This window comes from Micromonospora sp. CPCC 206171 (genome assembly GCF_036906755.1).
Taxonomy (GTDB): Bacteria; Actinomycetota; Actinomycetes; order Mycobacteriales; family Micromonosporaceae; genus Micromonospora; species Micromonospora purpureochromogenes.
In genome coordinates this window covers 1-114653 of record NZ_JBAKHT010000015.1, presented here as the reverse complement: position 1 = coordinate 114653, position 114653 = coordinate 1, and the positions used below count along the sequence as shown (strand labels likewise).

Annotated in this window: 106 protein-coding genes and 1 pseudogene (1 of these 107 running past the window's edge); 58 read left to right on the top strand and 49 right to left on the bottom strand. The window is 71.4% G+C overall.

Annotated elements, in window-relative coordinates; translation table 11 throughout:
* Nucleotides 1-117, bottom strand: partial view of a translation factor GTPase family protein gene (locus tag V6U89_RS18575; protein WP_334572524.1) — the start only. The gene continues 1896 nt to the left of window position 1, outside the view; 117 of the gene's 2013 nt are visible here — the first part of the coding sequence; the start codon lies at nt 115-117; its stop codon lies beyond the left edge, outside the window.
* A gap of 261 nt (nt 118-378) precedes the next feature.
* On the opposite strand from V6U89_RS18575, the gene V6U89_RS18570 reads away from it, so the two are divergent.
* On the top strand, nt 379-1641 hold the full coding sequence (locus V6U89_RS18570) for a hypothetical protein (RefSeq protein ID WP_334572522.1): 1263 nt from the start codon (nt 379-381) through the stop codon (nt 1639-1641).
* Nucleotides 1642-1806: 165 nt separating this feature from the next.
* Here the strand turns inward: V6U89_RS18570 and V6U89_RS18565 are convergent, their stop codons facing one another.
* Nucleotides 1807-2370 carry a PadR family transcriptional regulator gene (locus tag V6U89_RS18565; RefSeq protein ID WP_334572520.1) on the bottom strand — a complete coding sequence of 188 codons (564 nt, stop codon included), beginning with the start codon at nt 2368-2370 and terminating at the stop codon, nt 1807-1809.
* Nucleotides 2371-2446: 76 nt separating this feature from the next.
* Here V6U89_RS18565 and V6U89_RS18560 point away from each other — a divergent pair, with 76 nt between their 5' ends.
* The 5 genes from V6U89_RS18560 (at nt 2447) to V6U89_RS18540 (ending at nt 7583) form a co-directional block, all read left to right on the top strand.
* Nucleotides 2447-2863, top strand: a complete 417-nt coding sequence (locus V6U89_RS18560) for a nuclear transport factor 2 family protein (RefSeq protein ID WP_334572519.1) — start codon at nt 2447-2449, stop codon at nt 2861-2863.
* Between the two features lie 16 nt (nt 2864-2879).
* On the top strand, nt 2880-3905 hold the full coding sequence (locus V6U89_RS18555; protein WP_334572517.1) for an LLM class F420-dependent oxidoreductase: 1026 nt from the start codon (nt 2880-2882) through the stop codon (nt 3903-3905).
* A 240-nt stretch (nt 3906-4145) separates the two neighbouring features.
* A complete protein-coding gene (locus V6U89_RS18550; protein ID WP_334572516.1) occupies nt 4146-5612 on the top strand; it encodes a carboxyl transferase domain-containing protein in 1467 nt (488 codons plus the stop codon).
* A gap of 44 nt (nt 5613-5656) precedes the next feature.
* Nucleotides 5657-6295, top strand: a complete 639-nt coding sequence (locus V6U89_RS18545) for a hypothetical protein (protein WP_334572514.1) — start codon at nt 5657-5659, stop codon at nt 6293-6295.
* A gap of 64 nt (nt 6296-6359) precedes the next feature.
* Entirely contained in the window at nt 6360-7583 is a 1224-nt protein-coding gene (locus tag V6U89_RS18540; protein WP_334572513.1) for a M23 family metallopeptidase, read from the top strand.
* A gap of 143 nt (nt 7584-7726) precedes the next feature.
* Here V6U89_RS18540 and V6U89_RS18535 read toward each other — a convergent pair whose 3' ends face one another.
* Nucleotides 7727-9559 (bottom strand): AMP-dependent synthetase/ligase, encoded by a 1833-nt coding sequence (locus tag V6U89_RS18535; RefSeq protein WP_334572512.1) that lies wholly within the window; start codon nt 9557-9559, stop codon nt 7727-7729.
* Between the two features lie 146 nt (nt 9560-9705).
* Between V6U89_RS18535 and V6U89_RS18530 the strand changes: the two genes are divergently transcribed.
* Nucleotides 9706-12045: a transglycosylase domain-containing protein gene (locus V6U89_RS18530; RefSeq protein ID WP_334572511.1), complete on the top strand. Its 2340-nt coding sequence runs from the start codon at nt 9706-9708 to the stop codon at nt 12043-12045.
* A gap of 212 nt (nt 12046-12257) precedes the next feature.
* Nucleotides 12258-13187 carry a diacylglycerol/lipid kinase family protein gene (locus V6U89_RS18525; protein ID WP_334572510.1) on the top strand — a complete coding sequence of 310 codons (930 nt, stop codon included), beginning with the start codon at nt 12258-12260 and terminating at the stop codon, nt 13185-13187.
* A gap of 8 nt (nt 13188-13195) precedes the next feature.
* Here the strand turns inward: V6U89_RS18525 and V6U89_RS18520 are convergent, their stop codons facing one another.
* The 3 genes from V6U89_RS18520 to V6U89_RS18510 form a co-directional block, all read right to left on the bottom strand.
* Nucleotides 13196-13942 (bottom strand): hypothetical protein, encoded by a 747-nt coding sequence (locus tag V6U89_RS18520; RefSeq protein WP_334572509.1) that lies wholly within the window; start codon nt 13940-13942, stop codon nt 13196-13198.
* A 90-nt stretch (nt 13943-14032) separates the two neighbouring features.
* Nucleotides 14033-14341 (bottom strand): MoaD/ThiS family protein, encoded by a 309-nt coding sequence (locus V6U89_RS18515; protein ID WP_334572508.1) that lies wholly within the window; start codon nt 14339-14341, stop codon nt 14033-14035.
* Nucleotides 14338-15453, bottom strand: a complete 1116-nt coding sequence (locus tag V6U89_RS18510) for a WD40/YVTN/BNR-like repeat-containing protein (RefSeq protein ID WP_334572507.1) — start codon at nt 15451-15453, stop codon at nt 14338-14340. Before V6U89_RS18510 ends, V6U89_RS18515 begins: the two co-directional genes overlap by 4 nt.
* A gap of 138 nt (nt 15454-15591) precedes the next feature.
* On the opposite strand from V6U89_RS18510, the gene V6U89_RS18505 reads away from it, so the two are divergent.
* Nucleotides 15592-16011 carry an MmcQ/YjbR family DNA-binding protein gene (locus V6U89_RS18505; protein WP_334572506.1) on the top strand — a complete coding sequence of 140 codons (420 nt, stop codon included), beginning with the start codon at nt 15592-15594 and terminating at the stop codon, nt 16009-16011.
* Nucleotides 16012-16114: 103 nt separating this feature from the next.
* Here the strand turns inward: V6U89_RS18505 and V6U89_RS18500 are convergent, their stop codons facing one another.
* The 3 genes from V6U89_RS18500 to V6U89_RS18490 form a co-directional block, all read right to left on the bottom strand.
* Nucleotides 16115-16687, bottom strand: a complete 573-nt coding sequence (locus V6U89_RS18500; RefSeq protein ID WP_334572505.1) for a hypothetical protein — start codon at nt 16685-16687, stop codon at nt 16115-16117.
* Between the two features lie 71 nt (nt 16688-16758).
* Nucleotides 16759-17478 (bottom strand): hypothetical protein, encoded by a 720-nt coding sequence (locus tag V6U89_RS18495; protein ID WP_334572504.1) that lies wholly within the window; start codon nt 17476-17478, stop codon nt 16759-16761.
* On the bottom strand, nt 17471-17926 hold the full coding sequence (locus V6U89_RS18490; RefSeq protein ID WP_334572503.1) for an RNA polymerase sigma factor: 456 nt from the start codon (nt 17924-17926) through the stop codon (nt 17471-17473). Before V6U89_RS18490 ends, V6U89_RS18495 begins: the two co-directional genes overlap by 8 nt.
* A 202-nt stretch (nt 17927-18128) precedes the next feature.
* Between V6U89_RS18490 and V6U89_RS18485 the strand changes: the two genes are divergently transcribed.
* Nucleotides 18129-19379, top strand: a complete 1251-nt coding sequence (locus tag V6U89_RS18485; protein ID WP_334572502.1) for a YncE family protein — start codon at nt 18129-18131, stop codon at nt 19377-19379.
* A gap of 22 nt (nt 19380-19401) precedes the next feature.
* On the opposite strand, the gene V6U89_RS18480 is transcribed toward V6U89_RS18485, so the two are convergent.
* A complete protein-coding gene (locus V6U89_RS18480; protein ID WP_334572501.1) occupies nt 19402-19584 on the bottom strand; it encodes a hypothetical protein in 183 nt (60 codons plus the stop codon).
* A 580-nt stretch (nt 19585-20164) separates the two neighbouring features.
* On the opposite strand from V6U89_RS18480, the gene V6U89_RS18475 reads away from it, so the two are divergent.
* Both V6U89_RS18475 and V6U89_RS18470 read left to right on the top strand, forming a co-directional pair.
* Nucleotides 20165-20764, top strand: coding sequence for a TetR/AcrR family transcriptional regulator (locus tag V6U89_RS18475; protein ID WP_334572500.1), 600 nt, complete (start codon nt 20165-20167; stop codon nt 20762-20764).
* Nucleotides 20761-22389 (top strand): isovaleryl-CoA dehydrogenase, encoded by a 1629-nt coding sequence (locus V6U89_RS18470; protein WP_334572499.1) that lies wholly within the window; start codon nt 20761-20763, stop codon nt 22387-22389. Before V6U89_RS18475 ends, V6U89_RS18470 begins: the two co-directional genes overlap by 4 nt.
* Nucleotides 22390-22401: 12 nt before the next feature.
* Here V6U89_RS18470 and V6U89_RS18465 read toward each other — a convergent pair whose 3' ends face one another.
* Nucleotides 22402-23592, bottom strand: coding sequence for an MFS transporter (locus V6U89_RS18465; RefSeq protein WP_334572498.1), 1191 nt, complete (start codon nt 23590-23592; stop codon nt 22402-22404).
* 85 nt (nt 23593-23677) lie between these two features.
* Here V6U89_RS18465 and V6U89_RS18460 point away from each other — a divergent pair, with 85 nt between their 5' ends.
* Complete coding sequence (locus tag V6U89_RS18460; RefSeq protein ID WP_334572497.1) at nt 23678-24004, top strand: DUF4326 domain-containing protein; 327 nt, start codon at nt 23678-23680, stop codon at nt 24002-24004.
* Nucleotides 24005-24030: 26 nt separating this feature from the next.
* Here V6U89_RS18460 and V6U89_RS18455 read toward each other — a convergent pair whose 3' ends face one another.
* Both V6U89_RS18455 and V6U89_RS18450 read right to left on the bottom strand, forming a co-directional pair.
* Complete coding sequence (locus V6U89_RS18455) at nt 24031-25521, bottom strand: CoA-acylating methylmalonate-semialdehyde dehydrogenase (protein ID WP_334572496.1); 1491 nt, start codon at nt 25519-25521, stop codon at nt 24031-24033.
* Complete coding sequence (locus V6U89_RS18450; RefSeq protein ID WP_334572495.1) at nt 25518-26807, bottom strand: aspartate aminotransferase family protein; 1290 nt, start codon at nt 26805-26807, stop codon at nt 25518-25520. The genes V6U89_RS18455 and V6U89_RS18450 overlap by 4 nt, the downstream gene beginning before the upstream one ends.
* Before the next feature lie 125 nt (nt 26808-26932).
* Between V6U89_RS18450 and V6U89_RS18445 the strand changes: the two genes are divergently transcribed.
* From V6U89_RS18445 to V6U89_RS18420, 6 genes are all read left to right on the top strand, one after another.
* Nucleotides 26933-28537, top strand: a complete 1605-nt coding sequence (locus V6U89_RS18445; protein WP_334572494.1) for a PucR family transcriptional regulator — start codon at nt 26933-26935, stop codon at nt 28535-28537.
* A 239-nt stretch (nt 28538-28776) separates the two neighbouring features.
* A complete protein-coding gene (locus V6U89_RS18440) occupies nt 28777-30333 on the top strand; it encodes an NCS1 family nucleobase:cation symporter-1 (protein WP_334572492.1) in 1557 nt (518 codons plus the stop codon).
* Nucleotides 30330-31172, top strand: a complete 843-nt coding sequence (locus V6U89_RS18435) for a nitrilase-related carbon-nitrogen hydrolase (protein WP_334572491.1) — start codon at nt 30330-30332, stop codon at nt 31170-31172. Before V6U89_RS18440 ends, V6U89_RS18435 begins: the two co-directional genes overlap by 4 nt.
* Nucleotides 31169-32572: a dihydropyrimidinase gene (gene hydA / locus V6U89_RS18430; RefSeq protein WP_334572490.1), complete on the top strand. Its 1404-nt coding sequence runs from the start codon at nt 31169-31171 to the stop codon at nt 32570-32572. Before V6U89_RS18435 ends, hydA begins: the two co-directional genes overlap by 4 nt.
* A gap of 12 nt (nt 32573-32584) precedes the next feature.
* Complete coding sequence (locus tag V6U89_RS18425) at nt 32585-33577, top strand: TIGR03842 family LLM class F420-dependent oxidoreductase (protein ID WP_334572489.1); 993 nt, start codon at nt 32585-32587, stop codon at nt 33575-33577.
* 73 nt (nt 33578-33650) lie between these two features.
* A complete protein-coding gene (locus V6U89_RS18420; RefSeq protein WP_334572487.1) occupies nt 33651-34520 on the top strand; it encodes an NAD(P)-dependent oxidoreductase in 870 nt (289 codons plus the stop codon).
* A gap of 29 nt (nt 34521-34549) precedes the next feature.
* Here the strand turns inward: V6U89_RS18420 and V6U89_RS18415 are convergent, their stop codons facing one another.
* Nucleotides 34550-36082, bottom strand: coding sequence for an amino acid permease (locus V6U89_RS18415; protein ID WP_334572485.1), 1533 nt, complete (start codon nt 36080-36082; stop codon nt 34550-34552).
* A gap of 304 nt (nt 36083-36386) precedes the next feature.
* Between V6U89_RS18415 and V6U89_RS18410 the strand changes: the two genes are divergently transcribed.
* From V6U89_RS18410 to V6U89_RS18400, 3 genes are read left to right on the top strand one after another with little or no spacing between them, the layout of a single operon-like run.
* Nucleotides 36387-36707 carry an ArsR/SmtB family transcription factor gene (locus tag V6U89_RS18410; RefSeq protein WP_334572484.1) on the top strand — a complete coding sequence of 107 codons (321 nt, stop codon included), beginning with the start codon at nt 36387-36389 and terminating at the stop codon, nt 36705-36707.
* A complete protein-coding gene (locus tag V6U89_RS18405; RefSeq protein ID WP_334572482.1) occupies nt 36707-37681 on the top strand; it encodes a TIGR03086 family metal-binding protein in 975 nt (324 codons plus the stop codon). Before V6U89_RS18410 ends, V6U89_RS18405 begins: the two co-directional genes overlap by 1 nt.
* 12 nt (nt 37682-37693) lie before the next feature.
* The gene (locus tag V6U89_RS18400) at nt 37694-38038 is read left to right on the top strand and encodes a TfoX/Sxy family protein (RefSeq protein WP_334572481.1); all 345 of its coding nucleotides are present in this window, start codon (nt 37694-37696) and stop codon (nt 38036-38038) included.
* A 585-nt stretch (nt 38039-38623) separates the two neighbouring features.
* On the opposite strand, the gene V6U89_RS18395 is transcribed toward V6U89_RS18400, so the two are convergent.
* The 3 genes from V6U89_RS18395 to V6U89_RS18385 form a co-directional block, all read right to left on the bottom strand.
* Nucleotides 38624-40606 (bottom strand): beta-propeller domain-containing protein, encoded by a 1983-nt coding sequence (locus tag V6U89_RS18395; protein ID WP_334572480.1) that lies wholly within the window; start codon nt 40604-40606, stop codon nt 38624-38626.
* A 169-nt stretch (nt 40607-40775) separates the two neighbouring features.
* The gene (locus V6U89_RS18390) at nt 40776-41126 is read right to left on the bottom strand and encodes a hypothetical protein (RefSeq protein ID WP_334572479.1); all 351 of its coding nucleotides are present in this window, start codon (nt 41124-41126) and stop codon (nt 40776-40778) included.
* Between the two features lie 82 nt (nt 41127-41208).
* Nucleotides 41209-41658 (bottom strand): VOC family protein, encoded by a 450-nt coding sequence (locus V6U89_RS18385; protein ID WP_334572477.1) that lies wholly within the window; start codon nt 41656-41658, stop codon nt 41209-41211.
* A 108-nt stretch (nt 41659-41766) separates the two neighbouring features.
* On the opposite strand from V6U89_RS18385, the gene V6U89_RS18380 reads away from it, so the two are divergent.
* Nucleotides 41767-42201: a TIGR03668 family PPOX class F420-dependent oxidoreductase gene (locus V6U89_RS18380; protein ID WP_334572476.1), complete on the top strand. Its 435-nt coding sequence runs from the start codon at nt 41767-41769 to the stop codon at nt 42199-42201.
* 16 nt (nt 42202-42217) lie between these two features.
* Here V6U89_RS18380 and V6U89_RS18375 read toward each other — a convergent pair whose 3' ends face one another.
* The 5 genes from V6U89_RS18375 to V6U89_RS18355 all read right to left on the bottom strand — a co-directional run bounded on the left by V6U89_RS18375 (nt 42218) and on the right by V6U89_RS18355 (nt 44705).
* Nucleotides 42218-43129, bottom strand: coding sequence for a TIGR03619 family F420-dependent LLM class oxidoreductase (locus tag V6U89_RS18375; RefSeq protein WP_334572474.1), 912 nt, complete (start codon nt 43127-43129; stop codon nt 42218-42220).
* 40 nt (nt 43130-43169) lie between these two features.
* Nucleotides 43170-43562: a DUF2267 domain-containing protein gene (locus tag V6U89_RS18370; protein WP_334572473.1), complete on the bottom strand. Its 393-nt coding sequence runs from the start codon at nt 43560-43562 to the stop codon at nt 43170-43172.
* A gap of 74 nt (nt 43563-43636) precedes the next feature.
* A complete protein-coding gene (locus tag V6U89_RS18365) occupies nt 43637-44056 on the bottom strand; it encodes a DUF2267 domain-containing protein (RefSeq protein ID WP_334572472.1) in 420 nt (139 codons plus the stop codon).
* 131 nt (nt 44057-44187) lie between these two features.
* A complete protein-coding gene (locus V6U89_RS18360) occupies nt 44188-44439 on the bottom strand; it encodes a hypothetical protein (RefSeq protein ID WP_334572471.1) in 252 nt (83 codons plus the stop codon).
* The gene (locus V6U89_RS18355; protein ID WP_334572470.1) at nt 44436-44705 is read right to left on the bottom strand and encodes a DivIVA domain-containing protein; all 270 of its coding nucleotides are present in this window, start codon (nt 44703-44705) and stop codon (nt 44436-44438) included. Before V6U89_RS18355 ends, V6U89_RS18360 begins: the two co-directional genes overlap by 4 nt.
* Nucleotides 44706-44969: 264 nt before the next feature.
* On the opposite strand from V6U89_RS18355, the gene V6U89_RS18350 reads away from it, so the two are divergent.
* The 12 genes from V6U89_RS18350 (at nt 44970) to V6U89_RS18295 (ending at nt 53152) form a co-directional block, all read left to right on the top strand.
* Nucleotides 44970-45857, top strand: coding sequence for a helix-turn-helix domain-containing protein (locus V6U89_RS18350; protein WP_334572469.1), 888 nt, complete (start codon nt 44970-44972; stop codon nt 45855-45857).
* Nucleotides 45850-46071 carry a DUF397 domain-containing protein gene (locus V6U89_RS18345; RefSeq protein ID WP_334572468.1) on the top strand — a complete coding sequence of 74 codons (222 nt, stop codon included), beginning with the start codon at nt 45850-45852 and terminating at the stop codon, nt 46069-46071. Before V6U89_RS18350 ends, V6U89_RS18345 begins: the two co-directional genes overlap by 8 nt.
* Nucleotides 46072-46132: 61 nt before the next feature.
* Nucleotides 46133-46363 (top strand): hypothetical protein, encoded by a 231-nt coding sequence (locus tag V6U89_RS18340; RefSeq protein WP_334572467.1) that lies wholly within the window; start codon nt 46133-46135, stop codon nt 46361-46363.
* A gap of 39 nt (nt 46364-46402) precedes the next feature.
* A complete protein-coding gene (locus tag V6U89_RS18335) occupies nt 46403-46585 on the top strand; it encodes a hypothetical protein (protein WP_334572466.1) in 183 nt (60 codons plus the stop codon).
* Nucleotides 46586-46730: 145 nt separating this feature from the next.
* Nucleotides 46731-47126 carry a YbaB/EbfC family nucleoid-associated protein gene (locus V6U89_RS18330; RefSeq protein ID WP_334572465.1) on the top strand — a complete coding sequence of 132 codons (396 nt, stop codon included), beginning with the start codon at nt 46731-46733 and terminating at the stop codon, nt 47124-47126.
* Complete coding sequence (locus tag V6U89_RS18325; RefSeq protein ID WP_334572463.1) at nt 47119-47433, top strand: type VII secretion target; 315 nt, start codon at nt 47119-47121, stop codon at nt 47431-47433. Before V6U89_RS18330 ends, V6U89_RS18325 begins: the two co-directional genes overlap by 8 nt.
* Nucleotides 47430-48623, top strand: a complete 1194-nt coding sequence (locus V6U89_RS18320; protein ID WP_334572461.1) for a WXG100-like domain-containing protein — start codon at nt 47430-47432, stop codon at nt 48621-48623. Before V6U89_RS18325 ends, V6U89_RS18320 begins: the two co-directional genes overlap by 4 nt.
* Nucleotides 48623-48946, top strand: coding sequence for a hypothetical protein (locus V6U89_RS18315; protein ID WP_334572460.1), 324 nt, complete (start codon nt 48623-48625; stop codon nt 48944-48946). Before V6U89_RS18320 ends, V6U89_RS18315 begins: the two co-directional genes overlap by 1 nt.
* An 89-nt stretch (nt 48947-49035) precedes the next feature.
* Complete coding sequence (locus tag V6U89_RS18310; RefSeq protein ID WP_334572458.1) at nt 49036-49227, top strand: DUF4926 domain-containing protein; 192 nt, start codon at nt 49036-49038, stop codon at nt 49225-49227.
* 527 nt (nt 49228-49754) lie between these two features.
* Nucleotides 49755-49892 carry a hypothetical protein gene (locus V6U89_RS18305; protein ID WP_334572457.1) on the top strand — a complete coding sequence of 46 codons (138 nt, stop codon included), beginning with the start codon at nt 49755-49757 and terminating at the stop codon, nt 49890-49892.
* Between the two features lie 448 nt (nt 49893-50340).
* A complete protein-coding gene (locus tag V6U89_RS18300) occupies nt 50341-50931 on the top strand; it encodes a DUF4352 domain-containing protein (RefSeq protein ID WP_334572456.1) in 591 nt (196 codons plus the stop codon).
* A gap of 172 nt (nt 50932-51103) precedes the next feature.
* Complete coding sequence (locus V6U89_RS18295) at nt 51104-53152, top strand: DUF262 domain-containing protein (RefSeq protein ID WP_334572455.1); 2049 nt, start codon at nt 51104-51106, stop codon at nt 53150-53152.
* A gap of 803 nt (nt 53153-53955) precedes the next feature.
* Here the strand turns inward: V6U89_RS18295 and V6U89_RS18290 are convergent.
* From V6U89_RS18290 to V6U89_RS18265, 6 genes are all read right to left on the bottom strand, one after another.
* Entirely contained in the window at nt 53956-55557 is a 1602-nt protein-coding gene (locus V6U89_RS18290) for a serine/threonine-protein kinase (RefSeq protein WP_334572454.1), read from the bottom strand.
* Nucleotides 55558-55602: 45 nt separating this feature from the next.
* Nucleotides 55603-56391, bottom strand: a complete 789-nt coding sequence (locus tag V6U89_RS18285) for a hypothetical protein (RefSeq protein WP_334572452.1) — start codon at nt 56389-56391, stop codon at nt 55603-55605.
* A gap of 25 nt (nt 56392-56416) precedes the next feature.
* On the bottom strand, nt 56417-59449 hold the full coding sequence (locus tag V6U89_RS18280; RefSeq protein ID WP_334572451.1) for a type I restriction endonuclease subunit R: 3033 nt from the start codon (nt 59447-59449) through the stop codon (nt 56417-56419).
* A gap of 29 nt (nt 59450-59478) precedes the next feature.
* Nucleotides 59479-60792 carry a restriction endonuclease subunit S gene (locus V6U89_RS18275; RefSeq protein ID WP_334572449.1) on the bottom strand — a complete coding sequence of 438 codons (1314 nt, stop codon included), beginning with the start codon at nt 60790-60792 and terminating at the stop codon, nt 59479-59481.
* Nucleotides 60789-62750: a type I restriction-modification system subunit M gene (locus V6U89_RS18270; protein WP_334572447.1), complete on the bottom strand. Its 1962-nt coding sequence runs from the start codon at nt 62748-62750 to the stop codon at nt 60789-60791. The genes V6U89_RS18275 and V6U89_RS18270 overlap by 4 nt, the downstream gene beginning before the upstream one ends.
* Before the next feature lie 118 nt (nt 62751-62868).
* Entirely contained in the window at nt 62869-64794 is a 1926-nt protein-coding gene (locus V6U89_RS18265; RefSeq protein ID WP_334572446.1) for an N-6 DNA methylase, read from the bottom strand.
* Between the two features lie 99 nt (nt 64795-64893).
* Here V6U89_RS18265 and V6U89_RS18260 point away from each other — a divergent pair, with 99 nt between their 5' ends.
* From V6U89_RS18260 to V6U89_RS18230, 7 genes are all read left to right on the top strand, one after another.
* Nucleotides 64894-65427, top strand: a complete 534-nt coding sequence (locus tag V6U89_RS18260; protein ID WP_334572445.1) for a DUF4352 domain-containing protein — start codon at nt 64894-64896, stop codon at nt 65425-65427.
* An 82-nt stretch (nt 65428-65509) separates the two neighbouring features.
* Nucleotides 65510-66061, top strand: coding sequence for a hypothetical protein (locus V6U89_RS18255; protein ID WP_334572444.1), 552 nt, complete (start codon nt 65510-65512; stop codon nt 66059-66061).
* 92 nt (nt 66062-66153) lie between these two features.
* On the top strand, nt 66154-67065 hold the full coding sequence (locus V6U89_RS18250) for a hypothetical protein (RefSeq protein ID WP_334572442.1): 912 nt from the start codon (nt 66154-66156) through the stop codon (nt 67063-67065).
* 31 nt (nt 67066-67096) lie between these two features.
* Complete coding sequence (locus V6U89_RS18245; RefSeq protein WP_334572441.1) at nt 67097-67915, top strand: ribonuclease HI; 819 nt, start codon at nt 67097-67099, stop codon at nt 67913-67915.
* A gap of 203 nt (nt 67916-68118) precedes the next feature.
* Entirely contained in the window at nt 68119-70635 is a 2517-nt protein-coding gene (locus V6U89_RS18240) for an AAA family ATPase (RefSeq protein ID WP_334572440.1), read from the top strand.
* Nucleotides 70632-71036: a hypothetical protein gene (locus V6U89_RS18235; protein ID WP_334572439.1), complete on the top strand. Its 405-nt coding sequence runs from the start codon at nt 70632-70634 to the stop codon at nt 71034-71036. Before V6U89_RS18240 ends, V6U89_RS18235 begins: the two co-directional genes overlap by 4 nt.
* A 116-nt stretch (nt 71037-71152) precedes the next feature.
* Nucleotides 71153-71482 carry a DUF4190 domain-containing protein gene (locus V6U89_RS18230; protein WP_334572438.1) on the top strand — a complete coding sequence of 110 codons (330 nt, stop codon included), beginning with the start codon at nt 71153-71155 and terminating at the stop codon, nt 71480-71482.
* Nucleotides 71483-71529: 47 nt separating this feature from the next.
* Here V6U89_RS18230 and V6U89_RS18225 read toward each other — a convergent pair whose 3' ends face one another.
* The 7 genes and pseudogenes from V6U89_RS18225 to V6U89_RS18195 all read right to left on the bottom strand — a co-directional run bounded on the left by V6U89_RS18225 (nt 71530) and on the right by V6U89_RS18195 (nt 79446).
* A complete protein-coding gene (locus tag V6U89_RS18225; protein WP_334572437.1) occupies nt 71530-72201 on the bottom strand; it encodes a TcmI family type II polyketide cyclase in 672 nt (223 codons plus the stop codon).
* The gene (locus tag V6U89_RS18220) at nt 72201-73538 is read right to left on the bottom strand and encodes a cytochrome P450 family protein (protein ID WP_334572436.1); all 1338 of its coding nucleotides are present in this window, start codon (nt 73536-73538) and stop codon (nt 72201-72203) included. Before V6U89_RS18220 ends, V6U89_RS18225 begins: the two co-directional genes overlap by 1 nt.
* On the bottom strand, nt 73535-73855 hold the full coding sequence (locus tag V6U89_RS18215) for a putative quinol monooxygenase (RefSeq protein ID WP_334572435.1): 321 nt from the start codon (nt 73853-73855) through the stop codon (nt 73535-73537). Before V6U89_RS18215 ends, V6U89_RS18220 begins: the two co-directional genes overlap by 4 nt.
* Entirely contained in the window at nt 73852-76128 is a 2277-nt protein-coding gene (locus tag V6U89_RS18210) for an FAD-dependent oxidoreductase (RefSeq protein ID WP_334572434.1), read from the bottom strand. Before V6U89_RS18210 ends, V6U89_RS18215 begins: the two co-directional genes overlap by 4 nt.
* Nucleotides 76129-76642: 514 nt before the next feature.
* Nucleotides 76643-77410, bottom strand: a pseudogene (locus V6U89_RS18205) (AfsR/SARP family transcriptional regulator); the annotation flags it as partial.
* 335 nt (nt 77411-77745) lie between these two features.
* On the bottom strand, nt 77746-78540 hold the full coding sequence (locus V6U89_RS18200; protein WP_334572433.1) for a S1 family peptidase: 795 nt from the start codon (nt 78538-78540) through the stop codon (nt 77746-77748).
* A 135-nt stretch (nt 78541-78675) separates the two neighbouring features.
* Nucleotides 78676-79446 (bottom strand): FadR/GntR family transcriptional regulator, encoded by a 771-nt coding sequence (locus V6U89_RS18195; protein WP_334572432.1) that lies wholly within the window; start codon nt 79444-79446, stop codon nt 78676-78678.
* A gap of 185 nt (nt 79447-79631) precedes the next feature.
* Here V6U89_RS18195 and V6U89_RS18190 point away from each other — a divergent pair, with 185 nt between their 5' ends.
* The 8 genes from V6U89_RS18190 (at nt 79632) to V6U89_RS18155 (ending at nt 87269) form a co-directional block, all read left to right on the top strand.
* A complete protein-coding gene (locus V6U89_RS18190; RefSeq protein WP_334572429.1) occupies nt 79632-80873 on the top strand; it encodes an ABC transporter substrate-binding protein in 1242 nt (413 codons plus the stop codon).
* Between the two features lie 77 nt (nt 80874-80950).
* Entirely contained in the window at nt 80951-81895 is a 945-nt protein-coding gene (locus V6U89_RS18185) for a carbohydrate ABC transporter permease (protein WP_334572428.1), read from the top strand.
* Nucleotides 81892-82707, top strand: a complete 816-nt coding sequence (locus tag V6U89_RS18180) for a carbohydrate ABC transporter permease (protein ID WP_334572426.1) — start codon at nt 81892-81894, stop codon at nt 82705-82707. The genes V6U89_RS18185 and V6U89_RS18180 overlap by 4 nt, the downstream gene beginning before the upstream one ends.
* A 7-nt stretch (nt 82708-82714) precedes the next feature.
* Nucleotides 82715-83863 carry a galactonate dehydratase gene (gene dgoD / locus V6U89_RS18175; RefSeq protein WP_334572425.1) on the top strand — a complete coding sequence of 383 codons (1149 nt, stop codon included), beginning with the start codon at nt 82715-82717 and terminating at the stop codon, nt 83861-83863.
* 2 nt (nt 83864-83865) lie between these two features.
* Nucleotides 83866-84504: a bifunctional 4-hydroxy-2-oxoglutarate aldolase/2-dehydro-3-deoxy-phosphogluconate aldolase gene (locus V6U89_RS18170; protein WP_334572423.1), complete on the top strand. Its 639-nt coding sequence runs from the start codon at nt 83866-83868 to the stop codon at nt 84502-84504.
* A complete protein-coding gene (locus tag V6U89_RS18165) occupies nt 84501-85454 on the top strand; it encodes a sugar kinase (RefSeq protein WP_334572422.1) in 954 nt (317 codons plus the stop codon). The genes V6U89_RS18170 and V6U89_RS18165 overlap by 4 nt, the downstream gene beginning before the upstream one ends.
* Before the next feature lie 23 nt (nt 85455-85477).
* Complete coding sequence (gene manD / locus V6U89_RS18160) at nt 85478-86707, top strand: D-mannonate dehydratase ManD (protein ID WP_334572421.1); 1230 nt, start codon at nt 85478-85480, stop codon at nt 86705-86707.
* Complete coding sequence (locus V6U89_RS18155; protein WP_334572420.1) at nt 86697-87269, top strand: gluconokinase; 573 nt, start codon at nt 86697-86699, stop codon at nt 87267-87269. Before manD ends, V6U89_RS18155 begins: the two co-directional genes overlap by 11 nt.
* 83 nt (nt 87270-87352) lie before the next feature.
* Here the strand turns inward: V6U89_RS18155 and V6U89_RS18150 are convergent, their stop codons facing one another.
* From V6U89_RS18150 to V6U89_RS18130, 5 genes are all read right to left on the bottom strand, one after another.
* Nucleotides 87353-89386: an N-acetylmuramoyl-L-alanine amidase gene (locus V6U89_RS18150; protein ID WP_334572419.1), complete on the bottom strand. Its 2034-nt coding sequence runs from the start codon at nt 89384-89386 to the stop codon at nt 87353-87355.
* A gap of 128 nt (nt 89387-89514) precedes the next feature.
* Nucleotides 89515-91155 carry a RecQ family ATP-dependent DNA helicase gene (locus V6U89_RS18145; RefSeq protein ID WP_334572418.1) on the bottom strand — a complete coding sequence of 547 codons (1641 nt, stop codon included), beginning with the start codon at nt 91153-91155 and terminating at the stop codon, nt 89515-89517.
* Between the two features lie 79 nt (nt 91156-91234).
* On the bottom strand, nt 91235-92092 hold the full coding sequence (locus V6U89_RS18140) for an ABC transporter permease (protein WP_154936666.1): 858 nt from the start codon (nt 92090-92092) through the stop codon (nt 91235-91237).
* Nucleotides 92089-93102, bottom strand: a complete 1014-nt coding sequence (locus V6U89_RS18135) for an ATP-binding cassette domain-containing protein (protein ID WP_334572415.1) — start codon at nt 93100-93102, stop codon at nt 92089-92091. The genes V6U89_RS18140 and V6U89_RS18135 overlap by 4 nt, the downstream gene beginning before the upstream one ends.
* Nucleotides 93103-93357: 255 nt before the next feature.
* Entirely contained in the window at nt 93358-94575 is a 1218-nt protein-coding gene (locus V6U89_RS18130) for an ROK family transcriptional regulator (protein WP_334572414.1), read from the bottom strand.
* Between the two features lie 53 nt (nt 94576-94628).
* Here V6U89_RS18130 and V6U89_RS18125 point away from each other — a divergent pair, with 53 nt between their 5' ends.
* Nucleotides 94629-95258: an HAD-IA family hydrolase gene (locus V6U89_RS18125; RefSeq protein WP_334572566.1), complete on the top strand. Its 630-nt coding sequence runs from the start codon at nt 94629-94631 to the stop codon at nt 95256-95258.
* 58 nt (nt 95259-95316) lie between these two features.
* Here the strand turns inward: V6U89_RS18125 and V6U89_RS18120 are convergent, their stop codons facing one another.
* A complete protein-coding gene (locus V6U89_RS18120; RefSeq protein WP_334572413.1) occupies nt 95317-96951 on the bottom strand; it encodes an FAD-dependent monooxygenase in 1635 nt (544 codons plus the stop codon).
* On the opposite strand from V6U89_RS18120, the gene V6U89_RS18115 reads away from it, so the two are divergent.
* The 6 genes from V6U89_RS18115 to V6U89_RS18090 all read left to right on the top strand — a co-directional run bounded on the left by V6U89_RS18115 (nt 96916) and on the right by V6U89_RS18090 (nt 105097).
* The gene (locus V6U89_RS18115; protein ID WP_334572412.1) at nt 96916-98274 is read left to right on the top strand and encodes an MFS transporter; all 1359 of its coding nucleotides are present in this window, start codon (nt 96916-96918) and stop codon (nt 98272-98274) included. The genes V6U89_RS18120 and V6U89_RS18115 overlap by 36 nt on opposite strands.
* A gap of 248 nt (nt 98275-98522) precedes the next feature.
* Complete coding sequence (gene lanKC, locus V6U89_RS18110) at nt 98523-101213, top strand: class III lanthionine synthetase LanKC (protein WP_334572411.1); 2691 nt, start codon at nt 98523-98525, stop codon at nt 101211-101213.
* 71 nt (nt 101214-101284) lie between these two features.
* Nucleotides 101285-101404 carry a SapB/AmfS family lanthipeptide gene (locus V6U89_RS18105; protein WP_088647629.1) on the top strand — a complete coding sequence of 40 codons (120 nt, stop codon included), beginning with the start codon at nt 101285-101287 and terminating at the stop codon, nt 101402-101404.
* A gap of 71 nt (nt 101405-101475) precedes the next feature.
* Entirely contained in the window at nt 101476-101595 is a 120-nt protein-coding gene (locus V6U89_RS18100; RefSeq protein ID WP_091302793.1) for a SapB/AmfS family lanthipeptide, read from the top strand.
* Between the two features lie 65 nt (nt 101596-101660).
* Entirely contained in the window at nt 101661-103328 is a 1668-nt protein-coding gene (locus V6U89_RS18095; protein WP_334572410.1) for an ABC transporter ATP-binding protein, read from the top strand.
* Nucleotides 103325-105097: an ABC transporter ATP-binding protein gene (locus V6U89_RS18090; RefSeq protein WP_334572409.1), complete on the top strand. Its 1773-nt coding sequence runs from the start codon at nt 103325-103327 to the stop codon at nt 105095-105097. Before V6U89_RS18095 ends, V6U89_RS18090 begins: the two co-directional genes overlap by 4 nt.
* Here the strand turns inward: V6U89_RS18090 and V6U89_RS18085 are convergent.
* The 4 genes from V6U89_RS18085 to V6U89_RS18070 form a co-directional block, all read right to left on the bottom strand.
* Entirely contained in the window at nt 105027-105656 is a 630-nt protein-coding gene (locus V6U89_RS18085) for a response regulator transcription factor (RefSeq protein ID WP_334572407.1), read from the bottom strand. The two genes, V6U89_RS18090 and V6U89_RS18085, sit on opposite strands and share 71 nt — an antisense overlap.
* A gap of 96 nt (nt 105657-105752) precedes the next feature.
* Nucleotides 105753-106421: a response regulator transcription factor gene (locus tag V6U89_RS18080; RefSeq protein ID WP_334572406.1), complete on the bottom strand. Its 669-nt coding sequence runs from the start codon at nt 106419-106421 to the stop codon at nt 105753-105755.
* A gap of 90 nt (nt 106422-106511) precedes the next feature.
* On the bottom strand, nt 106512-106919 hold the full coding sequence (locus V6U89_RS18075; protein WP_334572405.1) for a DUF2267 domain-containing protein: 408 nt from the start codon (nt 106917-106919) through the stop codon (nt 106512-106514).
* Between the two features lie 113 nt (nt 106920-107032).
* Complete coding sequence (locus V6U89_RS18070; protein WP_334572564.1) at nt 107033-108892, bottom strand: transketolase; 1860 nt, start codon at nt 108890-108892, stop codon at nt 107033-107035.
* Nucleotides 108893-109172: 280 nt separating this feature from the next.
* On the opposite strand from V6U89_RS18070, the gene V6U89_RS18065 reads away from it, so the two are divergent.
* Nucleotides 109173-109577, top strand: coding sequence for a DUF2267 domain-containing protein (locus V6U89_RS18065; protein ID WP_334572403.1), 405 nt, complete (start codon nt 109173-109175; stop codon nt 109575-109577).
* Nucleotides 109578-109624: 47 nt separating this feature from the next.
* Here the strand turns inward: V6U89_RS18065 and V6U89_RS18060 are convergent, their stop codons facing one another.
* The 4 genes from V6U89_RS18060 to V6U89_RS18045 all read right to left on the bottom strand — a co-directional run bounded on the left by V6U89_RS18060 (nt 109625) and on the right by V6U89_RS18045 (nt 114327).
* Nucleotides 109625-110659, bottom strand: coding sequence for an extracellular catalytic domain type 2 short-chain-length polyhydroxyalkanoate depolymerase (locus V6U89_RS18060; RefSeq protein WP_334572402.1), 1035 nt, complete (start codon nt 110657-110659; stop codon nt 109625-109627).
* A gap of 187 nt (nt 110660-110846) precedes the next feature.
* Entirely contained in the window at nt 110847-111620 is a 774-nt protein-coding gene (locus V6U89_RS18055; RefSeq protein ID WP_334572401.1) for an alpha/beta fold hydrolase, read from the bottom strand.
* 151 nt (nt 111621-111771) lie between these two features.
* On the bottom strand, nt 111772-112911 hold the full coding sequence (locus V6U89_RS18050) for a low temperature requirement protein A (RefSeq protein WP_334572399.1): 1140 nt from the start codon (nt 112909-112911) through the stop codon (nt 111772-111774).
* Nucleotides 112912-113157: 246 nt separating this feature from the next.
* Complete coding sequence (locus V6U89_RS18045) at nt 113158-114327, bottom strand: ISAs1 family transposase (RefSeq protein ID WP_334572398.1); 1170 nt, start codon at nt 114325-114327, stop codon at nt 113158-113160.
* Between the last annotated feature and the right edge of the window lie 326 nt (nt 114328-114653).

Genomic DNA, 114653 nt, shown 5'->3' with positions numbered 1-114653 from the left:
GCCGTCGTCCACGCTGCCCAGGTCGTCGATGACGCCGACGGCGTGCAGCAGGCGTTCGGTCAGGCTGGTCTTGCCGGCGTCAACATGCGCGAGGATGCCGATGTTCAAGGTCTTCACGGAGCGTCATGTCCTTCGGGTTGATGATCATTCCCAGGTGGGTGGACATGAACGCAGCGCGCATCTCTGATCCTTCGCGGTCGGTTGCGTGACCCGGCCAGTCGACCAGCGCGTCCGCCGGCCGGCAACCGAATAACACCGCCGACCCCGGCCCCGGGCCGGCGCTCGTGGGCCGGCGGGCCAAATCTCTCCTTTCGGAGCTAAAGGTACGCATCGATCCCCGGCGCGTGTCCTGGCGCGGCGCGAGGGGTTGTACTGGACGTGACGGCACACTCACCCACCACCATGCCGGCCCGGACACCCCGATGGCGGGTCAGCTGGGCAGAGCGCGAGAACGAGCGCCGCCGGCGCGCGTTCGACAGCGCGACCGCAGCCTGGCGCCGGCGCAACGACCACCTGGTCCGGCTGCGGATCGAGGCCGCCGGCTTCCACGGGTACGCGCACCCGCGGGACGGCCTGCCGATGGACCTGGGCCGCGACGAGGTCGTCTACCGGGTGCTGCCGACCGCGGAGCTGGCCGAGGCGGGGGCGCGGCACATCGTCGGGCTGCCCGCGCCGGAGTTGACCGTCACGGCGCCGGGCGCGCACCCGCCCCGGCCCGGGCTGCCGACGGGCGTGCGGGTCGTCGACGCGGGGATGGCCGTCGTGACCAACCACCGGGTCGTCTTCTCCGGCGGCGCGAGCTGCCGGGAATGGACGTACGCGGACATGGTGGGGCCGGCACACCACCCCGACGTCCCACTGACCCTGCTGCACACCGCCGACGGGGGTCCGCTCGCCGGGCTGCGCGTACCGGCCAACGCCACCGTGAACTTCCGCTTCTACCTGACCCTCGCCTTCGCGGCCGCCACCGGGCAGCGGGCCGCCGTCGCCGCGCAGGTCGACGCCCTGCTGGCCGGGCACCGGCACACGCGGCCGACGCCACCGGTACCGGCCGACCCGGCCCGGGCCCCGCTGACCGCGGTGCGCCCCGACCGCCCGGCGGTCGCCGCCGCCGCCGCCGTCGTCACGCTGGCGTACGCGACGCTGTCCGCCGGCACGTCGTCGATCGAGCAGGCCGGCCCGCCCTACCGGGCGGCTCTCGGGGCCAGCGGCACCGCCGGCACCGACCGGCCGGCCGCCGAGCGCGGCACCACCCCGAGCACCCCCGCCACGCCGGAAGCCCCGGACAGCGGCCCGGCCCCCTCGCCGACCGGCCCGACGACCACCGCGCCCACCGACGGCGGCACTCCCCGCGTGGCGGGACCGGTGCCGCGCCGGCCCCGGACGAGCGTGGCCGCCCCCGCGACAGGGGACGCGCCGACGGATCGAGTTCCGGGCCCCGCCCCGACCACCGCGCCGGCCCCGACGTCCACGCCGCCCCCGACCACCACGCCGCCCCCGACGACGACGCCGCCGCCGACCACCGCGCCCAGCCCGACCACCGCGTCACCGGCGCCCGAGGCCCCCATGGTCGACCTCTGCCTCGAACCCCTGAAGCTGCCACTGGTGCAGCGGCTGCTCTGCCCACCGACCAGCCGCTGAGCGGGCGGTGACCGCGCCCGGGTCGCCCCGTCCGCCGACCGGCGACCGCCACCGGGGACAGGCGGGGCCGTACCCTGATCGCCGGTTCAGCGCCCACGGTCGCCTCGGCCTACCGCGTGCCCCGCGGCGTTCGGAGGCGCTGCGCTGATGGCACTGCTGGCGGCGTCACCCCGGCAGCGGCGCCCGGGCGCGCAACAGCGCCGCGACCTGCTCGCACCACTCGCGGTTCTCCTGCTCGAACCGGCGGCCGCGTAGGCAGGTCAGGTACGGCCCGATCCGGTCGCCCTCGCGCAGGAACGTCTCCTCGTCCAGTTCGCCACGTAGCCGCTGCAGCATCCGATCGAAGATCTCCACCTTCGCCGCCGCCGTGACCGCACGCTCCTCGAGCTGGACGATGACCGGGGCCGGGTCCAGCCGGTCGACGGCCTGGACCATGACGAGCAGATCCTCCCGGATGGACGACGGCTTCGACGGCGTCGCGGTGAACGCGGCCAGCTCCGCGAGGCCGGCGTCGGTGACCGTGAACAGTCGCTTGTTGGGCCGGTCGTGCTGGATGACCTGCCGGCCGGAGATCAGCCCCTCGCGCTCCAGTTTGGCGAGCTCGGCGTAGAGCTGCTGGGGCACCGCGTACCAGAAGTTCGACAGCGACACATCGAAGGCCTTGGCCAGCTGATACCCGCTGTACTCGCCGTCGAGCAGGGCCGCCAGCACCGCGTGGCGCAACGCCATCGGCCACACCTCCCACTTCCCTCGCCGCATAGTCAGTGATATGACTACTCCTATTGTTGACTATAGGGAGGCCGCCGTGACGACTGTCGAGCGGTTCCGTTCCGCCGTCGAGACCGGGGACCTGGCCGCGTTCGACGGGCTGTTCAGCCCGGACGTCCGCTTCTTCAGCCCGGTGAAGTTCACGCCGTTTCAGGGGGCGCCGGCCGTTCACGGGCTCCTCGGCGTCCTCCTGCGCACCTTCGAGGACTTCCGGTACGTCGGACAGCTGGCCGGCGAGGCCGAGATCGGCCCGGCGGGCCGGGCGGTCGAGTCGCACATCCTCATCTTCCGCGCGACCGTGCGCGGCAAGCAGATCCACGGCCTCGACCTGCTCCAGCTCGACGACGACGGTCTGATCGAGGAGTTCACGGTCATGGTCCGCCCACTCTCCGCCGTCACCACGTTGAGCGAGGCGGTCGTCGCCGGTCTCGCCGCCGACGGCATCGCCCCGTGACACGGAAGGCCGCGCGATGAAACTCGGGTACACCACCGGCTACTGGTCCTCCGGCCCACCCGCCGGCGTCACGGACGCCATCGCGGAGGCCGACCGCCTCGGCTTCGACTCCGTCTGGGCCGCCGAGGCGTACGGGTCGGACTGCCTGACCCCGCTGGCCTGGTGGGGCGCCAGCACCTCCCGCGTGCGGCTGGGCACCAACATCATGCAGATGTCGGCCCGCACGCCGACCGCCGCCGCGATGGCGGCGCTCACCCTCGACCACCTGTCCGGCGGCCGGTTCATCCTCGGGCTCGGCGCCTCGGGCCCGCAGGTCGTGGAGGGATGGTACGGCCAGCCCTACCCCCGGCCGCTGGCCCGCACCCGGGAGTACATCGAGATCATCCGCGCTGTCCTCGCCCGCAGCGGCCCGGTCCAGTACGACGGCGAGTTCTACCAGCTGCCGCAGCGCGGCGGCACCGGCCTGGGCAAGCCGCTGAAGTCGACCGTCCACCCGCTGCGCACCGACATCCCCATCTTCCTCGCCGCCGAGGGGCCGAAGAACGTGGCGCTGGCCGCCGAGATCGCCGACGGCTGGCTGCCGTTGTTCTTCTCCCCCAAGGCGGACGGCTTCTACCGCGCCGCGCTGGCCGAGGGTTTCGCCCGACCGGGCGCCCGCCGCGGCCCGAAGGAGTTCGAGATCGCCGCGACCGTGCCGATCGTCGTCGACGACGACGTGGAGCGGGCGGCCGACCGGATCCGGCCGTTCGTCGCGCTGTACGTCGGCGGCATGGGTGCCAAGTCGGCCAACTTCCACCGGGACGTCATCGCCCGCCTCGGATACGAGCGGGAGTGCGACGTCATCACCGAGGCGTACCTGGCGGGCGACAAGCAGGCGGCCATCGCCGCCGTGCCGACCGCGCTGGTGGAGGACATCGCGCTGATCGGACCGGCCGCCAAGATCAAGGACGAGCTGCAGCGGTGGCGCGAGACCGTGATCACCACCCTGCTGGTGCAGGGCGGGCCACGGCAGCTGCGCCAGATCGCCGAGCTGGTCGACTGACGACAGGCGTCGACCGGTGGAAGGCCTCCCCTGCGCGGGACCCCGAGGACCGATCTTCAAGGTCTCTCATCGCGGGAGTCGCCACGACTATGGTGTGATCATGGCTGGCAACCAGGCTGCCTCGGAAGCACTGTGCCCGACACTGCGGAGCCGGCGCACCGGTGCGGAGTCATTCATCGACCGCGGTCCGGGCTGTGCACAGCTCTCCGGCGGCCGCCCGCACGCGGGGGCCGACCGGGGGTGAGGAGATCGGCACGGGACCTCATCGAACTGGTCATCGACCCCGGCACGTGGTTGTCGTGGGATGAGGCGGTTGCCGATCCGGCCCCGCTCGACACCGACCATGCGGCTGCCCTGGCCGCCGCGCGCCGGACCACCGGCGTCGACGAGGCGGTCATCACCGGCGCGGGCCGGCTCGGCGGACGGCGGGTCGCCGTCATCGCCGGCGAGTTCGCGTTTCTCGGCGGCTCGATCGGCGTCGCGGCGGCCGAGCGGCTCACCCGGGCCGTCGAGCGGGCGACCGCCGAGCGGATTCCGTTGCTCGCCGCGCCCGCGAGTGGCGGCACCCGAATGCAGGAGGGCTCGATCGCGTTCCTGCAGATGGTCAAGATCAGCCAGGCGATCACCGCCCACAAGGGTGCGGGGCTGCCATACCTCGTATATCTGCGGCACCCGACGACCGGCGGCGTGTACGCGTCGTGGGGGTCCCTCGGGCACCTGACAGTCGCCGAGCCGGGCGCGCTGATCGGCTTCCTGGGGCCGAAGGTGCACGAGGCGCTGACCGGCTCGCCGTTCCCGGCCGGGGTGCAGGTCGCCGAGAACCTCCACAAACACGGTCTGATCGACGCGGTCGTCGCACCGGAGCAGGTGGCGCCGCTGGCCGAGCGAGCGCTGGCCACTCTCGCCGCGCCGCGCCGCCTCCCCCCTCCGCCGATCCCGAGGGAAGACCCGCCCGGCGAAGCCACCGCCTGGGACGCCGTCCGGCGATCCCGCCGGGCTGACCGTCCCGGAATCCGCCGACTGCTCAGACACGCCGGCCGGGATGTCGTGCCGTTGCACGGCACCCAGAGCGGCGAAACCGGAGCCGGTGTGATCGTGGCGCTGGCCCGCTTCGGGGAAGCCCCCGCCGTGGTCGTCGGACACGACCGGCGCGACAGCCCGCCCGACCCCGCCGGCCTGCGGGCCGTCCGGCGGGGGTTCAAGCTCGCCGCAGAGTTGGGCCTGCCCGTCGTCACCGTTGTCGACACGCCGGGCGCCGCCCTGTCACCACAGGCCGAGGAGGGTGGCCTGGCCGGAGAGATCGCCCAGTGCCTTGCCGATCTCGTCACCCTGCCGGTGCCGACCCTGTGCGTGTTGTTGGGTCAGGGCAGCGGCGGCGCGGCCCTGGCCCTGCTGCCGGCCGACCGGGTCATCGCCGCAGCGCACGGCTGGCTCTCGCCGCTGCCGCCGGAGGGTGCGTCGGCGATCCTTTATCGCACCGTCGAGCGGGCGCCGCAGGTCGCCGCCGCGCAGGGCATCCGCGCACAGGACCTGCGGGCAAGGGGCATCGTGGACCGGATCGTGGCCGAGCGACCCGACGCCGCCGACGAGCCCGCGGCATTCCTCGACCGACTGGGAGCGGTACTGGCGTACGAGCTGGCCACCCTGCTCGACGTCGACCCGGCGGACCGCCTCCGGGCCCGCCGGATCCGTTACCGTCAACTCTGATCGCCGGCTCAGCGCCTGCGGTCGCGTCGGCCTACAGTGTGCCCATGTGGGAGTCGATCGCAGCGCCCGCGGTGGGCCTGATGGCCGCCCTGGCAACGGCTGTTCCGACGCCGTCGCCGTCGCCGGACGCCGCACCGGTGTTGACGTCGGCACCGTTCGGCGCGCTGCCCGGCCAACAGGTCACCCACACCGTCACGGTCTCCGGCAGCGGCACCCTCACGACAACGCGGGTCACGTTCACCACGACGGTCGATCTCGACGGTGTCACCGCCCGGGCCGAGCCCGGTCGGTGCGCGGCGTCCCCGCGTACCGTCGTCTGTGACCTCGGTGACCTGCGCCTGGGCGCCGGAGCGGCGCCGCGAATCACGATCTCCGGGCGGGTCCGCCCGGGTGCGCCGCCGGGCACGGTGGTCCGCAACCGGGTCGATGTCACCTCGGCGGAGACCACCGCGACGGGCGCCCGGACCACCAGCAATGCCTACCTGCTCCCGGGGGCGACGGCCACGCCCACCGACCCGCCGCCGCGATCGCCGGCCATGGCGAGCGAGGACCGGCCGCCCGGACGGTCGATGCGGGTGCCCGCCGTCGCGGCGGCGGTGGCCGGCGCGGTCGCGGCGGCGGCGCTGCTGGCCCGTCGGCGGCTGCGGCGGCGTCCGGGCCCGCCGCCCGCCGATCCGCTGTAACGACCAGGCACCCGGAAACGATGTAGCAGGGGGACGGGACACGGACCGGCGGCAGGAGTACGGCATGGAGCAACGCTGGTGGAGGCGGGCCACGCTGGCGACCGTCGCCGGGTCCGCCACGCTGATGATGACGGCCCTGTGCCTGGACGCCGGAGCGGCCAGCGCCGGGGCGCAGAGCGCAGCGCGGGGACCACTGCCCCTGCCGACCCTGCTGCCCCTGCCGAGCCCGTCGCTGCCCGTGTCGCTGCCGCCGATCGAACCGCCGAAGGTGACGCTGCCGCCCCTGAAGCCGCCCACGGTCAAGCCGCCGACCCGCCCGCCGGCCACCGCGTCGCCGACGGCGCCACCCGGGACCACCCCGCCGACCGGCGGCCCGCCACCGCAGGTGGGCGTCCCGGGTCCACCCGGCAGCGGCGGGTCGATGGTGGACCCCGGATCGGCCCCCGCGCTCATCGCCGGCGACCCCGGCGCCGACCTCTACCCGCAGCCGCCGGTGGACGCCGCCGGCACGCCCCAGGCCCGCCAGGTCGCCGCGCTCGGCGACGTCCAGCACCGGATCCAGTACCTGGAGAACACCCTCGCCCGGACCCGCGCCGACCTCGCCAAGGTGCGGCGTGCGCCGGATCCGGTGCTGCACCTGCTGACCACCCTGACCGCCGGCGGGGACGCGGATCCGGCCTCGCCGTTGGCCGTGGCGGACGCCGCGGACGTCGCGGACACCCCCACCGGCCGCGCCGTCGCGCTCTCCGGCGCGATCACCTCCGGTCAGGCCGAACTCGTCCGCCGCCGGCAGGAGGAGACCCGGCTCCGGCAGGAGATCGACCGTCGGGTACGCGCCCTGCCCGCCACGCCCGCCGTCGCGGCACCGGCCCGCACCGTCGCCACGGTCGGTCGCGGCCGGCTCGGCCAACCACTGGCGGGCCGACTCACCAGCCGGTTCGGCACCCGGTTCGACCCGTACTACCGGGTCTGGCAGCTGCACCCGGGTATCGATCTCGCCGCCCCGACCGGCACCCCGATCCTGGCGGCCGCCGACGGCCGCGTCTCGCGCGTCGGCTGGTACGGCGGCTACGGCAACTACACCTGCATCGCCCACGGCCGGGCGGACGGGCAGCGACTGTCCACCTGCTACGGCCACCAATCCCGGCTGCTGGTGTCGCCCGGCCAGCGGGTCCGCGCCGGCCAGGTGATCGGGCTGGTCGGGTCGACCGGCGCCTCCACCGGCCCGCACCTGCACTTCGAGGTACGTCTCGGCGGCCGTCCGGTCGACCCGCTGCCCTGGCTCTGAGCCGCGCCCGTCCTACGGGCGGGACGGGCGATCACGCGCCGACTCGGCGTTCCCGACAGCTGCGCGGCGCTCGCCGCGCAGGCCGCGGCCGGCGGCGCGACGATCTCGCGATCAGTCGGGCGGCGGCGGGCGGCCAGGCGGGGTCAGTGGCCGCGGTAGAGCGCCTCGATGTCAGCGGCGTAACGCTCCTGGACCGCCTCGCGTTTGATCTTCAAGGTGGGCGTGAGCTCCCCGTCGGCTTCGGTGAAATCCCGGGGCAGGATGCGGAACTGCTTGATCTGTTCCGCCTTGGACACCGACTCGTTGGCCCGGTCGACCGCGGTCTGGATCTCCTGGCGCAGCTCGGGGTCGTCCCGCAGGTCGGCCACGTCCGCGTCGGGGTGGCCATGGGCGACCCGCCACCGCTGCCAGGCCGGTGGATCGATGGTGACCAGGGCGATCACGTACGGGCGGTCGTTGCCGACGAGCATGCACTGGCCGACCAGGGGGTGCGCGCGAACCTGCTCCTCGATCGGAGCGGGGGCGAGGTTCTTCCCCGCCGCCGTCACGATGATCTCCTTGATCCGGCCGGTGATGCGCAGGTAGCCGTCGGGGTCGAGGCTGCCGAGGTCCCCGGTGCGCAGCCAGCCGTCGTCGGTGAGGGTCGCCCGGGTGGCGTCGGGGTTGTTCCAGTAACCGGAGAAGACCATCTCGCCGCGGACGAGCACCTCCCCGTCGTCGGCGATGCGGATCTCCACGCCGGGCAGCGGGCGGCCGACGGTGCCGATCCGCATCGCCGAGGGCACGTTCGCCGTCACCGCCGGAGCCGTCTCGGTCAGCCCGTACCCCTCCAGTACGGTGATGCCGGCGCCGCGGAAGAAGTGCGCCAGCCGCTGCTCCAGCGGCGCACCGCCGGACATCGCCAGCCGGCACCGTCCGCCGAGGGCGGCGCGCAACGTCCGGTACGCCAGCACGTCGCACGCCGCGCGCGCCAGCCGCAGCAGGATGTTCGGACCTCGCTCGGTGTCCAGGGCGCGGCTGTAGCGCACGGCGACGGCGTCCGCGACGGCGAACAGCCGTCCCCGGCGGCTGTCCTCGGCGCGCCGTTTGGCCCTGGCGTACATCTTCTCGAACACCCGCGGCACCGCGAGGATGAACGTCGGGCGGCACTTGCGCAGCTGCTCGAAGACCCGGCCCGGGTCCGCGCTGTGCACCATGGTCGCGCGGGTGCGGACCACACCCACCTGGATCAGTCGGGCGAACACGTGCGCCAGCGGCAGGAACAACACCGTCGACGCGCCCGGATGCAACAGCTCCGGCAGCACCGAGGTCGCGTTGGTGACGTCGCAGTAGATGTTGCGGTGGGTCAGCGCGCAGCCCTTCGGCCGGCCGGTCGTGCCGCTGGTGTAGACGATCGTGGCCAGGTCCCCACCCGACACCGCCCGCCGCCGCGCCTCGACCTGCCCGTCGTCGACGGTGCGGCCCTGCCCCGCCAGGGCGATCAGCCCGCCACCGTCGATCTGCCACGTCTGGCGCAGCGCCGGCAGGTCGTCGCGCAGGCCGGCCAGCATCGCGTCGTGCGCGGCGGTCTCCACCACACACCCCACCGCACCCGAGTCCGACAGGATCCACCCCAACTGCTCGTCGCTGGAGGTCTCGTAGACGGGAACGGTGACCGCGCCGACGGACCACAGCGCGTAGTCGACGAGGCTCCACTCGTAGCGGGTGCGGCTCATCAGAGCGACCCGGTCGCCGTGGGCGACACCGGCGGCGACGAACCCGCGCGCGAGGGTGAGCACGTCGTCGCGGAACTGCTCGCACGTCACCGGCAGCGCTCGGCCCTGCACGGACCGGCGCGCCGGCCACGACCGGGAAATCGGATCCGGACGGACGAACTGCACCAGGTCGGGCACTTCTCGGGCGTTGTCCCACACCATCTCGGCCAGGCCGGGCACCTGTGCGCCGGTGACCACCGGCTCGACCGTTACGTCCTGCACGACCGCTCCCCCGTTCACCGCACCACCGCCAGCGGGGCACCCGGTCATCATGACCTGACCGGCGGATCAAGCGGTCCGGAACGGGAGAACTCGCGGCAGCGGGCCGGTCAAGATTCGGCAGGCCGGCCGCTGGGTACCGGGTGCGGGTGTCTGCTACCGGTAACAACGACAGCGCCGCCACCGTGTCCGGATCGACCGTCGCTCCGACGGCGCGGAAACGGCGGCGCCGGCGCCTGCTGATCGTCCTGGCCGTGCTCGCGCTGCTCGCCGGCACCGGACTCACCGCCGGGGCGTACTACGTCGACAGCGTGCCCACGCCCACCGACCTGGAGCTGCCGGAGTCGACCACGGTCTACTTCGCCGACGGTCGCACCCCGATGGCGAAGCTCGGCACGGAGAACCGCACGATCGTGCCCTACCCGGAGATGAACGACGCCGCCAAGCAGGCGATCGTGGCGACCGAGGACCGCACGTTCTGGACCAACGAGGGCATCGACTTCAGCGGGGTGCTGCGCGCCGCCTGGTCGAACGTCACCGGCGGCCAGCGCCAGGGCGCGTCGACGATCACCCAGCAGTACGCCCGGGTGGCCGCCGACCTCAAGGGCGTCTCCTACTCGCGCAAGCTCCGCGAGGCGGTGATCGCGTGGAAGCTCGACGACAAGTACAGCAAGGAGGAGATCCTCGGCTTCTACCTGAACACCGTGCCGTTCGGGCGGGGCTCGTACGGCATCGAGGCGGCCGCGCAGGCGTACTTCGGCAAGACGGTGCGCCGCGACGCGCCGGCGGCGAACCAGCTGACCACGGCGGAGGCGATGGTGCTCTGCGCCATGGTGAAGCAGCCGGAGGCCGACCCGGACGACCCCGAGGGCAACCCCGGCTACGATCCGCAGCGCAGTCCGCTGGCGCGGCAGAACTCGATCGACCGGTGGAACTACATCCGCGACGGCATGGTCAAGCTGGGCTACCTGTCGGCGGACGAGGCGGCCAACCTGGCGTACCCGGACACGGTGAAGCCGCTGGATCCCGCCGCGGGCCGGTCCAACCTCGACCGGCCGACCGGCCTGGTGGTCAACCACGTGCTCAGCGAGCTGCGGCAGACCGAGCCGTTCCAGGGCAAGCCCGCCGACTACATCCGCAACGGCGGCTTCAAGATCGTCACCACCATCGACAAGCGGGTCCAGGACGCCGCCGACGCGGCCGCCGACATCCGCCGCGACACCGCCCCCGAGGCGGTCCGCGGGCAGCCGAAGAACTGGCAGGCCGCGCTCGTGGCGGTGGAACCCGGCACCGGCCGGGTGCTCGGCTACCACGGCGGCAGCGACGGTTCCGGCGCCGACTACGCCGGCTGGTACCAGGACGAGAACGGCGAGGCCCGCGGCTTCGGCCAGCACCCGCCGGGGTCGTCGTTCAAGGTGTACGACCTGGCCACGGCCGTGCAGGAGAAGATCTCGGTGAAGCAGCACTTCGACTCGCCGGAGACCAAGGAGTTCCCCGCCTCCGGCCGGACGAAGGGCAGCCCCGCCGGCCCGATCCGCAACGCCGAGCGGGCACCGTGCCAGCCGGACTGCGCGCTGTGGGAGGCCACCGTCGCCTCGCTCAACGTCACCTACTTCGCACTCACCGAGCAACTCGGCACGGCCAAGGTGATCGACATGGCCACCAAGGCCGGCGTCGACTCGATGTGGGCCAACGAGAAGGGCAACCCGCGGCCGAAGCGGATCGAACTGCGCGGCCACTCGGGTGAGGAGCTGGCGCGGCACTTCTCCACCGAGGTCGGCATCGGGCAGTACGGCATCACCGTGCAGGACCACGCCAACGGGATGGCGACCTTCGCCGCCGGCGGGAAGCGGGCCGACGCGCACTTCGTCCGCTCGGTCACCAAGGGCGACGACAAGATCCTCGACGAACAGCTGGTGCAGACCGACATCGGGCTCGACCGGGAGGCGGTCAACCAGCTCAACTGGACGCTGAGCCGGGTGAAGGCGGCCAAGCTGGACAACGGCTGGGACTCCGCCGGCAAGACCGGCACCTGGCAGGCCGGGACGAGCACCACCCAGAACGTGCACACCTGGATGGTCGGCTACACGGGCGCCCTGGCCGCCGCGGTCTGGCTCGGCACCGTCGACGGCAAGCCGCTGAAGACCTCCGACGGCAGCTACGACGTCTACGGGTCCACCGGCCCCGGGCCGATCTGGCGGCAGTTCATGGAACAGGCCACCGCCGCACTCAAACTCGACCCGGACAAGTACCGGTTCCAGGAGCCGGCGTTCCCGGACGACACCCCGTCGCCCACCGCCCCGGCGGCACCGAAGCCGACCTCGGCGCAGCCGACGCCGACCGCGACCGCGACCGCCAGCCCGACCGCGAAGCCGACGCCGACGCCCACTGGATCGCCCAAGTCGAGCCCGTCCCGGAGCCCGGAGCCGTCCCGCAGCCCCAAGCCGTCCCGCAGCCCGGAGCCGGGGCGCACCCCGTCGCCGGGGTGACGGGGGCCAGCGCCACCCGGCACAGCGCCGGCGGGCCGGGTGGCGGCGACCTGACGAAACATGCCCGGCTTACGACGGGTGGTCATGCGCCCGCCTGCGACAGCTGACGTGTCTGCTCGGCACCCCGCCCTCGCCCGGCTTCAGCCCCGTCGCGCAGTCGACGCTTGCCAACGGAGCGGACGACGGTCCGGCGGGATATAGGGTCGGGGTTCATGCGGACGAAGCAGGAGCTGACCGCGGCCATCCGGCGGGACCGGAAGGCGGCACTGGTCATCAACGCGGGCTCCCGCCGCGGCCGGGAACACTGCGAGCGGGCCCGGGCCAGGTTGGTCGCCGCCGGCTTCGACCTGCTCGGCACGTACCGGACCGACCGGCCCGGGCAACTGGAGGAGAGCGTCGCCGCGGCTGCCGACCTGAAGCCCGACGTGCTGGTCGTGGGCGGCGGCGACGGTACGCTCAGCACCGCCGGGCGGTTGCTGGCCCACCGGGACATCGCGCTCGGCCTGCTGCCGCTGGGCACCACCAACAACTTCGCCCGCACCGTCGGCGTCCCGCTGGACCTGGACGACGCCATCGCGATCCTCACCCAGGGCAAGGTCATCGACGTCGACCTCGGGATCGCCGGCGAACGGCGGTTCACCAACCACGTCGGCGTGGGCCTCTCCGCCGACATCATGCTCCGGACGCCGCCGCGGCTGAAGCGGGTCTCCGGTCGGCTCGCGTACCCGCTGACCGCCCTGGCGCTGCTGGGCCGGCACCGGCCGCTGCGGGCCACCGTCCGCGCCGGCGACAGCACGCACGAACTGGTCACCCACCAGCTCTACGTGGCCAACGGCGGGTTCCACGCCGGCCGGCCGATCACCGCGGACGCCGACGCCGACGACCGGCTGCTGGTCGCGTACCCGGTCGGTGGGGCGACGCGGCGGGGGCTGATCCGCGCCACCGTGCGGAACGCGGCCACCGGGCACCGGCGGACGCTGCGCGACGAGCCCTTCCTCGCGGTGGGCGAGCTGTGGCTGGAGACCGACCGGCCGGCGCGGGTCGAGGTGGACGGCGAGTTGTGCGGCACGACGCCGATCCGGGTCGGGGTGGACGCGAACGCGTTGCGGGTGATGGCGGCGGCGGACAGCCCGGACCGCTGACTGCGGGCTCAGGCCCACTCGCCGGTGAACAGCGGAGCGACCGGACGCTCCCGGCGGCCGATCCGCAGGTCCCCGAAGATGGTGCTCCGGGCCGCCCGCTCGACCTCCGCGTCCAGGTCGATCTCCAGCTCCTCGGACGCGTCGTGGGCGGCGCCGATGAGTACGAGTTCGGTCCCCGGGTGGTCGAGGAAGCCGGGCGGGTCGAGCGGGGCGAAGCGACGACCGTGGAACTTCTTCTGCAGCGCGGCGGGCAGCGTGACCTTCCGGGAGCCGCGGAGGCCGACCCCGGGCGGGGAGGGCGCCTGCGGGTTCTTCACCGTGACGATGTAGCTCGGCTCCGGCTCGATGCTCAGCTCGTGCTGCGCCTCGCCGAGCCGCAGCGGAAGTTCGAGTTCGTACGCGAGGTGGGTGTGGTCGTCGTGCCGGGCGATCACGTACGCGCCCTCCGCCACGGGCCGGGCCGGCGGCTGCCCCCGCTCGCCGCGGGTCCTCGTCCGGTACGTGTGCGCCTGCAGGGCCTCGTGCAGCTGCTCGGGCCGGTCCACCACCGCGTCGACGAACGCCCAGAAGCGGTCGTGCTCCTCGATGTCGGGCAGGCGTTTACGTCCGATTATCAGCAGCCGCAGATGTCGCCCCCGCCACGGGTGCATCACCACCAGCAGCCGCTGCACCTCCGCCAGGGAGTCGACGTGCTCCTCCTCGACCCGGGGACGGTAGAGGAAGTAGATGTCGCCGTCCTCGAGCAGTTCCGCCATTCGCCCCGGGTACCCGAAACCACCGGCGAGGAACAGGCGGGCCGGCCCGGCAGCCGGATGTCCGCGCACCCGCCCTCGCCGCGGTCCGGGCTACCCGCCGGCCATCGCGCCGAGGATGATGAACGGTTCCTCGCCGGCGATGACCCGCTCCGGCAGTGGTGCGTCGGGTGAGTCGTTGGAGAGGTCCTCCTCGCAGGCGTAGAAGCGGACGAACGCGCGGCGCTTGCCGCTGTGGCGGTCGCGGATGGTGCCGAGCAGCATGGGGTATCGCGCCTCGAGGGTGTCCAGCACCAGGCGCTGGGTGACCCGCCCGGCACCCGGACCGGGCACCTCGAGACGTACCTCGCCGGTGACGTGAGCCAGGTTCTTCAGGTGGGCCGGGAGGACGACCCGGATCACGGCAGCACCTGGGCTTCCACGGAGAGCACGGCCGGCAGGTCCCGGACGATCGGCGCCCAGCTGTCACCGCCGTCCGCCGAGTGGTAGACCTGACCACCGGTGGTGCCGAAGTAGATCCCGCACGGGTCGAGCGTGTCGACCGCCATCGCGTCGCGGTACACGTTGACGTAGCAGTCGGACTGGGGCAGCCCCCTGGTCAACGGCTCCCAGTCGTTGCCACCGGTGCGGCTGCGGTAGACGCGCAGCTTGCCCTCCGGCGGGAAGTGCTCGGAGTCGCTCTTGATCGGCACGACGTAGATCGTCTCCGGCTCGTGGGCGTGCACCGCGATCGGGAACCCGAAGTCCGACGGCAGGTTTCCGCTGACCTCGCGCCAGTTCGCACCTGCGTCGTCGCTGCGCATGACGTCCCAGTGCTTCTGCATGAACAGGGTGTCCGGCCGGGTCGGGTGCTGGGTGATGTGGTGCACGCAGTGGCCGACCTCGGCGTCCTGGTCGGGGATCTCCCCGGAACGCAGACCCTTGTTGATCGGCAGCCAACTGGCGCCGGCGTCGTCGCTGCGGAACGCGCCCGCCGCCGAGATGGCGACGTAGATCCGGTCCTTGTTCGCCGGGTCCAGGATGATCGTGTGCAGGCACATGCCGCCGGCACCGGGCTGCCAGGTCGGCCCGGTCGGGTGGGTACGAAGGGCGGTGAGCTCGTTCCACTTCACACCGCCGTCGGTGGAGACGTAGAGGGCGGCATCCTCCGCACCGGCGTACACGGTGTCGGGATCGTGGCGGGACGGCTCGAGGTGCCAGATGCGCTTGAACTCCCACGGGCGCGGGGTGCCGTCGTACCACAGGTGCTCGCCGACCTCGCCGGAGTAGGCGAAGTCGTTGCCGACCGGGTTCCAGGTCCGGCCGCCGTCGTCGGAGCGCTGGATCAGCTGCCCGAACCAGCCGCCGGACTGGGACGCGTAGAGCCGGTTCGGGTCGACCGGCGACCCGTTCAGGTGGTAGATCTCCCAGCCGCCGAAGTGGGGTCCGTCGACCGTCCAGTCGCCGCGCCTGCCGTCCGACGTCAACGTGAACGCGCCCTTGCGCGTGCCCACCAGCACCCGTACGCCGCTCATATCCTCGTCCTTCCGCTCGATTCCCTTGGGTAGACCGTCCGCCACGCCGAAACTCATCGGTCTGTCGTCAGTCGTACTCCCCGGCTACGACGAATCGCCGTCGCCGGCCTGTCGGAGGGGCCGGCTAGCGTCGCGCACATGACTGGCCCTGGCGACGTCGCACCCGAGATCCTCGACCGGCTCCGGCCCGTCTGCCTCGGCCTGCCGGAGACCTACGAGGAGCCGGCGTGGGTGGGCACGCGCTGGCGGATCCGTAAGCGCACGTTCGCGCACGTGCTCACGGTCGACCCTGACCACCAGGCGGCCTACGCCCGAGCTGCCGCGACCGACCAGCCGATCTGCGTGCTGACGTTCCGGTCGCCCGGCGACGAGATCGCCGGGCTGATCGCCGTCGGCCACCCGTTCTTCAAGCCGGACTGGGGCGCCGACGTCGTCGGCATGGTGCTCGACGACGGGATCGACTGGGCCGAGGTGGGCGAACTGCTCACCGAGAGCTACTGCGTTCTGGCGCCGAAGCGGCTGGCCGCCCTGGTCGACCGGCCGGTCGATCTCGGGTAGCCGAAGTCCGGGCGTCCGACGCCCACGGCTCGCCAGCATCATCGATCACCGCCGTAGGCTCTCCATGTTCGCCACGCCGTCGACAACGGTGCTGGGCCTCACGCTAGCCCTCGGCGTAGACGAGGTCCATGGTGTCGGCGTGTCCCGACCAGTGCAGTTCGAGGTGCCAGCAACCGGCCCGCGGCAGGTCGATGATCGACGGGCCGGGGCCGCCGGCGACCTCCCGGGTCACCCGCGTGTCGGTTCCGTCCAGCGTGGCGGTGATCGCCAGGTTGGCGGGAGCCGCCGGGTCGGACGAGGTCGCGGCTGGCTTGGCGACCCAGAGGATCTTGTTGGTGGGCCCCTCGCCCCGGCGCAGCGCCAGCGGGTGACCGAACAGCACCGCGATGATCTCGCCCTTCGCGCCGAAGACGTGCGGGATCCGGGCCTCCCCGCTGAACCCGGCGTCCGCCCAGTCCGGCAGGACACCCGTCTCGACCCGTGAGCCGCAGCCCGACGCGGCGCTCGCCGGAGGATTCGCCGGGGCCGGGGTGGCCGGAACGCCGACCGGCGGGGCTGACCGCCCCGTGGTCGTACACGCCGCCAGCAGGACCGCCGACCCCAGCAACACCCTGCCCCAGGAACCCATCTCGCGCCCTCCGTCGTACCCGCTGACCCCGTTCGTGCCTGGCACCATCCACGACACCGCCCGGGCCCTCGGGGTTCCTCACCCGATCAGCCGGCTCGACTGGCACCGCGGTCCGTCGCTCAATCCAGCGAGTTGGCGATCTCGATCGCCTCGCCCTTGGTCAGGTCGCCTTCGAGCCGGTAGCTCACGCCCGCCTCCTCCCAGATCAGGGTCGAGGCAGCGAGCCGCGCGCTCTCCACGCGGACCGTGCCCGCGCGGTCCACGTAGGCCAGCGGGTGTGGGCCGCCGATCCAGACCGCGAAGCCTCCGTCGACCTGGACCCACTCCATTCCCGGCCCGGCCGCCTGCTTCTGGAAGACCGGATCGAGGCGACCGTCGAAGGCATCGACGCGCACCACGCCCCCGCGGTAGAGCAGGGTGACCACCCGGTAGGAGCCGGTGCCGTCGGCGTCGGCGACCAGCACCTGCTCGGGCGGACCCAGCTTCGTCGGCAGCCGGATCGGGAAGCGGAGCTTCTCCTGCGCCTCGTGGAGGGAGGCGGGCCGCTGCGACGGCGGCGGCGACGGGCTGCCGGTGGGCGAGACCGGCGCCGACGACGTGTCGATGATGATTCCGGAGAAGCGCAGCAGCCCCGCCACGGCGTCGGCGAGGGCGGCCCGCCCCGGCGGCAGCACCGCGACGAGCAGGGCGACGAGCGCCACGGCGAGGTGGTAACGCCACCGGCGTCGCCGTCGCGCGGGCGCGGCCAGTCGGGCGCGTACCCGGTCGGCCACGTCGGGCGCGGCGGGTGTGTCCAGCCACTCGGCGAGGTCACGCAACTGGTGTTCGAGGTCATCCATGGCGCACCTCCTCGCGGTCGAGCAGGGCGCGGAGCTTCGTCAGCGCTCGGGACGTCCGCGACTTCACCGTGCCTCTGGGCCAGCCCAGCATCGTCACCGTCTCCTCCTCGCTGAGATCGAGGAGGAAGCGGCACACGATCACCTCACGGTCCTTTTCCGGCAGCAGCCGCAGGGCCCGCACCAGCGTGGCCCGGCGCTCGGCGGCGAGGACCCCGCCCACCGCGCCGTCCTCGGCGATCTGCGACTCCGGGTCCGCCGCCGCGGCCCGCAGGACGAGCCCGTCCCGCCGGCTGCGTGAGCGGTGCAGGTTGCGGGTCTCGTTGGCGACGATCGCGAGCAGCCACGCGCGAAAGGACGACTCTCCCCGATAGCGGGACAGCTTGCGGTACGCCTTCACGAACGCCTCCTGGATGACGTCCTCCGCGTCCGGGCCCGCGCCGAGCAGCACCGCCGTCCGGTAGGCGGACGCGGTGTGCCGGGCGACCAGGAGGTCGTACGCCCCCAGGTCACCTGCCCGAGCGCCGGTGACGAGCTCGTCGTCGTCCAGTGGAAGCCTCCCGTCGGATCACACTCATGACACCGCCCGCACCGGATGGGTTCCAGGGACGGCGGCGGAACCTCGCCGGGTGTGGCGGTGTCACCGGGGCATGATGCCAACGACAAGGATCTCGCGTCGCACCCTGCTGACCGGGCTCGCCGGTGCGGGCACCGCGGCGTTGGTCGGCTGCGATCGAGCTCGGCACCCGGGTCAGGCCCGTGCCGTCACGATCCCCGACCCACTGCTCGTCGAGGTCGACGACGGACTCGGTTTACTGCGTGGTGCGGACCGGCAGACGATCCCGCGTTCTCTCGCCACCGTCGACGGGCAGGCGATCTACGCGACCGCGCCCGAGGGGGCCGACACCGCCCTGTGGCGGGTCGACACCGCCACGGGCGCCACCTCCACCCGGGTCACGCTGGCCGGGCGCTGGGTGCCGCAGGCCGTCTCGGTCAACGGCACGGTGGCGCTCACGTCGAACCAGGTGAGCGCCACCGAGGGGCGCCCGGCGGGGCGGGACGTGACCCCCGTGCTGATCGCGGACGTCACCGGCGTCCGACACCGGCTGGAGTTGCGGGGCAACTTCGTACCGGAGACGTTCACCGCGGATCTCGCCGGGCTCTTCGTCCTCGAGTGGCTCCCGGCGACGGCGCCGGACCGCTACCGGGTCCGCGTCGTCGATCTCGCCACCGGGACGCCCGGTCCGCTGCACACCCGTGCCAAGGCGCCGGTGCCGCCCGGCGCCGAGGAGGAGATGCGCGGCGACGGACGCCAGGCCGTGCTCTCGCCGGATCGCACCACCCTCTACACGCTCTACACCCACCAGCCCGAGCACCAGCACACCCGTGACCTCGTCAGCGGGCGGCCGGGCGACGTGCACGCGTTCGTCCACACGCTGCACCTCGGCGAGCGATGGGCGTACTGCATCGACCTGCCGCCTCCGTTCGGTGCGGCGGCCGCGACCGGCCACGCCATGACGATCAGCCCCGACGGCGGTCGGCTCTTCGTCGCCGACGTCACCTCGGGCACCATCGCCGAGATCGACACCGGGGAGCTGACCGTACGCCGGACCCTCACGCAGCCCAGGGGGGTCGGGACCGCACACGCCGCCACCGACAGCGACCGGCTCTTCATCGGCGCCGGCACGGTGGTCCGGACGACGGATCTCACGCGCGCCGGCCGCGCGGCTGACTGGCGGGTCCGTGAACCCGTTTCCGGCCTCGTGCTGAGCCGCGACGGCAGACGCCTCTACGTGGGCCAGCACGATGGCGTGAGCTGGCACGATCCCGGCACCGGCACCGCACTGGGCCGCGTCGCCGTCCCCCGCCTCGTCGGCCTGCACGGTCTGGCCGGACAGGCCTGACGGTGAGGATGTGCGCCGGTCGTCAGCCGGGGCGGTTCAAGGCACGCCTGTTGTTGCGCGCGCGCCCGTGCTCGGGGACGCGGTAACCGTCGTCGCCGAGCATCCGGCGCGCCGCGTCGAGTCCGGTCAGCGCCGCCCCGTAGGCGGTCACCTCCCGCTGGAAGTGCTCGACCTTGGCGTACCAGAACTTCAGCTCCGGGTTCATCCCCTTCGCGTTGATGTAGTTGACGATGTCTTCCTCGGGGGGTGATGCCGTGGCGGGCGTAGCAGCGGTCGAAGCGGGCCTTCGTCCGGTCGTACTTCTCGCTCATCGCGGTCAGGCTGGCTTCGGCCTCCAGCAGCTTGGCCTGCAGGTACTCCACGTAACCGCGAGGCACCGACAGGGCGGTGCGGGCCGGCCGGGGCACGGACACCGTGGGCATGGCGATCACCCGACCCGGCGGACGACACGTCCGCGCCACGTGCGGGAACCGGCCAGCGACTGCGGTCGACGAACGGATCCATTCTGGAACGACATGGTGGGCCGCCTTCCTTGGGGACGCGATGATGGGGGTCATCTCGCACCGCCGACGGGGTCAGTCGGCACCCCAGCGCCATCCGGCCGAGGGGCCGGATACCAGCCGGCGCGGATCGACGCGGGAAACCGCGGGGCAGGCCGCCCCTGACCCGCTGCAATGCGGTGACGTCCTTCTACCCGCACTCGCGGCCGACTATGCATATCCGTCACTTGACGGAGAAGGCACACCACCTTGTCGCCAAGGACTGAATGATGGTTCAATCCTTGCGTGGCCTACCGGAGCACCGACCGCGTGCGGGCTCGGCTGAACGCTTCCCGGGAACGGATCATCGCCGCGGCCCTGGGAATCATGGCCGAGCACGGGTATGCCGGCTGCTCCGTCGCCGCCGTCGCCGAGCGGGCCGGCCTGGCGACGGGCAGCGTCTACCGCCACTTCCCGACCAAGGCCGACCTGTTCGCCGAGGTGTTCCGCACGGCCTCGCAGCGCGAGGTCGACGCGGTCGCGCGCGCCGCGGCGCTGGAGGCCACCGCCGCCGCGCAGATGTCCGCCGTCGTGGAGACGTTCGCCGGGCGCGCGCTGCAGTCCCCGCGGTTGGCGTACGCCCTGCTCGCCGAGCCGGTCGACCCGGCGGTCGACGCCCAGCGGCTCGTCTTCCGTCGGGCGTACGCCGAACTGATCGCCGGCCACGTCGCGGCCGGGGTGGCGAGCGGTGAACTGCCCGCACAGAACCCCGACCTGACCGCGACCGCGCTGGTCGGCGCCCTGGCCGAAGCCATGGTCGGTCCGCTGGCCGCCGGGGTCGCCGGCCCGGACACCATCCCCGCCCTGATCGCCTTCATCCACCGCGCGCTGGGAGTATCGCCGTGACGACGCACCAGGTGTTCAACCAGGTCCCACCGCTGGCCGGCTACGATGCGGCGGACGACCCGGCACTGCTCGACGGGCTCGAGCGGGAGGGCGCCGGCTGGGCCGCCTCCGAGCTGCACGAGCTCGGCCGGCTGGGCGGCAGCGAGCAGGCCATCGAGTACGGGCGGCTGGCCAACGAGCATCCGCCGACCCTGCGCACCCACGACCGCTCCGGCCATCGGATCGACGAGGTCGAGTTCCACCCCGCCTGGCACGAGCTGATGCGCACCGCTGTCACGCACGGCCTGCACGCCGCGCCGTGGGCGGACGACCGATCGGGCGCACACGTGGCCCGGGCCGCCAAGTTCTACACGTGGCGCCCCGACGCCGGCCACGGCTGCCCGATCTCGATGACCTACGCGGCCGTGCCGGCGCTGCGGCACAACCCGGAACTGGCCGCGCGGTACGAGCCGCTGCTCACCGCGACGACGTACGACTTCGGGCTGCGCTCGCCGCTGACGAAGCGAGGGCTGCTGGCGGGCATGTCGATGACGGAGAAGCAGGGCGGCTCGGACGTACGCGCCAACACCACCACCGCCGGCCCGGCGCCGGACGGCACCTACCGGCTCGTCGGGCACAAGTGGTTCACCTCCGCACCGATGTGCGACGTCTTCCTCACCCTCGCCCAGGCGCCGGGCGGGCTCACCTGCTTCCTGGTCCCCCGCGTCCTTCCGGACGGCACCCGCAACCCGATGCGCCTGATGCGCCTGAAGGACAAGCTCGGCAACCGATCCAACGCCTCGTCCGAGGTCGAATACGAGCAGGCGGTCGCCTGGCGCGTCGGCGACGAGGGGCGTGGCGTCCGCACGATCATCGACATGGTCAATCTGACCCGCCTGGACTGCGTCATCGGCGCGGCGGCCGGGATGCGCCAGGGGGTGATCACCGCCGCCCATCACGTCACCCACCGGCAGGCCTTCGGCCGGTACCTCGTCGACCAGCCGCTGATGCGCAACGTGCTGGCGGACCTCGCGGTGGAGTCCGAGGCCGCCACCGTTCTCATGATGCGCCTCGCCGGAGCGACCGACCGATCCGCGCGCGGCGACGCCGGTGAGACGGCGTTCAAGCGGCTCGCCCTCGCGGTCGGCAAGTACTGGGTCTGCAAGCGCTGGCCGGCACACGCCGCCGAGGCCCTCGAGTGCCTGGGCGGCAACGGCTACGTCGAGGAGTCGGGTATGCCGCGGCTGTTCCGCGAGTCGCCGCTGAACTCGATCTGGGAGGGCTCCGGCAACGTCGCCGCCCTGGACGTACTGCGCGCTCTCGTCAAGGAACCCCAGGTCATGGAGGCCTTCCAGGCCGAGGTGAGCGCCGCTGCCGGCACCGACGCACGGCTCGACGCCGCGGTCCGCCAGGTGCAGGCCGACCTGTCCCACCTCGACGACCTGGAACTGCGGGCCCGGCGCATCGTCGAGCGGCTCGCCCTGGTGCTGCAGGGCTCGCTGCTGGTGCGGCACGGCCACCCCGCCGTCGCCGACGCCTTCTGCGCGTCCCGGCTCGGCGGCGACCACGGCCAGGCGTACGGCACCCTGCCGACCGGCGTCGACTTCGCCGCGATCATCGCCCGCGCCACCCCGAAGGTGGGCTGACCGGAGGTTGCGTCAGGTCGCCGGTCGGACGATGGCGAGGAACAGGGCCAGGGCGACGATCTGGATGCCGGCCACGGTGACGATCACCGCGGTGATCGAGTAGTCGTAGAGGGCGCCGGTGAGCAGCCCGCCGACCAGCGTCGCCCCGCCCAGCCCGGCGGCGAAGATGCCGTAGGCGGTGCCCCGCCGCGCGGCGGGGACGATGTCGGCGATGGTCGCCCGCATGGTGGATTCCTGGATGCCGAGCACCGCGCCCCAGGCCAGCACCCCGGCGACCGCGATCGCCGGGGTGCTGGTGAAGGCGGCCAGCGGGATCAGGGCGGTCAGGACGGGTACGGCGGCGAGCACCCGGACGCCGGCCCGGTCGTACAGCCACCCGGAGGCCAGCGCGGCGAGCGCGTCGACGCCCATCGCGGCGGCGTACACGACCGGGATCACCGCCAGCGGTACGACGTGCCGCGTGGCGAGGTGGAAGCTGAGCACCCCGAAGGTGGCGAAGCCGGCCGTGGTCACCGCCGTGAACGCCAGATAGGTCCAGAACACGCGGGGCAGCCGGCCGCCCGGCGGGGTTGCCGCCGTGCCGGGTCGAGGGCCCGGTTCGAAGCGGCGCGGGTCCGGCACGCCGGCGCGTAGCCACAGCAGCAGGAGCAGCGCCGCCACGGCGGGTACGGCCAGGGCGAGGAACGCGGGCCGGTAGTTGTGGGCGGTGGCGGCCAGTACGGCGGCGACCAGCAGCGGCCCCGCCACGCCGCCGGCCTGGTCGAGCGCCTCGTGGACGGCGAAGCCCTTGCCGCGGCCGACCGCCGCGGCGGCGTGCGAGAGCATGACGTCCCTCGCCGGGCCGCGGATCGCCTTGCCGGCGCGCTCCGCGACGAACAGCGCCGCGGCCAGCCACAGCGCGGTGGTCAGCCCGAGAGCGGGCACCGCGATCATGGTCACGGCGTAGCCGACCAGGACGAGCGGCCAGTAGGCGCGGGTCCGGTCCGCGAGGGGTCCGGTGGCCAGCCGCCCGGCCAGGGCGGTCGCCTCGCCGGCGCCGGTGACCAGCCCGACGACGGTCGCGGACGCGCCGAAGGTGGCCAGGTAGGGGCCGATGACCGACCGGGCGCCCTCGTACACCACGTCCGACAGTAGGCTGACGACACCGAAGGCGGTCACGAACCGCCACGGCGTCCACCTGCTGGTGAGCGCGGTGACTCTCACCCGTGCAGTCTGGCCTACCGGCAAGCTGGCCGGGCGCGGATCGCAGCGACTACCGTTTCGCCGGGAAGAACCGAGGAGCCGAGCCATGCGGGCAACCACAGTCGTCAACCTGAAGGGCCACCGCGACGACCCGGCGTACGCCGACGTGGTCTACGTCGGGCGCGCCATGTATCGCGGCGGCTGGCAGCTCCCCCGCTCCCCGTTGTCCAGCCCGTACCGCCCCGGCCCGGACGGCACCCGGGACGAGGTCCTCGAGAAGTACCGCGCGTACCTGCTCGACAGCCCCGAACTCCTCGCCCTCCTCCCGGACCTGCGCGGGCGCCGGCTCGGCTGCTGGTGTGCGCCGGAGCGCTGTCACGCCGAGGTGATCGCGGAACTCGCCGACTCGCCGCCGGCGTCGAGCCGCCGGTAGGAGGCCCGGCGGAGCCCTCGAGCTGCTCAGCTGTTCTGTGGGAAGCCGAGGTTCACGCCGCCGTGGGACGGGTCGAGCCACCGGCTGGTGACCACCTTGGCCCTGGTGAAGAAGTGCACGCCGTGCGGCCCGTACGCGTGCGAGTCACCGAACAGGGAGTCCTTCCACCCCCCGAACGAGTAGTACGAGACCGGAACCGGGATCGCCACGTTGACGCCGACCATGCCGACCTCGATCTCGTTCTGGTACCGCCGCGCGGCGCCGCCGTCGTTGGTGAAGATGGCGGTGCCGTTGCCGTACGGGTTGGCGTTCACCACGTCGACCGCCGCGTCGTAGCTGGGGACCCGGACCACCGAGAGCACCGGGCCGAAGATCTCGTCGGTGTAGATGGACATGTCCACGTCGACGTGGTCGAAGAGGGTCGGCCCCAGCCAGAAGCCGGCGTCGTCACCGTCGATCGCATGGCCGCGTCCGTCGACCACCAGCTTCGCGCCCGCGGACCGGCCGGCGTCCAGATATGACCGCACCCGGTCGCGGTGCGCCCCGGTGACCAACGGTCCCATCTCGCAGCCCGGACGGCGACCGTCGCCGACACGCAGTCCGGCGATCCGCTCGCTGATCTTGCCGACCAACTCGTCGCCGACCGGATCCACCGCCACGACGACGGAGATCGCCATGCAGCGCTCACCGGCCGAGCCGAAGCCGGCCGAGACGGCGGCGTCCGCGGCGAGGTCGAGGTCGGCGTCGGGCAGCACGACCATGTGGTTCTTCGCGCCGCCGAGCGCCTGCACCCGCTTGCCGTTCCGCGTCCCGGTCTCGTAGACGTACCGGGCGATCGGCGTCGACCCGACGAACGAGACCGCCTTGACCTCCGGATGCGCGAGGATCCGGTCGACCGCCTCCTTGTCGCCGTGCACGACGTTGAACACGCCGTCCGGCAGCCCGGCCTCGGCGAAGAGCTCCGCCAGGAAGTTCGCCGCGGAGGGGTCCTTCTCGCTCGGCTTCAGCACCACGGTGTTGCCGCAGGCGATGGCGTTGGGCACGAACCACAGCGGCACCATCGCCGGGAAGTTGAACGGGGAGATCACCCCGACCACGCCGAGCGGCTGCCGGATCGAGTACACGTCCACGTTGGTCGAGGCGTTCTCGCTGAACCCGCCCTTGAGCAGCTGCGGGATGCCGCAGGCGAACTCCACCGCCTCCAAGGCACGCTGGATCTCGCCCGCCGCGTCGGAGAGCACCTTGCCGTGCTCGGCGGTGATGATCTCGGCGAGGTGGGACTTCCGGGCGTTGAGCAGTTCACGGAACGAGAACATCACGTTCGCGCGTTGGGCGAGGGAGGCGTGGCGCCACCGGGAGAAGGCTTCCCGGGCGGCGGTGACCGCCTCGTCGACGTCCGAGGCGCTGGCGAAGTCGACCTGCCCGCCGACCTGCCCCGTCGCGGGGTCGTACACGTCACCCGTGCGCTGGGCGGTGCCGGTCCAGGCCTTGCCGCCGATCCAGTGCGTGATCCTCATGCCGACACCGCCGCCATCGCCTCGGCGAGGATGCCCAGCGCCTCGTCGGCCTCGTCCTCGGTGAGCGTCATCGGCGGCGCCAGCCGGATCACGTTGCCGTGCAGGCCGCCCTTGCCGACCAGCAGCCCGCGACTGCGCGCCTCCTCCAGCAGGGCGGTCGCGGCCGCGGGATCGGGCTCGCCGGCCGGGCCGACGAGCTCGAGGGCGAGCATCAGACCCTTGCCGCGTACGTCGCCGACCACCGGATGTGTCGCGGCGACCGCGCGAAGACCCTGGATCAGCCGATTGCCGAGTTTGGCGGCGTTCGCCTGCAGGTCGTGGTCGAGGAGGTAGTCGAGGGTGGCCAGGGCCCCCGCGGTGGAGATCGGGTTGCCACCGAAGGTGGAGATCGAGTTGGCCCGCAGGCAGTCCATGAGTTCCGCGCGCGCGACGACACCGCCGATCGCCAGACCATTGCCGAGTCCCTTGGCGAAGGTCATCGCGTCCGGCACGACGTCGTGCGCCTGGATGCCCCAGAAGTGCTCGCCGGTACGGCCCCAACCGGTCTGGACCTCGTCGGAGACGAGCAGGATGCCGTACTCGTCGAGCACCTTCTTGAACTCGCGGAACAGGCCGTCGGGCGGGGAGGCGAAGCCGCCCACGCCCTGGATCGGCTCGACGATCATGCAGGCCACGTCGCCGGCGGTCGCGGTCTCGATCACCTCGCGCAGGTCGGCGACGCACGCCTTGACGTAGTCGGCGTCCGACAGGTCCCTGAAGGGGCTGCGGTACCGGTAGCCACCGTGCACCCAGCTCACCCTGATCGGGCTGAGTTCACTGGCCGACCAGCCGCGGATGCCGGTGATCGCGACGGTGGCGAACGCGCGCCCGTGGTACGAGTTGCGCAGCGCCAGCACCTGCCCGCTGCGGCGGTACTGCGTGGCGAGCATCAACGCGGTCTCGTTGGCCTCGGTACCCGAGTTGGTGAAGAACACCTTCGCGTCCGGGATCCCGGAGAGCTGCGCGATCTTCTCGGCGAGCTCGACCTGCGACTCGATCAGGTACAGCGTCGAGGAGTGCAGCACGCCGGTGTCGATCTGCGCGCGGACCGCGTCGCTGATCTCGGCCACGTCGTAGCCGACCGAGTTGGTGAGGATGCCACCGAAGAAGTCGAGGTACGTGCGGCCCTCGCGATCGGTCACCCGGCGACCGTGCCCGCCGGCGATCTCGATCGGCTCCTCGTAGTAGAGGGCCAGCCACTTCGGCAGCACGGACCGGTGTCGATGCAGCAACTCCCGATGCGCCATCGCGTCCTCCGTATCTCGTGACTGAGCCGAGTGTCGCGACACTTCGGTGCTCGCCGCCACCGACAACCTGTACGGGTCGCCATGGATGGCACTACGTTGTGTGCATCCCTCGCAGGGGAGGCCGCATGTACCCCACGGTCGCCGAAGCCATAGCGCTGCCCGTGATCCGGCGCGCCCGGCCCCGCGTCGTGGCGGGGTCCGCCGGCCTGCCGGGGCCCGTCCGCTGGGTCCACGCGGCGGAGGTCGCCGACATCGCCCATCTGCTGCGCGGCGGCGAGCTCGTGCTGACCACCGGCATCGCGCTGCCGGACGAGGAAACGGCGCTGACAGCGTACGTGGACGACCTGGCCGCGGTCGGCGCGGCGGGGCTCGTGGTGGAGCTGGTCCGGCGCTGGAGCGACCACGTGCCGGAGGCGCTGGTGGCGGCGGCGGAACGACACCGGTTGCCGTTGATCACGCTGGGGCGGGAGACGCAGTTCGTGTCCGTCACGGAGGCGGTCGTGGCGTTGATCGTGGACGCGCAGCTCGCCGAGCTGCGGGCGGCGGAGCAGGTGCACGAGACGTTCACCGCGCTCACGGTCGCCGGGGCGGAGCCGGCCGAGGTGTTGCGTGAGGTCGCGAGGATCTCCGGGCTGCCGGTCGTGCTGGAGACGCTGGGGCACGACGTGCTCGCGTACGACGCGGCCGGGCAGGACCCGATCGAGCTGCTGACCGACTGGGGGCAGCGGTCCCGGTCCGTGGCGGTGTCCCAACGGACCGCCTACGACGAGGAAGCCGGCTGGCTGATCACCGCCGTCGGCGCGCAGGGCGCCGACTGGGGACGGCTGGTGCTGCTCTCGCCGGCCCCTCCCCCGCACCGGCACGTGGTGGTCGCGGAGCGGGCCGCGTCGGCACTGGCGGTGCACCGGCTCGTGGCGCGGGACCGGGAGAGCCTGGAGCGGCAGACGCACCGGATGTTGCTCGCGCAACTGCTCGGCCAGGCCCTGCCTCCTCCTGATCTGACCACCCGGGCGGCCGCGTTGGGCGTCGCGCTGGAGCGGCGGAAACTGGTCGGGGTGGCGATCCGGCCGGGGAGCATCACGCCGCGCGCCCCCGCACTGGCCACGCAGGAGGTGTTGCGGGACCTCGCGGAGGCCACCGCGTTGGCCGCGCGGCGGGTCAGCGTGCCGGCGTTGGTGGGCGTCGTGGACGAGACCAGCGTGCGCGCGTTGTTGTCGTTGCCCGCGCAGGCGGCGGTCGACGCGGTCCTGCGGCGGTTGGCCCGAGAGGTGCACCGCTCGGCAGCCGGTGCGGTGGTGGTGGCCGTCGGGACGACGGTGTCGCAGGTGTCGGACGTGCGGCGCAGTCTGGGAGAGGCCGCGCACGTCGCCGGTGCCGCGTTGCGCTCCCCCGGCACCCAGCTCTACCACCGCTTGGATGACGTGCGACTGCGTGGCCTGCTGCACCTGCTGCGCGAGGACGAGCGCGTCCGGGCCTTCGCGCACCGGGAGCTCGGGCCCCTGTTGGCGCGAGATGACAGTCAGGGCAGCCGGCTGGTGGAGCTGCTGCGCTGCTTCTGCGAGCAGGGTGGGAACAAGTCGGCGGCGGCCGCCGTGGCGCACCTGTCCCGTACGGCCTACTACCAGCAGCTGTCGCGGATCGCGCAGGTGCTCGGGGTGTCGCTGGAGGATCCGGAGTCGATGTTGTCGTTGTACGTGGCGCTGCTGGTGCACGAACTCGACGAGGCCTGACGGGTCAAGGGCCCGGCAGGAGGCCGGAATCCAGCCAGCGCGGCGATTGACAGCTCCGTGCGGGCATGCCCGTGGACAGAGTGTGCCCCGATCATGGCAAGCGTGGACACTTTGCCGCTGCCCGTGGCGGGTCCGGGGCACCCACCATTCCCAGATAAAGATCGTGCTGATCCGCCCCCACCCGCAGCACGCGCCGGTTGGCCGGCCGCTGTTGCGGCAGCGTGACAGGGAGGTGACCGATGGCCGTTGAACCCCTGCCCCCCGCCGCAACCACCGCGGCCGAGCCGGGCACACAGATCACCCATCCGGATGGCCGAGTCGAGTTGCGTGACTTCTCGACGATCGCCGACAGCCGCTACTTCAACGAAGAGCTCGCCCCGGTCCCCATCGAGAAGCGCACCTGGACCACGTACAACTTCGCGGCGCTGTGGATCGGCATGGCGCACAACATCCCCACGTACCTGCTCGCCGCCGGGCTCATCCAGCTCGGCATGAACTGGGTGCAGGCGTTTCTCACGATCACGCTGGGCAATCTGCTCGTCCTGATCCCGATGCTGTTGAACAGCCACGCGGGCACGAAGTACGGGATCCCGTTCCCGGTCTTCGCCCGCGCGTTCTACGGGGTCCGCGGCGCGAACCTCCCGGCCCTGCTCCGCGCCTTCATCGCGTGCGGCTGGTTCGGCATCCAGACCTGGATCGGCGGCGAGGCGATCTATGCGATCGCCGGCAAGCTGCTCGGCTCCTGGTGGGTCGAGGCGGCGACGGTGCTGGACCACCCGTGGACGCTGTGGGCCTCGTTCTTCCTGTTCTGGGCGATCGAGATGGCGATCATCTGGCGGGGCATGGACACCCTGCGGCGCTTCGAGAACTGGGCCGCACCGTTCGTCATCGTGGTCGCCGTCGCCCTGCTGATCTGGGTGCTGGTCGAGGCGGGCGGGCTCGGCCCGATCCTGTCCGAGCCGTCGAAGCTGGGCTGGGGCGCCGACTTCTGGAAGCTGTTCGCGCCGTCCCTGATGGGGATGATCGCCTTCTGGGCGACGCTGTCGCTGAACATCCCCGACTTCACCCGGTTCGGCGGCAGCCAGCGGCAGCAGGCGTACGGCCAGATCCTCGGCCTGCCGACCACGATGTCGTTCTTCGCCATCCTGTCGATCATGATCACCTCGGGCACGGCAGTCATCTACGGCGAGGCGATCTGGGACCCCATCCAGCTCGCGGCCAAGTTCGAGAACCCCCTGGTCGTCGCGCTCGGCCTGTTCACCGTCGTGGTCGCCACGCTGTCGGTGAACGTCGCGGCGAACACGGTCAGCCCGGCGTACGACTTCTCCAACGCCGCGCCCCGATGGGTGAGCTTCCGGACCGGGGGTCTGATCACCGGCGTACTCGGCATCCTGATCCAGCCGTGGCGCCTGGTGCAGGACCCCAACATCTACATCTTCGTCTGGCTCGGGTTCTACGGCGGCCTGCTCGGCGCGGTCGCCGGCGTACTCATCGCCGGGTACTGGATCCGCTACCGCACCAGCCTCCAACTGCCGGCCCTCTACCGCCCCGAGGGCCGGTACTGGTTCTCCGGCGGGTGGAACTGGGCCGCCATCGTCGCCACCGTCGTCGGCGCGGTCCTCGCGGTGGGTGGCGCCTACTCCGCACCCGGCAAGGGGCCGTTCCCGTCCGACGGGCTCATCCCGTTCCTCAAGCCGCTCTACGACTACAGCTGGGTGGTCGGGCTGGTCGCCGGGTTCCTCGTCTACCTGGCGCTGTCGATGCCGCGGACCGCGCACGCGAAGGGGGAGAAATGAGCACCATCATCCGAGCCGGGCTGGTGCAGCAGAAGTGGACCGGTGACAAGGAGTCGATGATCGCAGGAGCGGTCGAGGCCATCCGCAGCGCCGCCTCGCAGGGCGCCCAGGTGGTCTGCCTGCAGGAGCTGTTCTACGGCCCGTACTTCTGCCAGATCCAGGACGCGGACTACTACTCGTACACGGAGGCCATCCCGGACGGGCCGACGACCGCGCTGATGCGCGAGGTCGCCGAGCAGCACGGCGTGGTGCTGATCGTGCCGATGTACGAGCAGGAGCAGCCCGGTGTCTACTACAACACCGCCGCGGTGATCGACGCCGACGGCACCTACCTCGGCAAGCACCGGAAGAACCACATCCCGCAGGTGAAGGGGTTCTGGGAGAAGTTCTACTTCCGGCCGGGAAACCTCGGCTATCCGGTGTTCGACACCGCCGTGGGGCGCATCGGCGTCTACATCTGCTACGAGCGGCACTTCCCGGAGGGCTGGCGGGCGCTCGGCCTGGCCGGCGCGAAGATCGTCTTCAACCCGTCGGCGACCAGCCGTGGCCTGTCGGAGTACCTGTGGCGGCTGGAGCAGCCGGCGGCGGCGGTGGCGAACGAGTACTACGTCGGCACCATCAACCGGGTCGGTGTGGAGCCGTTGGGCGACAACGACTTCTACGGCCAGTCCTACTTCGTCGACCCGCGGGGCCAGTTGGTCGGCGACGCCGCCTCGGACACCGAGGAGGAGGTCGTCGTCCGCGACCTCGACATGGACCGGCTGGCCGAGGTCCGCGACCTGTGGGCCTTCTACCGCGACCGCCGTCCCGACACGTACGAGTCGCTGGTGACGCCGTGAGCATCGTCATCCGCAACGGAACGGTGGTCAACGCCACCGGGGCGTACCCGGCGGACGTGCTGGTCGAGGGCGAGCGGATCGCGGCGCTCGCCGCGCCCGACTCGGGCCTGGCCGAGCAGTGGGCGGCCGGCGCCGAGCGCGTGATCGACGCCGCCGGGAAGTACGTGGTGCCCGGCGGCATCGACGGCCACACCCACATGGAGATGCCGTTCGGCGGCACGTTCTCGGCGGACAATTTCGAGACCGGGACGATCGCGGCGGCCTGGGGCGGCACGACGACCATCGTCGACTTCGCCGTGCAGGGCAAGGGCACGTCGGTGCTGTCCGCGCTGGACAAGTGGCACAGCAAGGCCGACGGCAACTGCGCGATCGACTACGGGTTCCACATGATCGTTTCGGACGTCAACGACACGTCGCTGAAGGAGATGGAGGCCTGCATCGACGCGGGCGTGAACACGTTCAAGATGTTCATGGCCTATCCGGGGGTCTTCTACGCCACCGACGGGGAGATTCTGCGGGCGATGCAGAAGGCCCGGGACACCGGATCGATGATCATGATGCATGCGGAGAACGGCATCGCCATCGACCAGCTCGTCCTCCAGGCGCTGGCCAACGGTCAGACGGACCCGGTGCAGCACGGCCTGACCCGGCCGCCCGAGTTGGAGGGCGAGGCGACCTCCCGGGCGATCGCGCTGGCCAAGGTCACCGGCGCGCCGCTGTACATCGTGCACCTGTCCGCCGCGCACGCCCTGGACGCGGTCACCCAGGCCCGCGACACCGGGCAGAACGTGTTCGCGGAGACCTGCCCGCAGTACCTGTTCCTGTCGCTGGAGGATCTGGCCAGGCCCGACTTCGAGGGCGCGAAGTACGTCGCCTCTCCCCCGCTGCGCCCCAGGGAGCACCAGGCGGAACTGTGGCGGGGCCTGCGCACCAACGACCTGTCGCTGGTCTCCACCGACCACTGCCCCTTCTGCTTCAAGGACCAGAAGGAGCTGGGCCGGAGCGACTTCTCCAAGATCCCGAACGGGATGCCGGGCGTCGAGCACCGGATGGACCTGCTCCATCAGGGCGTCGTGCGCGGCGAGATCACCCTGCCGCGCTGGGTGGAGATCAGCTCGACCACGCCCGCCCGGATGTTCGGCCTCTACCCGCGTAAGGGCGTCATCGCGCCGGGCGCCGACGCGGACATCACGGTGTACGACCCGACGGTCCGGCAGACCATCTCGGCCCGCACCCACCACATGAACGTGGACTACTCCGCGTACGAGGGCATGGAGCTGACCGGACAGGTCTCCACCGTGCTGTCCCGTGGTCGGGTCGTGGTCGACGACGACGCCTTCCACGGCGCGGCCGGGCACGGCAGGTTCCTCAAGCGCGACCTCAGTCAATACCTGGTCTGAAAAGGAGAAGCGGTGGACTTCGGTGTCGTACTGCAGACCGACCCGCCGGCTCGCGACGTCGTGGCCGGCCTCACCGCCGCCGAGGACAACGGGTTCCGCTACGGGTGGACGTTCGACTCCTGCGTGCTGTGGCAGGAGCCGTTCGTCATCTACTCGCAGGTCCTCGCCGCGACCAAGCACCTGATCGTCGGGCCGATGGTGACCAACCCGAGCACCCGCGACTGGTCGGTCACCGCGTCGCTCTTCGCCACGCTCAACGACATGTTCGGCAACCGCACGGTGTGCGGGATCGGCCGCGGCGACTCGGCCCGGCGGGTCATCGGCCAGCCGCCGGCGAGCCTGGCCACGCTGAAAGAGGCGATGCACGTGATCAAGGAGCTGGCCGAGGGCAACGAGGTCGAACACCACGGCACGCCGGTGCGCATCCCGTGGGTGCGCGACGGCCGGCTGGAGATCTGGATGGCCGCCTACGGCCCGAAGGCGCTGCGGCTGGTCGGCGAGCAGGCCGACGGCTTCATCCTGCAGACGGCCGATCCCGACATCGCCCGCTGGACGATCGGCGCGGTCCGCGACGCGGCCACCGCGGCAGGTCGAGATCCCGACTCGATCACGATGTGCGTGGCCGCGCCGGCGTACGTGGGCACCAACCTCGCGCACCAACGGGATCAGCTGCGCTGGTTCGGCGGCATGGTCGGCAACCACGTGGCCGACCTGGTCGCCCGCTATGGCGACTCCGGGGTGGTGCCCAAGGCGCTCACCGACTACATCAGGGGCCGCGAGGGCTACGACTACGCCCACCACGGCCGCGCCGGCAATCCGTCCACCGACTTCGTGCCCGATGAGATCGTCGACCGGTTCTGCCTGGTCGGCCCCGAGTCGGCTCATGTCGACCGGCTGCAGGAGCTGAAGGAGATCGGGGTGCACAACTTCGCCCTCTACCTGATGCACGACGACAAGGAGAAGACACTTTCCGCGTACGGCAAGAACGTCATCGCGCAGGTCTGACCCACCGGCCGTGCCGCCACACGTGTCAGCGGTACGTGCGGCACCGGGCGGGGGAGGTTGGCAGGATGGGGCCATGGCCACGGTCGCGGTGATCGGTCTGGGTGGGATGGGCAGCCGGATGGCGGGCCGGTTGCTCGATGCCGGCCATGACCTCGTTGTCTGGAACCGCACGCCGCAGCGGGCCAGCAATCTCGTGGCGCGTGGCGCGGTCGCTGCCGACAGTCCGGCAGAGGCTGCCCGCCGGGCCGGCTTTGTCATCACCATGCTGTCTGGCCCGGCCGCCCTACAAGAGGTGGTCGAGGGCCCGCAGGGCATCGCCGCCGGTGCTACCGCCTCGACGACGCTCGCTGAGATGTCCACCGTCGGGCCGCCCGCGGTGCGACGGTTGGCCGCGATGCTGCCGGATGGTGTTGGCCTGCTCGATGCGCCGGTGCTGGGCAGCGTATCGGAGGCCGAGTCGGGTTCGCTGCGGATCTTCGTCGGAGGGCCGGAGCAGCTTGCCCAACAGTGGATGCCACTGTTGGGCGCTCTTGGCTCGCCGGTGCATGTCGGACCGCTCGGTGCCGGCGCGGCCGCCAAACTGGTCGCCAATTCGACCCTCTTCGGGGTGCTGGCGGTCCTCGGTGAGGCGCTCGCACTCGCGGACGGGCTTGGGCTGCCGCGCGACACCGCGTTCAAGGTCCTGGCCGCGACTCCCGTCGGCCCGCAAGCGGATCGGCGGCGGCCGGCGATCGAGTCGGACGAATTCCCGCTCCGGTTCGCGCTGTCACTCGCCCGTAAGGACGCCGATCTGGTCGTGGCGGCTGCCAAGTCGGCAAGTGTCGAACTGCCGGTCGCCGCGGCCGCTCGGCAGTGGATCGTGGCAGCCCAGCAAGCCGGCCTCGGCGACCGGGACTACTCGGCCGTACTCGCGCACATCACCGGCACTGCCCGATCAGCCTGAACCCGGCCGCCGGCAGGCCGGTCAGCCGGTCAGCGCGGCGGGGGCGACGAGGAGCCGAAACCGGTGTCGAGGTCCGGCTGGTCAGGCATCGGTGGGCCTTCCTGCCCGTCGTGGGCGAGGCGACTGCGACGGCGGCCGTAGAGGAAGTAGACGACGATCCCCAGCGCCATCCAGGCGAAGAACCGCAGCCAGGTCTCGACGGTGAGGAACAGCATCAGCACGGCGCAGGCCACCATCGCGAGAACCGGAATCACCGGTCCCCAGGGGACGCGGAAGCCGCGAGGCAGGTCCGGCCGGGTACGGCGCAACAGGATGACCGCCGCCGCGACGAGGACGAACGCGAACAGGGTGCCGATGTTGACCAGTTCCGCGAGTTCCTCCAGCGGGATGAACCCGGCGAGCACGGCCACCACCACGCCCACGATGACGGTGATGCGGTGCGGGGTGCCGAAGCGCGGATGCACCCGCGCCAACCAGCGCGGCAGCAAGCCGTCACGACTCATGGCGAAGGCGACCCGGCTCTGCCCCAGCATCAGGATCATGACCACCGTGGTCAGCCCGGCGAGAGCGCCGACGGTGATCAGGTTGGCGATGAACGGCTGCCCGACGGCCTGGAACGCCGCAGCCAGCGGTGCCGCCGTGTCCAGCTCGGCGTAGTTCTGCATGCCCACCACCACCAGTGAGACGGCGACGTAGAGGGTGGTGCAGACAGCCAGCGAACCGAGGATCCCGCGCGGCACGTCGCGATGCGGCACCCGGGTCTCCTCGGCCGCGGTGGCCACGATGTCGAAGCCGATGAACGCGAAGAACACCAGCGCACCCGCGGCGAAGATGCCGCTGATCCCGAAGTTGGCGGGGGCCTGCCCGAAGACGGCCTCCAGCAGGGTCGCATCGGCGCCGGCACCGCCCGCCGCCGGCTCGGCCGGCGGGACGAACGGCGTGTAGTTGTCGCGCTTGACGAAGAACAGTCCGGCGACGATCACGAAGAGGACCACCGCCACCTTGATGGTGACCACCACGGCGTTCAGCCGCGACGAGACCTTGATGCCGGCGACCAGGACCGCGGTGAGGAGCAACACGATCAACGCGGCGGGCAGGTTGAACGCGCCGCCCTCGCCCCCGGTGATGGCGGGTGGCAGCGTCACCCCGAGCGTCTCCAGGAGCACCGCGAAGTACTGCGACCAGCCCACGGCCACCACCGCAGCGGCGAGGACGAACTCCAGGATGAGGTCCCAGCCGATGATCCACGCGATCAGCTCGCCGAGCGCCGCGTACGAATAGGTGTAGGCGCTGCCTGCGACCGGCACGGTGGACGCGAACTCCGCGTAGCACAGCGCCGCCAGCGCGCAGGCGACACCGGCCACGACGAAGGACAGCGCGACCGCCGGCCCGGCTGTCTGGTTCGCGGCCACCCCGGTCAGCACGAAGATGCCCGTACCGATGATGACCCCGATGCCGAACACGGTGAGATCCAGGCCGGACAGGTCCTTGCGCAGCCGGTGCTCCGGCTGCTCCGTGTCGCGCATCGACTGCTCGACCGATTTCCTGCGCAAGAGGCTCACAACCAGTCACCTCACCGTCTGCCCGACCTGATGTCGCCCACGAATGACCCGAATCAGGACGAACAAACCTGGCGCGTCGTGCCGACCGTGCCTTCTTGCGTAGGCCGGGCGGGAAAGGCCCCGCCGTCCGGCGCGAACGACGCTCAGTGACGGCCATGCACCCTCACCGGTGACCTCAAGCAGCGCGGGGACCGCAGCCACATCGTCGTGTCAGCCCGCCCACCCGACACAGCCGCCGCGCCGGGTGGGCCGCCGCAGCGGCGCGGCTTTGACAAAAGCGTTAGCCGTGGCTAACGTGTTTTTGGTGATCGACGCGTTGTCTGCCGCCGCTGAGCCAACCCGGCGACGGATCTTGCAGCTGCTCGCGTCACAGCCCCGCACGGTGAGCAGCATCGCGGCGGAGTTCGCGGTCACCCGGTCGGCAATTTCCCAGCATCTGTTGTTGCTGGCGCAAGTCGGCCTGGTGGAGGCCGAAAAGGTCGGCCGTGAGCGCATCTATCGGGTCGTTCCCGAAGGACTCCGTCGGCTGCAGGCCGAGATCGACCGGTTCTGGACCGCCGAGCTCGACCTGTTGGTCGCCGACGCACACGCCCTGAAGGCTCAACGGATCGAGAGAGACCACTGATGTTCACCAAGACCGTCATTCTTCCCGTCGACATCGACGAGGCATTCGCCCTCATCACCGAGCCGGAGCGGCTGCGCCGCTGGCAGACGGTATCCGCCCGCGTCGACCTCCGCGTGGGTGGTGACTACCGCTGGACCATCACCCCCGGCCACGTGGCGGCGGGCACCTTCCGGGAGGTGGAGCCCGGCAAGCGTGTCGTGTTCGGTTGGGGTTGGGAAGGCAACCCAGGCCTCGCCCCCGACAGCTCGACCGTCACGATCACGGTCGAGCCGGTCGCCGACGGCACCAAGGTCACCCTCACCCATGAGGGGCTGACCGATGAGCAGGCGGCGATGCACGCCGAGGGCTGGAACCACTACCTCGGCCGTCTCGAGAAGGCTGCCGTCGCCGGGGACGCCGGCCCGGACGAGTGGTCCGCCGCTCCCGAGCGGCTTGATGAGCTGTCCGCCGCCGACGCCACGCTGGCCGTGCTCCAGACGGTCCTGCGCCAGCTGACCCCTGAGGACCGGCCGAAGCAGACCCCGTGCGCGGACTTCACCTGCCACGACCTCGCCGAGCACCTGTTCGGCTCCATGGTCGCCTTCGGCTCGATGGCCGGCGTCGAGGTCGTGAACCCCGAGACGGGTTCGCTGGAGAACCGGGTGGCCACCATGGCGGCGCAGGCCATCGAGGGGTGGCGGGCACGCGGCCTCGACGGCACCGTCCCCGCTCCCGGCGGCGGCGAGATGCCAGCCAGGTTCGCGGCGAGCATCATGCCGGTGGAGTTCCTGCTGCACGTGTGGGACATGGCCCAGGGCAGCGGCACCCCCCTGGTCGTCAGTGACGAGGTCGTGGCCTACGTCCACAAGCTCGCCGAGCAGCTCGTCCCCGGGGCCCGCGGTTCCTCGTTCGCCGACGAGATCACCCCGTCCACCGATGCCGACCCGATGGAGCGGCTGGCCGCTTTCGCCGGCCGTCGCCCGGTCGCTGCGTAACAGGATCCGACGATGCAGATGCCCAAGCCCACCGACGCTGACAAGCAGTTCTTCCGCTCCCTCGTGCCGGAGGCACCGGGAGTCGAGGTCAAACCGATGTTCGGCAACCTCGGTGCCTTCGTCAACGGCAACATGTTCGCCGGCCTGTTCGGCTCGTCGGTCGGCGTGAAGCTCGCCGCCGACGACCTGGCCGAGCTGGCGATGGTCGAGGGAGCGGGACCGTTCGGCCCGGCCGAGCGTCCGATGGGTGGATACCTGTCGCTGCCCTCGTCGTTCACCGCCGAACAATCGACCCTGTGGGTCAACAAGGCGCAGGATTACGTCGCGACGCTGCCGCCCAAGCACAAGAAGAAATAGCAGCCATCAGGGGGCGGCGACACACGTCCCAGCGGCGGGAGTCGCTCGGCGATCAGCGGGCGTCCAGCGACGTCCGCTGGTCTGCCCAGCGCAGCGCGTGGGGTGGGGATGCACGCCGGGTTCAGCGGGGTTCGGCAACCGCTGCCAGGCGCGGCGCAGGTCCGCCTGCACCGGGTTGTGAGCCGCTTCCTCGGCCACTCCGGCCGGCGGGTCGTCGCCCGGCTCGTGCATCTCGGCACCGGGTACCGACAGCACGACCCCCCGCTCGTACAGGTCGGCGATCTGCTCCCGGTGGGCGAAGCGGTGGGACTGATCCGGCCGGGCGGTGCCACGATGACGCCGTGGAAGATGTCCCACCGTTCGTCGGTGAGCACCTGCTCGACCACGCCGACGGGTGCGAGTCGACGTCGTGGACCCGGGTGCCGACGGCGAGTAGCCGTCCGGGTCCCGCAGGTAGCACCGCGTACCCGCTTGCGACGCCGGCACACCTGGTGAATTGCGGGACCGGCGTCGCGAGGCCGGGTCAGCGGATGTCCGGCCTGATCACCTGGAACCTGCCCTCGACGTCGGACGCCACTATGCGGGTCACGCCGTACGCAGCCAGCCGAGGGTCTGCATGGTGGCGAGGCTGGTCGCCTTGAGGCCGGCGTCGGACACGGTCCAGAGCACTCCGTCGACCACCAGTGACCGGCGGATCGGCGCCGGCTCCTCGGCGCGGCGCGTGCCCAGCGTGTGGTCGACCGTGCCGGCCTCGGTGAACCCGCCGTCGCCGACGCGCAGTGCCAGCGCCACGTTGTTCACCGCACCAGGCTTGCTCACGGCGCCCGTGTCGTAGACAGTCAGTGGCACCACGACCAGGCGTTCGGCCGGCCAGTAGAGGAACGCGTGCGGGTCGAACTCCGCCTCGGAGTGCCCCTGCCTGACGTGATACTGGGCGATCCGGGTCGGCCTGGCCGGCTCGGCGACGTCGAAGAGCGAGAGCTGGGTGCCCTGGACCCGGCCCTGGTCGGACGCCTCCTGCCCGACACCGAGCAGCCGTCCGTCGCCGGCCGGGTGCAGGTACGCCGAATACCCGTTGATCTTCAGTTCGCCGCTCACCTTCGGCGCCCCCGGATCACGCAGATCGACGGTGTAGAGCGGGTCGGTCTGCCGGAACGTGACGACGTACCCGGTGCCGCCCACGAACCGTACCGCGTAGATCCGTTCCCCCTTGCCCAGTCCGGTGACCTTGCCGACCTGGGTCAGCGCCGTGCCGTCGGCGCGCAACACGTAGACGCTGGACGTCGAGTTCGGCTTGTCGCCCCAGGTACGGCCCCGGGTGGTGGCCACTCTCAGGTGCCCGTCCCACTCCGACATGGCGTACTGGTTGACGAGCCAGCCCGGTACGGACGCGGTGGCGACGTACCGCGGGGCACCCGCCCCCGAGGTGTCGAACTGGTAGATCTCGGTGGTCTCGTCCTTGGGATCGGGTGCGATGTTGCGCGCGGTCAGCATCGGCAGCACCCGCCAGCGCTGGTCGTTGGCGACGTACAGCCGGGGTCCGTTGCTGTAGACGGTGTCGCCGTCGGCGATCACGGTGACCGGGTCGCCGGCGCCGAGCGTGGCCGCACCGAGGTCGAAGCTGAGCACGGTCACCAGTGACGTGCCGGAGTAGGCGGCCGGCCGGCTCACCCGTTCGCAGCCGACCCGTCCCGCGCTGGTTCGCCCGCCCGAGGTGACCTCGTACCGGGGCAGCCAGTCGTCAGCGGTGGCGTTGTCGATGATCTCGCGGTTGGCGGCGGTGCGCTGCCCATCGGTGGCCCGTTCCCGGTACGGGAAGTTCAGCCGGGGCGCGGAGCGGACCACGACCCGGACGGTCGTGCCCACCTGGCGGGCGTCCACCAGACTGCCGTCGATCCGGTACTCGCCGATGATCTTCGGCGCGCCGGACAGGTCGACCATGATCAGCTGGGGGCCGACGATGCCGTCCGGCATCGGGGCGTCTGCGACGCGCCCGCCTCCCTCGGGGACGGCCGGTTTCGTCATCCCGGCCCACCCGTCGCGGCGCAGCACCAGCGCCCGGTCACCGTGCAGCAGCAGGGCGTCTTCGCCCCCGCCGTACCCATCGGCACCGGGTGCCAGGTCCAGCTCTCCGGTCAGCCGGCGGGTGGCCGGGTCGACCACGTACAGCTTGCCGTGGCTCACGGTGACGATCCGCTTGCCGTCGGTCTTGACCAGGTCCGGTTCATCGGCCCCGGCCTCGTGCGTGTTGGTGCCCGAGTAGCCGGGGGCGGCAGCCTTGGACGCCGCATCCGCCGACCCCGCCGCGGCGGGCGCCCCAGCCGCTTCGGCGCGACCGAAGGTACGGATGTCCCCGTTCGACCCGAACCCCCAGGGCCCGACGTACGCCCTGGCCGCCGTCTTCAGCTGCCGCAGCGCCTCCGGGCAGGAGTCGAACGCGACGAGCTGGAAACCGCCGGCCGGCACTCCCCGGTCCCGTGGCGGCACGGGGGCCGGCTCCGCCGTACAGCCGGTGACCAGCGCCAGGCCGGCGACCAGGGTCAGTCTCAGGACGCGAGCGGGAGTCATGACTCGGGGGACGCCGGTGGCGGCCGCTGGCTGGAGTACGTGGGTGCTGCTACCCGTCATGCCCCTACGACGTGGCTGCCCCGGGCTGGGTTCCCGGCCGCTGGTTCATCAGCTCGGTAGAGGTACGAATCTCGCCGTAGGACACGCCGGTCGACGCAGATCGGCGGGTTCAGCGGGGTCGGCTCAGCCGCTGCCAGGCGCGGCGCAGGTCCGCCTGCACCGGGTGGTGAGCCCCTTCCTCGACCACTCCGGCCGGCGGGTCGTCGCTCGGCTCGCGCAGCTCGGCACCGGGTACCGACAGCACAACCCCCCGCTCGTACAGGTCGGCGATCTGCTCCCGGTGGGCGAAGCGGTGGGACTGGTCCGGCCCCGACGGCGCCACGATGATCCCGTGGAAGATGTCCTTCGGCTCGTCGGTCAGCACGTGCTCGACCACGCCGACGGGTGCCGAGTCGACGTCGTAGACCCGGATGCCGACGGGAAGCGCGAGATACGAGACCTTCGCGCCGAGATCCTCCACGACGTTCACCGTACCCGCCGCCTGATCACCACGGGCCCGATCACCATGGCTGGTCCGGGCTGGGTTCCCCGGTGCCGATCGCTCAGGCGGCGGTGGCGCGACCCATCTCGGCGAGGATCCCGGTGCCCTGACCCAGCTCGATCAGATAGCCGTCCGGGTCGCGCAGGTAGCACCGGATCTCGACGCCATGATCCTTCGGCTCGGTCAGGAACTCCCCACCCCGTGACCGCCACTGCTCGTAGACGGCGCGGACGTCGGTGACCCGGACGTTCATCGCGCCGCTGAGCGTGTTCGGATCCGGCGGCGCCTGTGCCCGTACCCCCGGCTTGTCGTCCGTCGGACCACCTTCGTTGTTGATCACGATGTAGCTGTTGTGGAACCGCAGGATCGCCGGCTGGCGTTCCCGCACCACCGTCGCGCCCAGCACCCGCTGGTAGAACTCCCGGGAACGGTCCACGTCCCGCACGATCAGCAGGTGCGTGAGCACCAGCCCACCCTCGGGCTGGAAGTAGTCGGGCGCCTCGCTCGCCATCACGCCTCCCCCGGGTCCGATCGGCAGGGCGTACCCGCCGGCGGCAGCGACACACCCCACGACAACAACGAGTCACCATGACGAGTGTCGGCTGTTACCGTCGGGTCCGTGCCCGCCGACGAGATCCGGCATCGGGTCGGGTCGGCCCGGGTGGCCCGGCTGACCACCGTCGGCGCGGATGGGCGTCCTCACCTGGTGCCCGTGTGCTTCGTCCTGCTCGACGATGTCGTCTACCACGCGGTGGACGAGAAGCCCAAGCGCCACCGGCGGCTGCGCCGGCTGGAGAACATCCGGGCGACGGGGCACGCCTGCCTGCTGGTCGACGAGTACGACGAGGACTGGTCGCGGCTGTGGTGGGTCCGCCTCGATGGGCACGGCCGGCTGGTGGAGGACCGCGCGGAGGAGGCGGCGGCCCGCGCGGCGCTGACCGACAAGTACCCGCAGTACGTCCAGCGGCCACCGGCCGGGCCGGTGATCGCGGTAGCGGTGACCGGCTGGTCGGCGTGGTCCGCGACGGACGCGGCAGCCGACCCGCCCGGGTGAGCGCCGGTCGGGGGTGTCAGCGGGTCCGAGCGAGGGCGTCGAGCACCTCGTCGGCCCGGCGCAGCGACGCCTGCGCGTCGGCGCGGGGCGAGCCGATCTCCGGATCGAAGTTGAGGTCGACGAACAGTTCGGTGATGCCGGCTTCGGCAAGCCTGCCGAGATCCGACCGGATCTGATCGAGCGTGCCGGTGAGCGGCTCGCGATCCGGCGGCCCCGCCGGCCGTACGCGAACCGCGCCGCGGCAGACGAATCGCAGCGCGCCGGGATCGCGGCCGGCCTCCGCAGCGGCGGCCTTGACGGTCGCGACCGCCTCGCCGATGCCCGTCAGGTCCGCCTGGCTGCCACTGACCCAGCCGTCGGCGAGCCGGCCGGCCCGGCGCAGCGCGGCGGGCGCCTGGCCGCCGAGCAGAATCGGCGGGTGTGGCCGCTGCACCGGCTTCGGCTCCAGCCGCGTCGGCGGGACCTGGTAGAACTCGCCGCGATGCGCGGCGACGTCGTCCTGCCAGAGGGCGCGGAGAACGGCGAGGAACTCCTCGGCCCGGTGGCCCCGCCGATGCTTGCTCACCCCCGTCGCCTGGTACTCCTCGTCCGCCCAGCCGAGGCCGAGCCCGACGTCGAGCCGTCCGCCGGCGAGGATATCGAGGGTCGCGGTCTGCTTGGCCAGCAGCACCGGAGAGACGAACGGCATGTTGAGCACCGCCACGCCGAGCCGGACCCGCGTGGTGTGGGCCGCCAGGAACGCCAGCGTGGTCAGCGGATCCTGGACGCTGTGGTAGGTCTCGCTCCAGCCGAGGTCGGCGGGGACCAGGAGCCGCTGGAACGTCCAGAGCGAGTGGTATCCGAGCTGCTCGGCGCGGCGGGCGACGTGGACCATGCGCTCCGGGGTGGCCCACGAGCCGGAGACGGGCGGGGCGAATCCAACCTCCACCCGCGCACCGTACCCGGATCGGGCCAGGTAGTGGCTCGGTTCAGCCCGCGATGCGGCGGTCCAACGGGTGGAGCAGCCGCCGGATGTCCTTCGGCAGCTCGGATTCCAGGCCCTTGAGGTCTTCGGCGCTCACCGCCTCGCGCAGGGTCGTCAACACGGCGCGGGCCACCTCGGCGCTCCGGTCGTCATCCGTTCCCGCGCGGACCCCGATCTCGTTGAGGAACTCCACGAGGTCCAGCTGTTCGGCGAAGTCCACGGTCTTGTGCAGGTACCCTCGCAGCTCCTCGGGGAGTTGGGTGGCGAGGTGCCGCGCCTCGCCGCCGCTGACCCGTTCCGCCAAGGTCGTCAGCGTGGCTCCGACGACGTTCGTCGCCTCCGCCGCCGGCATGTCGGCCCGCTTCCCGACCGCTTCGAGAAATTCGGCGTAGTTCACACGTGCTCCCTTCCGAACCAGTCGGGGTGCGTCGCGGCGTCCGCGAGTTGTTCTCCCTCGCGCAACTGTGCGTGCTACGAGCCGTAAACGTGCCTGCCACCGGCACCCACCGGTTCGATCACCTGCCGGAACTCCTTCGGAAGCTGGGCCACCGCGTCCTCGAACTGGTCACGGGTAACAGCCTCACGGAGCGTGGTGAGCACCGCGCGGACCCCGGGCTCGGCGCGCGCACGGTCGATGGCCGGGTGGTCCGCCACCCGCCGCACGAACTCGTCGAGCCCGAACGACCTGGCCTGTTCCTCCCGTCGGTGCGGTGGCGGTTGGCGCAGGTGATCGTCGAGCCCTTCGGGAAGCTGATAGGCAAGGTTCTCCGCCTGGCCGGCGCTGATCCGATCTGCCAATGTCTCCAACGTCGCGCGGGTGAGGGTCGCCGCCTGATCGGTCGACACCTTCGCCCGCGTGGCCACTGCGTTGATGAAATCCTCGTATTCCACCTGATGCTCCTCTCCGACCTCAGTGCGCCGCGATCGCACGCTCCACCGCTCGGGTGCCGAGCGAGCTGGTACCTCGACAGCCTGCTGGGACGGGGGGTGACCCTGCCTCATCCCCATCGGGCGAATCCGGGTCAGCGGCGCAGGCGGCGGGCGCAGGGACCGTCGTGGTCGGCGCGGAGCAGGCAGCGGCGGCCGCCGGGCATCAGCAGGTCGCAGAAGACCCGATGGCGTACGTTCTGGTGGTCCTCGGCGGAGACCGTGGTCTCCCCCGGGTCGGTCTGCGGCAGCACCAGCAGCCACCGACCGATCACCCGGGCCAGGCGCTGCGCGGCGGGCAGGTCGGCGGCGGCCACCGGCAAGTGGATGACGTACCGCTGGGTCATGCCTCGGATCCCCGACCGCCACGGTCGCTCTGCTGGCGACGCAGCGCGACCTTGGCACAGGCGGCTTCCCGCCGGCTCGCGGCCAGGGCCGCGTAGACGGCGGCCAGGTCCACGGCGACCCGGTCGATGAAGGCGTACACGTGGTCCGGCTCGAGGCCGCGGCGTCCGAGCCCGACCAGCTTGAAGCGGCGCTCGCGCACCTGCCACGGCAGCAGCGGGGTGTACGGCAAAGCGCCGTAGCTCGACCGTTGATTGCGGACGCTCATCTGCTGCCTGCCTCTCGTGTCGGATGGAAGGGGTGGGGCCACTCGTCCTCCCCGCACGCGCGGACCCACCCCGCCCTGCCACCGCAGCTTGTGATCAGCGGTACGGCACCAGGGCCTTGTAGTCATCGTGTGACAGTGCGCAGTGGAGGCGCAACGTTCCACAGCAGAATTCTTGGCTCAGGCATTGACTTCTTTTACTGCAACCGATATGAGTTACGTGGTCGCGTTACTCAGTGTTGCGGGATGGAATCAGGGAGTGTTCGGGTGACAGAGGACGTCGGATCGACCGTGCCGCGTCGGCAGCTCGGTCGGCTGCTGCGCCAGTTCCGCACCGAGGCCGGGGTGACTCTGGACGCCGCCGCCGAAGCCCTCGAATACAGCCGGCAGAAGATCTGGCGGATCGAGAGCGGGCTGGGGCCGGTGCGGGTGTTGGACGTCAAGGCGATGTGCGAGCTGTACCACGTGTCGCCGGAGATGACCGAGGCGATGCGGGGGCTGGCGGCGGAGACGAAGTCGAAGGGGTGGTGGCACGCGTACGGGGACGCGGTACCCAGTTGGTTCGAGCTGTACGTTGGCCTGGAAGCCGCCGCCGCGCATCTCCGCCAGTACGAGGAGACCCTGATCCCTGGACTGCTCCAGACTCGCGCTTACGCCCTTGGCCTCTACCGACCCACAAGCCGCTTGAGCATTGAGGAGCGTGAGCGGGCAGTCGAAGTGCGGTTGCAGCGGCAGGCTCTGCTCACCCGTCGACTCCCGCAGCCCCCACGCCTCGACGCCGTCCTCTCCGAAGCGGTGCTGCGCCGTGCGGTCGGCGGCTCCGGTGTCATGAGCCAACAACTCAGCCACCTTATGGAGGCGTCTGAGCTACCCAACGTCTCAGTCCGTGTCGTGCCGCTCGCCGCCGGACCGCACCCCGGCGCCGTTGCCGGCTCCTTCGTCCTCTTGGACTTCCCCGCCACCAAGGGAGGCCGCGCCACACCCGAACCGTCGGTCGTCTACAGCGAGTCGCTGACCGGCGCGCTCTATCTCGACAAGCCGGAGGAGCTTCGTGCATACGAGGACGTGTGGAAGGGCCTGGATGCACTCGCACTCGGTCAGGCAGAATCGAGAGACATGATCAAGAGGATCATCGGGGAGATGCGGCATGACTGACCTGACCGGCGCCGTGTGGCGCAAGAGCACCCGCAGCGGCGACAACGGCGGCAACTGCGTCGAGGTCGCCGACAATCTCCCCGGCATCGTCGCCGTACGCGACTCGAAGGACCGGGCCGGAGCCGTGCTCACCTTCACGCCCTCGGCCTGGTCGACGTTCGTCGCCGCGGCCGGCGCCCGCCCCACCGATGGGCCGACGACGGTCACCGCCTGACGGTTCTCGCGGGTCCGCCGCCCTGCTGGCGGGACCCACTCGGACGTCGGAGGCTGGTGGCATGGGAATGATGGTGGCTGCGCGACGAATCGAAGGCGCGACCAACGAGGTCCGATACGAGTTCGGGTTCGAGGACAGGTTCGATCGGATTCTCGTGATCGATCCCGGCACTCTCACGGCATGTGTCGAGGACGGCCACTTCAACTCGGCGGCCAGCGCCATCACCGCGAAGATCGTCAAGTCCTGGCGGTCCAGTGGTGAGTTCCCCGCGAGGATCCTGTTCGCCGGTTAGGTCGCACCGGGAAAGTCCGGCGCAGAGCTGCGGCAGCCGATGCTCCCGGCAGGAACGACGATCGTCTACTCGACGGACGCCGAGACGCGCGTCTGGCTCGCGGGGCTGGTGGCGGTGCGACAGCCGGTCGAGGTTGCGCACGGGCGCATGAGAACCCACAGCGGCGGCAATGGCGTCAAGGTCGCCATGAACCGCCCCGGCATCGTCGCCGTACTCGAATGACCCGGCTGACGGTTCTCGCGGTTCGCCGCCGAGCGCGGTACCTTCCCCTGCCGGCCTCAGCGGGTCAGCACGGAGAGCCACCGATTGGTAACGTGACGGCGGTTCGCGCCGGACCTCCGCCGGCAAGACTCTCCGGGAGGATCGCATGTGGACGGATGAGGCCGCGCTGGACGCAGCGGAACGCCGGCTCGACAAGTGGGAGTCCGACCTGGCCGAGCGGGCGGAGCGGGCGAAGAGCCTGTCGGCGCGGGTCCAGGCGCTGACCGGCATCGCCACCAGCGCCGACCGATCCGTCACCGTCACCGTCGACGCCACCGGCGCCCTGTCCGATCTCCGGCTCGACGAACGCACCCGGCGGCACCCCGCCGCGCACACCGCCCGGCTGATCCTGGAGACCACTGACGCGGCGCGGGCCGATCTGCTCCGGCAGGTCACCGACGCCACCGCCGGCGCCCTCGGCCGGGACGACCCGACCAGCCGAGCCGTCCTCGAGTCGTACCACACTCGCCTGCGGCCCGACCCCGGCGAGGCCCGTGCCTGACGACATCCTGGTCGACCCCGACGACCTGACCCGGCACGCGGCGCGCCTCGACCGCAGCGCCGACAGTCTCGACACCGCCAAGCAGGCCGGCCAGCACATCCAGCTCAGCGACGGCGCGTACGGGCAGTTGTGCGTCATCGTGCCGGTGCTGCTCGACGGTCTCCAGCGGACCCTCGCGGCCGGTATCGGCATCGCCGCCTGGTCGGTACGGGACACCGCCGGCCGATTGCGCACTAGCGCGGACAACTACCGGCGCACCGACGACCACGCCGAGCGCGAGCTGCGCCGAGCCGGCGAACGATCGTGACGGCCAATCCCCTCGTGGCCACCGCGGCCGAAACCGCACCCACCCCGTGGGCGGGAGTGTGGATCTGCGAGGACATCGAACTCATCGCCCAGGGCATCCGCACCGGCAGTTGGATCGACGGCAGCCTCGGCGTGGTCAGCGCCGGCCTCGACGCCCTCGCCTTCGTCTCCGACCCGGTCGGCGCCCTCCTGCAGTACGGCATCGCCTGGCTCATCGAACACGTCAAACCCCTCAGCGAAGCCCTCGACTGGCTCGCCGGCGACCCGGCACAGATCACCGCCCACGCCCAGACCTGGCGCAACGTCGCCGGGTCGCTTCGCGACGAAGCTGCTGACCTTGCCCGCGCAGTCGCCAACGACGTCGCAGGCTGGGGTGGCAGCGCCGGTCCCGCCTACCGGACCTGGGCCGTCGAGCAGCAGCAGGCCATCACCGGACTCTCCCAGGGCGCGGACACCCTGGCCGCGATCACCGAAGGGGCGGCCGGACTGGTGGCCGCCGTCCGGCTGCTGGTCCGCGACGCCATCGCCACCTGCGTCTCCCGCCTCATCGTGTACGCGGGCGAACTCGTGGTCACCGGCGGGTTCGCCGCGCCGCTGGTGGTTGAGCAGGTCACCACGCTGGTGGCGTCGTGGGGGGCGCGAATCGCCCGGCTGCTGCGGGGGTTGCTGGCGAGCCTGCGGCGACTGATGCCGGAGATCCGCCGCCTCGGCGATCTCATCGAGAAACTCAGGGAAGCACTCGGCCGGCTCCTCCGCAGCAGTTCAGGAAGTGGCAGGGACACCCCGACGCCGGAGACGCCTCACGGCACGGGGCCCCCTCATCTCGACGACGAGCAGCGCATCCGGGATCTCGGCATGGACCCGGCGACGGGCAGGTTCCGGCCCGGCGAGGCGGATACAGCTGCCCGGCTGGAGAGAGAGCTGAATGTCACCTTGACCCGTGCACCCGCAGGCTCATCTGCTGACTGGGTTGACAGCACCGGGCGCACCTATGATGCGGTGGGAAATTTTCCCGGCCAGTACTTCGAGCGGCAATGGCCGCAGCTGCAGTATCAGATTGAGCGACACCTGACCAAGGCCGACCTCGTGCCGGTTGACGTCTCGCAGTTCTCGACCGAGCAGGTCGCTAGGATCGAGCACTTCATAGCGGATCGCGGTCTGAGCCCGCGAGTGTTCATTGTGGGGAAGTAATGGCTGGCCTCATCGTGCTCAAGCCTGGCGTCGACTGGACGGCGACTGGCGGCCTCTTCGACTGGACGCTGGAATTCCTGATCTCGAGGCTCGGCGACAGGCAGGTCGCGGGCCATCTCCAAGAGATCATCGACAACAACCTCGGCTCGTTCTGGGTCAGCGAGCTGCCACAGGACACCCAGACAGAGATCGTCAACCACTGGCGCCGAGGCCTGATTGCCGCTGGAGAGCAGGACCTGCCGGAGACCGAGCAGAAGGCCGATGTGATCCGGCACCTTCAGGAGCTGGTTGACGCCACCTACTCCGCCGGCTATCCCGGGTGAGCTGACACGGACCGTCTCCGATCTCCGCGACGCTGCGGTCCGTGCCGCGCATGCTCCCGATCTTGTTCACGCCGAAGCAAGGATGACCGTTGGAGCTGTACGAGGTGGTTGAGCTCAAGGCGGGTCTCCCGGAGGAGGGCCTGGCCGCTGGAGCGGTCGGCAGCATCGTCCACGTGCTCCGGAACCCCGAAACGGCGTACGAAGTGGAGTTCACCGACGAAGACGGACGAACGATCTGCACGGCCGCCCTCACCCCGGACCGGATTGGTCCCGCCCCATGATGTTCACCCTGAAACACGTATTCATCCACACGCAGGTCTCCCCCACCTTGGGCATGAAGAACTCCGTCGCCGGTGACAACGGGATTGCTCCAGCTTCTGCCGCTTCTGGGTCGTCTCTGACATCGGCGTGCCGGGCGTATGCCCAAGAGAAGCAGTGGTGGAGCAACCACTCGTTCATGCCTGAGGGAGCGCGTTGATGGCTAAGTTCGACGAGTGGCTGGGGGCGTACGACGTCGTCTACCGAGCCCTACCCACCCCCTCGGACCTCCAGTGCCCGAACTGCAGGCACCAAACCCTGAGGCTCGTCTTCACAGGGCCACCGCGAGCTGACTTCGGCTACGCCGCCTTCTGGTGCGACACCTGCCTGGAGGGGATACACATCTCCAGGACATCGATACCTGCCTGTGTAGCGGTACGCTCCATCGAAGCGCCGATCGAGGAGCCCCGTCGAGGTATCCCCGACTTCCGATTGATTAGCTGGTGAGGCCCGCTCAGCAGATCGGAATGAGCCGATCTGGAGCGCCCTTGTGGTCGGCAAGGAGACCCAGGGTCCGCACGAGGGCTTCTACGGCCTTGCCCGCCGGATGCGCTCGGATTGCGCGGGCCTCGACGACGAGGTGCTGTGGGAGAAGGAGCGCGAGCGGTGCTACGCCGCCGCCCGCTGAGGGCCACCAGGTCAAGAAGGCACGCCTACAAGAGGCCGGTCGTGGGAGCGGTACGTGCGGTGATCGACCGCCGTCCGGTGAGGTGACGGCCGCCAAGAAGGTGGCCTCGCACGCCTGCTGAACGACCGGCGTTGGCCGCTCGGGCACTCTCGACGGCGTTGCCTGTCACCAACCTGACAGAGAAACGGATGTTCCCCCGCCACGTCGATACCGTCTACGGGACTCGCGGGCGGGACGTCGCGCGAATGACCTGTGGGGACAGAAGATGACCGCTCCCGGCCACCCGAGCCAGAATCAGCCGTACCCGGGCCCTCCCAGCGGGCCCCCGCCATACGGACCCCTGCCGGCCACGATGTTCCCACCGACGCCCCCGGGTAAGCGACCGGACTGGCTCATCCCCACGCTGGTCGGTGTCGGTGCCACAGTCGCGCTCTGCTGCGGCATTCCCGTGATCGGCGTGATCGTCACTGGTCCGGAACCGGCGAACGTGTCGTCGAGCAAGGCTCCGCCCGCGCCAGCGGCGGCGAAATCCACCCCCGCTGACCCGGCATCTGCGGCAGCGCCCGCTCCCGCCACCACGGCCGCCGGTCCATCGATGCCGAAGCCCAGCCCGCCCGCTTCTGACGGACCGAAGGTGTACCGCGTTGGTGACAAGGTCCGCGGGGGCGACTTCGAGTTCACGGTCAATGGCATCAAGTGCGGCATCTCCCAGGTCGGTGACTCCTTCCTCAACCACAAAGCGCAGGGCACCTACTGCCGGGTCAACATCACCGTGAAGAACGTGACCAAGTCGGCCCATCTCTTCCACGCCGACGGCACGGTGACCGCGCAGGACGGCTCCGGTCGGGAGTACGACGCCGACGGTGAAGCCGCGATCTACGGCAACAGCAACGGCAGCGGCTTCCTCGATGAGATCAACCCCGGCAATTCGGTCCGTGCGAACGTCTTTTTCGACGTGCCCAAGGGAACCAAGCTGAAGACCATCACCTTCGACTCGGGGCTGTTCACCCTCGCCGAGGACGCCGTCGTCAACCTCTGAATCGGCCCGATCCCCGAGCTGTCCAGGCCCAGCCACCGACCGGTATTGTCGCCGAATTGATGGTGAACAGTGGACGGGGTCATCCATTGGCTGGCAGAACGTCGCCCTCCACACAGGAGGTCAGGGCCATCAGTCTTCCGCGCTGACACACCACCGATCCGGGAGGATCCACATGCCGTTCCAGGCGCCCATCACGATCGCCGCCGCCCTTGAGCGCATGGCACGACATGACTACGTCCTGCCCGCCATCCAGCGGGAGTTCGTCTGGGGGCCGGATCGGATCTGCAAGCTCTTCGACAGCCTGATGCGCGGGTACCCGATCGGCTCGTTCCTGTTCTGGAAGGTCAGCGGCGACACGGTCAAGTCCTACACCTTCTACGACTTCGTGCGCACCTATCATGCGAAGAACTCTCCGCACTGCCCCACCCTCGACGTCGAGCGCGGCAGGGACGTGACAGCGATCCTCGACGGGCAGCAGCGGCTGACCGCGCTCAACATCGGTCTCCGCGGCTCCTACGCCGAGCGGCTCCCGCGGATGAGGCACAACAACCCGCTCGCGTACCCGACGAAGCGGCTCCACATCAACCTCTTGGCGCACGGCGACGACGACGAGCTGGAGCTGGCGTACCACTTCCGATTCCTGACCTCGGACGAGGCCAGGGCCCGGGACGAGCACACCTTCTGGTTTCCGGTATCGGACATCCGGAGCATCGACGAGGGCGCTCAGGTCTTCGACATCACCGCTCGTCATGAGCTGCCCAACGCCGCCGGACGGGTGCTCTTCAAGCTGTACGAGGTGGTGAAGCGGCAGACACTGATCAACTACTTCGAGGAGGAAGACCAGAGCCTGGAGAAGGTGCTCAACATCTTCATCCGGGTCAACAGCGGAGCGGTCCCGCTCTCGTTCAGTGACCTCCTGCTGAGTATCGCCACCTCTCAGTGGCGCGAGCGCGACGCGCGGGAGGAGATCCACGCTCTCGTCGACGACCTCAACCGTACCGGCCAGGGCTTCAACTTCGACAAGAACAGCGTCTTGAAGACCGGTCTGGTCCTGCTCGGTAAACGGGACATCCGCTTCAAGGTCGACAACTTCGACCGGCACACCATGCTGGCGATGGAAGAAGGCTGGGACGACATCGAGCGGGCGCTGCGGCTGGCCGCTCAGTTGCTCAGCGACTTCGGGTTCTCGTCGGCCACCTTGCCCGCCAGCAGCGTGATCATCCCGCTCGCTCACTATGCGCATCTTCGCCGTCTGGAGACGGGCTACCTGCGGCGTTCGGCCGACGCGTCGGACCGCGACGAACTCCGCCGGTGGCTGCTGCAGGCGGTGATCAAGGGTGGCATCTGGGGCAGTGGCCTCGACACGTTGCTGTCCGGCCTGCGGGCGGTGTTGGACGCCGAAGCACGCAACGGCTTTCCCCGCGCTTCGCTCGAACGTGAGATGGCCAGGCAGAGTAAGGCCCTCCGGTTCGATCCTCTGGAGGTGGACGAGCTGCTGGACCTGAAGTACGGCGCGACAAAGACCTTCGCGCTGCTGGCACTGCTCTACCCGGGCATCGACGTACGCAACACGTTCCACGTCGACCACGTGTATCCGAGAAGCAGGTTCACCGCCGCCCGGCTTCGCGCGGCCGGCATCCCGGACGAGGACATTCCCGCCTACCTCGATCGCGTCGACAGGCTGGGCAACCTCCAGCTTCTGGAGGGGACGGAGAACGTCGACAAGCGGGCCGCTCTGCCGTCCGAGTGGGTTCGCAGGGCCTATCCCGACCCCGCCGCCCAGGTGGGCTATCTGGCCCGTAACGACCTCGGCGACCTACCACCACTCGCCGAGTTCCTGAGCTTCTACGACCGCCGGCGGACGCTGATGCGCGAACGCCTCCTCGGCCTGCTCGGCGTGGACAGCTCTGCCGTGACGGAAAGGCGGGAACCGACGGAGGACAGCAACGCCGGCCCGCCGACCGACCACCTCTCAGTCGTGCCGGGGTCCCGGCGACGAGACATCGCCGCCCACATCGGCTCGGCCTTCTTCTCGCAGCCGTCCGGCGCGTTCCTGACGATCAACGAAATCAGGAACCACCGCAGCGAGGAGTACGGCGACGAGTTCCCTTCGGCCGGCGCAATCTCGGCACGGCTGTTTCCGGCGACCGGCAGGTGCACCGTGTCGGGTGTCGAGCCGGGCGTGAACGAGCGCGGCGTACGGGGCGCGAGGAAGGTCTAGTGCTGTGACTATGAACGATCAGGGCGTTGGACGACACTCCGTACGGCGGGCCGGGCCGGCCGTGCGCGCGGTTCAGGCTTGGTGGTAGCCGAAGCGTCCGGCTGCCGACCCCTGCTACTGGCCCTGGCCTCACCGTCGTCTGCCGAGCGTGGGCAATCCTGCTGACGATGCCCGCACCGACGCTGACCTGTCGCCATCACGGCAGAGGTCGCACCTACGTGAGGCCGGATCTGTGCCCCTTCGGCGAAACGTCTTGCCACAACGCGCACACTTCGCGGTTGCCCAGTCCGCGTGGCACCTCGAACAACGAGGAGCACCAGACTTCTGGGTCAGCTTGCTATTTCGCCCGCTTAGGCCACAGCCGACGCATCGCGCCGCGAGCAGTGACTCGGCCCGCTCCTGGGACCTGATTGCCTTCAACGCGCGCTGTCGCTGCTGTCGCCTGGCCACATCCTGCTTGGCCTGCACACGCCCGCGTTGCACCGCAATGAGCCGATGCATCTGTTGCCGGAGCTCTAAATCAGAGCAGCAGTCTGCTGCACGTGCGCCTTGCATCAGCAGGTCGAGTGCACCGAGAGAATCGCCAGCGCAGATCGCGCGATCAACGGAGACCAAGATCGAGATCAGGAGGTCTTCAGGTGCGACTGATGAACCTGGCTTGCTGCCGGGTTCGCTGCGTGACATGGAGCCATTGTATGAACTTCTGGTCCGGTCGCCATCCATCACAGCCGGATCCATCCACACGGCCGGGCCGGCCCGTCGGAGGAGGGCCGTCCAACCCCCGAACGTTCGTGGTCATAGCACTAGCCCCGCCCGAAGCCCCGCCGCTGCTGGTCATCGTTGTTCAGCCGCCGGAGGTGATCTAGCAAGGCCTCAACCTCCGCGGCAGCTGGCGACTCTGGGCCGTACCCTCGGTGAACATCCCTCAGGAGGTCGCTGAGCTGTTGTCGCGCCCCGATCACGTCGCCGACCCCGGCGGCAAGCATGGCGACCTGTTGCCGCAGCGGGAACAGCTCCGGTGAGTCCGGGGATAGCACCCGCTGCTCCTCCGCGAGCAGCGCTCGCAGCTCGTCGAGCGCAGCGGTCGCCTCGCCCAGCTCCGCCTGGCACACCGCCGCCTGCTGCCGGCACTGCCAGATCAGCTCCTGGTCCGGCACCGGGCGGGCGGCCAGGTCGGGAATGAGTCGCTGGAACTCCGGTAGCGCCTGCCGGAACGCACCAGCGAGGACGTACAGGTTGGCGAGGTTGAGCCGCAGCTCCAGGATCCTTGGCTGCTTGGCGCCGTGCCCCCGCCTCAGCGGACCCAGCGCAGTCTCGAGCAGTTCGGCGGCCTGGGTGAACCGCTCCTCCTCGGCGAGTTCCCAGGCGCGCTCCTCGACCTCGGTCAACTCGTCGAGGGACAGCGGCTCGACGACCTCCGGCGCCGATCGCGGCCGGACGATGTCCACCCTGGTCGGTGCCAGCGGCGCGCGGGGCGGTAGCGGACCGAACGGATAACGGTGGGGCATGGTCGGATCGACGGACTGACCGTCCCCGACCGTTACCGCGAGGTCGTCGGCCACGCCGGGCTCGACCACTCCGAGCGGCGCCAGGAGCTCGTACACCTCAGCGGCGGACCCGGGCCGCTCCTGCGGGTCCTTGGCGAGCAGGTGAGCGACGAGCCGCACGAGCACGTCGGGCACGCCCGCGCGGTGATCGGTGACCAACGGGATGGGGTCGTTCATGTGGCGGTGCAGTAGGCCGAGCGCGCTGTCCGCGCGGTACGGCGGGTCACCGGTCAGCAGCTCGAACAGCACGCAGCCCAGCGCGTAGAGGTCAGCCCGCGGCCCGACAGCGCTGTTGAGCGCCTGTTCCGGCGCCATGTAGGTGGGCGTGCCGAGGGTATGGCTCGTGGCGGTCAGCCGGGGCACGTCCGGACCGAGCAGCGCGGCCACGCCGAAGTCGAGGACCTTCACCGACCCGGTCGGGGTGACCATCAGGTTCTGCGGCTTCAGGTCGCGGTGCACCAGGGAAGCGGCGTGCGCGACGGCGAGCACCGAGCAGATCTGCGCGCCGATGGCGGCTGCCCACGGCACGGCGAGCCGACCCCGCTCGGCGATGAGGTCGGAAAGCAGCAGGCCCGGTACGAGCTGCATGACGATGTAGACGTCGTCGCCGTGGTGGCCGACGTCGTGGACGCTCGGCACCCCCGGATGGTCCAGCCTGGCGGTGACCCGGGCCTCCCGCATGAACCGTTCGACCGCGTTGTCCCGCTCGTTCTCAGGGATGGTGAGCTTGCGGAGAAACTTGATAGCAACGGGCCGGTCGAGCTTCTCGTCGAAGCCACCCCACACCTCCCCCATGCCGCCGTGGCCGAGCGGGTACGTCAGCTCGTACCGGTCGGCCACGCGCTCCTGTGCCCGCATCCGCCTCCCCCTGTTTCCCGCAGCCGATCCCGTTGGTTCGAGCAGCTAGAACCGCTCACCGTACACTTCAGCCAACTCCCGATACGCTTCGCGAACCGCGTCGAGAGCGGTCGGGTGGTGAGCGGCGTTCTCCGCAGCCAAGGCCGCAAGCTCGAGGGCTGTCTGGATCCGGGACAGTTCCGCATCGATCTGATCCCACAGCGCCCCCGCTTTCTCCCGCTGTTCGGCCAGCAAGTTCGCGGCATGACTGTTGGGCGAAGCGATTCGCGTCCGCTGGTGCTGCTGAAGAGCGACCTGGGGACGAAGCTGCTGCCGACGACCGAGAACGTCAGCGGCCTCCCACAACACCTGGGCGAGCAACTGCCCTCCCTCGGCCGGGTCGATCACCTTTTGAACGGCGGGCAGGGCAACACCGGCTCGCTCGGCCAACCCCATGAGGCCGAAGAATTCTTCGCGCTCCTCCACCCTTTCGAGCGTGTGGTGTAGTTCCGGGAACGCCGCCTGATCAGGTGCCACCACCTGGGCAGACGGCGTGTTCGACACGGTCGCCGCCAAACCCAAGCCCAGCACGAGCGCGGCCAGGATGAAGACCACCAAGAAGGGCGCACCGTTGAGGGACAGCCCGAAGGCGCCGAGCACGACCAGCGTGGCGAGCACGATGATGCCAGCCACATTGGGCGAGTTCTGGGGCATTGGCACGGCTCGCAGGTACGTGATACTTCCCCACTCATTCTTCACTCGCGCCCCGGACACCTTGAGCGGGGCGAGCGCCGCGATAGTCCTCGTGGCGTCGCTGGCGATCCAGAGGTGGAAGGGGTGGTCGGACGGGGACAACCGTCCTCCTCTCGAAGAGCATTAGCTAGGCGATGCCCTTGCGGCGGCGGATCATCTGGTACGCCTGCCGGCGCGCGAACTGGTTGAGCTGCGAGCGCAGGCTGTCGTCGTCGAGGTAGCGCTGCATCAGCTTGCCGTTATCGTCGTGCCGGGACAGGATCACGTCCTCGATGCGCTTGTCGCACACCACACCGAAGTTGCTCTCGTCGTTGACCATGGCAGCGGCTTCGAGGGTGCCGTCCTCGGCCAGCGCGACAATCTGCTGCTCGACCCAGACCTTGTCCGACTCACCCAGCCCGATGCCGAACTTGTCGTTGAACGCGTCGATCAGCTCGGACAGCGCGACCTTGTCCGGGTCGTGCTGCTTGCCCGCTCCCCCACCCACGAACCCGGGTAGCATCTGCTCGCCCTCGGGCGTCAGCGACGCGTCGTGCTCGCCGGTCTTGCTGACCCGCAGGTGGGTCAACTCCACCTCGCCGATGTCCACCGACGGGTCCTGTCGACGGGGCAGCCGGTTGAGCAGCGCACGCCCGTAGAGGTAGAGCCGTTCCAGATCCTCGTCGTGGTAGGGCACTACCTGGCTCAAGAACGCGTACATCCGGGTGTAGTCGCGCAACGCGGACCGGAAGGTGTCGGCGGCCTCGGGGTCGTCGGCGGCCAGGGCGTTGTAGCGGTCCACGGCCGGCTCCGTGAAGCGGTAGAGGGCGGCGTGCGCCCGCTGGAGGCCGGTGTCGCTGGTGGCCTTCTGCTCAGCGGCAAGCAGCGCCTCGGCATACGCCTGCATCTCGGAGTCGACCAGCAGCGCGTACCCCATGACCGCGTGCTGGGCGGTGTAGAGCAGGTTGGGGTCGGTGGGGGTGGTGGCGGCGGTTTCGAAGTACGGCTTGAACTGCTCGGCGATGTCGCCGGCCTCGTTGACGAAGTCGAGGACGAAGACGTCGCCCTGGGCCTTGAGCGCATGGGTGCGGTTGAGCCGGGACAGGGTCTGGACGGCGGCGACGTTCTTGAGCAGCTTGTCCACGTACATCGTGGTGAGCAGCGGCTGGTCGAAGCCGGTCTGGTACTTCTCGGCGACGACCAGCAGCCTGTACTCGGTGTCCTGCTTGGCCTTCGGCGTGCCGGCGTGCTTGTCGTCGGCGGCGGTGTAGGCGAACCGTTCGGGCAGCTCACCCTCGGGGAACCCGTTGCTCCGCGCCTCGGTGTGTTCGACGCCGTCGACCTCCAGGTCGCCGGAGAAGGCGACCAGGGAGTCGCAGCCGACGTAGCCCTGCATCTCGACGTACTTCTTGATAGCGGTGTGCAGGCGGACGGCGGCCTCGCGGGAGCGGGTGACCACCAGGGCCTTGGCCCGGCCGCCGAGGCGCGGCGCGGTGTGCTTGCGGAAGTGCTCGACGATGATCTCGGCCTTCTGCGCCTGCATCGTCGGGTGCAGGCTGGCGAAGCGGGCGAGCTGCGACCCGGCCTTCTTCGGGTCGACCTCCGGGTCGTCGGGGTTGGCGTTGGCCAGCTTCCAGTACGACGTGTAGGTCACGTAGTTCCGCAGCACGTCGAGGATGAAGCCCTCGTCGATGGCCTGGCGCATCGAGTACGTGTGGAACGGCTGCGGGTTGCCAGTGACCAGGTGCGGCGTGCCGAACAGTTCGAGAGTCTTCGGCTTGGGCGTGGCGGTGAACGCGAAGTACGACAGCGTGTCGTGCCGGCCGCGGGCCAGCGCCGACGCGGTCAGCAGGTCACCCGACTCGTCCACGTCGTCGCTGCCGAGCTTGAGCAGCACCTTCTTCAGCGCGGCGGCCGAGTCACCGGACTGCGACGAGTGCGCCTCGTCGACGATGACGGCGAACCGCTTGCCGCGCAGCCCCTGCACCTTGTCGAGGATGTAGGGGAACTTCTGCATGGTGGTGATGACGACCTTGGCGGTCTCGCCCTGGAGGGCGGCGGCGAGCTGGGCGGAGTCCTTGTCGATCCGCTGCACCACGCCGGGCACGTGCTCGAACTGGAACACCGTGTCCTGCAACTGCCGGTCCAGCACCACCCGGTCGGTGATGATGATGACCTTGTCGAAGACCGGCTCGTTGGGGCGCAGCCCCTTGGCCCGCGCCCCCTCGTCGAGCGCGGGCGCGGGCGCGGTGTGCAGGCTGGACAGCCGGTGCGCCAGCCAGGCGATGGTGTTCGACTTGCCCGACCCGGCCGAGTGCATGACCAGGTAGTTGTGCCCGGGGCCATTGCGTGCGGCGTGGTCGGCCAGGTTGGTCACCGCGTGCCACTGGTGGTAGCGCGGGAAGATCAGGCTGCCCGAGTCCTTGTCGGTGTGCAGGAACCGCCGGACCAGGTCCATCCAGGTGTCCGGATGCCAGATCTGCTCCCAGAGGTAGGAGCTGCGATAGCCCTTTTCGCCGGCGGGTGGGTTGCCGGCACCGCCGGAGACGCCCGGCCCGTCCGATCCGGTGTTGAAGGGTAGGAACCGGGTCTTGTCGCGGGCCAGCTTCGTCGTGACGAAGACCAGGTCGGGATCGACCGCGAAGTGCACGAGGGCACGCCTCGCGAAAAGCAGTTCCTTCGGGTCGCGGGTCTCGCGGTACTGCTTTTTGGCGTCCTCGACGGTCTGGCCGGTGAGCGGGTTCTTCAGCTCAGCCGTGGCGAGGGGGATGCCGTTGACGAAGAGGACCAGGTCGAGGGTGTTGTTGTTGCTCGTCGAGTAGGCGAGCTGGCGGGTGACAGTGAGGCGGTTGGCGCGGTAGAACTTGAGCGCGTCGTCGGTGATGGAGTGGGCGGGCTTGAAGTAGGCCAGCCGGATCAGGACGCCCTTGTCCTTGACGCCTCGGCGGAGGACGTCGAGCGGGCCGCGCTCATCGATCTGCTTGGCGAGGTAGTGCGCGAAGTGCCGCTGCGCCTCGTCCGGGTTGTTCCCGTGGTACGCCAGCAGCTTCTCCCACTCGTCCGGCTGCGTCGCCCCAATGAAGGCGAACAGTTCGGCACTGTCGAGCCCGAGCCTTCGGTCGTAGTTGCTGGGCGCCCCGCGCAGCCATCCAGAACGGGCCAGCATACTCTCAATCGTCACCTCGAACGACTGCTCCTGATGAATGGGACTCATACGTGCGCTCCCCGCGCCGTCGTAACATCAATCTGCCCTGTCACGGCAGCCGTGACCAACGATTGCCGGCGTTCGCCGAGCAGAGAGTTCGCCGAACTAAGGGCAGACATCAGGTCAAACAGGCACCCAATTTCCTTCGCTAATTCGGCGATACGGACACGTCCGTCTGGGGGAATGGGAATCCGGCACTCACGCAGCTGTTCCCCGGTCAGATGGGGGATTGTAGCGACATTGCCCTCAGAGGCGAATACGCCGACCTCCTTAGCAAGCCGGAGCCAGTACATCAGCCATTCGACTGGCACATTGCGGCGAGCCCGCACTCTATGCAGAGACTTCTGGTAGTAACACTCCTCGAGCCTGCCATCCCAGACAGCAGCCTCTGCCACACCCGCCCCTCCCTCGCACACAAGGAGGTCGCCCTTACGAATCTGATAGCGGATACGCTCATCCGGCAAGAAGCTCATCTCAGCCAAATCAGCTGCACTGATCCGATACCAATGCACGTTTGCATTTCTCAGATACGGACGTGGATACCGTCCTGCCGCTCGCTCGGCATTGAGCATCTTTCCTAGCAGCACGTCGAAGTATGCATATACTGGGCCTATTGTCCAGGCCGACGGGACAGTCGGGAGCCACCGCCACCCAGTTGAGCGTCGTTGTCCTGGCACATCGGTTCCACCGAGGATAGAGGCAATCGTAGCGAATTCCCGCTCGCGCAGAAGTTTCAGTTGGTTCACGCGGGCTTCGGTGGTGCGCCCGATGCCCGCCAGTTCCGCGTCGAGGAAACTAGCAATCCGCCGCTGCTCTTGAATAGGAGGTAGCGCAATCGGCGCAGCGCTTAGGCGCTCACCTACAAGTTCGATTTGATTAGTCGCTCCGACAACAAGAGCCGAGTAGATGTAGTGCTGGAAGGGCTCGGAACAAAGGTAGTAGTAGGCGAAACGGGGGTGGAGGACTTCCGGCCGCACTCGAACTCGAGTCACGTGCCCATCCGCCATCGCGGCACGACGGTCTGGGGTACCAGTAAAGAAGCCGACCCGGCCAAGTGTGCCGCGACCCGTAGAGTTAATTAGGATATCGTGTGGCCGAAGGTGGCCCTTTAGCCGAGTCGGATCACCGCCGGCTGAGTGGAAGCGAGCACGGTGCCACGCCAGACCGTCCGGCTGATTGACAGCCTGTCCAACAGCCCAGACATCACCCCCATCTACATAATCTGGTGCCGAGCCGCGGTTGAGGGATAGGGTCGCGCGCTTCAGCGGCCACCATTGCCAATCAGTTGGGAGGGATAGTCCCGCAAGACCCGAGGTCACGTCGTCACCTGCCCGATTAGTGCCTGGATCTCGGTTTCCAAAGCCTTGATCTCAGCGTCGATCTCGACAAGCGGGCGCGGCGGTTGGTAAATGTAGAAGTGGCGAGTGAACGGAATCTCGTACCCGATTCTGGTTTTGGCTTCGTCGAGCCAGGCGTCGGGGACGTGCGGGAGCACCTCGCGCTTGAGGTAGTCGTGGACATCCTCGTCCAGCGGCACGTTCTCGTTGTCCCGAAGGTCGGCGTCCGCTAGCGGCTTGCCCTTGCGGTCGGTCTGCACCTCCCCCTCCCGGTCGCTGACCGAGAACGCCTCCCACACCGCCTTCTCCACCGCCACCGGCAACTTCCCGAGCCCGACCAGCTTCATCGCGAACTCAGCCCGCTTCGCAGACCGTAGACCGATCAGCGACTTCGCCGCCGCCAGCAGCGATTCACGCTCGGCGCACTTGAGCACCGCCCGCGCCTCCGCGAGCAGTGCCACCGCCTCCTCGGTGACCTCGAAACGCAGCCGTAGCGGGCGCTCAATCGTGATCCGCTGGTAGCCGAAGTCGGTGGTCTTGAAGACCTTCACCTTCGCGTGCTGAGGGTGCTCCGGGTCGTCCGCGATTGATAGCGCGTCCACGTAAGCGCGCGTCAGCTCGGCGATGTGCTCGTCGGTGAGCATCTTGCGCTTGTCGCCGAGGCTCTTGCGCATCTTGGTCCAATATTCCCGGCCGTCAAGTAGCACGACCTTCCGCTCGCGGGCCGGGTCCTTTCGGTTGGTGAGGATCCAGAAGTAGGTGGAGATGCCGGTGTTGTAGAAGAGCTGGTCGGGCAGTGCGACGATGCCCTCCAGCAGGTCGTTCTCCAGGATCCACCGGCGAATCTCCGACTCACCAGACCCCGCCGCGCCGCTGAACAGCGGCGAGCCGTTGAAGACGATCGCCAGCCGGCTGCCGCCGTCCTCGGGGCGCTTCATCTTCGAGATCATGTGCTGGAGGAAGAGCAGCGAGCCGTCGTTGATCCGGGGCAGGCCGGCGCCGAACCGGCCGGCGTGGCCGCGGGCGTGCTCGGCCTTGATGAACGCCTCGACCTTCTTCCACTCCACGCCGAACGGCGGGTTGGCGAGCATGTAGTCGAAGCGCTCGGTCTCGTGGCCGTCCTGGCTGAACGAGTTGCCGTAGGCGATCTTCGTCGGGTCGCCGCCCTTGAGCATCATGTCGGAGCGGCAAATTGCGTACGTCTCGCCGTTGAGCTCCTGCCCGTACACCTCGACGGTGGCGTGCGGGTTGTGGGCCTGGATGTGGTCCTGGGCCTCGCTGAGCATGCCGCCGGTGCCGCAGGCCGGGTCGTAGACCTTACGGACGATGCCCGGGGTGACCAGGGCGTCCTCGTCGGGGGCGAGCAGGAGGTTGACCATCAGCTTGATGACCTCGCGCGGGGTGAAGTGCTCACCGGCGGTCTCGTTGCTGATTTCGGAGAAGCGGCGGATCAGCTCCTCGAAGACGTAGCCCATCTGGTGGTTGGAGACCACGTCCGGGTGCAGGTCGATGTCGGCGAACTTAGCGACCACCTGATACAGCAGTCCAGCCTCGGCGAGCCGGCTGATCTGGGTGTCAAAGCCGTACTTCTCCAGCACGTCGACGGCGCCGGGCGAGAAGCCGCCGATGTAGGCGCGCAGGTTCAGCGCTACGTGGTCCTGGTCACCGAGCAGCTTGCGAAAGGACATCTCGCTGGTGTTGTAGAACGACAGCCCCGCGGTCTTCCGCAGCACCGGGTCCATGTTCTGGACGCCCAGCTCCTTGAGCTGCTTGTGCCGGGCGAGCACCGCGTTCTTCGTCGGCTCCAGCACGCAGTCGAGCCGGCGCAGCACGGTCAGCGGCAGGATCACGCGGCCGTACTCGGACTGCTTGTAGTCGCCGCGCAGCAGATCGGCCACCGACCAGATGAAGTTCGCGAGCTCTTGGTGCTTGTTGCTCACCAGGTTCCTTTCGATAGCAAACAGACAAGGATTATGGCTGCTCGTCTGCATCGTTGTAGTCCCCCACCCGGCGCAGATGAGGGGCCTGATCCGTCAGCGGCTAACGGCCGCCCGTTCGTTACGCTCTTGGCCGCTTTCGGCTGGCTCGCTGGTCGGGACGGAGGGCGCCGCGGGCGAGGCCATCGGCGGTGAGTTGAGCCAACTCCGCGCCCAGCGACGCTGCTTGTCGGATTGCCGACTCAAAGGCGTCCAGCCGACGGAACGCCTCCCCGTGCACTCGCTGCTCGTCCAGCGACAGCCGCCGCACCTGCGCCCGCCGAATGTCGAACCGCAGCGTCCCCGACAGGCTCGACGCCTGCTTCTCGTTGGCCGACGTCCGCAACTGCCCGGCGAGGAACCATGGATCCAGTGCCGCCGGGTTGGGCCGCAGCAGGTAGAGATTGCGCCCCAACAGCGCCCCCTCGGCGGCGACCACCCGGGCGGTGAGCTGCCGGGCGATCATCGGCACCACCACGTCCCCGACCGCGAGGGCGATTTCCTGTCCGTACCGGTCGTCGATCCGGCCCGACGCGTCGCCGCCGGCCAGCACGTCCTGCACGGTGAGCACCGGTGGTCCTTCGGGTGACGGCTCGGACGAGCCGGCCCGGACCGGTCCGATCAACTGGAGCGCACCGGCACGCGCCAGCTCGCCCACCGTGAGGAACTGCCCGTCCGCCTCGTCCGGCGCGGGCGTGACCTGCGGCATCAGCGCCGACAGCTCCCCGACGACGGCGGCCAGCCGCTCCCTGGTGCGTACCAGATGCTCTCCCGACGCATCGCCCCCGACGGCGGGTTGCCGCCGCGCGGGGGTGAGATCGACCTCCTCGTCGAGCAGTTCGATGACCGGGACGGCGCGCGCGAACCCGGCCTCCTCGACTTCGGCGTCGGGGGCGGCGGCGAAGGCCCGCCACGTGGCCAGCACCCGCGGTGAGGTCTCGGCCAGGTCGCCGCCGGCGGCGTCGACCAGCAGCGCCCGCGCCGGCGGCGGCGCGTCAGCTGCGGCGCGCCGCAGCACCCAGAGGTGCAGCGGTACGCCGTGCGGCGCGGCCACCCCCGGCGGAAGCGCGATCACGGCGCGGAGGTGACCCCAGCGCAGCAGCTCGCTGCGGATCCGCTTGCCGGCCCGCCGGCTGGCCACCGTGGGCGGCATCAGCAGGACGGCGTGTCCGCCGACCCGCAGGCGGGCGAGGGCATGCTGCGCCCAGGCAAGCTCCGGTTCGGTACGGGGTGTGGTGCCGACGATCCAGCGTGGGTCGTGACCGAGTTCCTCATCGCCCCAGTTGGTGGCACCGAACGGCGGATGGCAGACGACCGCGTCGAAGGCGCGCCCTGCAAAGGCGTCCGCCCGCAATGAGTCCCCGGCGACCACATCTCCCGGCACCTCCCGCAGGGCCAGCCAGAGTCGGGCGAGCGTGCCGAGGTCCGCGTCGAGATCCTGCCCGTACGCGGAGGTGCAGCCGGCACGGACGGCGGCCCGCAGGATGGCGCCGGAGCCGGCGGCGGGATCGAGGACGGAGCCGCCACCGACGCCGGCGAGCCCGACCATGAGGTCGGCCAGGTCGTCGGGGGTGGCGAACGGGCGGCCCGGGCCTGGTGCGGAAAACCGTTGCCACAACTCGTCGAACGCGCCCTGCGGGCCTAGTTCGTCAGCCAGTGCGTCGACGTCGGGCAACAGGGGCGCCAGATGCGAGGCGGCCCGGCGGGGACGGCCGCCGCGCTGGCGGGCCAGCAGCAGGGCGCCGACGGCGGCGAGGCCGGCGGCCGGGGATTCGCTGGCTGCCGCCAAGTGCCGCCAAAGCCGGTCGGCGGTGGCGAGCTCGGGGAGCTTGCCCTGGCCACGGAGCCACTGCTCGACCTGGATCAGGTCGAACTCGGGGCTGGCGGCGGTGCCGCCCACCGGGGCGGGGAAGTCGGGGTGCCGTTTGCGCCAGTTGCTGACTGCGGCGCGACCGACCCCGGCGAGCCGGGCGATCTCCGCAGCCGTGATGGTCGGTGTCTCCTGCACCTCCGAAGTGTGTCACACCTGTCAAGCATCATGCTTGTTGACAGTGTTCACGGATGGTGCTCTCATTGACGCCGCAACGTTCACATCAGGAGGACAACGATGCGCAAGACCACCACTCTCGCCCTGATCGCCACCGGCCTCGTCGCGCTGGGCTGCGGCTCCGGTGCCACCGACGACGCCACCAGCAGCAAGGACGGTGCCGGGAGCGCCAAGGGCGGAGACAAGCCGGCGAAGACCGCGAAGATCGGCCAGGCGGCCCGGGACGGCAAGTTTGAGTTCACGGTGAAGTCGTCGAAGTGCGGCGTCGCGAAGGTCGGCACCTCGATGCTCGGCGACAAGGCCCAGGGCCAGTTCTGCCTGGTCACGATCAACGTCAAGAACATCGGCAAGGAGCCGCAGACCCTCGACGGCAGCAGCCAGAAGGCCTACGCCGCCGACGGCACCGAGTACTCGTCCGACACCGAGGCCGGCCTCTACGCCAACAAGGAGCAGAGCACCTTCTTCGAGGAGATCAACCCCGGCAACCAGGTGACCGGCGTGTTCGTCTTCGACATCCCGAAGAACGTGAAGCTCACCAAGCTCGAGCTCCACGACTCGATGTTCTCCGGCGGCATCGAGGTCGCCCTCAGCTGACCTCTCCCCGCGCTCCGGGGCGGGTCCGGACGACCCGCCCCGGCTGTTCACACCGTCTCCTGTTCACAGAAGGAAGCTCGCCATGACCGACCCGACCACCCCGACGCCGCTCGATCGGCCGCTGCCTCCGCCCGCGAGCCCGCTGGCTGTCCCGGCGATCGACGGCGGACCCGCGCCGCACGAGTCGACGGAAACCGCCGCCGCTGAGCACAAGCGCGGCAGACGCACTCTCGTACTGGTGAGCGCGGCCGGCGCTGCTGCCCTTCTCCTGGTCGCCGTCGGTGTCATCGCTGCGACGCGGGGAGACGAGACGCAGAGTGGCCCGACTGACACGAAGACGCCGTTCGTTGCGGCGAAGGAGAGGTGCGGAAGCGCCTCCGCCGGCGGGGCCGAGCTGGGCGACCAGGGAAAGACGCTCACCCTGCATGGCGCCGGCAAGGAGAGCAGCGGCCTCAGCTATTCGATGCTGGAGTGCTACTGGTCGGCGCTTGACATGTCTGACGCGGTGAAAGCCGAGGTCGGCGCCACCCGAGCCCTCGACGGACGGCAGACCGGCGACTGGGGGGACATCCATGCGTCGTGGAGCTACCACCCGGACAGTGGCCTGCAGATGGTCCTGACTCTCTCCGACTGATTCGTTCACGTCATCAGCTCTACAGCGTCTGATTCCCCCTTCCCCCTGTCCGGCCTCCCCGGACCGCTGACTTCCCCTGCCTGGAGACGACCATGGCCCTCCCTTACCCGCACGGCACCCGGCCTGCCTCGGCCGCCACCATCCACCTGCGCCGAACCGTCCGCGCCGCCGGCGCCCTGCTCACGACCGCCCTGCTGGCCACGACCCTCACCGGCTGCGGCGACGAGCCGGACCCCACCGCCGCCTCGGCGACCGCCGCCCCGAGCGGGTCCGCCGTCCCCAGCGCGTCGCCGACCGCGAGCCCGACCCCGCTGCCCGACCGGGACAGTGACGGCATCCCCGACTCCAGCGACACCTACCCCGACGACCCGAAGAACATCCCGCAGCAAGCGCCGCTCACTTTCGAGTGCGACATGGGCAACGACATTCCTGTGCTGCTGACGGTGCAGCCTGGCATGGACGGCAGGCCCGACTTCACCGAGGTGTGGGCGGCTAAGCCGAAGTCCTGCGATGCCCAGGAGGCGATCACTGCAGTGAGCGCCACCGAGAAGGCCGCCCTCAAGACCTCCAAGTACGACGACGGCGACATCGCCACGCTGTACGAGATGTGTGCCGCCGTCGACCCGGAGGACACCTACGTGGAGGCGGGCTTCGCCGCCAGCAGTGAGCAGATCCCGGAGATCAACGCGGCCCTCATGCTCTGCCCCACCTACCCGTACGCGAAGAAGTGGCGCGAGACGGTGAAGCGCGGCCAGGTCGACGTGGACCTGGCGGCCCAGGGCCGACTCTTCGGCTCCGGCACGTTCCGGGTCGGCAAGGAGATCAAGCCCGGCACCTACGTCACCACCGACGTGGACGGCTGCTATTGGGAACGGCAGAACAGCTCCGGCGGCACGATCGACAACTATTTCACCAACAGCGCCCGCCGCGTGCAGGTCACCATCCGCTCCTCCGACTACGCCTTCAGCTCGGAGCGTTGCGGCGAGTGGCGCCCCGCCCGCTGAGACAAGTCCCCTCGAGACGTCAGGAGGCGTCGTGCGTCCCGATGAGTTCCTCCGCACCCTGGCCCTGCTCCCCCCTCCCCTGCACGACCGCGCCCTCACCCTGCGCGCCTTCACCCGCTCCACCCGCTGCGACGACTGCCAGCGCATCGGCGATGCCGTCCGCCTGGCGCTCACCGCCGCCCACTACGACGAGCTGACCTCCGCCGGTGAGCTGCTCGACACCGCCGAGCGGCTGGCCGCCGACCACGGCATCCACCGCCGGTCCGGCGACGACCAGCAGCGTGGCCGCGGCCGAGTGGTCCGCTGGGCGGCGACGTCCGCGCCGTTGGTCGCCGCGACCGACGCCAGCTGGAAGGGCCGCGTCGGCGGCATCGGGTACGTCGTCAGCGACGGCCACTACGGCCTCCTCGGCCGGGGCACCGGCCGGCTCGACCCGACCGGCGCCTCCCGGGTGTTGATCAACGAGCTGCGCGCGGTCGACTACCTGCTGACCGGGTACGACGAGGCGCCGGTGGGCATGAGGGTGCTGCTGGACTGCCTCGCCGCCCTGCGCTACCTGCACCGCTGGCAGGCCGGCGAGACCGGCGCGATGCCGGCCGGCTACAGCCTGCGGGAACGCCGCTGGTCGGACCAGCCCACCCTGGTCCGGCTCGCCGAGCAGGTGGCCCGCCGCCCCGACCTGACGTTCGCGCACGTCAAGGGGCACAGCGGCCACGCCCTCAACGAGGCCGCCGACGGCCTGTCGCACATGGCCCGCCGTCGGCGGGAGGAGTCCTTCGACCTGCGTCCTCGGGCGCACGCCCTGGTCGACGCGTTCCTGCGCGACTGGCACGCGAACGCCACGCTCTGACCGCTCGCCCGCAGCGGAGGCGGCCGACGTTGCACCGCTGAATCGTTTGCGACATCAGCTCGACAGCGTCCGACGGCCACCACCGCCTCCCGACTCCACTGCTCGCCCCGGCCGGGCCGACAGCGGCCTCCCCACTTCCACCGCTCACCCCGGGCGGGCCGACGACCCGTCGGTCCGCGGACACCACGCGCCTGGAGACCACCATGACCCTCCCCGAACAGCCCACCGCACCCCTGATCGAGCTGATCTTCGACCGGCTCGCCGCCGACGACGTACCGACCGACACCGCCGAGCTGGTCCTCGCCGCGCTCACCGGCGACGACGATCTGACCGCCGCCCTCGCCGGCAGCCCCACCCGGCTCGACCCGCGTGCCCCGGCCAACGACGAGCCGTCGGAGCGGATCTGGCTGAAGTCGGTGACCGTCGCCGGGTTCCGCGGCGTCGGCCCGGAGCGCACCCTCGACATCGCGCCCGGGCCGGGCCTCACCCTGGTCGTCGGCCGCAACGGCTCCGGCAAATCGAGCTTCGCCGAGGCCGTCGAGCTCGCCCTCACCGGGGACAGCGCCCGCTGGGCCGACAAGACCAGCGTGTGGCGTACCGGGTGGCGCAACCTGCATGCCCAGGAGCCGTGCCGGATCGGTGTCGAGCTGCGGGTCGACGGCGAGGCCACGCCGACCCGGGTGGCGCGGGCCTGGCCCGCCGGCGGTGAGCTGGCCGACGCCGAGGTGACCGTGACCAGCGCGCGGGGGCGGCGCGACGGCCTCGCCGAGCTGGGCCTGGCCCGACCGCTGGAGCTGTACCGGCCGTTCCTCACCGCCGCCGAGCTGGGCCGGCTCGCCGCCGGCACGCAGAGCCAGCTCTTCGACGCGCTCTTCGCCATCCTCGGCCTGGACGCGCTGACCGACGCCGACCAGCGGCTGATGCGCGCCGCCCGGCCGCACGACACGGCCGTCAAGGAGGTACGCGCACAGCGCTCCGCCCTGGCCGACCTGCTCGCCGGCGTCGCCGACGACCGGGCCCGACGGGCCGCCGTGCTGCTGCGCGGCCGGGGCGCGGTCGACCTGCCGGCGTTGACGGCGATCCTCGACGAGCCGGACGAGGCGACCGCCGACGAGACCGTACTGCTGTGCCGGGAGCTCGCCGCCCTCGACCCGCCGCCGGTGGACGAGGTGACGCGGCTGGCCGGTCAGCTGCGGGAGGCGGCGACCGAGACCCTCCGGTACGACGGCGGGCGGTCCCGGGCGGCGCTGCGCAGCGCGGAACTGCTCCGTCTCGCGATCGAACACCACGAGGATCGGGGCGACGGGCCCTGTCCCGTCTGCGCCACCGGCGTTCTCGATGGTGGGTGGCGGGCCTCCGCCGCCGTGACCCTGACCGAGTTGCGGCAGCGCAGCGTCGCCGCCCAGACCGCGGCGACCCGGCTCACCGCGCTGCTGCGCCAAGCGCACCACCTGATCGATGACCTGACCGTGCCCGACGGCCCCGGATCGCAGACGCCGATTCCCGGGCCGCCGCCGGGAAGCGTCGGCACGGCGGCACCGTGTGCGGGCGACGGAGCGGAGGCGCTGCTCGGGGCGCTGCGGGAGGCCGTGGCCGCGCTGCGGGGCGTACCCGGGGAACCGGCCGACCTGGCCGACCACCTGGCGGCGCGGTACCCGGCGGTGGTGGCGGCGGCGGACGCGGCCCGCGCGTACGCCGAAGGGTTCCTGCGGCAGCGCGACACCGGGTGGCGGGCGGCGGCGGCCGAGTTGCGCGAGTGGGTTGCCGCCGTGGGCGGGCTGGTGGCGCGGGAGGCGACGCTGGCCCGGGTGAAGGCCGCGCGCGCCTGGTTGAAGGAGACCGGCGCGGCGGTCCGCGACGAGCGGATCGCGCCGTTCGCCGCGCACTCGCAGCGGATCTGGGAGCAGCTGCGGCAGGAGAGCAACGTCGAGCTGGGCGCGATGACCCTCGCTGGGACGAACACCCGGCGGCGGGTGGTCTTCCCGGTGAGCGTGGACGGCGCCGACAACGGCACCGCGCTGGGCGTGATGAGCCAGGGTGAGATGCAGGCCCTCGGGCTGGCGACGTTCCTGCCGCGCAGTTGCGCCCCGGAGAGCCCGTTCCGGTTCATCGTCGTCGACGACCCGGTGCAGAGCATGGACCCGTCGAAGGTGGACGGGCTGGCCCGGGTACTCGCCGAGCTGGCCGAGGCCCGGCAGGTGGTGGTCTTCACCCACGACACCCGGCTGCCCGACGCGGTGCGTCGGCTCGACCTGGGACGGGCGCGGATCGTGGAGGTGCAGCGGGCCGAGCGGTCCGTGGTGACCCTGCGGGCCGGCTCCGACCCGGTCACCCGCTACCTCGACGACGCGTGGGCCCTGGCCCGCAACGACGAGCTGCCCGCCGACGTACGCGGGCCGGTGGTGGCCGAGCTGTGCCGGTCGGCGGTCGAGGCGGCCTGCCACCTGCGGGTGTGGCGGGTCCGGGTGACCCGCGGCGTGCCCCATGACGACATCGAGGCGGCGATCGTCGACGCGTCCCGCCGGCTGACCACGATCGTGGCGTTGGCCGTCTTCGACGACGCGGACCGCGGTGGCGACGTGCTCGGCTGGCTGGGACGCCACGGCGGCTGGGCAGTCGGCGCGTACCGGGCCTGCCGGGAGGGCGTGCACGGGGCGTACCTGGCGGACCTGCCCGGCCTGGTCACGGACGCCCGCGCCCTGGCGAAGGTGCTGGCGTGACCGCGCCGACGCCCCGCCGCTGCCTGGCGGCGGCCGACCAGCTGCTGCGCGGCGCCGGCCCGCTCGGCGCGTCGGCGGTGACCGCCGGCTGGTGGCCACGGGCCTGCGCCTGCCTGATCCGGCTCGCCCTCGAAGGCGGCATCGACGACTACTGGCGGCGGGTCCGGCCGGCCGTGGCGGCGTGCCGGCAGGGCCGGGCCAAGCAGCTGATGCTGCGCGGTCGGCTCGGGCCGGGCGCCGAGGTGGCCCGCCGGATCACCTACGCCTGGGCGACGCTGTCGGCCGCCACCCACCACCACTGCTACGAGCTGGCCCCGACGGCGGCGGAGCTGCGCCGCCTGCACAGCGAGGTCGCCGCCCTGCTCCACCGACTCGACAAAGGACAGGAATCCCGACGATGACCTACCCTCAACCCGGCCACGAGCCGACCCGACCCCTGCCACCGGTCTCGGCCGTCCCCGCAGCTCCCTATCCGCCGGCCGGCCCGTACCCGCCGGCAAGGCCCTACCCGCCCGCCGTGCAGTACCCGCCGGCGGTGCCGTATCCGACGCCGCTGCTGGTCGCGGCGCTGCCCACGTCCGGCACCGCCACCGCCGCGATGGTGCTCGGCATCGTCGGCGTGCTCGGCGGATGGTGCGTGTTCGGCCTGCCCTGCCTGCTCGCCGTCATCCTCGGGCATGTCGGCCTGCACGAGACCCGCGACGGCCGGAAGTCCGGGCGCGGCATGGCCGTCGCCGGACTGGTGCTCGGCTACGTCTTCGTCGCCCCGGCGGTCGCGCTCACCGTCATGGTCTTCTTCGGCGGCGTGATCGGCGCGGCCACCCCGACCCCTACCTCCGCTCCTTGAACGGTGGCGCGGTCGCCGTGACGTCACGGCGACCGCCACCGAAGGGGTCAGTCCTCGGCCTGCCAGCGGTAGAACTCCTTGGCCACCGAGTCCTCCGGCCCCCGCCAGGTCTCCGGGTTGTACGGGCTGATGAAGGGACTCAACTCCGCCATGATCTTGGCGAACACCGGCTGCTCGTGGTCCTGCCCCGCAGCCTCGGCTACCGCCGCGTCGGTGCGTTCCAACAGGTGCACGTAGACGTCGTCGATCGAGTACAGCCAGCGCCCGGTGACGCCGAGCTGGACCGGCAACGACCCGGCGTCGGACTCGCCGAAGATGCGCGCGACGTCGGGCTCCGCGCCGGGCTTGATCCGTCCGATGATGACCGTGAGGTTCCGGCCGGCCGACTCCGGCGCCGGGTTCTCCGGCTCCCAGCTGTAGAACTCCTTGGCGACGGAGTCGGAGGGGTTCTTCCAGTATTTCGGGTACGGCGTCACGTAGGGCGCGATGGCCTCGGCGATCTTCTGGAACGCCGGCAGTCCCCGGGTCTGGCCGGAGATCCGCGGGTCCTCCCTGCGTTCGATCACGTGGATGTAGAGGTCGTGGAAGGACAGCAGCCGGCGCCCGATCACGCCGAGGTCCTGCGGTCGGGTCGACTTGTCGTAGTAGCCGAAGACATCGCCGACGATGTCGTCGCTGCCCGGAACCATGTGGCAGACGATCACGTTTCGGAAGACCATTACCGCTCCTCGGGTGTGTGGACGCGTGATTGCGTGGACGGTGATCTCTGGCTGCCGATCGGGGACGGCGCTCCCGCACCCCCGCCGATCGGGGACGGCGCCCCTTCACCCCCGGCGGTGAACTCGACCGGAAGCTCCAGCAGGCCACGGAACGGCGACCCGGCCGGCAGCCGGCGCAGCTGAGAGACCGGCACGCCGAGCCGCAGGTCCGGTAGCCGGCGCAGCAGCGCCTCGATGGCGATCTGTGCCTCCATCCGGGCCAGTGAGACCCCGAGGCAGTAGTGGACGCCGTGGCCGAAGCCGATGTGTGGGCCCCGCACCCGGCGCAGGTCCAGCCGGTCCGGGTCGGCGAAGTTGGCCGGGTCGTGGTTCGCCGCGTTGATCACCACGCCGACGATCGACCCGCGCGGGATGCGGACGCCCTGGTACTCGACGTCCTCGGTGGCAATCCGGGGACTGGCCACCGGCAGCGGGCCGTCGAACCGCAGCAGCTCCTCGATGGCCGAGGGCAGCAGCTCCGGCTTGGCGCGCAGCAGGTCGAGCTGGTCGGGATTGGTCAGCAGCGCCACGGTGGCGTTGCCGAGGAAGTCCGCGGTGGTCTGGTGCCCGGCGAACAGCAGCAGGAAGGTGGTGGTGACGAGTTCGGGTTCGGACAGCTGTCGGCCGTGTTCGCAGGCGTCGATCAGCGCGCTGATCATGTCGTCGCCGGGGTGCGCGCGTTTGGCCTGGATCAGGTCGACGAGATAGTGGTGCAGCCGGAGCTGGGCCTCCTGCACGGCCGCCCGGTCCTCCTCCGGGCTACGGCCGGACGACCCGGACGTCCTGATCACCTGGGTCCAGTCGAGGACCCGCTCGTGGTCGGTCTCCGGGATGCCGAGCAGGTGGCTGATCACCATCATCGGCAGCGGGATCGCGAAGTCGTGCATCAGCTCGGCCTGGCCCTGCGGGGTGATCTTGTCGAGCAGGTTGTCCACGATCTCCGCCACCCGGGGCCGCAGGGCCTCGACCCGACGCGGCGCGAACGCCTGGGACACGATCCGGCGCAGCCGGGTGTGCTCGGGCGGGTCCGCGTTGAGCATGTTCTTGTTCAACGCCTCGGAGTTCGGCCCGAAGATCCGCAGGTACTCCTGGCCCGGGCCGTAGAGGTCCTTGGAGAGCCGGGGGTCGATCAGCGCGGCCTTGGCGTCGTCGAACCGGGTGATCAGGTACGAGTCGAACCGCGGCGAGCTGATCGGGCACACCGGCTTCTCCGCCCGCAGCCGGGCGAAGGCGGGATAGGGATTGGCGGCGAACTCGGGGGTGTAGAGCTCCGACGCGGGTACGGCGTCCTCGGTCATCGCGACTCCTCGGGCTCGCTGCGTACGCTGTGCAGAACCTGGTAGGTGTGCCGCTGCGCGGATTCGCGAAGTTCGCGGATCAGCTGCAGCAGCCGGTCCCGGTGCTCGCTGCGGCCGAAGGCGTCCAGCCGTTCGCGGTCCGCCCAGTCGCTGATGATCAGGTAGCTGCGCGGGTCGTCGGCGTCGCGCACCAGGTCCTGCTTCAGGCACCCGTCCAGCGCGCGGATCTGCTCCGCCGCCGAGCGCCACTCCGCCTCGAACCGTTCCTCGCAACCCTCCTTGGTACGCATGGCGAGCACGGTGCGTACCGTCGTCATCGCGCGCCTCCGAAGACCAGTTGCAGGTGCTTGCCGAGCGCGTCGGCGTCGATCGGCTGGCTGCGGAACCCGACGTGCCCGTCCGGGCGGATCAGGTAGAGGCCGCTGCCGTCGACGCCGTACGTGGCGCGGAACCCGCCTTCGGCGTCGTGCACCACCGGCGGATCGAGCAGCGACGGCACCGGGGCGTCCGGGCTGAGCAGCAGGTAGATGTCGACCTGCCCGGAGGTCTGCCGGCGGACGTCGGCGCAGAGCTTGCCCAGGGCGGTCGACGCCGCCAGGTCGGCGGATTTGTCGGCGTAGAGCAGCAGGGTGTGCCGGGTGCCGTGGGTGAGCTCGTGCAGGCGCAGCGGGTGCCCGACGCCCCGCCGGTGCAGTCCGCCGACGTCGGGAGCGCGGTCGCCGGGCCCGGGGCCGGCGCGCAGGGCGTCGGGGGCGGACAGCGACTCGCCGACCAGGGGGCTGTCCGCGTAGCTGAGCAACATGGACATCTCCTGCAGGAACTGCCGCTTCAGGTCGTCGCGGTCCAGTTCGTCGGTGAAGGCCAGCCGCACGGCGCGCCCGACGATCTCCTCGCCCTCCGGGCGCCGTTCGGTCTCGTAGCTGTCCAGCAGCCCGGGTGCGGCGATCCCGCGTACCGCCAGGGCCAGTTTCCAGGCCAGGTTCCAGGCGTCCTGGATGCCGGTGTTCATGCCCTGGCCGCCCGCGGGCGGATGCAGGTGGGCCGCGTCGCCGGCAACGAACACCCGGCCGTCGCCGTACCGGTCGACGATGCCGTGGCTGATCCGGAACACCGACGACCAGCGCAGGTTCGACGCGCGGGTGCCGGGCGGGGCCAGCCGGTCCAGCGCGACCTGGAGGTCGGCGAGGGTGGGTTCGGCGAGTTCCTCGCTGAATCCCGGCGGGGCGTCCTGCCCGCCGGTCTGCGCGAAGAACCGGGGCGGCGCGAGGGTGGCGATCCGGTACCGGGACTCGCCGCGCAGCGGCACGCAGACCAGCATCCCGTCCATCTGGCCGTCGGTCTCGTGCATGAACCGGAGCAGGTGGCCGTCGGGCATGTCCCAGTCCACGTCCACGTCGCAGAGCATGAACAGCTGCGGGAACCGGCCCAGTCCGCCGGAGAACGTCAACCCGAGCAGCTCGCGGACCTTGCTGTGCGCGCCGTCGCAGCCGACGAGGTACTTGGCGCGTACCGTCTCCTCGCCGGCGGCGGTCGCGAGCGTGGCCAGCACGCCGTCGTCGTCCTGGGTGAACGCGACCAGCTCGGCGCCGCGCTGCGGGCGTACGCCGAGGGTGGCCAGCCGGTCGGTGAGGATGCGCTCGGTCTCGTACTGGGGCAGGCCGAGGTGCGCATAGGGCAGCTCGGGCAGCTCCCAGCTCATCTGGTGGGTCTGCACCCCGTTGACGAACACCATGTTGCCGGTCAACCAGATCCCGGCGTCCATCGCCTCGCGCACGATGCCCTGGCTCTCCCAGATCTCCATCGTGCGGCAGTGCACGCCGATCGCCTTGTCGGCCTGCCCCGGCGGGGTGGCCCGCTTCTCGACCACCCGGCACTCGATGCCGCGCCGGGCCAGCTCGACGGCGGCGGTCAGCCCGGTGGGCCCCGCTCCGACGATGAGTACGTCCGTTGTCGTGTGCACGTCGATCTCCTTGCCCGTACTCGGTTCTCGCCTGGTGTCGGGATGAGCCGCGCTGTGGAACAGGCGGCGCCGGAAGTCGAGGAGGAACGGCGCGATCGGCCCGGCCTCCTCCTGCGCGTGTGCGGGGTTGCCGATCCAGCGGAAGAACTCCGCCTCGCTACGCCATTCGGCGAAGATGTGATGGACGTCCGAGCCGGGCTCGCGCAACAGGTCCTCGCGCAGGTAGCCGGGCACTCCCGCCATCCGTGCCTTCACCTCGGCGTAGCCGCGGGTGAACTCGGCGAGCCGGGCGGCCGGCACGATGACCTCGACGTCCACGAAGATGCTCCGCCCCGGCCCGCCGTGCTCGCGCATCACCCGGTAGCTGTCGGCCGAGGGCGGCTCCCGCAGCGGGCGGACGGTGGCGGAGAAGCGCGCGGCGACCGGCCCCTTCTCGTAGCCGCGCAGGGCCGACTCGTCGGCCCACTCGGTGACGACGACGAGCGAGCGCGGGTCGTCGGTGTCGAGGAGCAGGGCCTGCCCGAGGTTGCCGGGCAGCTCGCCGACCTGCCCGGCGACCGCTCGCCACGCGGCTGCCACGGCGTCCTCGCAGCCCGGCCGCGCACGGATTCGGCACATCGTCCTGATCATGGAAGCTCCTTCGACGGCCTCGGCGCGACGGTGCGGCGGTGGCACCTTCGGGGAGGGCGCGCGTCGGCCGTTGCCGGGCGGGAGTCGCGAGCGGTGAGCGTTCTGCGGGTCATCACGGATTCCTTCCTGGGCCCCGCGGAGGTGTTCCTCGGCCGGTCCGCCGGCCTCACGGTCGGGACGACGGCCGGCGCGCGTCCTTCCTCGACCGGTCGCCCGGACCGAACGGAGGCACTCCCGGCTGCGCCGGGTGACAGGACCCGGCCAACGGCACCCGGACCGCGACGCCGTCGTCCTGCGACCTTGCCGGACCTCGCGTCACCCCGCCGTCACCGGCGACCGGCGCCGGGTCCGGCCGCGGTGACGGGGCGGGGACGGGCCCGCGGAGCAGTGGCCCCCGCGCCGGCGGGTGGCCCGCCGTCGGCGCGGCGAGCAGGTCCGCCGGGCCGGGGTGGGCGCGCACGGTGGCGCGGTCGCCGGCCGGGCCGGGCACGAGTCGCGGGACACCCCGCGCCCCTGGGACCGGGCCCTGCCTCGGCCGGTCGTGCGACGCGAGCACCTCGCTGATCAGCGCACGCATCGCCGCCGACGGTTCCAGCTGCAACTCGCGCCGCAGCAGGTCGCGGTAGACGAAGTAGGCGTGCAGCGCCTCGCACGCGTTGCCCTCGGCCAGGTGCACCTGGACCACCAGCCGGTGCGGGGTCTCCCGCAGCGGTTCGGCCACCATCGCCTCGAGCGCGGCCTGCAACGCCTCCCCGTGCTCGCCGGCGCGCAGGTGGGCCCGGGCCATCTCGTCGAGCAGGTGCAGCCGCAACTGTCTGAGCCGTTCCCGCTCCAGCAGGACCCAGTCGTCGTACCAGCCGGGCAGCAGGTCGTGGCGCCCGGCGGCGAGGACCGCCGCCGCCGGCCGGGGATCGCCGCCCTGGCTCACCCGGGCGTCGGCCCGGGTCAGCTCGTCGACGTCCACGTCGACTGTCGGGTGCAGCCGGACGGTGTCGCCGTCGGTGATCACCGGGCAGGACGGGTCCCGCCGCAGCCGCCACAGCGCGGTCCGCAACGAGGACAGGGCGCGCTCCTCCGGCACCTCCGGCCAGAGCAGGCCGGCCAGTTGGGCGCGCGTCGCCCCCGGGCGCAGCCCGATCAGCGCGATGGTGCGTTGCAGGCCGCGCGGCACCACCACCGGCCGCCTGCTGTGCAGCAGCCGGAAGCCGCCGAGCAGCAGGAGGCGGATCGTCGGCTCGGCGTCGGACACCGGCTGTGCTGCGCTGCCCGCTGCCGTGGACAACCGTGTGCTCTTGTCACAGTTCACGATCGACTCCCTGCACCGGGGACCATGGGCGGCGAAGGCCCTGTCCGAGACCGACCGCCGGCTGGACCGGTGAAAGTGGGTTTCGGGTGGCCCGTGGCTCGCTCGCCTCAGCTGGAAGTCTGCGCAAATCGGCGTCACCCCAGCGTCACCGCGCGGCGGAATCTGTGCGTCTCCTGTGACAGTCCGGTGACACCGCACCGGTGACGGCACGCCGGCGGCCCGGCTGGTCGTCAGCCGGGCCGCGAGGGGTCGTACGGTCAGCCGCCGAGACCGGCGGCGGCCGGTCAGCCGCCGAGACTGGCGGCGGCCGGTCAGCCGCCGAGACTGGCGGCGGCCGAGGCGATCGACGAGGAGAAGTAGCTCACCTGGGTGTAGACGCCGGGGTAGTTGGGCCGGGCGCAGCCGTTGCCCCAGCTGACGATGCCGACCTGGATCCACGCGTTGCTGGCGTCGCGGCGGAACATCGGGCCTCCCGAGTCGCCCTGGCAGGTGTCCGTGCCGCCGCCAGCGTACCCGGCGCAGATCTCCTCGGCGACGATGATCTGGCCGCCGTAGTTGGCGTCGCAGGTGGCGTCACTCACGAACGGCACGGTCGCCTTGAGCAGGTACCGCTGCTGGGAGCCGCCCTCTCGGGCCGCGCCCCAGCCGGCGACGGTGAAGGTGCCGTTGTCGTAGGCGGTCGTCGTGGCGATCGGCAGGGTGCTCAACCCGGTGACCGGGGTGGCCAGCCGGATCAGCGCCCAGTCCTTGCCGTTGCCGTTGTAGCCGGGCGCGCGGTAGACGTAGTTCGACCGGACGGTGATCCGGCTGGACGACTGCAGGTCGACCACCCCGAGCGTCGCGGTGATGCTGGTGTTGGTGCCCGTGCGGCCCACGCAGTGCGCGGCCGTGAGCACCAGTCGCGGGCTGTACAGCGCCCCGCCGCAGCCCATCGAGAGTCGCACCATGAACGGGAACTCTCCCTGGGCGGCGCGGGTGCCGCCGACGACGTACGGGGTCGGCGTGGGCTGGGCCCCGGCGGCGGGCGCGGCGAGGGTGAGGCTGCCCGCGGTCACCGCGGTCAACGCGGCGGCCAGCAGGCCGGTGAGGGTGCGCCAACGAAGCATGTGGTCCTCCGCATTCCGACCGGCACGCCTCGTGAGGAGCGCACCTGATTCAGGGTTGCGGCCATCATATTGATGTCAGTCGATTGGACTGCCCTATCCGCTGGGTCATATCGCCGGCGGTATGGACGCCACGACTCAGCGGAGTGAGCCCTGGCCGGGCTCGCCGGCCTGCTCCCACATCGACTTCATCTCGTCGAACGCCTGCTCCATGATCCGCACCATGGCCTGCCGGGCCCGTTCGCCGTCCCGTCGCTGGATCGCCTGGGCGACGTCGGCGTGCAGTTGCAGCGCCTGCTGGTCCGGGTGGCGCGGCATCAGGTGGTAGTGGTGCCGGCCGGTGAGCACCTCGGCGACCAGTTCCTGGAGTTTCACGAACATCTCGTTGCCGGAGGCGACCAGCACCCGCCGGTGGAACTCGATGTCCAGGCTGAGGAAGCGCTCCTCGTCGCCGGCCTGCCCGGCGGCCCACATCTTGGCGGCGAGCCCGACCAGGTCGCTCGCCTCGTCGTGGTCGACGCGGGCGGCGGCCAGCCACGCGGCGTGCGGCTCGACGGCGGTCCGCAGTTCGGTGATCGAGCGCATCTGCGCCATGCGGCCGGCCGAGGCGAGTCGCCAGCGGATCACCTGCGGATCGAAGACGTTCCAGGCCCCGGCCGGTCGGATCATGACCCCGACCCGACGCCGGGTCTCGACGAATCCCATCGACGCGAGCACCCGCAGGACCTCGCGGATCACCGAGCGGGAGACGCCGTACCGCTCGACGAGGTCGTCGATGTTGAGCACGGATCCGGCGGCCACCTCGCCGCCGCAGATGGCGGTGCCGAGGTGGTCGAGAACGCGGGCGTGCAGCCCGGCCTCGGCAGGGGCGGGCGGGACGGGTGCGACCCCTGGGGAGGACTGATCCACGGCTCAGAGCATATCAGTTGGAGATCACCTCTTGAATAAGTCAGCTTTTTGGGCCTAGCATCCGGTCGTTAAGCGGACGTTACAACGATGTGGCGCTCCTCCCCCGGGCGGCGGCCACGACAGAAGGAGAGATGGACGTGCGGCGTCGATCGATATTCGGTACTTCTCTGGCCGTGGTTGCCGCCATGGGCCTGAGCGCGTGCGGCGGTGGCGGTGAGGACAGCGGTGCCTCCAAGACCGTCCGGGTGACCCTGGCCAACCACGTGTGGACGGAGAACATCAAGAAGGCCCTGCCCGAGTTCGAGAAGCAGACCGGGCTCAAGGTCGAACTCACCCAGCTCGGCGAGGACCAGCTCTCCGACCAGTACAACGTCAAGCTGAACGCCGGCTCCAGCGACATCGACGTGATGATGTACCGCCCCCTGCAGGAGGGGAAGCTGTTCGCCAAGAACAAGTACCTCGCCGACCTGTCCGACGAGGTCAAGTCCAACAAGGACTGGGACTTCAGCGACTTCCAGGCCGGCCCGGTGCAGGCCACCTCGTACGAGGGCAAGCCGGTCGGCGTTCCGATCATCACCGAGCAGGAGGTCCTGTACTACCGCAAGGACCTGCTGGCCAAGGCGGGCCTGACCGCCCCGCCGAAGACGCTCGACGAGCTCAAGGCGGCGGCCACGAAGATCAAGGCGGCCGACCCGAGCGTCGCCGGCTTCGTCGCCCGTACCGGCAAGTCGCCGGCGGTCACCCAGTTCTCCAGCTTCCTCTACAGCTTCGGCGGTGACTTCGTCGACAGCAGCGGCAAGGCCACCGTCAACACCGAGCAGGCCAAGCAGGCGTACGCGTACTACGGCGGGCTCATCAAGGACCAGGGTCCGGCGAACGTCAGCACCGACATGAGCTGGCCGGAGGCGATGGCCATCTTCACCCAGGGCAAGGCCGCCTTCTACACCGAGGCCAACTCGCTCTACAAGAACGCCACCGACCCGACCAAGTCGAAGGTCGCCGACACCGTCGGCTTCGCGCCGTTCCCGGCCGGCCCGGCCGGTTCGAAGCCCTACAACATCCCCTCCTGGGCGCTGGGCGTCAGCGACGGCTCGAAGAACCAGAGCAACGCCTGGAAGTTCGTCGAGTGGGCGACCGGCAAGGAGCAGACGCTCGCGCAGCAGAAGGCCGGCGTGCCGAGCGCGCGTACCTCGGTCTGGGCCAACCCGGAGGGCACCGCGTCCTACCCGAAGGACCTCGTCGAGGCCATCGCGGCCAGCACCAAGGACGGCATCGGGCACGACCGCCCGCTGGTCAACAAGGTCGCCCAGGCCCGGGAGATCGTCGGCCAGCCGATCGTCGACGCCATCGCCGGCAAGGACGCGGCGGCCGCGGCCGAGACCGCCAACGCGGCGTTCCAGAAGTTCCTGGACGACGAGGCCAAGTAAGCCGAGCGCGGGGTGGCGGCGCCGTCCGGCTCCGCCACCCTGACTCCCCCGCCCGGCCCGCCCACCCCGGAGATCTCATGGCAACAGTCACCACCCGCACCAGACCCCACGACGCCTCCGTCACACCCGACACGCCCGGCTGGGCCCGCTGGGCCAACGAGCATCGCAAGTGGCTCTTCGCGGCGCCCGCCATGGTGTTCGTCGCCGCGCTGATCGTCTTCCCGCTGGCCTGGACCGGCTATCTGAGCCTGACCGACGCCGAGGGTTCGGTGCGGGCCGAGTCGGAGTTCGTGGGCTTCCAGAACTACGTCGAGGTGCTCTCGGACACCGACCGGTTCTGGCCCGCCGTCGGGCGTACCGCCGCGTTCACCGTCGTCGCGCTGCTGTTCGAGGTCGTCCTCGGCATGGCCGTCGCGCTGCTGCTGTGGCGGCCGTTCAAGGGCCAGAAGTGGGTCCGGGTGGCCATCCTGATGCCGCTGGTCGCCACCCCGGTCGCGGTCGGCATGATGTGGCGGCTCATCTTCGACCCGAACATCGGTATGGCCAACCAGCTGCTCGGCTGGTTCGGCATCGGACCCCAGCCGTGGCTCGCCGGCCAGCACTCGGCGCTGCCCACGACGATCTTCATCGACGTGTGGCAGTGGACGCCGATGGTCGTGCTGATCCTGCTCGCGGGCCTGACCTCGCTCTCCGACGAGCCCCAGGAGGCGGCGCGGATCGACGGCGCGAGCAGCTGGCAGCGGTTCCGGCACGTCACCCTGCCGCTGGTGATGCCCACCGTGCTCGTCGCGATCCTGCTGCGCGGCATCGACGCGCTGAAGACCTTCGACATCCTCTACGCCACCAAGGGCCGCGGCGGCGGCTCGTTCCACGAGGTCGAGACGCTCAACGTGTACGCCTACGGCCTGAGCTTCGACTACAACGAGTACGGCATCTCATCGACGGTCCTCATCATCTTCTTCCTGATCATCATCGGGTCGATGTGGGCCCTGACGTCCCGCAGGAAGGAGGCGCAGCGATGAAGGCCCGCTCCGCCTACCGGATCTTCCGCTTCATCGCGCTCGCCGTCGTGGTGATCGCGCTGCTCGCACCGCTGTTCTGGATGATCGCCGCGTCGTTCAAGACCAACGTCGACATCTACGACACGGGCAAGGCGGTCGTCTTCTCGCCCACCGTGGACAACTACGCCAACGTGCTGAAGCAGGCGAACTACGTCCAGTTCATCGGCAACAGCCTCTGGGTGGCCTTCGCGGCCACCGCGCTCTCCCTGCTGCTCGGCGTGCCGGCGGCCTACTCGATGAGCCGCTTCAACATGCGCAAGTCGGCGCTGGTGGTGCTCATGGCGCGGGTCATCCCCGGCGTCTCGCTGCTGGTGCCCTGGTACTACGTCTTCTCCAACCTGCAGATGGTCGGCGGGTTCGGCGTGCTCGTCCTCAGCCACATGTTCGTGTCGCTGCCGCTGGTGGTCTACATCATGATGGGCTACTTCGACGGCCTCCCCCTCGAACTCGAGGAGGCGGCGCTCGTGGACGGGCTGACCCACATCGGCGCGTTCCGCCGGATCACGCTGCCGCTCTCGGTGCCGGGCGTGGCCACCGCCGGCATCCTGTCCTTCATCTTCTCCTGGAACAACTTCATGTTCGCCCTGGTGCTCTCCGGCGCCGACACCAAGACCCTGCCCGTCGCGATCTTCGACTTCGTCGGTTACGCCAGCATCGACTGGGGCGGCCTGATGGCGGCGGCCACCGTCGTCACCCTGCCGATCATGCTGATCGCCCTGTTCGTGCAGAAGTACGTCGTCTCCGGGCTCACCGCCGGCGCGACGAAGGGCTGAGGACACCATGACGACAATCGCCCGCATCGAGACGTTCCTCGTCGCCCCCCGCTGGCTCTTCGTCCGCGTCGAGACCGAATCCGGGATCGTCGGCTGGGGCGAGGCGACCTGCGAGGGGCGCTCCGAAACTGTCCGGGCCGCCGTCGAGCAGCTCGGCGAACTCCTGATCGGCCGGGACGCGTCGCGGATCGAGGACCACTGGCAGGTCATGACCAAGGGCTCGTTCTACCGGGGTGGCCCGATCCTGGCCAGCGCCGTGGCCGGCCTGGACCAGGCGCTCTGGGACATCGCCGGCAAGCGGTACGGGGCACCCGTGCACCAACTGCTCGGTGGGCCCGTCCGCGACCGGATCCGGGTCTACGGCTGGGTCGGCGGCGACGAGCCGAACGAGGTCCGCGACCACATCGCCGCGCAGGTGGCGGCGGGCCTGACCGCTGTCAAGATGAACGCCTCCGGGCGGATGAGCCCGATCGCGTCGGTCGCCGAGCTGGACGGGGTCGTCCAGCGGGTGGCCGCCGCCCGCGAGGTGCTCGGCGACGAGCGCGACGTCGCCGTCGACTTCCACGGCCGGTTCACCCTCGCCAACGCCCGCCGCGTCGCACCGCTGCTGGAGCCGTACCGGCCGCTGTTCCTCGAGGAGCCGGTCGTGCCGGAGAACTCCCACCTCATCGGCGACTTCGTCCGGTCCACCACCATCCCGGTGTCGACCGGCGAGCGGCTCTACAGCCGGCAGGAGTTCCTGCCCGTCCTCCAGGCCGGCATCGCGGTCGCCCAACCGGACCTCTCGCATGCCGGCGGCATCACCGAGGTACGCAAGATCGCCGCGCTCGCCGAGGTCTACGACGTGCAGCTCGCCCCGCACTGCCCGCTCGGGCCGATCGCCCTGGCGGCCTGCCTGCAGGTCGGCTTCGCCACGCCCAACTATCTGATCCAGGAACAGAGCATCGGCATCCACTACAACCTCGGCGCCGAGGTGCTCGACTACTGCCTGGACAAGACGCCGCTGACCTTCGTCGACGGGCACGTCGAGCGGCTCACCGCGCCGGGGCTGGGCATCGAGATCGACGAGCAGGCGGTACGCGCGGCCGACAAGCGCGGTCACGCCTGGCGCAGCCCGATGTGGCGGCACCGCGACGGCTCCTACGCGGAATGGTGACCATGACCCTCGACCTGACCACCGAACTCGCCGCGGCCCGCGTCCTGGCGGTCATCCGCGGCACCGACACCGCCGCCGCGATCGCCACCGGCATCGCCCTGCTGGAGGAGGGCGTCCGCGTCGTCGAGGTGGCCCTCACGACGCCCGGCGCACTGCACGCCATCGAGGCCATCCGCTCGGCCGCGCCCGCCGGAGCGCTGGTCGGCGCGGGAACGGTGCTGACCGCCGGCGACGTCGCCGACGTGCTCGCCGCCGGGGCGCAGTTCATCGTCACCCCGGCCGTCGTCGAGTCCATCCCCGAGGCGGTGCGCCGCGGACTACCGGTCGCCGCCGGGGCGCTCACCCCGACCGAGGCGTACACGGCCGTGCGGACGGGGGCGTCCGCCGTGAAGCTCTTCCCGGCGTCCGTCGGCGGCCCGGCGTACCTGAAGGCGCTGCGCGACCCGTTCCCGGACATTGCGTTCGTCGCGGTCGGCGGGGTGGGCCTGGCCGAGCTGCCCGCCTATCTGAGCGCCGGGGCGATCGCCGTCGGCCTCGGTGGCCCGCTGGTCGGGGACGCCGCCTCCGGCGGTGACCTCGACGGGCTGCGCCACCGGGCGCGGGCCTACCTGGCGGCGGCGGCCCGCCCGCCGGCCTCATGACCGCGGTCGACCTGCTCACCTTCGGCGAGGCGCTGGTGTCGCTGCGGGCGCCCGGCCCGCTGGCCGCCGGGGGCGCGTTGACCATGCACCTGGCCGGGGCGGAGTCCAACGTCGCGATCGGCCTGGCCCGGCTCGGGCACCGGGTCGCCTGGGTGGGCCGGGTCAGCGACGACGAACTGGGCGAGTACGTGCTGCGGCAGCTGCGCGCCGAGGGCGTCGGCGTGGACGACGTGACCAGGGATGCCGACCGGCCCGCCGGTCTGCTGTTCCTGGAACGGCGCACCGCCGACCTGACCCGGGTGCGGTACCACCGGGCGGGCTCGGCCGGATCGGCCCTGCGCATGGCGGACCTGCGCAAGCCGATCGCCGACGGCGCCCGGGTGCTGCACCTGACCGGGATCACCCCGGCCCTGTCCGACAGCGCCCGCGCGGCCACCCGGTGGGCTGCCGAGGCCGGGGCCCGGTCCGGGATGCTCGTCAGCCTCGACGTCAACCACCGCAGCCGGCTCTGGACGCGAGACGCCGCCCGCGCCGTGCTGGCCCCGCTGGCCGCCCACGCGTCGGTCGTCATCGCCTCCGCCGACGAACTGGACCTCGTCGGCGAACCGGGGTGGGACGAGTCGACTGTGGTGGCGGGCCTGCTGGCGCGCGGAGTGCAGACCGTACTGGTCAAGCTGGGCGCCGACGGCGCCCGGGCGTACACCCGCGACGGCGTGCGGCAGGTCGCGGCGGTCCGCGTGACCGCGGTGGACACCGTCGGCGCGGGCGACGCGTTCACCGCCGGCTACCTCTCCGGGCACCTCGACGGACTCGACCTGCCCGGCCGCCTGCGCCGCGCGGTGACCCTGGGCGCCTTCGCCGTCGCCGGGCACGGCGACTGGGAGGGGCTGCCCCGCCGCGACGAACTGTCCCTCCTCGACGGCCACGAGACCGGAAACACCCTTCGCTGAGCACCACCTGAGAAAGGCACCCCGTGAAGATTGTCGCAGCGGACGTCATCGTCACCAGCCCCGACCGCAACTTCGTCACCCTGAAGATCACCACGGACGACGGGCTCACCGGCCTGGGCGACGGCACCCTCAACGGGCGGGAACTGGCGGTCGCCTCGTACCTGGCCGACCACGTCGTCCCGCTGCTGATCGGGCGGGACCCGCACCGCATCGAGGACACCTGGCAGTTCCTGTACCGCTCGGCGTACTGGCGGCGCGGACCGGTGACCATGGCGGCGATCGCGGCCGTCGACGTCGCGCTCTGGGACATCAAGGCGAAGGCCGCCGGAATGCCCCTCTACCAGTTGCTCGGCGGCGCGTCGCGGACCGGCGTCATGGCGTACGGGCACGCCTCCGGGCGGGACATCCCCGAGCTGTTCGACTCGATCCGCAACCACCTCGAGCTCGGCTACCGGTCGATCCGGGTGCAGACCTCCGTGCCGGGGATCAACGCCGTCTACGGGGTCGCCGCGCAGCCCAGCCCCGACGGCAAGCGGTACGACTACGAACCGGCGCAGCGCACCCCCCTGCCGGCCGAGGAGGACTGGGACACCCGGGCCTACCTGCGCCACCTCCCCGGCGTCTTCGAGGCGGTACGCAACGAGTTCGGCCCCGAACTGCCGCTGCTGCACGACGGCCATCACCGGATGACCCCGATCCAGGCCGCCCGGCTCGGCAAGGACCTCGAACCGTACGACCTGTTCTGGCTGGAGGACTGCACCCCTGCGGAGAACCAGGAGGCGCTGCGGCTGGTCCGCCAGCACACCGTCACGCCGCTGGCCATCGGCGAGGTCTTCAACACGGTCTGGGACTACCAGACGCTCATCCGGGAACAGCTCATCGACTACGTACGGTCCGCGGTCACCCACACCGGGGGCATCACGGCCATGCGCAAGCTCCTCGACTTCGCCGCGCAGTACCAGATCAAGTCCGGTATCCACGGTCCGACGGACATCTCGCCGATCGGCATGGCGGCGGCGCTCCACCTCGACCTCGCCATCCACAACTTCGGCATCCAGGAGTACATGCAGCACGGGCCGCTGACCAACGAGGTGTTCCGGCAGTCGTTCAGCTTCGCCGACGGCTACCTCCATCCTGGGGAGCAGCCGGGTCTCGGCGTGGAGCTCGACGAGCGGGCCGCCGCGCGGTTCCCGTACACGGCGGCGTACCTGCCGTTCAACCGGCTCAAGGACGGCACCGTCCATGACTGGTGACGCGCGTCGCGCCCACGGCGGCCCGCGGCCGACCCGGCACGTCGTCGTGATGGGCGTGTCCGGTGCCGGCAAGACGACCGTGGCCAGGGGAATCAGCGAGCTGACCGGGCTGACCTTCGCCGAGGCGGACGAGTTCCACTCCGCGGCCAACGTGGCGCGGATGCGCTCCGGCGTACCGCTGGACGACGCGGCCCGCTGGCCCTGGCTACGCGATCTCGCCGCGTGGATGGCCGCCCGCCACGCCGACGGAGTGTCGACGGTGCTGGCCTGCTCCGCGCTGAAGCGGTCCTACCGGGACCTGTTGCGGCAGGGGCCGCCGGACCTGGACTTCGTCCACCTGGACGGGCCGGCGCAGGTGATCCGGGACCGGATGTCCCGGCGTGCCGGGCATTACATGCCGGCGAGCCTGCTGGACTCCCAGACGGCGATCCTGGAGCCGCTGCGCCCGGACGAGTCCGGCGTCGTCCTCGACGTCTCGCTGCCGCCGGGCGAGCTCGTCGCGGCGGCGGCCGCCCGGCTCGGCCTCGCGAGCACCGGAGCACCTGTCCCGCAGCTCGGGTAGGTCGGTCCGAATACCGCACCATCAGGGCCGTTACCCGCAGCTGCGCGGGTAACGGCCCTGATCGCGAAGTGCGCCCGGAACGGCTACCCGGACGCGCCCACCGCGGCGGGCAGGACGAGGACGTCGTCGAGGTTCGCGTACATCACCCGGTGGCCGAACTGGATCTGCACGTACCGGTTCGCGCCGCGGACCACCGTCCGGTCACCCGGCGCCGAGCCGTCGAAGGAGACCGCGCGGTAGTACTCGCCCGGCAGGACCCCGCCGAGGGCGTACCGCTGGCCCGCCGCGAAGGTGTACTGCAGCGGCGAGATCGGCTGGTACGGGATGGTGGCCGGGTAGGCGGCCCGCTCCGGGTAGGCCCGCCCGTACACCGGGATGGTGGCCCGGCCGGGCCGGGGCGTCACCACGAAGCCGGACGCCCACTTCGCCGTGGGGGCCGACGGCGGGTTGAGGAACCACGCCTTCTGGCCGAGGTACCAGATGGCGGTCCAGTCGCCCTGGACGCCGGCGAGGGCATAGGTCTGGCCGGCCGAGGCGCGGGCGCCGTGGTCGGAGATGTACATGGTGTCCGGCGTGCCGTTCGGCCGCAGCCCCCGGTCGTTGACCAGCGGCGCGTCGAGGCTGGGGGCGGTGCGCAGGATGACCGAGGAGGACCCGCGCAGTGGGCAGGGCACGGCCGGCGGCGGCGGCGTCGGCACGCCCGGCGGCTGCCGGTTGCAGCCGATGAAGGCCGGCTGGTTGGTGGCGTAGTCCGGGTCGATGGTGACCAGGCCGGTGTGCGGGGTGCCCGCCGACTGGAACGGCGCCTTCATCAGGTCGAAGTAGTGCGACCAGTCCCAGTAGGGGCCCGGGTCCCAGTGCATCCCGGCCACGTTCCCGGCGACGGTGCCGGGGACGTTGTCGTGGCCCAGGATGTGCTGGCGGTCCAGCGGGATCTGGAACCGCAGCGCCAGGTGCCGGACCAGCTTCGCCGAGGTCCGGTACATCGCCTCGGTGTACCAGGTGCCGTGACCGGCGAAGCCCTCGTGCTCGAGGCCGATGGACTTGGCGTTGACGTACCAGTTGCCCGCGTGCCAGCCGACGTTCTCGGCCTTGATGTGCTGGGCGACGTAGCCGTCCACCGAACGCAGCGTGTAGTGCCAGCCCAGGTAGGTCTTCGTCTGGACCAGCTTCACGCTCGGGCCGAAGTAGCCCTCGGTGTCGTGGATGACGATGTACTCGATCTTCTGCTGGGCCGGCCGGTCACCGAGGTCGTGGTTGCCGTAGTCGCCCGGGTTCGGGCCGTACTTCTCGTAGGGGGCGGGGATCCACTCGCAGGCGAGGCGGACCGGGCACTCCAGGCCGTCCGGCCGCTCGGCGCGGCGCAGCCCGAGCCGGTGCAGCCCGGACTCGTCCGGCGTCACCGCCCGGGCGGCGAGGGTCACCCGGTGGCCGTCGTCGGTCGTCCGGCTGGCGCCGAGGCCGAGCTGGTCGTACACCTCGTCGGCGAAGGCCGCCGCCGCGTCCGCGGTGTCCGCGCCGGAGTACCGGGCCACCGCGCCGTACCAGGCCGCCGGGTCGCTGCCGGCACCGTCGGGCCCGCCGAGCTGCTGCTGGTACGACGCCAGCAGCGCCGCGCCACCACGGATGTTGGCGGCGGCGTCGGTCCGCAGCGCCTCCTCGGGTACGCCGGTGAGGGCGGCCGCCGCGTCGAGCGTCTGCAGGGACGCCTGCGGCAGGGTGTCCCCGCTGGGCGCGGCCCCCAGCGCCGGGTCGACGGCCAGCGGGCGGGACTCGTCGCCCCGGGGGTCCTCGTCCTCGTCGACGTGGCCGCTGGCGGGGGCCGACGCGACCTGCGCGGCGTCGGTGAGGTGCATCGGCCCGTAGCCGCCGCTGGTGCTCGGCTGCCCGGCGTGGGTGTCCCACCGGGACTCCAGGTAGGACACGGCGAGCAGCACGCTCTCCGGCACGCCGTACTCGGCGGCCGCGGCGGCGTACTGCTGCTGCCGGTCGGCGGCTACGGCGGTCCCGGCGGGGAGCGGATCGGCGGCGACCGGCCCGGTGGTGAGCAGGGCGGTGGCTGCGGCGACGGCGGCAGCCAACAGGACACGTCTGCGTGGCACGGTGATGGGGCGCATCGAACCTCCAGGTGGGGCGGGGGCCACTGCACGCACACCCTCACCCCGGAGAACGGCCACTGTCAATAGCCTTCTTAGTAATCACCATCCATGAAAAATTCCTTCAATCGGTCGGCCCGGTGCCGCCCTCAGCGGCGATTCGCTTCGAGCGCCAGCAGGCCCTGCGCCTGCACGACGCTGACCGACAGAGTCTTGTAGCCCACATCGTCGAAGAGCACCGTCATCCGGTCCTTCTCGTACCCGAGGACCATGCCTGATCCCCATGTGGAGTGCCGCACGGTGCTGTGCAGTGGATACGGCCCGTCGTCCGGAAGCACCTCGGAGGTGCCGCCGTGGCAGTTGTCGCAGTGCCCGCACGGACGGCTCAACTGCTCTCCGAAGTAGCCCAGCAGCGACTGCATCCGGCAGCCCCGGCTCTCGGCGAAGCGGCGCATCATGTCGGTGCGGGAGCGCTGCCCGGCCTGATAGCGGGCGTACTCGGCCAGCGCCTCCCGAGCCGCCTGATCGGGCAGGGGCGCGTACGGAGCAACCGTGAGCTCGCCCCGGGGCCCCGTCGCCACCGCACCCACCTGCTCGAGCAGACTCAGGTGACCGGCGACCTTGCGCTGGCCCAGGCCGGTGGCCTTGGCCAGCGCGGTGCGCGTCAACGGGCCGTTGTGCAGGACGGCGGCGACCGTTCGCAGCTCTTCCAGTTCAGGCGCGCCGCCGTGGAAGAAGCGTTGCAGGGCGACGTCCTCGGCTCGGTAGAGCAGCAACGCCCGGGCCGGTTCACCGTCGCGCCCTGCCCGGCCGATCTCCTGCAGATAGCTGTCCGGCGAGTCGGGCAGCGCCACATGTGCCACCCAGCGGATGTTCGGCTTGTCGATGCCCATACCGAACGCCGACGTCGCGACCATGATCGGCACCCGGTCGGCGAGGAAGTCCTCGTGACGGCGGTGGCGCAGCCCGGCCGCCATGCCGCCGTGGTAGGCCTGCGCGGGAAAACCCGCCTCGGACAGCCGATCGGCGAGGTCCTCGGCGGCCCGCCGGGTCGGCACGTAGACGATGCCGGGCCGGTCGGCCTCCTTGAGCAGGGTGAGCAACCTGCGCCAACGGTAGTCCTCACTGGGGCAGTGCATTGCTGCCACCACAAGGTTCGGACGGTCCAATCCGGACAGCACCAGCCGCGGCTTGCGCATGCCGAGCCGCACCGTGATGTCGTCGCGCACCGGCGGCGATGCCGTGGCCGTCAGCGCCACGACCGGTGGGCGGCCCAGGTCGCGAATGAGGTGGCCGAGAGCCAGGTAGTCAGGGCGGAAGTCGTGGCCCCACGACGAGATGCAGTGCGCCTCGTCAACCGCCACCAGGGCCGGACGCAGCGCGCGGACCTCGGCCAGCCGCTGCGGCGAACTGAGCTGCTCCGGCGTGATGAACAGGAACCTCGCGGCACCCGAGCGCAGCTCCGCCAGCGCTGCCGCCTGCTTGCCCGGGCTCTCCGCGGAGCTGATCCGAACCGCCCGCAACGCCGGATCACCCCGCTCGTTGAGGTTGCCGATCTGGTCCTGCTGGAGTGCCAGCAGCGGTGAGATCACCACCGTGGGGCCGCGCAGCAGCGTGGCGGGAACCTGGTACACCGCGGACTTCCCACCCCCGGTGGGCAGTACCACCAGCGCGTCACGGCCCGCCAGCAGGGCGCGCATCGCGCGCAACTGCGTGGCCCGCAGCTTCTGCCAGCCGAAGTGTCGACGGGCGGCGCGGCGTAGCCGCAGAGAGCGAAAGATAGTCATCATCGCCGCGCATGCTAACCAACCGCCCGGACGGAACCGGACCGCCGGCGGCTTCGGTCCGGGATCGGTCCTCGCGTCAGGATCAGCGGCGGTTGTACCGGTACATGGTCAGGGTGCCGAAGACCACGACGAACCCGGCGCTCCACAGCAGCGTCCACATCATGCTCGACGCGTCGGAGGACCCCGACATCGCCGCGCGCACCGAGGCCACCAGCTGCGTGACCGGGTTGACCTTGACGAACGCCTGGAGCCAGCCGGGCATCGTGGCCGGTTCGACGAAGACGTTGCTCAGGAACGTCAGCGGGAACAGCACCATCATGCTGACGCCCATCACGGACTTCTCGCTGCGCAGGATCAGGCCGAAGAACGTCCACACCCAGGAGAACGCGAACGAGAAGACCACCAGCAGGCCGATCCCGGCCAGCACCCCGAGCAGGCCGCCGCCGGGCCGGAACCCCAGCGCCAGCCCCACGCCGAGGATGACCAGGGCCGCCAGGACGTAGCGCAGCACGTCGCCGAAGATCATGCCGACCAGCGCGGCCGGCCGCCAGACGGGCAGCGTACGGAAGCGGTCGAACACCCCCTTCTCGATGTCGGTGTTGAGGCCGACGCCGGTGTACATGGTGATCATCACGACGCTGGTCACCATGATCCCGGGCAGGAAGAACTGCAGGTAGTCCCGCGGACTGTCGGCGAGGGCGCCGCCGAACAGGTAGGTGAACATCAGCACCATGATGATCGGGAACGCCGTCACGTCGAACAGCTGCTCCGGCACGTGCTTGATCTTCAACATCGCGCGCCAGCCGAAGGTGAGCGACGCCGACAGCGCCGTCGGCCGGGGCGGTCGCGCGCCGGGCGCGAGCACGGTCCCCAGGGCCTCGGCGGACGGTACGTAGACGGCCGGGGCGGGCCCGGTCGTGGTGGTGGCGGTCTCGCTCATCGGGCTGCCTCCAGCTCGTTGTTCTGCTCGTCCACCGGGGCGGCGGGATGGTCGGTCAGGGCCAGGAAGACCTCGTCCAGGCTCGGCTGGCCGACGGAGAAGTCGTCCACGACGATGCCGGCGGCGGCCAGGTCACCGAGCGCGCGGGCCGCGTGCCGGCTCGCGTCGAGGTCGCTGCCGCCCCCACCGACCCGGGCCGTCAACGCGACCGGGTCGGCGTCGAGCTGCACCGGCACGCCCAGCGCCGCCTGCAGCACCTGCTCCGCCTCGGGCCGCTGCCCGGGGTCGCGCAGCCGCAGGTGGACGGTGCCGGAGCCGACCGACGACTTCAGCTCACCCGGGGTGCCCTCCGCGATCACCCGGCCGTGGTCGATCACCGCGATCCGGCCGGCGAGATGGTCCGCCTCGTCCAGGTACTGGGTGGTCAACAGCACCGTCGTGCCGTGCGCCACGACCGCCCGGATGATCTCCCAGACCTGGTTGCGGCTGCGTGGGTCCAGCCCGGTCGTCGGCTCGTCGAGGAACAGCAGGTCGGGAGTGTTCAGGATGCTCGCCGCGATGTCGATGCGCCGCCGCATGCCGCCGGAGTACTTCTTCACCTGACGGTCGCCCGCCTCGGTCAGGCCGAACGCGGCGAGCAGGCTCTCGGCACGTTCGCGGGCCGCCGGCTTCTTCAGCCCCAGCAGGCGACCGAGCAGCACGAGATTCTCCGTGCCGGTCAGATCCTCGTCCACCGAGGCGTACTGGCCGGTCAGGCTGACCCGGGAGCGGACCGCGTCAGCGTCGGCGACCACGTCGTGACCGAAGACCCTCGCGGTGCCGCCATCGGGGCGCAGCAGCGTCGCCAGCACCCGTACCGCCGTGGTCTTGCCGGCACCGTTCGGGCCGAGCAGGCCGTAGACCGTACCGGCGGGGACCTGGAGGTCGATGCCGTTGAGCGCCCGGGTCTCCCCGAATGCTTTGGTCAGGCCCTCGGCCTCGACGGCCGGGCCGGTGGTGCGTCTACTCATGATCTCAACCCTTCTCTCCCCCGTTCCGGACAGCGCCTGCCGTCGCACCGCGCGGACCCGACCGGCGGTGCCGCACGCGGGGACGCCTCGCGGCACCGTCACCGTGCTGAAGACCCGCGGAACCGGCCGACCGCGTGCAGGGGCGATTGAACGGCAGCCGTACGACACGAAATCGACCGGCGTGGCCGGCCACTCCGTCATACGCCTGGTGGATCGCCTTTTCAACGAGGCCGGGAGGGTGGTGGTACTCGGGGATCAGCCGGAAACCGTCGGGGCCACGTTCCCGGGTCGTGTCTCGAGGGTGCGCACCCATTCGGCGAGAGCGGCCTGGCCGGTGAGGTGGTCGAGCCCGACGATGGCGGCGCCGCGCAGCGAACCCTCGTCCCCGTGTGCGGCGTCCACGACGGACGGTGGGCGGGCGCGGTGCAGGGTCATCAGACCGTCGGCGTAGGCGGCGTCGAAGGCGTCGGCGGCGGCGTGCCGCAGGGCGGGGCCGAGTCCGCCGAGCGTGATCAGGTCGGGGTCATGGATGTTGGCCAGACCCGCGATGCCGCTGCCGAGGGAGGTCGCGACGGCCCGGACCGCCTGCCGGGCGCGCGGGTCCACGGCGCAACGGTCGAGCACCTGCCCGGCGTAGCGCCGCGGGTCGGCGGGTGGGGATTCGCCGAGGTGGCGGGCCAGGCCACGGCCGTCGACGTCGAGGTCCCAGCAGCCGCGGGCGCCACAGGGGCAGCGCTGTTCCCGATCGCCGAAGGGCAGGTGGCCGTACTCGCCGGCGGCGCCGTGCGCGCCCGTCACCGGTACCCCGGCGACGGTGAGCGTGCCGCCGATGCCGACCTCCAGGATCAGGTGCAGGGCGGTGCCGGCCGCGACGGCGGCGCCGGTGCGGGCCTCGGCGACGCCGGCGAGGGTCGCGTCGTTGCCGAGCAGCAGCGGCAGGTCCGTGCGGCCGGTGATGGTGGTGAGGTCGACCGAGCGCCAGCCGAGGGTGGCGGCCTGTACGAGGTGGCCGTCATGGATGGTGCCGGCGACCGCCAGCGATACCGCGCGCAGGCGCGTGCCGTACCGGTTCCGGGTCGCCTCGACGCTCTGCCGTACGGCGGCCAGCACGGTGGCCGGCTCGCGGGTGCGGTGGGAACGGTGCCCCACCTCGTGCAGCTGCCCGTCGACGGTCGCGACGGCGTGTCGCCAGTCCTCCTGCCGCAGGTCGACGGCGAGTACCACCGGCCCCTCGGGATGCGGTCGCAGGACGGTCGTGGGCCGGCCCCGTCCCCGCGCCAGCGCGGGTGTCTCGGTGAGCAGGCGCAGGTCCCGCAGCCGGGCGGTGATCTCGGTGGCGAAACCGCTGGTCAGCTGCAACTCGGCGGCCATGGCGGCCCGGGTGATGCCGGGACGCCGGTGCAGCGTGGCCAGCACCTGCGACGCGGTGAGCCAGCGCGCCGCCTCGGCGCGGTGCCGGGAAGGACTTGCCATGAGCGGGTCACACCACCTTATCCTCGCCGTGCGAGTATATTACGGAGGTGACCATGGACGTTTCGTCGGTCGGTGCGCTGCTGTTGGACATGGACGGCACTCTGGTGGACTCCGATGCCGCGGTGGAGCGGGCGTGGCGGGTGTGGGCGGCCGAGTACGGCGTCGACCCGGAGGCGGTGCTGGCGATCGCGCACGGCAGTCCCGCCGACCGCACGGTGCGTCGACTGCTGCCGGGCCTGGACGACGCCGCGGTGGCCGCGGCAGCGGACTGGCAGCTGGCGTTGCAGTACGACGATCTGTCCGACGTGACCGCCACCCGTGGCGCGCCGGCGCTGCTGGCGACGCTGGCGAGGGTCGGGCTGCCGTGGGCGGTGGTGACCAGCGCCGACAGCCGACTGGCGAAGGCCCGGCTCGGCGCGGCGGGGATCGACGCGCCGGTGCTGGTCACGGTGGAGGACGTCACGGTGGGAAAGCCGGACCCGCAGGGCTACCTGCGCGCCGCCGAGCTGCTCGACGTGCCGCCGGCGCGTTGCCTGGTCGTGGAGGATGCCGACGTCGGCCTGCGGGCCGGGCGGGCCGCCGGCGCGATGACCGCCGCGTTGAAGGGGCTGGACGGCGACCTTCGCCTCGATGACCTGGGCCAGCTGGCGGAGCTGCTGGCCGGGGCGGGTCCGCGTCCGTAGTGGCGTGGCGGGTGGGCTGAGCCAGGCTTTCCAGCGGGCACCGGCGTCCCCGCCGGCGTCACGAGGGAAGCCAGCGGTCCAGGTAGGCCGTCAACCCCGTCAGGTCCGTGCCGCCGGACCGGTAGCCGACGTGGCCGTCGGGGCGGACCAGATACAGGCCGCTGGCACCGGGGGCGAGGCCGAGTCGGCGCAGCGCGCGGGCGGCGGGGATCGATCCCCCCGTGCTGTCGGTTTCGGTCAGCCGGTGCACGGTGAGCCGGCCGGGGTACCGCTGCGCCAGCCCGACCGAAACGCCCGCCGGCCAGGCGGCCGGAGGGCCGCAGAGCAGCAGGTGCCACCCGGGCGCCGCCGTCAGCCGGTGGAGCGTGCCACCGTCGGGGCCGGAAACCGGCGCGTCGGGCAACCGGTCCCCGGCCCGGGGGCCCTTGCGCGGCGGGCGAGGACCGTCGGTCGACAGCGGGCTCCGCCGGTAGCCGATGGCCAGCTGCGACACCGTGCGGAAGGCGGTGGCCCGCACGAACCGGGGGGCGAGCAGCGCGGGGATCAGCGCGGGGGCGAGGCGGCCGCGGACGAAGCGGACGACCGGGTTGGTGGAGGTGGCCGCGGTGAAGGCCCGGTCGGTGAAGCGCAGCACCATCCGGCCGACCGGCGCCCGCTCGGCGTGGTAGGTGTCCAGCAGGCGGGGATCGACGCCGCCGCGCAGTGCGTGGGCGAGTTTCCAACCGAGGTTGACCGCGTCCTGGATGCCGGTGTTCATGCCCTGCGCGCCGGCCGGGCTGTGGATGTGCGCCGCGTCGCCGGCCAGGAACACCCGCCCGGCGCGGTAGCGGGTGGCGGCGCGGTGGTGCAACCGGAAGTTGGTCATCCAGACCGGCTCGTGCAGCCGCACCGTCGCGCCGGTGTAGGTGTCGGCGAGCGCCTGCACCTCGTCCAGGGTGACCGGCGACTCGGGCGGCGGCGCGTCGGCGGCTGGACGCATCACCAGCAGCCGCCAGCTGGCCGGGTGCCGCAGCGGAAAGAGGAACAGCGTCCCCCGTCCGGACACGAACGCGTGCGCCGCGTCGCCGGCGACGCCGTCCGCCTCCAGGTCGGCCAGGACGAACGTCTGCGGGTACGCGCCGCCCTCGAATCCGATCCCGGCGAGGTGGCGCACGGTGCTGTGCGCGCCGTCGCAGCCCACCACGTACCGTGCCGACACCGGTTCCTCGCGGCCGTCGGCGTGCCGCAGTGTCGCCGCCACGCCGTCCCCGGTCTGGTTCATCCCCACCAGCTCGACGCCCCGCTCGACGCCGAGTCCCGCCGCCGCCAGGTGCTCGCCCAGGATGCGCTCGGTCTCCGCCTGGGACAGGAACAGCAGATGGGGGTACGCCGTGTCCGCCAGGCCCAGGTCGAACAGCGGCACCGCCCGCACCCCGCCGTGGGCGTGCAGGCACAGCCGGACTGCGGGGTTGCCGCCGGCCAGCAGCTCGTCCGTCACCCCTGAGCCGGCGAGCACCTCCAGGGTGCGCGGTTGGATCGCCAACGCCCGCGACTCGTGGGCCCGGTCGACCGCGCGGTCGACCAGGCGGACCGGTACCCCGAAGGCCGCCAGCTGCGCCGCCATGGCGAGCCCGGTGGGCCCCGCCCCGACCACGAGCACGTCGACGGCGGCCGCGGGATGACGACCCGTCGGCGGCTGACCATCACTGCCCACGCCTTGCTCCGATCTCGGGCGCATAGGGCGCCGGTCGGGAACATCACTTCACAGAATAAAAACTTGCAGGCTCACGTGGAGGTGCTGCTGGCCAGCCGGGTCGTGCAGGGCATCGGCGCCGGCGGTATGACCGCGCTGGCCACGATCGTCATGGCGGCGATGATCCCGCCGCGCGAGCTGGGCCGCTACGCCGGCATCTTCGGCGCGGTCTTCGGTGTCGGCACCATCGCCGGGCCGCTGATCGGCGGCCTGCTCGTCGACACGTCGTGGCTGGGCTGGCGGTGGTGCTTCCTGATCGGGGTGCCGTTCACCATCCTGTCCATCGTCCTGCTGCAGCGCACCCTGCACCTGCCGGTCGTCCGCCGCACGGTGAAGATCGACTGGCTGGGCGCGGTGCTGATCACCACGGGCGTCTCCACGCTGCTGATCTGGTCGTCGCTGGCGGGCAACAAGTTCGCCTGGGCCTCGGGCTGGACGGCCGCGATGGTCACCGGCGGCGTGGTCCTGCTGGCGCTGGCGGTGCTCGTCGAGTCGCGGGCGGCGGAGCCGATCGTCCCGCTGGACATCTTCCGCAACCGCACGGTCTCGCTGGCCACCGTCGCCAGTGTGCTGGTCGGCGTCGCGATGTTCGGCGGCACCGTCTTCCTGTCCCAGTATTTCCAGATCTCGCTGGGCAAGTCCCCGACCGTCGCGGGCCTGATGAGCCTCCCGATGATCTTCGGTCTGCTCGTCTCGTCGACGATCGCCGGCCAGCTCATCACCAAGTTCGGCCGGTGGAAGGCCTACCTGGTGGCCGGCGCCGCGGTGATGACCGTCGGGATGCTGCTCCTGGGCACCATCGACGCCCGCACCAGCGTGGTCGTCCTGTCGATCTACATGGCCGTGCTGGGCATCGGCGTCGGCATGCTCATGCAGAACCTCGTGCTCGCCGCGCAGAACGACGTGCCGGCCCACGAGCTCGGCGCGGCCACCTCCGTGCTGACCTTCTTCCGCAGCATGGGCGGGGCCATCGGGGTCAGCGCGCTCGGTGCCGTCCTGGCCAACCGGGTGACCTCGCTGATGACCGAGAAGCTCGGCCCGGCCGCGGCGACCGGCGGCGGCTCCGCGGAGGTGCCCGACCTGTCCACCCTGCCCGAGCCGGTGCTGCGCATCGTGCAGGACGTGTACGGCATCGCCACCGCCGACCTGTTCCTGGTCGGCGCGCCGATCGCGGCGCTCGCGCTGGTCGTCGTGCTGTTCATCAAGGAGAAGCCGCTGCACACCCTCAGCGGCGACGAGCGACGCGCTCAGAAGGAGGCGGCCGCGCAGGTGCCGGTGCACTGAGCTTGTAGGACGGTGACGGGGGCGGGCCGGTCGGCCCGCCCCCGATCCGTGTCCGGCGCCGGTCCCGCCGCCCACCGGTGCCGCCGCGCCCCCGCACTGGTCACGCGGTATTCGCGAGTTCAAACTCCGCCGTTGTCACGACTTCGGGGTGGGAAACTCACCGCCGATCGATGACTCATCGCACTTCGCACGCCTCTCGGCCGTCCGCAGGATGGACCTCAACCGATCAGGCGGTGGAGGCAGGCGACATGGATGAACGGTACGACTCGTACTGCGCGGTCGATCCGCTCTTCTACGACTCGTTGGCCAGCGCGAGCACGGTGGTCGCCGGCTACGCGACGGACCGCCCGGTGCCGGACGGATGGGAGTGCGAGGTCAAGGACGACTGGCTGATCCACGGCCGGATCGACGGCTCGCTTCCCCAGCAGGGTTGGAAGATCCACGTGTCGGCCCGGCTGGACAACGCCGAACGGGTGCTGACCCGGGTGATGGACTACTGCCAGCCGCGCGGCATCCCGTTCAAGCACCTGCGCGGGCCGCGGATGCTGCTCATGCGCAACAGCAAGTACGCCCGCCGTGCCGCCAGCGGCAAGTTCATCACGGTCTACCCGCGCGACGACGCCGAGCTGGAGCTGACCGCCAAGGAACTCGCGGTGCTGCTCGACGGCGAGCAGGGGCCGTACATCCTCAGCGACCTGCGCTACGGCGACGGGCCGGTCCACCTGCGCTACGGCGGCTTCGCCGCCCGGTACTGCCTGTCCCCCGAAGGGCAGGTGGTGCCGGCGATCGAGGACGCGAGCGGCACCCTGGTGCCGGACCGCCGTGACCCGGTCTTCCACCTGCCGGAGTGGGTCACCCTGCCCGACTTCCTCGCCCCGCACCTGGCCGCGCGCAACGCGGCGAGCACCACCGAGCTGCCGTACCGGATCGAGAAGGTGATCCATTTCTCCAACGGCGGCGGCCTGTACGAGGCCCGGGACACCCGCACCGGGGACCGGGTGGTGTTGAAGGAAGCCCGGCCGTACGCGGGACTGGACGCCACCGGCGCGGACGCGATGACCCGGCTGCGGCGGGAGGCCGAGGTGCTGCGGCAGCTCGCGGACGTGCCGCACCTGGTACGGGTGCACGACGAGTTCAGCTTCGGCGGGCACGAGTTCCTGGCCCTGGCGTTCGTCGAGGGCCGCCCGCTCAACCAGCTGGTGGTGGAGCGCTACCCGCTGGTCCACCTCGACGCCGACCGGGCCGCGTACACCCGCTGGGCGTTGGACGTGCACCGGCAGGTGACCGAGGCGGTGGACGCCATCCACGCCCACGGGATCGTCTACGGCGACCTGCACATGTTCAACATCCTGGTCGGCGACGACGGGACCGCCACGCTGGTCGACTTCGAGGTCGCCGCGCCCGCGAAGGAGGCGGGCCGGCCGGCGCTGCGCAACCAGGCCTTCGCCGCCCCGCGCGACCGCACCGGGTTCGACGTCGACCGGTACGCCCTGGCCTGCCTGCGGCTGGCGCTCTTCCTGCCGCTGACGGCGATGCTGCGGCTCGCTCCGGAGAAGGCGGCGCACCTGGCCGACGTGGTGGCCGAGAACTTCCCCGTCCCCCGCGACCTGCTCGACGAGACCGTCGCCGTGATCGTCGGCGACCGGGTCGAGGCACCCGACGGCCACGCCGGGACGCCGGACGAGCAGGCCGGGGTGGCGGCGGGCACCAGCGGCGCGGTCCGGATCGACCCGGACGACTGGCCGGGACTGCGCGACCGCCTCGCCGCCGCGATCGCCGCCAGCGCCACCCCGCACCGCGACGACCGGCTCTTCCCCGGCGACATCCGGCAGTTCACGGGCAGCGACGGCGGGCTGAACCTCGCCCACGGCGCGGCCGGGGTGCTGTGGGCGTTGCAGGCGAGCGGCGCGCCCACCGCGCCGGAGCACGAGCGGTGGCTGATCGACCGGGTACGCGAACCCGCCTCCGGCAGCCGGCTCGGCTTCTACGACGGGCTGCACGGCATCACGTACGTGCTGGATCGGCTGGGGCACCGCGACGAGGCGCTGCGGCTGCTGGACCTCTGCCTGGACCAGCCGTGGACGGACCTGGGCAACGACCTGATGGGCGGCCTCTCGGGCGTCGCGCTGAACCTGACCCACTTCGCCGGCCTCACCGGCGAGCGGCGGTACGCCGACGCCGCCCGACAGGCGGTCGACCTGGTCGTCGAGCGGCTCGGCGACGTCGACTCGGTCGCCGAGGTCAGCGGCGGCCGGCACCCGTACGCGGGGCTGACCCGGGGCGGGGCCGGGGTGGCGCTGATGCTGCTGCGCCGGTACGAGCTCGACCACGACCCGGTGCTGCTCGACCACGCCGCCACCGCGCTCCGCCAGGACCTGCGCCGGTGCGTGCAGCGCGACGCCGGCCACCTGGAGGTCAACGAGGGCTGGCGGACCATGCCGTACCTCGCCGAGGGCAGCGTCGGCATCGGACTGGTGCTCGACCAGTACCTGCGGCACCGCCCGGATGAGCGGTTCGAGACCGCGGCGGCGGCGATCGGCCGCTGCGCCGACTTCCCGTTCTACGCCCAGTCCGGCCTCTTCGCCGGCCGGGCGGGGATCGTCACCTACCTGGCCGGGCGGGGTGAGTACGACGCGGCGCGGCAGCAGGCCCGACTGCTGAGCTGGCACGCCCTGCCGTACCGGGGGCTGACCGCCTTCCCCGGTGACCAGCTGCTGCGGCTCTCCATGGACCTGGCCACCGGCACCGCCGGCGTGCTCACCGCCCTCGCGGCGACCCGACCGGCGGCGACCCGGCTGCCGTTCCTGACGCCGCTGCCGGACGCGAAGCCGCCGTCGGAGGCGAGGCCGCTGCCGGACGCGAACCCGCCGTCCGAGGCGGGGCCGGGGCCGGACCTGAGGCCCATGCCGGCCGCGACGCCGGCGGGCTCGGCCGGTTGACCGGCCACCGAAGCTCCCCGGGTCACCCCGGGGCCGACCGACCCGACTCATGTGGAAGGAGGTGCAACGACATGGCTCTGCTCGACCTCCAGGGAATGGAACTGCCGGCCGCCGAGCGCACCGGTGGCGGCAGCCGCGCCAGCCTGCTGCTCTGCGGCGACAGCTCGCTGAGCGTCACGACCTGCAACTGAGGTGTCGGTCGTCGACCCGACGACCACCCGACCCAGCCCAGATCCGCACCACGAGAGAAAGAGGAACCGACATGGCTCTGCTCGACCTCCAGGGAATGGAACTGCCGGCCGCCGAGCGCACCGGTGGCGGCAGCCAGGCCAGCCTGCTGCTCTGCGGTGACAGCTCGCTGAGCGTCACCACCTGCCACTGACGACCAGTTCGCCTGGCCCCGGGCCGGTTCACGCCGGTCCGGGGCCGCGGCGTGAAAGAGGTGCGATGACCCCGGCCGACCGGCTCCTGCTGCGTACCGTCGGGTCCGCCGGCTGGTGGACCCCGGTGCTGGCCGTGGTCGCCGTGGTCGGCGTGGCGGCCGAGCTGGCGCTGCCCGCGATCCTGGGCCGCGCCGTCGACACCGCCGTCGGTACGGCGCCGGGCGCCTCGTCGGGCCACTGGCTCGCCGCGGTGGTCGGGCTGATCGCCGTGCTGGTCGCCACCGACGCGGTACGGGACTACGGCACGGGTGCGGCAACCGCCCGTTCGGTCGCCGGTCTGCGGCACACGCTGGCCCGGCACATCTTCGCCCTCGATCCGCGGATCGCCGCCCGCCGTCCGGTGGGCGACCTGGTGGGCCGGCTGGTGGGCCAGGTGGCCGACGCCGGCCAGGCCGCCCCGACCGTTGTGCTGGCCGGCACGGTGCTGCTGCCGCCTTTGGGCAGCCTGGTGGCCCTCACCCTGATCGACCCGTGGCTCGGCCTCACCTTCGTGGTGGGGCTGCTGCTGCTCGGCGTGCTGCTGCGCAGCTTCGTCGCCGACGCCTCGGCCGCCGTCGCCGGCTACCAGCAGGCCCAGGGGGAACTCGCCGGCCGGATGGTGGAGGCCCTCGCCGGGGCGCGGACCATCGCCGCCGCCGGCACCGCCGACCGGGAGGTGGCGCGGGTGCTGACGCCGGTCGCGGCGCTGCGCGCGCACGGCGCGCGGACCTGGACCGTGCTGGCCACCGCGGCGACCCGCGGCGCGGTGGTCAACCCGCTGCTGCAACTGGCCGTCGTCGCCGTCGGCGGGCTGTCGCTGGCCGCCGGGCGGATGACCCCCGGCGAGTTGCTGGCCGCCCTCCAGTACGCGGCGCTCGGCGCCGGTCTGGGCACCGTGGTCGGCGCCCTGAACAAGGCGGTCCGGGTACGGGCCGGCTGCCGGCGCGCGGCCGACGTGCTCGGTGAACCGGTCCGCCGGTACGGCACCCGGGCGCTGCCCCCCGGGCCGGGCGAGCTGGAGCTGCGGGAGGTGAGCGTGCGGGGCGACGACGGCCGGCTGCTGCTCGACCGGGTCGACCTGCGGGTCCCCGGCGGGACGCTGCTCGTCGTCGTCGGGGCGTCCGGGGCGGGCAAGTCGCTGCTCGCCGCCGTCGCCGGACGGCTGCGGGACCCGGACTCCGGCGAGGTACGCCTGGACGGCGTGCCGCTGCCCGAGCTGGCCCCGGCGGCGCTGCACGCGGCGGTGGGCTACGGGTTCGAGCGGCCGGTGCTGGTCGGTGACACGGTCGACGAGGCGGTCGGGTGCGGCGCCGACCCGGTGCCGGTGAGCAGGGCGGCGGCCATCCACGAGTTCGTCGAGCGACTGCCCGACCGCTGGCGCACGCCGCTGGCCGAGGTCGCCATGTCGGGCGGGGAACGGCAGCGGCTCGGGCTGGCCCGAGCGCTGCGCGCCGGACGCCTGCTGGTCCTCGACGACGCGACGTCCAGCCTGGACACCGTCACCGAGTACCGGGTGACCCGGACGCTCACCGGGCCGGGCGACCGGCGTACCCGGATCGTGGTCAGCCACCGGGTCGGCATGGCCGCGCGGGCGGACCTGGTGGCCTGGGTGGACGGTGGGCGTCTCCGCGCGATCGGCCCGCACCGGGTGCTGTGGGACGACCCCGACTACCGGGCGGTGTTCCGGGCGTGAGCGCGGTCGGCGAGGTGACCCGGGCCGCGCTGCGGGCGCGCCGGGCGGAGCTCTGGCGGTTGGCGGGCTGGTCGGTGGCCGAGGCGTTACCGGCGGGGCTGGCCGGGCTGCTCACCGCGCAGGCCGTCGACGACGGCTTCCTGGCCGGCCGCCCGGTGACCGGGCTGCTCTGGCTGGGTCTGCTCGCCGCCGCCGTGCTCGTCGGCGCGGTGGGCACCAACCGGGCGTACGCGCTGCTCGGCGCCGTGGTGGAGCCGTTCCGCGACGACCTGCTGCGCCGGGTGGTCACCGGCGCGCTGGCCGGCGCGACGGGCGGTCGCGGCGACGACGCGACGGTGGCCCGGCTGACCCACCAGGTGGAGATGGTCCGGGACACCTACGCCGGCCTGTTGATGGTGGTGCGCGGCTTCCTGTTCGCCGCCGGCGCCGCCGTCGTCGGCCTGTTCTCCCTGGCCGCGCCGGTCGCGTTGCTGGTGACGGTGCCGGTGCTGGCCGGCCTGGGGCTGTTCGCGGCGGCCCTGCCGGCGATGATCGCCCGGCAGCGGCAGTACGTGCTGGCCGACGAACGGCTGGGCCGGGTCGCGGTCACCGCCGTGGCCGGTCATCGCGACGTCACGGTCAGCGGCGCGCGGGACCGGATCACCCGCTGGGTCGGCGGGTACGTCGACGACCAGGCGCGGGTGGAGCGACGGCTGGCCACCATGGCCGCGACCCGGGGGTTGACCCTGGCCGTGGGCGGGTGGGTGCCGGTGCCGGTGGTGCTCCTGGCCACCCCGTGGCTGGTTCGGCAGGGCCTCGGGCCGGGCGCGGTGCTCGGCGCCCTGGTCTACGTCGTGCGTGGCGTGCAACCCGCCCTGCACACCCTGGTCCAGGGCGTGGCCGCCGGGGGGCTGCGCTTCGCCGTCACCCTCGACCGGCTGCTGCGCGCGGACGTCCCGGTGCGCGCCCCGGCGCCGGCCACCGCCCGGGTCCCCCGGCAGACCGCGCCGGCGCTGTCCCTGCGCGGGGTGACCTTCCGGTACGGCCCGCACGCCGACCCGGTGCTCGACGGACTCGACCTCGACGTGCCGGCCGGGGACCACCTGGTGATCGTGGGCGCGAGCGGGATCGGCAAGTCCACCCTGGCCGCGCTGATGGCCGGGGTGCTGTCGCCGCAGGCCGGCACGGTGCGCGTCGGCGGGGTGCCGGTGGCCGGCGCCACGCCGGCGGAGCTGGCCGGCCGGCGCGTCCTGATCCCGCAGGAGGCGTACGTCTTCACCGGCACCGTGCGGGAGAACCTGGCGTACCTCCGGCCCGACCTGCCGGATGCCGGGATCACCCGGGCGGCGACCCGGCTGGGGCTGACCGGGTTGCTGGACCGGCTCGGCGGCTACGACGCGACGCTGCGCCCGGCGGACCTCTCCGCCGGGGAACGTCAGCAGCTGGCCCTGCTGCGGGCCTGGCTCTCCCCCGCGCCCCTGATGATCCTCGACGAGGCGACCTGCCACCTGGACCCGGCGACCGAGGCGCGGCTGGAGGAGGCCTTCGCCGACCGGCCCGGCACGCTGGTGGTCATCGCGCACCGGGTCAGCTCGGCGCGGCGCGCCCGCCGGGTGCTGCTGCTCGACGGGCGGGCCGCGCTGCTCGACAGCCACCGGGGCCTGCTGGACCGCTCCGCCGCGTACCGGGAACTGGTCGGCTATGGGGAGGCGGACCTGCTCAGATCCAGCCCGACTCCCGGGCGATCCGCACCGCTTCCAGCCGGGTACGCGCCCCGGTCTTCGCCATGATCCGCGACAGGTGGTTGCGGACCGTCCCGGCCGACAGGACCAGGCGCTCGGCGATGTCCCGCACCGGATGACCCTCGGCCACCACGTCGAGCACCTCCCGCTCGCGCGGGGTCAGCGGGCTGCCGGCGACCTCCAGCGCCGCGACCACCAGGTCGGGATCGAGCACGACCTGACCGTCGGCGAGCTGCCGGACGCCCTCGACGATCCGCCCGGGAGCCACGTCGTGGCTGAGGAAGCCGATCCGTCGACAGTGTTCGGCGACCACCGGACCGAGCCGGGCGGCGCGGCGCTGCTGGACCAGGACCAGCAGCCGCCCGTCCGGGCGGCCGGCCGGCCCGGCGGACGCCAGGTCGCAGAGCTGGTCCACCGTGACCAGGTCGCCGTCCACAACGGCGACGTCGGGACGCTCGGCCCGCAGGGCGGACCGGAGCTCGTCCGGCGTGTCCGCCTCGCCGACGACGTCGATGTCGTCCTCGGCGGCGAGCAGCTGGGCGAGCGCGCCCCGGACCAGTGCGCCCTTCAGCGCGAGCAGGGTGCGGACCATGAGACTCCCCGTCATCAACCCCCGTTGCTGACGTGCCGTGCGTGGACGATGACGCACGGTCAGGAACCCTATTGAAATCGGCTCCGGCGCGACACCCCGGTCCGCGTGTCGTCAGATCCAGCCGGCGTCCTGGGCGCGCTGGATCGCGTCCCACCGGCTCCGCCCGCCCGTCTTGCGCAACAGGGTCGACACGTGGTTCCGGACGGTGCCCGGGGCCAGGTGGAGCCGGGCGGCAATCTCCTTCGTGCGCAGTCCCCGGGCGGCGGCGGCAGCGACCTCCCGTTCCCGCTCGCTGAGCGGGTTCACCGCCGCGTCGAGCGCGGCCAGCGCGGTCAACGGATCGATCATCAGCTGCCCGGCAGCGATCGCGCGGAGCTGGTCGATCAGCTCGTCCGGCGGCACGTCCTTGGCGATGACCCCGCGCACCCGGGCACCGAGCGCCCGGCGCAGCACCCGCGCGGTGCGCCGGGCGGTCAGCACGACCACGGCACATTCCGGCAACCTGGCGTGCAGGCGCCGGGTCAGGGCCGAGGCGTCCCGCACCGCGTCGAGGTCGACCAGGGCCAGGTCGGGCCGCCCGGCGGCGACCGCCTCCGCGACGCCGTCCGCCGGGTCGCACTCCCCCGCCAGCTCGAAACCGGGCGTGCCGGCCAGGACCGCGGCCACGGCGGTACGCAGCAGTCCCGGCTCCCCGACCACCACGACCCGGACCGTGGCCCGCTCGTCGACGTCCGCCGGCCGGGCCGGCCTGGGCGCTGTCTCGTCCAGTACGTCGTCCACCGGGTCACTGTGCCCCCGGGGCCGCCCGCCCATGCGTCCTTGACGGATCGCGGCGGACCGACGTTCGCCCGGGTGATGCGGAACCGGCGCCTACGTGCCGATCCGGCGTGGTTCGAGCCGGGTGGCGGCGGGGCCGGTGAGCTGCCAGAACTCCTTTGGCAGTTGGGCCACGAAGTCCCCGTACTCCTTCTCGCTGACCGCCGCACGCAGCGTGTCCAGCACCGCGCGCGCACCGTCGGTCGCCGCCTGAAGATCCACCGCAGCCCGGGCCTGGATCCGCTCGAAGAATTCGGCGAGCCCGAAGGGTACGGAACCTTCGTCGGCTGCGGTCATGTGGACCCGCAGCTCCTCGGGGAGCTGCGCGGCGAGGTCCCGGGCCTGGCCGCCGCTGATCCGTTCCGCCAACGCCTCCAGCGTGGCACGGGTGACAGGCTCGGCCTGCGACGGCAACACCCCAGGTCGCGACGCCACCGCCTGGATGAACTCCGCGTGGTTCACCTCGGACCCCCTCTCGCACCGGACCGTGCGGGTACCCACGAGCGGATGGCTGAAACGGCTCGGCCCCGCGCGGAGCCGCACCGCATCAGCGCCGCATCGTGGGCCGGAAGCCGTCAGACCGAGGCGCGCGCCGCCGCGACGATGGCGCTGACCCCGATCCCCGCCTGGTCCATCAGCTCGGTCGGCGTCCCGGAGGTGGGCAGCCCGCGTACCGCCAGGTGGGTCAGCCGGATCGGCTCGCCGAGGTCGGCCAGCGATTCGAGGACGGCCGAGCCCAGGCCACCCTCGGGGTAGTGGTCCTCGACGACCACCAGCCGGCCGCCGGTGTCCCGGACGGCGGCGAGCAACCGCTCCCGGTCCAGCGGCTTGACCGAGTAGAGGTCGATGACCCGGGCGTTGATCCCGGCGGAGGCCAGCTCGTCGGCGGCGGCCAGGCAGTTGTGCACGGTCACCCCGGCCCCGATCAGCGCGACCCGGTCGTCGTCGCCGCCGCGCAGCAGCTTGCTGCCGCCCACCGGGAAGGGTTCGTCGTTGTCGTAGAGCACGGGGTGCGCGCCTCGGGTGGTGCGCAGGTAGTTGACGCCCTTGCGGTCGACCATCTGGGCGACGAGAGCGGCGCAGGAGACGGCGTCGCTGGGATAGAGCACCGTGGACCCCTGGACGGCGCGCATGGCGGCCAGGTCCTCTAGCCCCATCTGGGAGGGACCGTCCGCCCCGATCTCCACGCCCGCGTGGGACCCGGACAGGGCGATGTCGGCCCGCGAGACGCCGGCCATCCGGATGAAGTCGTAGGCGCGGGAGAGGAAGGCCGCGAACGTCGAGGCGAAGGGGCGGTACCCGCGCACCTGCAGCCCGACCGCCGCGGCGACCATCTGCTGCTCGGAGATGAACATCTCGAAGTAGCGGTCGGGGTAGGCGTCGGTGAACCGGTCGGCCCGGGTGGAGTCGCTCACCTCACCGTCGAGGACGACCACGTTCGGCCGGACGCCCACCGCGCGCAGCGCGTCCCCGTACGCGTTGCGGGTGGCGACCTTCGCGCCCCGGTCGTAGCGCGGCAACTCAAGCGGCGCAGCGGCGGGGGCGCCGGTGGGCGGGGCGGGCTCGGGCTTGGGTGCGGTGACGCGGATCTGGCGTACCCCGCCGAGGGCGGCGACGGCCCGCTCGGCGAGATCGGGCTTCAGCGGCTTGCCGTGCCAGTCCACCTTGTTCTCGATCTCGGGTACGCCCTTGCCCTTGACGGTGCGGGCGAGCACGACGGTGGGACCGGTCGCCTGCCGGGCCCGGCCGAAGGCGTCGTCGATCGCGGCCAGGTCGTGACCGTCGACGACGATCGCCTGGCAGCCGAACGCCTCGACCCGCCGCCGGTAGGTGTCCAGATCCCACTCCAGCTCGGTCGGCCCCCGCTGCCCCAACCGGTTCACGTCGACCAGCACGGTGAGGTTGCGCAGCCCGTAGTGGCCGGCCTTGTCCAGCGCCTCCCACACGGAGCCCTCGGCCGTCTCGCTGTCGCCGCAGAGCACCCAGACGTGGTACGGCAGCTGATCGAGGTACCGGCCGGCCAGCGCGATACCGACGCCGACCGGCAGTCCCTGACCGAGCGAACCGGTGGCGACGTCGACCCAGGGCAACGCCGGGGTGGGATGCCCCTGCAGACGCGACCCGAACCGGCGGTAGGTGTCGACCAGCTCCTGGTCGCTGATCGCACCCACCGCCTTGAAGACCGCGTACAGCAGCGGCGAGGCGTGGCCCTTGGAGAAGATCAGGTGGTCGTTGGCGCGATTGCCCGGCTCCGCCCAGTCGTAGCGCACGTGCCGGGAGATCAGCACCGCCAGCAGGTCGGCGGCGGAGAGGCTGGACGTGGGATGCCCGGACGCGGCCCTGGTGCTGCACCGGATCGAGTCCACCCGCAGCTGGGCGGCGAGCTCAGCCAGCTGGGTGAGCTGCTCCTCGCCGAGCGTGCGCTCCGCTTCCATCGTCACCGGTGTCGCCTCCAGCGGTCGGCTCCTTCGGCCAGCCCTCGACGCCGGGCCGTCCGGCCCCACCGACCGACCGGGCCGCTCGCCGCTGACCGGCTCCGCACCCACGGTAGCCAGGAAACCGGGTCGCCATCCGGTAACCACCGATTTGCCGACCTCGGGAAGCTCACCCGCCCACCGGGCGGCGGAGCCGCTGGGGCTGTCCACGCGCGCACCGCCGTTTGCCGTGGTGGTGCACGGGTAGATGCCGCCATCGGCCTAGAGGAAGGCTCCGACCGTGGACAGCAACGACTTCATCGGCATGGTGGCGAAGCGCGCGAACACGTCGTCGGCGCGAGCGACCGCTCTCACCCAGGCCACGCTGCGGACCTTGGCGGAGCGGATAGACGGGGGCGAGGCCCGTGACCTCGCCACCCAGCTTCCCGAGGAGCTGAAGGCGTACGCGTTCGCCTCCAGCGAGACCGGCGAGCGGTTCGGCCTCGACGTCTTCGTGCAACGGGTCAGTGGACGCGCCGAGGTGGAGCCGGCGCTGGCCGAGATCGGCATGCGGGCGGTGTTCGACACCCTCCGCGAGACCATCCCGCCCGGCGACTACGACGACGTCGTCTCCCAGCTCCCGGCGGAACTCGGGCAGGTCGCCGACCCGGTGGCGCCCTTCGACGGGCGGCGTGCCCGCGGTTAGGTGTGCCGTCCAGACCGCACCCGCGGCACCGTCGCCGGCGCGGCGGCTCAGCCGTCCAGTCGGCGGACCATGTTCATGATGGTCTCCACCTGCGCGCCGCCCTTGATCGGGTAGTTGGTCGCGCCGAGGTAGCCCCACCAGTCCCAACAGCCGTTCGGGTTGCTGGCACTGGTGCTCGCCTGCGGGTAGAGCACGATCAGGTTGTTGGTGTCGGCGTACTGGTTCAGGTTGGCCCGGTCCACGAAGACGGTGCCGACCTTGCCGTACCCCTGGAGACAGCCGTGCAGGGCGACCAGCAGCCGACACGACTGCCCGGCCGCGCACGACGACGGCACGTAGGCGAAGCCGTTGTCGTCCATGCTCAGGCCGGGTGCCCAGCCGTTGACCGCGTGGGTGTTCTGGCTGAACCGGATGAGGGTGCCGCCGAGCGGGCCGGTGTTCGGCGCGGAGACGCTGCCCAGCAGCTTGCGCAGCAGGCTGTTCTGCGGGTCGGTCCCACAGTTGTTGAGGAACGGCGACGCGGTCGCGGTGCACCCCACCGGCCCGTACGGCGAGACCCAGGCATGCCCGGCCGACGAGGCGCTGTCGTACTGCACGCTGGCGCCGAAGTGCTGGTAGTAGCGGACCAGGTCGTCGGTGACCGACTTCTTCACGGTGGTGTCGTTGGTGCCGTGGAAGACGTACACGGGATCGCCGGAGAGGTTGCTCACCGGATCGACCCAGCCGTAGGAGGCCCAGGTCCGGGTGTACGTCTGGAGGGCGGACAGGTTGGTCGGGTACTGGTTGTCGCCACAGCCGTAGATCGCCTGGGAGACGTTGTTCTGCGCGCAGTAGTACGGCCCGGCGGCGAAGATCGCCGCGCCCCGGATCCGGGACGAGTAGGCGACGTGCAGCTGGGTGGCCATGTAGCCACCGGAGGAGACGCCGGTAACGTAGACGCCGGAGACGTTGTAGGCCGGCAGCGACCCGGCGACCGGGGCCTTGGTGGACGGGGTGGCGGCCTGGGCGGGGACGGCGGTGGTCAGGACCAGCAGCAGGACTGCGGCGAGGACGGTGGTGGTGGCCTTCAGCGGTGTCTTCAAGACGCTCTCCTCGTCCGGGAGCGCCGGCGGTGGTGTCGGCGTGCGCAGACGCTAACGTGACATAGACCTCACTGGATATGAGCGGGGCCGACATGTCGGGCGGTGCCCAGGTGTGGCCCGCACCTGTCTTCGGGCCGCCGATGCCGGATGCCGTCCGTCGGCACAGTGGCGCCGGGCCAGTGATCCGTCAGCGCAGGAACGCGGCCAGGGTCTGCCCGAACGACTCCGGGTCGTCGAGCCAGGGGTAGTGTCCGGCGCCCGGCTGGACGGCCAGTTCGGCCCGCGGGAAGAGGCCGGCGTACTCGGCGGCGCATTTCGGGGGGAGCCTCACGTCGTACTCGCCGGTGAGCAGGAGGACCGGCGCCTCGAGGCGGGTCAGGGCGGACCGGGTGGCAACCGGGTCGGGCCCGCCGGCGGCGTAGTACCCGGCCGCCGCGTCCGGGTTCCTGCCCGCCTCCTCCCGGGCCAGGTGGGCCTGCCGGGCGGCATCCCAGCGTCCGTGCATGAACGGGGTGATCGCGGCCCAGTCCTCGGCGGTGGGCGCACCCGACCAGATCCGTTCGAAGGCGGCGTTGGCCTCCGGGAACCAGGGCTCCCCGCGGCGCAGCTCGGCGACCTCACGGCGATCCAGGTCGGTGATGTCCAGATCGACCGGCCGGGGGCTCGGGTTGACCAGCGCGAGCCGGGCCACCCGGTCCGGGTGCCGGGCGGCGTACAGCACCGCGAGGCTGCCGCCGGCCGAGTGCCCGAGCAGGTCGATCCGGTCCAGGCCCAGGTGCACGCGCAGCGCTTCGACATCGTCGACCAGCCGGTCGTACCGGTAGGTCGCCGGGTCCGCCGGCACCGCCGACTCCCCGGTGCCCCGCAGGTCGAGGCGGACCAGCGAGCTGTGCGCGGACAGTCCACCCAGGTCACCGAGGTACGCCGAGGCCAGCATCGGACCGCCGGGCAGACAGATCACCGGATCGCCCGCGCCGACCCGGTGGTACGCCAGCCGGGTGCCGTCAGCAGTGTCGAATCAGGGCCCCGGCAAAGTCGTGCCGGCGGACAGCCGGCGGCCGGCCGGGATTCTGTGTGGATCGGACCGGGGGGGGGTAGCTGCCCGCGACCTGTCACGATGGTGCGCCGGGTGGCGACGGTGGTTCGGCTGGATGTGCTCGAGCGCGAGTGGCGTCGGAGATGGCGACCCCGGCGAGGACTGCGGTGGCGGCGAGGGCGACCAGCAGCGGCGGCAGGAGGAGCATCGCCGGTGTCAGGGCGGCCAGCACGACCAGGCCGATCGGCCGATCCCGGGATACGCGGGCGAAGACCGCGTACTCGAAGCCGGCACGCCCGGCGAGGAAGAGTGCGGGTCCGCCGAGGATGACGGCGATCCAGGCCGGTTGCGTATGTCCGAACGGGTGGGTGATGACGAGTTCGTCGCCGACGGCGGTGACCACGATGCCGGCCACCATGACCAGGTGGGCGTATGACGTCGATCCGGCAAGGCGGGCCGGCTCGGGGGCCGTTTTGATGGCTGCGGCCGCCAGTTCCCCGGCGCGGTAGATGTAGATCCGCCACAGCAGCACGGTGGTGGCGATCGTCACGAGGAACGCAGCGGTCCGGTCGGGCGTGAAGGCGGTGCCGCGAAGCGCCAGTCCGGTGACCAGGATCAACTCGCCGAGCGCGATGATGTAGAACTGCCGGTAGCGCTCGGACAGGTGTTCGCCCATGGTCGGCAAATCCGACGGGGGTGTGCGGCCGATCCCCGGCGCGGGGTAGTAAAGCGCGTATGCGGCGTAGTCCAGCGCCACCGCGAGTGTCCACAGCGCCACACGCGCCGTCCCATGCGAGAGCGCCCCGGCGATCCACGGCACCGCGGCCACGCCGTACCAGAACAGTATCCGCCCGGAGGTGCGCCGCGGTGCGTGGCCCCGCAGGGCGATCACAAGGAAGATGTTGGTGCCGATGAATATTGCGACGAATACCCCTGCGAAGACCAGGCCTTGCCTGCCGAACGCGTCGGGCAACGCGATCGCGATCACCAGGGTGGCCACCAAAGTCGCGATGACCAGCAGCTGTATCGCCAGTTGTTGCGGGTCGAACCTGTCGGTTATCCACGCCGTGTTGAACCAGACCCGCCACACTGTCAGCAGCAGCAACAGCGTCTGGAAGGCGCCGCTCCAGGTAAGATCCTGGATCAGCGCGTACGAGAGTTGGGTGAGCGCGAAGACAAACGCCAGGTCGTAGAACAGTTCCAGGAACGTTGCCATCTGCGGATCCTCAGGCATGCGCAGCAGCTCGCCCGCCCTGCTGGTCGTCATCGGCTCGCCCGTTCTGTCGGCTTCGTGGCAGCGTTTGAAGCAGTCGTACCACGCTGCCGCCCCTCCCGATGCCGACAAGACGATGCTCAGGGTTCTCGCAACGAGTGACGAGCTAACGCGGCGTGGCGGGTGGGCCAAGCAGTTTGGGTGAGTCTGAATCGAGAGTCATGCCCGCTCAGGGCCCCGGTAAAGTCGTCAGATGATGCCGAGTAGGGCCAGGGGCCGGGTGCTGTCGCGGGCGTGATGTCGGTTGGCGGCGGCGATGTTGGCGATTCCGGCGGTGCGGAGGGCGCCGATGGCGGCGTTGCGCAGGGCGGCCATGACCTCGGGCCCGGTTCCGGTGCGAATCTGGCAGCGGTCTTCGTCGTAGGTGACGTCCCGCACCCAGTGGATCTTGTTTTCGATGGACCAGTGGTCGCGAATCCACGTGGCCAGTTGCGCCGGTTTCGCTTGGTGCACGCGCAGGTCGGTGATGGCGTAGACGGTCTCGGTGGTGAAGCGTTTCGGCTGGTCCAGGCGACGTCTCCGGCGGCGGATCCGCAGTGCTTGGGCGGCGTGTGGGAAGTCGATGCCGGTGGAGAGGGTCAGGACCTTCAAGGTGCGGATCTCGCGGCGGCCGTGCCCGCGGTCGGTGTCGCGGGTGGCGACCGGGACGGCCCGCCAGGGCAGGCCAGCGAGCTGGCTGTGCAGGCTCGGCTGGTTGCCCTTGACGGTCAGGATCCAGTGCGCGCCGCGTTCGGCGAGGTAGTCGATGTGCTCACGCTGGCAGTGCAGCGCGTCGGCGGTGATCACGGTGTCGCGCAGGTCGCCGATCTGGTCGAGCAGCGGCTGGAACCGGGTTATCTCATTGGTCTTGCTGTCGACGTCGGTACTGGCCAGGATCACGCCGACGGCCTGATCGCAGGCGGCCATCACATGCCGGGCCGCGGCGCCGGTGGTGCGCGAGCCGCGCAGGGTTTTGCCGTCGACCGCGATCGCTCGCTGGGACGTCGACGTGCCGGCAGCAGCCCGGCGGGTAAGCCAGACGCTGACCGCCGCGGTCAGTAGCTGCGGGTCTATGGCCTGCAACAGCCGACGGATCATCGCCTCGGACGGGCGTCGGTCCGGGGCCATGCCCAGCGCGAGCGCGGTCGCCGCCGGCACGTCGGCGATCCACTCTGCGATCGCGGTGTACGACCGGTTGCCGGCCACCACCGCACACACCGCAGCGCTCACCACGACCGTCAGCCCGTGCCCGACACCTCGCCGGGCCCGAGGGTCAGGCAGATCGGCCAGCGCTGCGAGCAGTCCGCCAGCGGCTTCGGACACGGCCAGTGCCGGTGCACGCGACACCGACGAGATCAGCGATGATAGCAGGGCGGGCATGACTCACTTCGGCGATCAACACTGCGTAGGAACCTTGATGATCTTCTGAATGGGTCATGCCCGTCTTGCTGCCATCAACAACGGCGCTTCTGCTCCAGTCCACCTCAAGTCGGACACCGCCACGACTTTGCCGGGGCCCTGAGTGTCGAATGTGGCCATGCGGAGATCATATCCGCGGGCGCTCCGGTCCAATAGCGACAGATTCCGGGGGTGGATATACCAATCAGGGCCACCCCTTGAAAGGGGTGGCCCTGATCGAATGGTTGTCCGGCGGTGTCCTACTCTCCCACACCCTCCCGAGTGCAGTACCATCGGCGCTGGAGGGC

Bases quoted from the DNA above. Each gene is read 5' to 3' on its own strand.
- V6U89_RS18165 (WP_334572422.1), top strand. From the start codon at position 84,501: ATGACCGCGGTCGACCTGCTCACCTTCGGCGAGGCGCTGGTGTCGCTG.
- V6U89_RS18405 (WP_334572482.1), top strand. From the start codon at position 36,707: ATGTTCACCAAGACCGTCATTCTTCCCGTCGACATCGACGAGGCATTC.
- V6U89_RS18440 (WP_334572492.1), top strand. From the start codon at position 28,777: ATGGCCGTTGAACCCCTGCCCCCCGCCGCAACCACCGCGGCCGAGCCG.
- V6U89_RS18505 (WP_334572506.1), top strand. From the start codon at position 15,592: ATGACTGGCCCTGGCGACGTCGCACCCGAGATCCTCGACCGGCTCCGG.
- V6U89_RS18385 (WP_334572477.1), bottom strand. From the start codon at position 41,658: ATGGCGAGCGAGGCGCCCGACTACTTCCAGCCCGAGGGTGGGCTGGTG.
- V6U89_RS18395 (WP_334572480.1), bottom strand. From the start codon at position 40,606: ATGACTCCCGCTCGCGTCCTGAGACTGACCCTGGTCGCCGGCCTGGCG.
- lanKC (WP_334572411.1), top strand. From the start codon at position 98,523: ATGGATGAACGGTACGACTCGTACTGCGCGGTCGATCCGCTCTTCTAC.
- V6U89_RS18335 (WP_334572466.1), top strand. From the start codon at position 46,403: ATGCTCCCGGCAGGAACGACGATCGTCTACTCGACGGACGCCGAGACG.
- V6U89_RS18250 (WP_334572442.1), top strand. From the start codon at position 66,154: ATGGCCCTCCCTTACCCGCACGGCACCCGGCCTGCCTCGGCCGCCACC.
- V6U89_RS18540 (WP_334572513.1), top strand. From the start codon at position 6,360: ATGGAGCAACGCTGGTGGAGGCGGGCCACGCTGGCGACCGTCGCCGGG.
- V6U89_RS18480 (WP_334572501.1), bottom strand. From the start codon at position 19,584: ATGAACCCGGAGCTGAAGTTCTGGTACGCCAAGGTCGAGCACTTCCAG.
- V6U89_RS18095 (WP_334572410.1), top strand. From the start codon at position 101,661: ATGACCCCGGCCGACCGGCTCCTGCTGCGTACCGTCGGGTCCGCCGGC.
- dgoD (WP_334572425.1), top strand. From the start codon at position 82,715: ATGACGACAATCGCCCGCATCGAGACGTTCCTCGTCGCCCCCCGCTGG.
- V6U89_RS18295 (WP_334572455.1), top strand. From the start codon at position 51,104: ATGCCGTTCCAGGCGCCCATCACGATCGCCGCCGCCCTTGAGCGCATG.
- V6U89_RS18255 (WP_334572444.1), top strand. From the start codon at position 65,510: ATGACCGACCCGACCACCCCGACGCCGCTCGATCGGCCGCTGCCTCCG.
- V6U89_RS18070 (WP_334572564.1), bottom strand. From the start codon at position 108,892: ATGGAAGCGGAGCGCACGCTCGGCGAGGAGCAGCTCACCCAGCTGGCT.
- V6U89_RS18455 (WP_334572496.1), bottom strand. From the start codon at position 25,521: ATGAGGATCACGCACTGGATCGGCGGCAAGGCCTGGACCGGCACCGCC.
- V6U89_RS18400 (WP_334572481.1), top strand. From the start codon at position 37,694: ATGCAGATGCCCAAGCCCACCGACGCTGACAAGCAGTTCTTCCGCTCC.
- V6U89_RS18420 (WP_334572487.1), top strand. From the start codon at position 33,651: ATGGCCACGGTCGCGGTGATCGGTCTGGGTGGGATGGGCAGCCGGATG.
- V6U89_RS18525 (WP_334572510.1), top strand. From the start codon at position 12,258: ATGCGGACGAAGCAGGAGCTGACCGCGGCCATCCGGCGGGACCGGAAG.
- V6U89_RS18510 (WP_334572507.1), bottom strand. From the start codon at position 15,453: ATGAGCGGCGTACGGGTGCTGGTGGGCACGCGCAAGGGCGCGTTCACG.
- V6U89_RS18520 (WP_334572509.1), bottom strand. From the start codon at position 13,942: ATGGCGGAACTGCTCGAGGACGGCGACATCTACTTCCTCTACCGTCCC.
- V6U89_RS18545 (WP_334572514.1), top strand. From the start codon at position 5,657: ATGTGGGAGTCGATCGCAGCGCCCGCGGTGGGCCTGATGGCCGCCCTG.
- V6U89_RS18495 (WP_334572504.1), bottom strand. From the start codon at position 17,478: ATGGATGACCTCGAACACCAGTTGCGTGACCTCGCCGAGTGGCTGGAC.
- V6U89_RS18225 (WP_334572437.1), bottom strand. From the start codon at position 72,201: ATGGTCTTCCGAAACGTGATCGTCTGCCACATGGTTCCGGGCAGCGAC.
- V6U89_RS18115 (WP_334572412.1), top strand. From the start codon at position 96,916: ATGACGACCCGTCGGCGGCTGACCATCACTGCCCACGCCTTGCTCCGA.
- V6U89_RS18260 (WP_334572445.1), top strand. From the start codon at position 64,894: ATGCGCAAGACCACCACTCTCGCCCTGATCGCCACCGGCCTCGTCGCG.
- V6U89_RS18185 (WP_334572428.1), top strand. From the start codon at position 80,951: ATGGCAACAGTCACCACCCGCACCAGACCCCACGACGCCTCCGTCACA.
- V6U89_RS18140 (WP_154936666.1), bottom strand. From the start codon at position 92,092: ATGAGCGAGACCGCCACCACCACGACCGGGCCCGCCCCGGCCGTCTAC.
- V6U89_RS18180 (WP_334572426.1), top strand. From the start codon at position 81,892: ATGAAGGCCCGCTCCGCCTACCGGATCTTCCGCTTCATCGCGCTCGCC.
- V6U89_RS18340 (WP_334572467.1), top strand. From the start codon at position 46,133: ATGGGAATGATGGTGGCTGCGCGACGAATCGAAGGCGCGACCAACGAG.
- V6U89_RS18450 (WP_334572495.1), bottom strand. From the start codon at position 26,807: ATGGCGCATCGGGAGTTGCTGCATCGACACCGGTCCGTGCTGCCGAAG.
- V6U89_RS18555 (WP_334572517.1), top strand. From the start codon at position 2,880: ATGAAACTCGGGTACACCACCGGCTACTGGTCCTCCGGCCCACCCGCC.
- V6U89_RS18150 (WP_334572419.1), bottom strand. From the start codon at position 89,386: ATGCGCCCCATCACCGTGCCACGCAGACGTGTCCTGTTGGCTGCCGCC.
- V6U89_RS18240 (WP_334572440.1), top strand. From the start codon at position 68,119: ATGACCCTCCCCGAACAGCCCACCGCACCCCTGATCGAGCTGATCTTC.
- V6U89_RS18200 (WP_334572433.1), bottom strand. From the start codon at position 78,540: ATGCTTCGTTGGCGCACCCTCACCGGCCTGCTGGCCGCCGCGTTGACC.
- V6U89_RS18355 (WP_334572470.1), bottom strand. From the start codon at position 44,705: ATGAGCGTCCGCAATCAACGGTCGAGCTACGGCGCTTTGCCGTACACC.
- V6U89_RS18500 (WP_334572505.1), bottom strand. From the start codon at position 16,687: ATGGTGCCAGGCACGAACGGGGTCAGCGGGTACGACGGAGGGCGCGAG.
- V6U89_RS18445 (WP_334572494.1), top strand. From the start codon at position 26,933: ATGTACCCCACGGTCGCCGAAGCCATAGCGCTGCCCGTGATCCGGCGC.
- V6U89_RS18215 (WP_334572435.1), bottom strand. From the start codon at position 73,855: ATGACGACGGTACGCACCGTGCTCGCCATGCGTACCAAGGAGGGTTGC.
- V6U89_RS18565 (WP_334572520.1), bottom strand. From the start codon at position 2,370: ATGGCGTTGCGCCACGCGGTGCTGGCGGCCCTGCTCGACGGCGAGTAC.
- V6U89_RS18155 (WP_334572420.1), top strand. From the start codon at position 86,697: ATGACTGGTGACGCGCGTCGCGCCCACGGCGGCCCGCGGCCGACCCGG.
- V6U89_RS18220 (WP_334572436.1), bottom strand. From the start codon at position 73,538: ATGACCGAGGACGCCGTACCCGCGTCGGAGCTCTACACCCCCGAGTTC.
- V6U89_RS18130 (WP_334572414.1), bottom strand. From the start codon at position 94,575: ATGGCAAGTCCTTCCCGGCACCGCGCCGAGGCGGCGCGCTGGCTCACC.
- V6U89_RS18050 (WP_334572399.1), bottom strand. From the start codon at position 112,911: ATGGCAACGTTCCTGGAACTGTTCTACGACCTGGCGTTTGTCTTCGCG.
- V6U89_RS18210 (WP_334572434.1), bottom strand. From the start codon at position 76,128: ATGATCAGGACGATGTGCCGAATCCGTGCGCGGCCGGGCTGCGAGGAC.
- V6U89_RS18085 (WP_334572407.1), bottom strand. From the start codon at position 105,656: ATGACGGGGAGTCTCATGGTCCGCACCCTGCTCGCGCTGAAGGGCGCA.
- V6U89_RS18125 (WP_334572566.1), top strand. From the start codon at position 94,629: ATGGACGTTTCGTCGGTCGGTGCGCTGCTGTTGGACATGGACGGCACT.
- V6U89_RS18145 (WP_334572418.1), bottom strand. From the start codon at position 91,155: ATGATGACTATCTTTCGCTCTCTGCGGCTACGCCGCGCCGCCCGTCGA.
- V6U89_RS18105 (WP_088647629.1), top strand. From the start codon at position 101,285: ATGGCTCTGCTCGACCTCCAGGGAATGGAACTGCCGGCCGCCGAGCGC.
- V6U89_RS18485 (WP_334572502.1), top strand. From the start codon at position 18,129: ATGCCAACGACAAGGATCTCGCGTCGCACCCTGCTGACCGGGCTCGCC.
- V6U89_RS18460 (WP_334572497.1), top strand. From the start codon at position 23,678: ATGCGGGCAACCACAGTCGTCAACCTGAAGGGCCACCGCGACGACCCG.
- V6U89_RS18435 (WP_334572491.1), top strand. From the start codon at position 30,330: ATGAGCACCATCATCCGAGCCGGGCTGGTGCAGCAGAAGTGGACCGGT.
- V6U89_RS18170 (WP_334572423.1), top strand. From the start codon at position 83,866: ATGACCCTCGACCTGACCACCGAACTCGCCGCGGCCCGCGTCCTGGCG.
- V6U89_RS18100 (WP_091302793.1), top strand. From the start codon at position 101,476: ATGGCTCTGCTCGACCTCCAGGGAATGGAACTGCCGGCCGCCGAGCGC.
- V6U89_RS18190 (WP_334572429.1), top strand. From the start codon at position 79,632: ATGGGCCTGAGCGCGTGCGGCGGTGGCGGTGAGGACAGCGGTGCCTCC.
- V6U89_RS18045 (WP_334572398.1), bottom strand. From the start codon at position 114,327: ATGCCCGCCCTGCTATCATCGCTGATCTCGTCGGTGTCGCGTGCACCG.
- V6U89_RS18330 (WP_334572465.1), top strand. From the start codon at position 46,731: ATGTGGACGGATGAGGCCGCGCTGGACGCAGCGGAACGCCGGCTCGAC.
- V6U89_RS18360 (WP_334572471.1), bottom strand. From the start codon at position 44,439: ATGACCCAGCGGTACGTCATCCACTTGCCGGTGGCCGCCGCCGACCTG.
- V6U89_RS18135 (WP_334572415.1), bottom strand. From the start codon at position 93,102: ATGAGTAGACGCACCACCGGCCCGGCCGTCGAGGCCGAGGGCCTGACC.
- V6U89_RS18315 (WP_334572460.1), top strand. From the start codon at position 48,623: ATGGCTGGCCTCATCGTGCTCAAGCCTGGCGTCGACTGGACGGCGACT.
- V6U89_RS18290 (WP_334572454.1), bottom strand. From the start codon at position 55,557: ATGCGGGCACAGGAGCGCGTGGCCGACCGGTACGAGCTGACGTACCCG.
- V6U89_RS18345 (WP_334572468.1), top strand. From the start codon at position 45,850: ATGACTGACCTGACCGGCGCCGTGTGGCGCAAGAGCACCCGCAGCGGC.